The sequence below is a fragment of the Blautia intestinalis genome (assembly GCF_014297355.1).
GTDB lineage: Bacteria > Bacillota > Clostridia > Lachnospirales > Lachnospiraceae > Blautia_A > Blautia_A intestinalis.
The window spans coordinates 115,343-201,056 of the sequence record NZ_JACOQE010000005.1 but is presented as its reverse complement, the minus strand read 5'-3'; the positions used below and the strand labels follow the sequence as shown (position 1 = coordinate 201,056).

The following is an 85,714-nucleotide window of genomic DNA, read 5'->3' as shown; positions in this document are numbered from 1 at the left end:
AAGGGACGCGACTTTGTTCACCAAGGTAAAATCGAAATTGATGTAAACGAAAGGGCAGTTTTTATCAGAACTCAAGGCTGCTTTTTCGTTTACACCAACTCCGATTGTTTCCTTAACAGTTTGCCGAAATATCTTTCTAACTTTCCCTATTTTACAGGCTTTTCAGCCCATTCATTAGTGAAATGATATGTATTTTCCCTTATTTTTGCCCTTATGAGATAATCGTAAGGGAAAGTTTTATTTAGTCGTTGCCTGCCACTTTATCAAGTAACTTTGCGGATTCCCGCTTGGCTTTTCTTGTGGAATGGGCGTAGACATTCATTGTGGTACTGACATCTGAGTGTCCTAACAGTTCCTGTACATCTTTCGGAGCTGCTCCATTTGCCAGAAGGTTGCTTGTGTAGGTGTGTCGCAACTGGTGAAAATGAAATCCTTCAAATCCATCCAGTTTCTGAGCAATCTTCCTGCAAACAATTCCTAACGTGCTTGGCAGTTCCAAACTTCCATCCGGTCTTAAGCAGACAAAGGATATTTCCTTATAATCTTCTGGAACATTCTCTGTTCCGTCCAGATGATAGAACTCATAGTAAACTCTGTTTTTGTCTTTTACTTCTCTGTAGTAGTTTTTGTGGTAAAGTTCTCCGTACTGCATTCGGTTTTTAAGTTGTTCCTTTCGGGCATTGCGAAGAATCTCTGCCAGTGTATCTCCAAAATCAACAATCCTTACCTTTTTTCGTTTGGTTGGTCCGATGATATTCTTGTGCCTTGAACCATCATATCGGATACTGCGTCTGATCGTAAGGCACTGTTCTTCAAGATTTACATCCTGCCATGCCAGACCACAGGCTTCACCGATACGAAGTCCTGCATAATAAGCTATCTGGATTGGAAGTATTGCCGGTGGATTGTAATCCTGTAGAAATTCAATCAGTCTTTCATAATCCTCTCGTGGAATTGGCTGTATATCGCCATCCATGTCATCATCAGAAAACAGGTCAACCTCATCCGTCTGGTATTTCAGCTTAATATACTGCATCGGATTGAAAGTGATATATTGCTTTGGTGATACTGCAAACCGGAATGACTGCTGTAATACTGCCGAGAAAGAACGAATGTAATCTTTGCTGTAACCTTTTCTTTCTGAACCATCTGGATAAGTGCCACCAAAGGAAAGCAGATCGAAGAAGGCTTGTAAATGCTCAGATGTTACATTTTTCAACTTTCTCTCTGAAATTGGATGCTTCTTGATGTTGGTAATAGCACCAAGGTAATTCTGGACTGTCCCATTACTGAGAGTACCGGTCTTTAATTCTTCCTCTGCCCATATATCAAGTAATTCTCCAACTGTAATATTTTCCGACTTTGCAATGAATTTCTTGCTTTCGTAATCGTCCATTGCCTGACGGAGCAGTTTTTCCGTTTCACTTTTGCTTTCTGTTCCAGCGTATTCTTTCTGAACCAGATTGCCGCTTGCATCTTCTACATAGAAGCGGTAGTACCATTTCTTTCCTTTTTTTCTTACAGATCCTTTTGCCATAATCGTGTGTCTCCTTTCGATATCAGACAATCGGAACTGATGAAATGCTTCTTGCGTGTAAGTATATCATAACTCCGGTTGTCGTTCTATACCGAATCGGAATCCTCATACAAAACTTCTGATAAAAGATTTTCAAGCCTTTGTTCTGCTATTTCCGGTTTCTTGGAATAGAGCCTTACAATATCTGCCATATCATTAAAGGCATTAACGGTATGGGTGATCTCCCGGAGAAACATAATCTCGTTATATTCATCATTCGATTCAAATCCCATTGCCTTTGCAATATCCGCTTCATTCGTGTTGCCCTTGTAATTCTTGCAGGCAAACTGGAATGATTCCAGAAACAGGTTATATTGCTTTAACATCAACAGCAGTAAATCTTTGGAAAAAGCATCTTCCTTTTTACTAAGGTCGAGAGGTAACTGTTTGAGAATATCGCCCATTGCATCACGAATCTGTAATTCTTTCTTATCCGTAATATCGGTTTCGTATTCATCGGTTTCCCCCTTGAGCCATTCAATAGATACATGAAGTGCTTCCGAAAGACCTTCCAGCACCATCTTTTTGGTATTGTCAATCGAACCATTCTCATAACGCAGGATTGTGGAAGCGGTAACTCCCATCTTCTCTGCAACATAAGGCTGTGTCAGATTTAATTCCAGACGACGCTGTTTTGCCCTGCTACCTATCAGCTTGCGTAGTTCTTTATCTTTCATGCTGATTGCCTCCTTTTTCGGTATGTATGAATTATAGCATGTACCTCACATAATTGCAATATGCAATATAATAATTATTTTTAAAATTTCATAACGCTTGACAACACAATATAAAACCGCTATACTAACAGCACAACAAAAATTGCATAATGCAATTTATAAGGAGGTGACAAGATGACGGAAAGAAAGATTGCATTATCCATCGAGGAAGCAGCCGACTATACAGGAATTGGCAGAAACACTTTGAGAAAGCTGGTTGAATGGAAGAAGCTTCCGGTATTAAAGGTCGGAAGAAAAGTCCTTATTAAAACTGACATTCTGGAAAAGTTCATGGAAGCCAACGAGGGGCGTGATCTGAGGGATAAAGGAAATGTAAAAGCTGTTACAAGAAATGTGGCAACTTAAAAAGGCGGCTTCCTAAGAAACCGCCAAAGGTTCTATCAGACCGAAGCCATGATATACCAACACGCAAGAGGATTATACCATGTGCTTCTCCTGATATGCAACCGGGAACTGTTGTTTATCGGAAAAAGAAAGGATGAAGACGATATGGCGAAATCAACAAAGACTTATGAAGAAAGAATACGTGCATTAGAGAAAAAGGAACAGGAAAGCATTGAAGCTACAAAAAAGCTCATTGCACAGCGGAAGGAACTGGAAAAGCGAAAGAAAGCAGAGGAAAGTAAAAAACGAACCCACAGGCTCTGTCAGATTGGTGGCGCAGTGGAATCGGTTCTTGGCTGTCCGATTGAGGAGGAAGATTTACCAAAGTTGATAGGCTTCTTAAAAAGGCAGGAAACAAACGGAAAGTTTTTCTCAAAGGCGATGCAGAAAGAGCCACTTACAGATATGGAGGAAGTGTAATGGCGGAGGGAGTGGTTTTTCCATTCCCTTCATTGCCTTTGAATGAAGGGCGCACTTATGGACAACCAGAGGTCGTCCTTATAAGTTTGCCACAAGTGGCAACCGGTCTGCGCTTACGCTTGCCGGGCTCGTTCCGTCGGCGGGGCTTTCAGCCAGACCTGCTCATGCCGCAGGGGGCACTCTTGCGCAGAGGGCGTTCCGACAGCTTCACTTCTGCCAAACCAGAAGAAGATGCTGTCGGAAATCAATGCCGGATACGGCAGAAAGGGGGAATCGTATCATGGCGATATTTCACTTTACAGTAAAGATTGTCGGGCGCAGTAAAGGAAAATCTGTCATATCCGCATCGGCATATCTTAATGGAGATGTGATGAAGAATGAGGAAACAGGCAGAATCAGTTACTATACTTCCAAAAAGGAAGTCGTCTACACCAGTCTGATGATGTGCGAAAATGCACCTCCTGAATGGCTGCATGTACCGGAAGAAAATATAAAAAGGTTTCAACAGTCTATCCGTTATAAAAGAGCGGATGATAAAGATGCCGCACTGGAAAAGTTTAAAATCACATTTCAGAAACAGCGTCTATGGAATGAGGTATTGAAGATAGAAAAAAATGCAGATGCACAGCTTGGACGCTCATTTGAATTTTCCCTGCCGAAAGAATGGAGCAGACAGGAACAGATTGATTATACAACCGAATATATTCAAAAGACTTTCGTGGATAAGGGAATGTGTGTCGACTGGAGCATACACGATAAGGGCGATGGAAACCCACATGTGCATTTACTTGTAACCATGCGACCATTCAATCTGGATCATTCATGGGGCAGCAAAGAAGTCAAGGACTGGGATTTTGTCAGAGATACTGACGGAAATATCGTGGTTGATGAATCCCACCCGGACTGGTGGCAGGATAAGAAAAATCCTGACCGGCATGGAATCCGCATTCCGGTACTTGATGAAAACGGAGTACAGAAAGTCGGGGCAAGAAACCGAAAACAATGGAAACGGGTTCTGACCGATGCTACCGGCTGGAATAATCCAAAGAATTGTGAGTTATGGCGAAGCGAATGGGCTGGGATGTGTAACCGGCATTTATCCATAGACAATCAGATTGACCACCGCTCTTATGAAAGACAGGGCAAATTAAAAATCCCTACGATTCATGAGGGTGCGGATGCAAGAAAGATTGAGGAAAAATATCTCACCGGACAGATATGGAATGGTTCATGGAAGGTAGAGGAAAACCAGATGATTAAAAAACAAAATGCACTACTGCAAAAGGTAATCACAACCTTTGGTAAGGTATCCGGTGCATTGTCAATATGGAAGGAGTGGTTGAATGACATTAGAAGAAAGCAAAGAAGTAATTCCCATGATGGAAGCAATGATTACACAGATAGAGGAACAGCAGAATATCATGGCAGAGATGCTTCAGGAAATACAGGAAAAGGACGAGAAGCTGATGTGCTTTCAGGAGAAGGAAGAACGATTGCAGCAATTAGAGAGCGAATTATCAGAAGACGCATTGAAACAATATGCAAAACGTAAGGATAAAAACTTACGGATGCTTATGAAATACGCAGCTATGTTTCATGTTGAAAACATACTTAGACCATATTTGGAAGTGTTACTTTAGATGATAACAACGGCAAGACAATTAAAGGATTTAATTCGTAATATGTCAAAGAAAAAATCCGCAGATGCACAGATTTTGATGCGGAATTATATGATGGAACGTTTTTTAGAACGAATTTCTTTATCAGAGTATAAAAACCAGTTTATATTAAAAGGTGGAATGCTTGTGGCGGCAATGGTTGGTCTGGATGCCAGAGCTACTATGGATCTGGATGCTACCATAAAAGGCACTAATGTTAGTGTGGAGGATGTAGAAATGATTATATCCCAAATTATATCAATTCCACTGGACGATGGTGTTTCATTTCGGGTCAAACGGATATCGGAAATCATGGAAGAAGCAGATTATCCTGGTGTTCGTGTAAGCATGGAAACGAAATTTGATGGTGTAATCACACCATTAAAGATTGATATTTCTACAGGGGGATGTAATTACACCAAGAGAAATCAAGTACAAATTTAATCTTATGCTTGAAGACCGCACTATTGAGGTATGGGCATATAATCTGGAAACGGTATTGGCTGAAAAATTGGAAACTGTTGTTAGTCGAAACGTTACAAATACACGAATGAGAGATTTTTATGATATTTATATTTTACAAAAGTTGTATGGAGAACAATTCCAAAAACAAGTTTTATGGACTGCACTTGTGGCTACAGCCAAAAAAAGGGGAACATTAGACCTGATAGAAGCTGAGGATATAAGAGAAATATTTGATGAAATTGAATCAAGTCCGGTTATGGAGACCTTATGGAAAACATATCAAAAAAATTATTCTTATGCTGCTGATATTTCATGGCATGCAATTGTGAAGTCAATCTGTGCATTATATGGAAGTATATTGGAGAATATGTATGACACATAAAAAACTGATATGTAAATTACGTTAGCATTTTGAGTTGCCTAAATTCGAAAGTTAGGAAAATCTTAATAATTTCTCAGGCAATCCATTGTGAATTTAGATGTTGTATTTGCTATACTTAATTGGAAATATGAGCAAAGGAGTTGAAAATATGTCTGAAAAGATATTGATTATAGATGACGAGCAAGATATAATCTGCCAAACATCAATCTGGGGCAGTTGCAGATAATTCTCGCAGCAGCGGGCTTACTTTCTGTATTAGCAACGGTTAGCTGTACGTTGTTCCTGTCTGCAAAATGTAAAGACACATTGACAGTTTTGCTGATCTCTATTGTAGTTCTTCTCATGCCGCTTTTTGCTTATGTAGCGATGGGAGCAACATGGCTCTCTACCATACTTCCATCTGCCGGAATTGGTATGCAGAACAATTTCCTTTCTCAGCTTGCAGATTTCAATTATCTGAATATCGGTGGAATGAGTTTCTGGACACCGCATGTTATTTTGATTTCGGCAGGAATTGAATTATTTGTGTTTACATTCTTGGCGATTCATTCCTATTGCAGACATCAGGTAGCATAAAAGAAGTTCAAAATAGAACGAATAGGTTATCTGCAGCGCGACGGCAAAAGAAAAAAAGCCGTCGCAGAGCAGACACATTTTCACGCGCCTATGATGAATTTTCCGGAAATATTGTGGTTAATAGCGATTTAAACTGTTGTATTTGTTTAAAAATCAAAAAATATCTAATGAGTCTCCCGCATCTACCCACATCTGCAAATTTCCATCAAGATATAATTTGGCATATTCAAGAGGTTCATCAATGGCGAGTGCGTTTAATGCACAGTCTGATCCTGGTGTGGTTTTTAAGTTCTTTTCAGCTTCCCAACAGTCAATGCGGAGCATATAGCCAACAGAGGTGTAAACATCAATACTGTTGCGCTTGGGATTGTATTCTGCAAATATTGTTCTCATCGTATCAAATCTCCTTATCGTTAAATCAATCATTTGTTGCAAAAATCAGAAGCATTTCAATCAGTTCACAATGTCACTTTTATTTTGTGTTATACTGTTTTATATAATTTTCTTGCCCTTGTTTTTGCCCTTATCAGAGTTCGTAAACACTGGTGGGACGATATAACGCAAGGGAAACAATAAGGGAAAGCTCACCTGCGATAAACTTTGTGTTTTCAAGGGATTGAGAGATATTTGATAATAAAATATAACAGTTATTAAATCCCTTGGAATATATGAAATCTCAATTCAAGTTTGTAGAATTAAGAAAATCGAAAGTCGTGGAGGTGATTTTATCATGATTTTGTGCTTTTCAGGAACCGGCAACAGTCGTTATATAGCGAAAAAAATTGCAGCTGAATTGCAGGACGAGATTGTAGATGTGAATGCGAAAATCAAGGCAGTAGATTATTCGCCAATAAAAACAGGTGAGAATGTAGTCGTTGTAACTCCGACTTATGCGTGGCGTATTCCCCGAATTGTGTCGGATTGGCTTTCCAAAACGAAATTGCTTTCTGCAAAACGTATTTGGTTTGTTATGAACTGCGGTAGTGAAATTGGCAATGCGTCAAAATATAATCGCAGTCTTGCTGAGCAAAAGCACTTATGTTATATGGGTACATCTCAAATTCTTATGCCGGAAAACTATATTGCCATGTTCGATGCACCCCAGACAGAGGAAGCAAGAAAAATTGTAAAAAATGCTGAGCCTACTATTGAGGATACCATTGCCTGTATTAAGACAGAACAACCTTTCCCTGTACCACGAAACAATCTCTATGACCGTTTTATGAGTGGTCCGGTAAATCCGATTTTTTATCAGTTTTTCGTGAAAGCTACTGCATTTCAGACAGATGATACTTGTATCGGATGCGGTCAATGTGTTAAAAACTGCCCAAAGAATAACATTGCACTTGAAAACGGAAAGCCGATATGGGGGAATCAATGTACTCACTGTATGGCATGTATTTGTTATTGCCCCACAGAAGCAATAGAGTATGGCAAAAAGAGCATAGGAAAACCGCGTTATCATTTTGAGCAGTTAAAGATAAAATGATCACAATCAATAAAGCAATTAAAAATGCCGATACAGGATTTTTATAATCCTATACCGGCGTTTGTTAGTTACGAGAGAATGTGTTTTACGCTTACTTTCCAAATGTATTGCTGGATTTAGCATAGATAGAAAACAATTCGTGCAGAGAAATATAAAGACAGAATTCTCAAAATTCGAGAAATATAAAGATGCAATTCCTCATGGTGGATGTGTATTATGAAAAATAAATTTGTTATAGTGACAATATCAACAAAAAAGCAGAATATAAATGGGGTGATCAGATGGAAGCGGCACAGAGAATTCGATTAATCCGGATAATAGAAAAGATGGAGAAAAATCCGGCATTCAGTAATAAGATTGGTATAAAGAACACATCTGAATATTTATCAGAAAAAGAACAGAAAAAATAAAAGACACATATCAAAATGAGTTTCAGAAGGAGTAAAAAAATGTTATCGTTATTATTTACAATTTGTATGATTTGGTTTGTTGGAAAATTTTTTATATTTGGGTTAAGAGCATCCTGGGGAATTATGAAACTACTTTGCACAGTTATTTTCTTCCCGGTGATATTGATTGGTATGGTTGTAGGTGGACTGATGTACATTGCATTTCCATTATTGATCATCGGTGGCATTATAGCATTGGTGACATCACGTTCATAATGGATATGGATTATTTTAATTTTTCTTTTTCGGCGTTTAAGAGTTCAAGATTAAGCCCCTGTTCTCCGGCTGTTTTATCTACCCAAAGATTCAAAGAGTCTATGGCTAAAGAAATTTCATCAAGTTTTTTACTGATATAAGCAAAGTCTTTCATTTCATCATCGCTGATCTTACCGTCACGGGCAATCTGGATCAGACGACCGGTAAGGGGATTGATTTCATTTAAACTGGCAATTGTCTCCAAAATGATATTTGACAGATCTGTCATTTCAACTTCTGGAACATAACGATGACCGATTTCACATTTGTGAGAACAATAATAATTGCAAAGATCTGGTCTTTTATAGGCATCTGCCATCTGGAGGATATCATAAGGTGTAGGTTCTTGTGTTTCATATTCAAATTTTTCAATTTTTGAATCAGAGACAGCATCCATTTTTTCACTGGCCTCTGCTCTTGTAAGTCCTGCCGCTTCTCGGCAAAGCTGGTAAATTGTTTTGTTTTCCCTGGTGGATTGTTTACCCATGAGAATTTCCTCCCCTTATATCACTAAACATGAGGATTATTAATACTTAAGTCCTCATGCAAGACGTGAATTTCTCGTATAGAGTTTATTATACTTGAATTATCAATTGACAACAAGATCAATAATGAACATGAAGTCAAAAAGAGTGAAAGAGGAAAGAGAGGTTACAGAAAGGGCATTATGAACAAACAGGAAATCAATGAATCTATTGAAAAAGAAAATTCGGAGATAAAGAAATTTAATTAAGCATAATGTAGACGGTGTGCTATAATTGCTGACAGTAGACATCAGAAAAGAAGGGACAAAATATGCAGATCAGTTTATTACTAATGGAAGAGATTGCAAAGCTTTTTGCGATCATGCTTATGGGATATGCGGTTGTAAAAGCTGGACTTATGAAGTCATCGGAGAGTAAAGGTATATCTGTAGTCATGGTTTATCTGGTTATTCCATGCGTGATTATCGACGCATTTCAGGTGGACTATACAGCAGATGTAAAAAAAGGATTGCTTCTGGCATGTGTAGCAGCAGTTCTGGTACATGTTTTATTTCTGATACTTACCACAATATTAAAACAAGTATTACAGCTGGATACGATTGAGCGTGCAACTGTTATTTATTCAAATGCCGGGATACTGGTAATTCCGCTGGTACAGGATTTGCTTGGACAGGAGTACGTTATTTACTCCAGTGCTTATATTGCGGTACAGCTGATTCTGATCTGGACACACTGCAAAAATATGCTTTGCGAAGAAGATAGATTAGAGTGGAAAAAAGTATTTCTGAACGTAAATATTATTTCAATCATAGTAGGAGTGATATTGTTTGTCTGCAAAATCCAGTTGCCTTCAGGTATGCAGGATGTCCTGGATATGATGAACAATATGATTGGTCCGATCGGTATGCTGCTTGCCGGAATGGTTATTGCGGATGTACCTCTTAAGACTGTATTTACTAAAAAAAGAAACTATGTTTCGACAGTATTGCGATTGGTTATTTATCCAATATTTATATTGATTTTAATGAAAGTGATTTATACATTTGCGGGACTAAATGATTCCAAACAGATTCTCCTGACTGTGTATATTGCATCCATAACACCTGCTTGTGCAACTGTGACATCCATGGCGCAACTATATGATAAAGATGCGGCATATGCGAGCTCGTTGTATGTGCTTACGACACTGCTGTCAATTGTGACCATGCCAGTGATGGTGGGAATGTATGAGATGTTTGTGTGAGAGAATAGAAAGATTGAAGAAATGACAGAAGAGACACTGACTGCGGTTGGTGTCTTTTTTTATGTAATAGGAAATTACTCTGTAATGTTCCTATTACATAAAAACGCTCCGCGAGGATGCGACCAGATGCATGAGGAACATGTCTGCTGAAGCAGACTTGTCCGCTTTGTTCTTGGTTGTCGGGATTTTTGTACAGTCATTTGCTATAAAATGATAACATCAAAAAAATCCAAGGAGGACTGGCAGATGAAAGGCTATGACACAAGCAACGGATATATGGGATATGTAGAAGGCAAATACATTCTATTTGCCAGTGAACAGGAATATTTCGAGTTTATGGAAGATTAAGAGGAGGAAGGGCAATGAGTAAAATTTATGTCACACTGACGGGAACAAATCATTATTTCGGAAAAGAATTTCTGAAAAAAGGAACGAAAATCCGCTTAGAAAAAGAACCAGACAATGAGTATGACAAGGAAGCAATTAAAGTAACTTATGAAGGTCTGGGAAAGATCGGATATGTAGCAAACAGTTTCAATACCGTGCTCGGAGATTCCATGAGTGCCGGAAGAATATATGATAAGATCGGAAAGACGGCAAAAGCAAAAGTGGTGCTGGTTACAGATCACGGAACAATCTGCAGTATCAGCAAGAAGAGCCTTCTGGATAATCAAAAGAAGGTTAAGAAAGCTGAAACAGAAGTTGAAGAATAAAGAAATCTGAGGGAGGAAAAAGCATGTTTGGATTTGATAAGATGTTTGATTTTAACAGAGACGGGAAATTGGATAGCTTGGAACGTGCTATACAGTTTCAGTTCATGGACGATATGTTGAAGGAAGATCACAGCAGTTCTGATTTTGACGAAGATGAAGCAGACGTTTTCGGTGATGCTGGACTTGATTATGATGAGTTGGAATTTATGGATCCGGATGAAAGAAGAGAAGTGTTGGAAGATGCAGGATTGGATCCGGATGAGTTCGATTTTTGATACTGAATGATACAGCTTGGAATAGCTGAGGCTGATTATAGTCTCGGCTATTTGATTTGACTGAATGGAAGGATACTAAAGAAACAAGGAAAGCAAGAAAATACGGAAAGTTATTTATGACAATTTATTATATGTAAGGTGACAAACTATAAACAGTCAAGGGGGTTTAAAAAATTTTTTAAATTGTAAAAAAGGGTAACCTTAATAAGCTATCTGAACATACGGTATTTCAGATGGATGTAGTCAACTTTGAAGAGTTGGATTTAATGAAGCTTTTGAGTATTAAAGTCTATATCTATCTTTGCTGAAGGATGGAAGCCATGGGTGCCATAGAGATGGGTCTTGCGAAAGAAGAATTGCAGCCACTGGTGGATTCCTAGAGAGTAGCTAATCCTAATATCGTGAAGTTCTGGTGGAGTGTTGACCGTGCGGTTAAGACTGCAGTGAAGCAGAAAAAGCAGGCTGATGTAAATGGTATCAGATTTTTTTGCCAGAGTGGGATGTTATTCATTCAGCTTCCCTCGGGAAGAAGGCTGGCATATGTAAAACCAAGGATGGAATTAAACAGATTTGATTCGGAATCAGTAACCTATGAAGGCGTTGGTGGTACCAAGAAATGGGAGCGGATTGAAAGTTATGGTCCGAAGTTCGTAGAGAATATCGTACAGGCTATTTCTAGGGATATTCTCTGTTATGCCATGAAAACATTATCACATTGTATGATTTGTGCTCATGTGCATGATGAACTGATTATTGAGTGCCGGGAAGATGTTTCCCTTGATGCAATCTGTGAACAGATGGGCAGGACTCCGCCTTGGGCTGAAGGCCTGATTCTTCGTGCGGATGGGTACTGCACGCAGTTTTATAAGAAAGATTAAAAAAGTGGCACTTCCGAATTGATGGGAGTGCCATTAAATGTTATTGATTATCATTGTTTTTTTAAGCTGTTTCTGCAATGCAGCAATTTGTTTCTTTAGCTCTCCGTTTTCGGATGTGACTTCATTTAAGACAGTATTTTTTTTCCTTAGCTGTTCTTCCTGTGAAACTGTTTTTTGCTGAAGTTGATTATAGTCATAGTAAAAACTTGGAAAATATTTTTGTAAAACTAGCTGTTCAATCTGCTTATATGTATCAGAGCCAGGAGATATCATGCCATTCTGCTGATAAAGGATACGGTTGATACTGACAGTTCGAATATCATTCAGTTTTAATACGGAATCATGGTTGATGAATGAAAATTCACTTGATTTCAATAAAAACATATCACTTTTGGAAGCAGGATTGTCTGTGGGATGGTAGACATCAGGATGTTTAGCAGGATCATAGGAAAAAATCGGCAGAACATAAAGTAATTTCTGCTTTACCCCGATGACAAGACCTCTGTGCTCATAGGACATTTCAGGTTTATAATTCTTACCAAACTCAAACTGATAGATTTCACCTTTTTTTACCTGTCTGTGTCGAAATTGTTTTGTTCTGTTATCAGCCCAGCGAAAATCAGATGCCGAAAAACGATCGAGTTCATTGCTAGTGAAGCTATTGGCAATGATTATTTCGTTGGTTTTGTTTTGTGCCTTCAGATATTTGCTCAATGGCCTGTCTCCTTAATTTTATATATAAAAAAGGGTACGGCGCTAACCATACCCTACTCTGGAAAACCAGAGAGACCTCGTCGGTCAAATTATCCTTTCAATGGTGGCTTCGTCAGCCAAAAAACACTTGTTAGCAAGTGTGAAAGTGCAGTATTCATATCTCTGCTTACTTATATTATACACATTTTTCAGAAAAAATCCACGGGTAATATTTACAAAATATTCTTTCTGAATCAAATGTTGGATCTAATCATACAACCTTAAATAGTGAATGTCAATTAAAATAAAATTAATTTTAGAATTTTAGGGGAGGTTAAAAACTCCCTGATTTTTTTTGCCTGTGACTTGAGGAAATACCTCACAAATATTTTTTCAAGGAGGTAATTCAATGGAATTACAAATTTTTAAGAATGCGGAGTTAGGCTCAGTACGCAGCGCAATGATCAATGGAGAGCCATATTTTGTCGGTAAGGATGTAACTGAGATTCTTGGATACGCAGATCCTAACAAATCTATTGCGATGCATGTTGATGAGGATGACAAATTTAACGACAAATCAGCGTCGAGTTTGGGACAGAGTGGTGGATGGTTTATCAATGAATCTGGTCTTTATAGTCTTATCTAGCAAGCCTCCAACGCCAAAGAGATTCAAGAGATACATTATGTGGTTTTGTATCAGACAAAGAATAAATTTGGGGCTGATTTGCACTATTGAGTAGAATGTGAGAGCCTTAGAATAATTTGGCTAAAAAAATATAACAGAAATTTTTAATAATTACTTTAATGAAAAAATAATATAATTCTGGTATGGTATAATAGTAAAGACGAAGCGGAGTAGTTTAGAATATATTAAAAATTTGTCCATATGAGGAGAGGCTGTTATGTATCATATTTGGGGAAAAGTTTTTTTGTATTGTTGGGAACACAACATTGATTTTTATGAGGTGTTTTGTACATTAAGAACGTAAATGGTAAAGCAAATCGTAAGGGACATTTTCTTTTTAGGCCAGCCATCCGAACCAGCTACGAAAGCTGATATTCAGGTTGGAAAGGATCTGCAGGATACGTTGCAGGCAAACCGGGAACGGTGTGTTGGTATGGCTGCAAATATACGCGGTAGCAACGAGCCAAGCAGACATGCTTGCATGGATATTTGGCGACTGCTGCGACTGAGTGCGTAGCACGAAGTGATTGGTGTAAAGAAGAATATTATCATTGTGAATATGGGATTTATAGATGTTGTGATGTTCAATCCGGTGATTGTTTCAAAGCGTGATATGTATGAGACAGAAGAAGGCTGTCTGTCCCTGGACGGTGTTCGTAAGACGACCAGATATCAGGAAATTGAAGTAGAGTATTATGACTTCAACTGGAAGAAAAAGCGCCAGAGATTGTCAGGATGGACAGCACAGATTTGCCAGCATGAAATTGATCATTTGTCTGGAAAGATTATTTAACCGCATGCGGATTGCGAATATTCGCTTGACTCAAAGCGGATTGTGAGGTGACGGATATGCTGAAAAACGTACTGATTGTGGTAGATGATATAGAAAAATCCATAGAGTTTTATAAGGACTTATTTGGACTGCAAGTGATTCTTCAGAATGAAGGTAATGTGATCTTATCTGAGGGACTTGTTTTGCAGGATGCTGATGTGTGGGGGAAAACATTGAATGAAACTTTTACGCCATTCAATAACATGATGGAATTGTATTTCGAGGAATTTGATATAGACGGATTGCTTGCAAAATATGAATCTGGTAAGTATTCCGTTCGATATGCCACTGAACTGACAGAAATTGCAGGTGGCCAGAAGCTTGTAAGACTGTATGATCCGAGTGGTAATCTCATCGAGGTTCGTACGCCATTTACGTGTAATTGAGGAAGAAGATATGCAGATTTTTGTTGATGCAGATGCCTGTCCGGTAGTTGGTATTGTTGAAAAAGTTGCTAAAGAGCACGATCTTCCGGTAACGTTGTTGTGTGATACCAATCATGTGTTAGCTTCTGATTATAGTAAAGTGATCGTAGTTGGAGCCGGAGCAGATACAGTGGATTATAAACTGATCAGCATTTGCCATAAAGGAGATATTGTCGTATCACAGGATTATGGAGTGGCGGCAATGGCACTTGGAAAAGCTGCGTATGCGATTCATCAATCCGGGAAATGGTATACCAATGAGAATATTGACCAGATGCTTATGGAACGTCATCTGAATAAGAAAGCACGAAGGGCATCCGGAAAGAATCACTTAAAAGGACTACGAAAACGAACAGCAGAAGATGATGAGCATTTCAGAGCGTCTTTTGAAAAAATGATACATATGGCGATGGACAAGGAGAATTAATTTGAATATACAGATTTTTGGGACAAAGAAGTGCAATGATACAAAGAAAGCAGAACGTTTCTTTAAGGAACGTGGGATCAAGTTTCAGTTTATTGATATGAAAGAAAAGGGTATGAGCAAGGGCGAATTTAATTCAGTTGCCCAGGCAAATGGCGGACTGGAAAATATGATCAACTGGGAGGGCAAGGATAAGGATCTGCTTGCGCTCATTAAGTACATTGCAGAGGAAGATAAACTTGAGAAGGTGCTGGAAAATCCGCAGGTGATTAAGACACCGGTTGTCCGTAATGGAAAACAATCCACTCTTGGATATCAGCCGGATATCTGGAAGGCGTGGAAGTAAGAGTGCCGGCAGATTTTTGACCAGGATAAAACAAATGATTCAACTGAAAGGCAATGAAATGACATTCAATTTTGACAGAGAATTTCAATCTATGATGCAAGTGAATGATTTAAATACCGTGATTCTTCTGGGACACTTGAACCCGGATGGCGATGCTGCTGGATCGGTGATGGGACTTGCACATTATATAAAGGTAAACTATCCGCAGTACAAAGTGATGCCATATCTGGCAGATACATTGGACAAAGGACCGAAGAAGCAGGTAAAACTGGATAAGGTCTTCAATCCGTTTGAGAAGCCGGATGTAAAAGAAAAATATGCTGTTATCGTATGTGATACTGCAGTTTTAGCAAGGATGATCGGCAGGGAATACTACGAGAGTGCAGAAGCAAGTATAATAATTGATCACCATGCAGAGAGCGAGGCAGAGGGGATCAGTTATGAGGATATCCATCCAATCAGTGGATTCCTTAGAGACTGCGAAGACATTCAGCTTGGTTTTACCATGTATGAGGAAGAAGAAAATCGCTGGCGTTGTTCCTTCCGGTCTGATGGAAAATGGATCAATGTAAATGAACTTCTGCAGGCATTTGGCGGAGGTGGACATGCTGCAGCAGGTGTGCGCAAGCGGACGAATGATGTAGAAAAATTCAGGCAGGAAATCCTTGAACGGATTGTTGCGATGAGAAAGATTTCCGGTCAGGATAAATAAGAATTAGAAACGAAACACAGGAGAAAGTGGAGGTGTAGAATGATGGAAAAGAAAAGAATCTATATTGCAATCGATCTTAAGTCATTCTACGCATCTGTGGAATGTAAAGAACGAAATAGGGATCCTATGACGACCAATCTTGTGGTTGCGGATAAAAGCAGAACAGAAAAAACAATCTGTCTTGCGGTATCGCCAGCTTTAAAGTGTTATGGGATACCCGGAAGGGCTCGTTTGTTTGAGGTTGTTCAAAAAGTAAAAGAAGCCAACAGCGTTCGCAGGTGGAAAGCACCGAACAGAACTTTTATCGGAGCTTCTGATGACAGCACAGAATTAGATACCAATCCGGCACTGGAGATTGATTATATTGTTGCTCCACCACGGATGGCTCTCTATCTGGAATACAGCACCAGAATTTACAGCATTTATCTGAAATATATTGCGCCGGAAGATATTTTTCCGTATTCGATCGACGAAGTATTTATGGATGTAACGGATTATCTGTATATCTATCATATGACAGCAAGAGAACTTGCCATGACCATGATACAGGACGTGCTGAAGACAACAGGTATAACGGCAACTGCCGGAATTGGAACAAATATGTATCTGTGTAAGATTGCGATGGATATCGTGGCGAAGCATATTAAAGCAGGTAAAGATGGTGTACGAATTGCGGAACTGGATGAAATGTCATACCGAAGGAAACTCTGGGGTCACAGACCGCTTACTGATTTCTGGAGAGTAGGAAAAGGATACGCAAAGAAGCTGGAAGAATACGGGCTTTATACAATGGGTGATATTGCAAGATGTTCCATCGGAAAGGCGAATGAATTATACAATGAAGATCTGTTATATAGGCTGTTTGGCGTTAATGCAGAGCTGTTGATCGATCATGCCTGGGGGTACGAGCCCTGTACCATGGAAATGGTCAAGGCCTATAAACCGGAAACGAACAGTATTTGTTCCGGCCAGGTACTTCATTGTCCTTATGATTTTGAAAAAGCAAAACTGGTTGTAAAAGAGATGACAGACCAGATGGTTTTGGATTTGGTGGATAAGAAGCTGGTCACAGACCAGATTGTGTTGACAGTTGGTTATGATATTGAGAATCTGAGCAATACCGACAGGAGAAAACAATATCATGGAGAGGTTACGATCGATCGTTATGGAAGGAAAATTCCGAAACACGCACATGGAACGACCAATCTGAAAAGGCAGACTTCCTCAACAAAAATGATAACGGATGCAGTAATAGAGCTATATGACAGGATCGTTGACAGAAACCTGCTTATCAGAAGAATCAATATCACAGCGAACAGGCTTGTGGATGAGAGTTCTGTAAAGAAAGAAGAAGTGTATGAGCAGCTGGATCTTTTTACGGATTATGAGGCGCAAAGGAAAGAGAAGGAAGAGGAAGAAGCCGCGCTGGATCGCGAAAAACGTATGCAGGAAGCCATGCTCAGTATCAAAAAGAAATTTGGAAAAAACGCTGTACTGAAGGGGATGAATCTTCAGGAAGGCGCAACCGCTAAGGATAGAAATGAACAAATTGGCGGACATAAGGCGTAAAGGAGTTGGAAGAGGATGAAAAATAATTCTTATGACGATATCATCAATTTACCTCATCCGGTATCTAAGAATCATCCGCAAATGCCACTTCAGGACAGGGCAGCGCAATTTGCTCCTTTTGCAGCCCTGACTGGACATGAAGCTGCGATAAAAGAAACGGCAAGATTAACCAATGAACGATTGGAACTGAGTGAGGAAGCGATTGCTCAGCTGAACGAAAAAATTAATATAATCAGAAATAATATTGGCATAGAACAGAAAGTATCAATAACTTATTTTATTCCTGATGAAAAAAAAGCCGGCGGATCCTATGTTACGTACTCTGGTAATGTAAAAAAGCTAGACGAATACGAGCATACCATCATCATGACAGATCAAACGGTCATTCCAATCGAACAGATAAGTGATATTAAATGTGAAGAGTGGTAAATCTGAGAAATGAAATAAAGAAGATAGGTAACTATTCAGAAAGTGGAGGTGGCAAGCCATGGCTTCATTTGATCAGAAACTTCGTACATTATACTTGATGGAAATCCTGCTGGAACGTACCGATGATGAACACATGTTAAATGCATCGGAGTTATGTACGATTCTGGATCAGGAATACGGGATCAGTACGGACCGAAGAACGATATATACAGAGATGGAGGTCCTTGATAAATTTGGACTGGATATCCAGCAGAAGAAAGGTAAGTGTCCTGGCTATTATATTGGTGCCAGGGATTTTGAACTGCCGGAGTTAAAGCTTCTGGTGGATGCAGTGCAGTCTTCCAAGTTTATTACGGAGAAAAAATCCAAAGAATTAATTCAGAAGTTAGAGAAGCTCTGCTGTAAAAGTGATGCAGACATGCTTTCAAAATACGTCTTTATTGTAAACCGTCCCAAAACGGAAAATGAGACGGTATATTATAACGTGGACTACATTCACAATGCTATTTTTGAAAACAAAGAGATTAGATTTCATTACGCGGAGTGGACGGTTAAGAAGGAGTTGAAATTAAAAAAGAATGGTGCCTTCTATGTTGTCAGTCCGTGGGCGTTGACCTGGGATGATGAAAATTATTACCTTGTGGCCTATGATGCAGCGGCCGGAATTATCAAGCATTATCGTGTAGATAAAATGCGGGATACGGAGATTCTGGAGGCTGATCGTAAGGGAGAAGAGTCCTTTAAGAACTTTGATCTGGCTGCATTTGCCAAAAAAACTTTTGGTATGTATGGTGGTGCAGATGCGGAAGTTACTCTGGAATGCAGAAATGGATTGGCTGGTGTCGTGATTGACCGCTTTGGCCATGATGTATGGATGTGTCCTCATGGTGAAGATTACTTTAGAACCAGAGTAGTTGTATCGGTGAGCCCGCAGTTTTTTGGCTGGCTTACAGGAATTGGATCCGGGATAAGGATTGTCGGACCGGAAGAAGTAAGACAGCAGTATAAAGAGTATCTGCAAGACGTGATTCAGAACTATTGAACTATAACCCACCTGCTTCGCGCAACATCATAAACTTAAGGAAAAAATGGAAAGGAATCTGTTCGCAGGGTCCTTTCATTGTGTTAAAATATAGGCAGGGGTGTATATGATTAAATCTTATAAAACAAGATTTCAAAAGTTTTCTGCATTATTATCTGATCCGGAAATTGCAAAATATGCGAGACAGAATGGAAACCATGCTTTTTCGAGAAAGCGAAAAATGCCCCTAAAAGACATGTTGCTATGCTGTCTTTCAAAAAAGGGGCTTACCACGACATTTGAACTTAGAAACTATTTCAAAGAAAAAGGAGACTTGTCTATGCAGTTATCTGTCCAGGGATATCTACAACAGAGAAAACGTCTAAATCCGGAAATTTTTCCCTATCTGAACCGTAAATATCTTATGGATTTTTATCGTTCTGACGAACCCAGACTGTGGAAAGGATATTTGTTAATCGCGATTGACGGGAGCAAGGCGGAAGTTCCAAACTCAAAGGATAACAGGGAAGCATTTGGAAACAGCGGCAACCAGCATTCCGGGAAAGGGCAGGTACGGGCACTGGTAAGCGGAATGTATGATGTTTTGAATCATTTTTACCTGGATATTGAAATTGAACATATTTGCATCAGTGAAAACGAACTGGCAAAAAGAAACTTAAAACAATTAAAAAAAATTGGAATCAGGAAGCCGGTTGTCGCAGTTTTTGACCGCGGTTATCCTTCCTTAGAGTTTATTGACTTTCTGGAAACGGAAGGGATTCATTATCTGATCCGTCTTTCATCCAACGATTATATGGCAGAACGTAAACGGATGCAGTCGGCAGATGAAAAAGTCATTTTAAAACATTCATCTGCACGCCTACAAAAAATACGAAAAAAACATCCGGAACGATATGAACAGATGCAAAAGAAAGGGAGCACGCTGGTAAGAATATCAAAATCGACTCTTCCCTCCGGGAATGAACTTGCGCTGATGACAGATCTTCCGGATACAATTACCACAGAAGAATTAGCGGATTTATATTACCAAAGATGGGAAATTGAGAAGAAATACAATACTCTAAAAAACAAAATGAAATTTGAAAGTGTAACAGGGAAAGCCACAGTATATGTGCACCAGGATTTTTGGGCGCAGGTTTTAGTATATAACATGGTTCAGGACATTCGGAACAGTGCGGACGAAGAGGACGCAGCAGCAGGACGGGAAAACAGGAATAAATATCCCATGCATACCAATGAAAATGTAGCCATCGGTCTTTTCAAAGAGACTATGCTAAAAATCCTTTTGGAACCGGAGGAAAAGAAGCGGATCAAAAAACTTGGAGAACTACAGGAAGAAATGGAGCGCTATGTACTTCCCATAAGGGAACTACCTGGAAAAGAGCGTAGAAAAAACATCTCAAATAAATATAAAAACAATCAAAAGAGTAGCTTTTAAAATGCCCATTCTCCGTTTAAAGGGAGATTATGGGCATTTTAAGGTGTTAAAGTATACAGAAGGAGCTCTGTGAAGATTTCTCTTCGTTTTAATCTGCTCTTTTGAAATGAGTTTTTAGCAGGATAATATAAATGTGTAATATTTAATCTTAAGTTTATGATGTTGTACTCGGCAGGTGGAGGGAGTAGCTTTAGAAGGAATTGTTTTTTAAAATTGTGGACAATGTCAGAAATAGCTGTTAAAATCTTATAGAAAAAACTTTAACACGGTAAAGTAATGGCCATAAGCCGTTGATCAGAAAAAACGAGGAGCAAGAATAGTCCAGTCGGTCGTATTTTAGAACCGGAAGAAATCGCAAAGGCTGTTTATTTTATGGCAATCGATTTTTCAAGTGCTATTACAGGTGATATCATGAAAATTACTTACATTAATCACAGTGGATTTTTGGTTGAAACCAGAGACTGCTACTATATTTTTGATTATTTTAAGGGTGATTTACCGTATTTTGACAAGAAAAAAGAGGTAATCGTCTTTTGCAGTCACTTCCATGAGGATCATTTTAACCCACAAATCTTTGGGATTCTTGATGATATGGGGATGACATATCAGGCAGTTCTGGCGAATGATATACGAAAAAGGAATCATTTGTCGGATATGAAAATCACATATGTTTATCATGATCAAACTTATAATTTGGATAATGATACCAAAGTCGACACATTGCTATCTAACGATAGTGGTGTAGCATTTATTGTCAAAACAAAGGAAGGCACCATTTATCATGCCGGTGACTTAAACGACTGGTATTGGGATGGTGAGCCGAAAGCTGACAACCAGAGACTTACTTCAGCATATCGTGCGGAGATCAGGAAAATCAGAGGTATGCATTTTGACGCTGCATTTGTCCCCATAGATCCGAGACAGGGAGATCACTATGCCGACGGAATCCTGTATTTTCTTAAAAATATAGATTGCAATGTCATTTTTCCAATGCATTACTGGAATGACGCCAATGTAATTAAGAGGTTTATTACTGAATATCCGCAATATAAGTCACGCATAAAAAACACAGAATGTACAAAAGGAGAAAAATTATGAAATTTAAGATGATTCATGAAAACTATAATGTATCAGACCTGGACCGATCTATTAAATTTTACAACGAGGCCCTTGATCTGCACGAAGTGAGAAGAACGACTACCGATGATTTTATCATTGTGTATCTGAGCAACAATGTAAGTGATTTTGAATTGGAACTTACCTGGCTTAAAGATCATCCACAGCCATATAATCTGGGTGAATGCGAATTCCACCTGGCATTTCAGGCAGAGGATTACGAAGCAGCGCACAAAAAGCACGAAGAGATGGGATGCATTTGTTTCGAAAATGAAGCAATGGGAATCTATTTCATTGTAGATCCAGATGGCTACTGGCTTGAGATCCTGCCGTAAATTTGGTTGGAAAATCCTTCTACGAAACACAGTTTACTGTTTATAGTATTTCGCAACATCGCTTTTGAATTTTTCAAAAAGAGGATAATAAATATTTATAATGTCCTGAAATTTCTCTGCGGCGAAAGTACCATCGTAATCATAAGACAAATGATTTCTGGATTTCAGCATTTGCAGCCAGGTGTCATCATCAATAATACCATTGGTAAATGCCTGTTGTAGAGTTTCGCGTGGAGATTAAAAGAGATACTTACTGGAGAATGGCATTGGCTCTGATCATATTATTGAAATTGCATTGGACGGTATTGAGAACGAGGAATTACGAGACCCCAAGATGTGTTTTAAGTATATCAAGGATGCTATGAAGGATGATGGGAAGTAATTCCAGGTTCCTGTCTAGTGACATTGTGACCGAGTTCCGTGGCTACAATGTTGATGTGGGCGTCGTGCAGATCTGTAATATCCCAGACTCTTTCAAGAAGATTGTCATTGTAAATGGTACCAAGAAAAAAGTAATTTTTCTGCAATGTACATCGAGTACAAATGACAGAGAGAAAATGAAACACAATCTATCATCTTAGGGCATTTCAAATGGGGAAGAATATATGGAAAAAGTATCAAAAGCTACATCATTCTCAACAATACTGATCGGGTTATATATGGTGATTCTCTCCTGTTTGGAAATCGGGGCGATATTATTTTGCAAGATAGCAGGAGATGCCACTATGACAGGGGTCAATATAACTGCAATGACCGGCGGAAGCGATGACTACATAAGTGGATATTTGATCGTTCCACGTATTTTGGGAACTGTATTCAGTGGCATGGCTGAAATAACTGTTTTATTATTGGCAGCAGTGTTATTTATAGTATTACTTATTCTTCTGGCAGTACTGGTCATATCCTGTATATTGATAAAAAAAAGAAAACTGAAAGCAGATGCGTGGATGAAAATAATTATATTTTCAATCCTCACCGGCATGTCAGCATTTTTTATTCAGAGTTCAGTGCTTGCGGTGCTGATGGCTGTTCCGGTTGTGCTGGGTGCATATGTACTTACAAAATAATTAAATGATGATTAAAGGGAGCTTTGTGCCGAAAAGCATGGAGTTCCTTTTTATTTTGCAGGAAAAACTATACGGGATGATAGTTTGCTGAATAGCGAAAGTGCATAAAAAAGAACAATGAAATTTGTATAAAAAGTAGAAACCGATTTCTATGCAGGCAGGTAATTAGATATTTTCTTATTTTGTGATATTTTAGAAATACTATACACATTATAAGGAGAAGTCTATGAAAAAACGAATAATATCCATGCTTTTGGCTGGTATGATGGTTTTAAACAGTGCTGTTGTATACGCAGACGCTGATATAACAGGTGATTACACGACATCTGCAGATACATTTGACAGCGAAGATGAAGTGGCTGTTCAGAGTGAAACTGCCGAAGAAAATGCATCTGCAGATGACAATGAAAGTATAAATGTGAATGAAGCATCAGAAGCAGAGAATGATGAAGTCGCATTCACAGACGGGGATACGGATGAGGTAGAGATTACGGAAGAAAATCCGACAGATGTATCTTCACAGGATGAAAATGCAGAAATAGAGTTTGCAGAAGAAGCAGAGGATATTTTCTCAGAAAATGAAGTGGCAGTGCAGGACGTTGGAACAACCACAGCCAGTGGTACGCTTGCCACAGGTGTAAACTGGTCGCTTTCAGATAATGGAAATCTGCAGTTCAGCGGTTCAGGCGCAATTGAGAAAGATAATGGTCAGGACAACTATCCGTGGGATATGACACAGGTCTTTACTGTAACGATTCAGAGAGGTATCACAGAAATCGGAAGCGGAGCTTTTGCGGATGGAACAAATCTTACGAATGTGGCTGTCAGTGCAGACACTTTGCAGACAGTCAGTGCAGATGCGTTTCAAAATTGTTCAAAAGCGGAGATAAACCTTTATTATTCCGGAAATGCACCGACAGCAATTCCTGCATTTACCGGGACTGCGAAAGTAAGTGTTTATTATAAAGAAGCAGATGTTACATGGACAGATGCATTCAGAGCAGCTTATACAGATGTAACATGGGAACCTTGCTGTACAATAAATGGAATAACGGCAAATACGAACCATAGTTATGTGCGTACAAATAATGAAATGCAGATCCAGACGGATGGCAAGAATTATCCGACAAAGGACAATACCGCATATTATGATGCAACCTGTTCTGTGTGTGGCAATGTCGGCAAAGATTATAATAATTGTATCAACTGTATCGACACGACAGATCTTCAGTCAGATCATCCGTACAATACAGAGACATCGACAGACTGGACAGTATCCATGGAAGGTGCAGAAGAAATCATCCTGACCTTTGATGAAAAAACAAAGTTTGAAATAAACTATGATGACTTCTTCTATATTTATAAAGAAGACGGAGAACTATATCAGAAGTTTATCAATGATCAGCTTGCAGGAAAGACCGTGATCGTACCGGGAAGTTCCGTGACATTGAGACTGACGACAGACTACAGCACAGATGACTGGGGATTTGCAGTCACAAAAGCATATGGAACAACGCATAAATGGGATGCGGGAGTGATTACAAAACCGGCAGAACGGGATCAGACCGGAACAATGAAAAAGACCTGCCAGAAGTGTGGTGAAGTAGTCGAAGAAGTAATCCCGGCACCGTACATCGTATGTGGAAATGATACAAATATTTCGAATTTTTTCTGGGGAATCACACCGGATCATGTACTGGAGCTCTTTGTAGAAAGCGGAAGTGGTGAAAACAATGGGTATTCCTGGAAGGGAACACAGGATGGTCATCAGATAACGTCAGCACCATGGGGAGAGTATGAAAATATTATTGAAGGTGTGCGTGTTAAAAAGGGGATTCCGTATGTTGCGTCTTGTTCCTTTTATGGATTAACGAAACTGAAATGGGCGGAAATTGATGACAGTGTTACATATATAAATAGTAATGCGTTTGAATCTTGTACTGCATTAAAACGCGTGAAGCTATCTGAAAATCTAAGAAGTATAAACTCCGGTGCATTTTCAGGGTGTAAAGCATTAGAGGAGATCAGTTTTCCTGAAAGTGTAACAACAATTGCTAGTGGAGCATTTTACGGGTGTAGTTCTTTAAGTAGCATTAAGATTCCATTAAACTTGAATAATTGCGAAAGCAGTGCTTTTAGTGGATGCACAAATTTACAGAAAATATATATTGAAGATCTGTCACAATGGCTGAATATGAAAGAAGGACCGTCATTCAGTTCATTAAAACCAGATCCGAGAATGAAATTGGAATATTATGTTGGTGGAAAAGCTTTGGAGAATTTAGTGATTCCACAGGATGTTACACGTATCAGGAAAGAGGCATTTACTCATGGACACAATATTAAAAAAGTGACCTTCCATGAAAATATAGAATATATTGATGAGAATGCTTTTTCAGATTGTGAAAATCTTGAGTTAGAAAGTGATAAGCTTCCTAATTATCTGAAAAATATAGGAAAAGGAGCATTTCAGTACTGCGAAAAAATTTCCAGAGTAGCAATTCCGGCAAGTGTTACATATATTGGTGATTCCGCATTTTCGGGCTGTAGTGGGATGACGCAGTATTTATTTGCAGAAGATATAAAACTGGATAAAATTTCATATCAAACCTTTTATGGATGTCGTAATTTAGAGAAGATTGCGATTCCATCAAGCGTAACAACTATAGAAGAAGCGGCATTTGAGGGTTGCGGTAGTTTAGAGAAAATTACGATTCCCTCAAGTGTGACAACTATAGAAGGACGGGCATTTTTTCTATGCAAGAGTTTAGAGAAAATAAACATTCCAGAAAATATAATTAGTATTGGAGATTATGTATTTGATGGATGTTCCAATCTAAAAGAAGTAAAATTTGAAAAAGAAAGTAAACTAGAGACTATTGGAGATGGTGCTTTTTGGTGGTGCGCAATTAGAAGCATCCGAATCCCGGCAGGAGTGACAAGCATAGGAGAAAAGGCACTGGCAGTTTCAAACCTTGTTGATATAACATTTATGGGAGATTTTGGAGACTTTAACTCTATGTTTGAGATGGGTGAATATACTGCCAGAACCATCACCTATTATGCATGCAACAGTACCTGGACTTCATCTGCTGCACAGAAATTTTTCAGTAACCAAAATAATGTTACCCAGAACCCGATCCACATGTCCGAAGACTACACGGTGATTACTCCGGCAACCTGTACCACAGACGGGGAGAAATCTTTCACCTGTGACAAGTGTGGACAGACTTCTACAGGTGTACTTCCGGCTACGGGACACAAGCTGACAGTGAAAGATCATAAAGATGCAACCTGCAATGAAAAGGGTTACGATGTTCAGGTCTGCAGTGTCTGCAACGAAGAAATCAGAACAGAACTGGAGATAGACCTGAATGCCCATAAGTGTGATGAGGGCAAAGTAATCGAACCTACCTGCTCAAGAGACGGATACACAGTTTACACATGTACAGTCTGCGGAAATACAAAACGTGAAAATATCATACCGCATAAAGAACATGTTATAGAGGATATAGTAGTTCCGGCAACCTGCCAGAATCAGGGATATACGAGACATCAGTGTAAAAACTGTGGTTATTCTTATGATGATACATGGACAGAAGCTTCGGATCATGCTTATGAAGCAACAGTGAAAGCTCCTGCCTGCACAGAGCGAGGTTACACAGTTTATACCTGTAAAAACTGTGGATATACCTATACAGATAACTATGTGGGAGCGTCCGGCCATAAATATACAAAAAAGGTTGTTGAGCCAACCTGTGTTTCCAGGGGATATACAGAGAATATCTGTGATGTTTGCGGAAATGAGTATGTATCTGATTATAAGAGTGCAACAGGCCATACATATAAACGTACTGTGAAAGAACCAACCTGTACAGAAGAAGGTTATACACTTCTGACCTGCAAAAACTGTGATTATGAGACGAAGTCAGATCGCCGCAGAGCAAAAGGACACAATTATGAAGAGACCATAACAGAATCTACCTGTACAACAAAAGGATTTATCACATATACCTGTACAGACTGTGGAGACAGCCATAAGGGCAAAGAGACAGATCTCGCACCACATAAATGGGATAAAGGAACCGTTACCAAACAGGCTACTTACCTGTTAAACGGAACCATAGAATACAAATGTGCCGACTGTGATGCAGAATACACAGAAGAAATTCCGATGTTGGGTCAGACAGCTCTCAGCAACTGCACGGTTACACTTTCTTATTACAAAACAGCTTATGACGGTAAAGAGAAAACACCAAAGGTTACTGTGAAAAACAGCAACGGAATTGTAAGTGAAGGCAATTATACGGTTACCTATGCGAATAATATCAATGCAGGAAATGCCAAAGTAATCGTAGCGGCAAAGACAGGCGATGTCAGCATTAAAGGAACAGTAGAAAAAGGATTTACCATTGCAAAAGCAAAACAGTCTGTTTCAGCTGCAAGCATGGATGAACAGATTCATGTTAAGACTTCAACGGAAATTCAGGTGAATGGAATCGGTGATATCTCTCTTGAGACATCTACTCCTGATCTGATTGATATCGAAGAGACAACAGTTACCGGTAAAAAAGCCGGTCTTGCACTGATCAAAGTGACAGCTTCCGGTGATGCAAACCATGAAGAAGCCAGCACGATGGCAGCAGTTGGTGTCAATGAAAAGCATGTCACCGAACAGATTATAGAAAATCAGAAAACTCTGGAAAACGGCGATGTGGAATATGATGAGGTACAGAAATGTACACTCTGTAAAGAAGAAATATCACGCACCACCAGAACTCTTAAAAACATCAAATCCTGCGAAGTTAAGTTGACTGCTTCTACATATATTTATGACGGAAAAGAAGTAAAACCGGAAGTGACTGTACTTCTGGAAGACACCACTTTAAGTGAGGGCACAGATTATCGTCTGGAATATCAGAACAACAACCGTGTGGGAGAAGCAAGTGTTTCTGTTACCGGTATCGGAAATTATACAGACACTAAAACCGTGTCCTTCCAGATTGTAGAAAAGCAGAAGGAGCCGGCAGCCCCTGTAGTTGAAAAACTTGATACAGTAAATATCACTTCAATTGCAAATGCGAAGAAAGGCATAAAACTGACCTGGAACAGAGTCAGTGGAGCACAGGGCTACATCATCTACAGAGCGTACGGAAAAGGTGGATATAAGGCAATCAAGACGGTTACCAACGGAGCAACAGCTGCATATACAGATACCGGTGCAACGACAAACGGTGGAAAATACACATATGCAGTTTGCGCTTATAAAGGAAGCATAAAAGGCGCATATGTTGGAAAAACGTATTATTACCTCAAACAGAACCGCATTTCATCTGTCAAGAACAACGCGTCAAAGAAAGCAACTGTAAAATGGACAAGGAATACAAAAGCAAACGGATATCAGGTGAATTATAAGACTGGTAAAAAACAGAAAACAATTACTGTCAAGTCAAATAAAACACTGAACAAAGTGCTTAAATCACTCAAAAAGAAAGCAACTTATTCTGTGAAAGTACGCTCCTACAAAAAAGTATCCGGAGCAACCTATTATTCCGAATGGAGTTCTGCAAAGAAAGTCAAAATAAAGAAATAAACCAATCAAACCGGGTGCGTCATTGACGCACCCGGTTTGATTGGTTTATTAAAAATTCTTATTTTCAGATTGCATCCAGTGCCTGGGCGATATCTGCGATCAGGTCATTCTTATCTTCAAGGCCACAGGAGATACGGATCAGTCCGGCCGGGATTCCGGCAGCGGCAAGCTGTTCATCGTTCATCTGTCTGTGCGTAGAGGTTGCCGGGTTCAGGCAGCAGGTTCTTGCGTCTGCCACATGTGTTTCAATGGCAGCAAGCTTCAGATTTTTCATGAATTTTTCTGCAGCAACACGACCGCCTTTTAATTCGAAGGATACAACACCACATCCGCCGTTTGGCATATATTTCTTAGAAATTTCGTAGTATTTGTTGGACGGAAGTGATGGGTAGTTGACGAATTCCACTTTGTCATGTTTTTCAAGAAATTCAGCAACAGCCTGTCCGTTTTCGACATGGCGCGGCATACGTACATGGAGAGATTCCAGACCAAGATTTAGTATAAAAGCACTCTGAGGGGACTGTGCACATCCCAGATCTCTCATAAGCTGAGAGGTGCATTTGGTGATGAAAGCACCCTCTTTGCCGAATTTTTCTGCATAGGTAATTCCATGATAGGAATCATCTGGTGTGCAGAGTCCCGGGAATTTGTCTGCGTGAGCCATCCAGTCAAATCTGCCGGCATCAATGATCGCACCACCGAGTGCAGCACCGTGACCGTCCATGTATTTGGTCGTGGAATGAGTAACAATGTCAGCACCCCATTCGATCGGACGTAAATTGACCGGTGTCGGGAAGGTGTTGTCTACGATAAGCGGCACACCATGTGCGTGTGCAGCTTTTGCAAATTTTTCGATATCAAGGACAGTCAGTGCCGGGTTGGCGATAGATTCACCAAAAACGGCTTTTGTGTTATCTTTGAAAGCAGCATTTAATTCTTCTTCGGTGCAGTCCGGATCAACGAAAGTAACATCAATGCCCATTTTTTTCATGGTGACATCAAGAAGGTTATATGTACCGCCATAGATGGAAGAGGAGGAAACAATGTGGCTGCCTGCTTCGCAGATATTAAAAATTGCGAAGAAGTTTGCAGCCTGACCGGAAGAAGTCAGCATTCCGGCAGTACCGCCTTCGAGTGCGGTGATTTTTGCAGCAACATAATCATTTGTCGGATTCTGAAGTCTGGAATAAAAATAACCGGATGCTTCAAGATCAAACAATTTACCCATGTCTTCACTGGTATCATATTTGAAGGTTGTTGACTGATAGATCGGAATCTGTCGTGGTTCTCCGTTGCCCGGAGTATAACCGGCCTGAACGCATTTTGTGTTGATTGAGTAGTCCATAATTTTACCCGCCTTTATATAATATTAGTTTACTTCCATGTTATACCCTTTTATATTGCATGTAAAGAAAAAATACATACTTAATCGGTATGACTGCTATAAAAGAGAAACCCTCTTATGATTTGCTGTAATATCATAAGAGGGTTTTTCTTTTATATTTTTTTGAATCTGACAGATTTGCTCATCCCACGTTTCGGGAATATTTTTTTATAATATTTTGCCTGTTTCTTTGGAACGTAAACGGTCATTTTTGATGGCATTTTTTTGAATGCGTTTGAACCGATATACTTCTGCTTAAGCTGTGTTGTACGGAATTTTATCACTTTCAGTTTCTTACAGTTATAAAATGCCTGAGATCCTATGGCTTTGATGTTTTTTCCAACAGTGATTTTTTTCAGGTATTTGTTGTTTTTGAAAGCTTTGACTCCGATGGAAGTTACTTTGTAATTATATCGGTTAAGTGTTACCTGCTCCGGAATGGTAATGGTGCTGCGTTTTTTATTAAGTGGTTTTACATACTGAACCACCAGCGTTCCGGTGACTTTGTAGACAGCATTGGTTTTTACGTCTTTTATAACCTTGCCTTTCGGATATGCTGCAGGCAGTAAAGCAGATGAAAGTGCAGGGGTCGGTGTGGCTGTCGGTTTTGAAACTTCATCTGGTTTTACGGCGGGCTTATCGTTTTCTGGTGGCTGCGGTATGTCAGGTGTGTCCTGTCCGTTTTGGTAGAATTCGACTTTTACAGTGTAGTGCCTTTGGGTATGACCGTCCGGGGCGGTCAGCGTGTAAATGACAGGTTTGGTAAAATCATGGGCAGTGCCGTTCCAGAAATTTTCAGGAAGTGTAGTGCCGGAACCGGAAGCGTAGTCTGTTTCCGGAATCAGATGTGTGACATCTGTTCCTTCCGGTAAGCGGAGAATGACAGTATCACCACTGATTTCACCGATAACATCCTGTGTAAGATTGCTGTTCTGTGTTTTACGAAGTACAAAATTATAAAATGCGGCCTCATTGGACGGACGCACATGGATTACAATTGTTACAGATAAAGTTGCCTGTGTCACAGTATCACTTATCAAATATGTGGAGCGGTAAGTGCCGGAAGTGCCTGTTATGATTCCGGAATAGCTGAAACAGTCGGAGTAGCCGGGGGCAAAGTCTCTGTTCAGTCCTTTTGGAAGATTTTCATTAACAACGGTCGTTGTATAATTGCCGCTTCCACCGGTAATATCACCGGAGTTTACATATTGAAGGGTCTGGACTCCGGTACTGAGATACAGATCTGTGCCAGTGAGCATCAGCGGTGCAGTAACATTCAGTGTTATAGAGGATGCGGATACGGCACCCCAGTTTCCGGGGAGCGTGTCGGTTGCATAAAACAGAAGTGTCTTACCATTGTCATTCAGAGTAAGATTCTGTTGACGGTCGATCATACTGACATTATTGTCGGAACCAAGGGCAATGTTTATGCCATAAGTTTCCAGTTCATCAGCTCCAAAGACAGGCGACTGTGTTTTGTTACTATAGGTAATGCGGAGTCTTGCTCCGCTCAGATCCAGGCGTTCTCCGGTAGTATAACGGGTTCTGGAAGGTGAAGTTAAGAGTTCAAGTTTGGACGGCGTGGCTGCTTCGACTGTTATGGATTGGTCCAAACGGGCACCGAAGTAGTCAAAAGTGATTTCGGTATCGCCTGCAGTTAATAATCCGGTTTTGTTATAAGTATAGCCGCCGTAAAGGTACACGGAACGTCCTGCTATGACTGCATAAAAACTGGTGCCGGAAGGATCAAATTTTTCTCCCACACTATAGGTAAGCCGGGAAGGCTTTCGGGAAATTTCAAAGTGCGTGATCTGAGCAGCTTCCGGTTTACATATTGGAAGGGAAAAAGTAGTCTGTTTTCCTTTGTAAATTATGGAAATTGTATTTGTACCTTCCATGGAATTGTCAAAGCCGCGGATCATATCCCGGGTGATGGAAATTTCAGTTTTGTTATTAATAACAAGAGTACCGAAATTCCAGAGTATTTCACCAATATAGCAGGATGCCGGGGCATTTTTTACAGAAAGGGAAGTAATATCAGAGGAATCTGTACGCGCCGGAATTCCGTCATCTGAAATCTTCCAGTCACCGTCAAAACTCCATCCTTTATAGGAAGCAGCATCTTTTAACTGAGTATCTGTAAGTAGTCCGCCGGTAGTCAGTTCTTCATCAGAAGAACCAACAAGAGAAATGGAACCGGTTCGTCCATAGCAGTTCAGAATGTGCGCATTCAGACCACCGGATGAATTTATAATATTTGATGCAGCCAGACCACAGATCTGGCCGACATAAGCTTTGCCGCCGGAAACTTTGAGCTGTCCGGCATGGAGACATTCTTTTATTATGCCTCCCATACTGCCGAATTTTTCAGTTTGCCCGGCAATACCGCCGACATAGAGTGGATAAAGATCACCGTTTTTCTTTGAAACAGAAAGACTTCCGTTGCTGACGCATTTTTCGATAGTGCCGTTGTTTGAGCCGGCAATACCGCCAACCAGAGCTTTCATAGGTGCCATTGAAAGGCTGAGTTTCAGTTTGGATGAACAGCCACTGATGATTCCGGCAAGTTCATTCTGGCCTGTAATGCCGCCGAAGCTGGGAAAGACCATGGAGCCGTCACCGCCCATACGCCCGGTTACGGTTCCCGAGACAGAGCATTCGAGGATTTTTCCATCGTTGTATTGAGAAATGATTCCCTGTACATTCTGGCTGTCATCATCAAAGGATGCCATAATCCGTAAATTTTCGATGGTGCCGTGATTGTTTGCAATCAGTGGTTTTTTGAGACCGTAGATTGTATGTTCATTTCCATCCAGATGACCGCTGAAATTGTTTACCGTAAAATTGATTTTGCCATTTGTCTGAATGTCGTCGGTCAGGAAGTAATAAGCGCCCGGATGCTCAGAAATAAGGTTCAGGTCACTGAGTGAGGAAATCTCATATGGATGTGAAGAGCTGCCGTCACCAGTTGCCGGCGAAGAAGAACTTCCACGGTTGTCTATGACTCTATAAATGATGTTATTTCCACCATTGGACGGAACGGAAAAACTATGGTCTTTCAATTTGAGCAGAATCGCAGATGCAGGCGGAAGAGAGCAGCTTTGGCCGCTTTTTCCTGAAAAAACAGGGAATGTCGCTGCCTTCCCGGCGGCGATGCGGTCTCCGGCAAAACTATAGATGCCGGACTGCTCACCGGAAGCAATGGCAGTATAAAAATCTGCCATTAATTCACGAAATGGAATGCCGGTTACCTGAGTCAGATATTCCGCAGAGTTCAGGGAAGAAGCATCTGTTTTATAAAAAGCCAGAAGGATGGACATTGGATCGTAACTTCCGGCCATACGGTCGATCACATAGCGGACAAAGAGATAAGGCATGCCGTAATCCTGAGCGGTATCATCTCGATAGGTTTGATAGATCAGAGAAGAACCGCTGCGAATGGCAGAGTTACCGGAAATGCCGTTCAGCCATCCGCTGGAATCTACGCCACCCCAAAGATAATCCATTGCAGCTACAGACAGACCTTCATTCAGCCACGTATATTTCCCGGAAGAGGAAAATCCGGTTTTCAGCCAGAGAAGTGCGTGCTGGCCTTCATGAACCAGGAGACCGTTCCTTTTGGACATTTCTCCGGAAACATAGGAGGAGGCAGCAGGGGTATTGATATGAATTGCGGTGATTCCGGTATCGTACATATACATACCGCTGGCACTGCTCAGAGACTCCAGAAGGATGGAAAGCTTTCCGGAGTTGTCTTCGTATGGGATGGAGCCATCTGCAAGATCGTTCAGAATGCGGTAAGGCTGACCGTCATAGACCTCTGCCATATCTTTTGCAATGAGACTGGTCTTGCCGGCAGCATCATAGTCAGATTTCATCGTTTTGTCCATCCAGATATAGCAGTGTTCTCCGATGCCGATACATATGTAAGTTTTCCCGGAACTGTTTGAGCCGTGGATGGATTTTTCTTCTCCGATCTGATAAGTCACAGATGAAGTCGGGAGAGAAAAAGCGGAATCTGAGTCGGGAGAAGATGCCGGAGTATTATCTGCAGATAAGCTATTACCGGAAGGATACGATGTGAATGAGCCGGTACAGGAAGTGGCTGCAGCAGAAGAATAAGATGAAGTGCTGTCACCATCGTCAAAGACCAGAGTCCCGGTCTCCTGAGATGCAGATGTATCTGTGTTTATAATAACTGCATATTCGCCGGAAAGTGTCTGGCCTGATGTGCCTTCAAGTACATCCGCATTTGCAGAAAGACAGTAAAAGAGACTGGTAAACAAAAGGCAAATCCCGGCAGCAAAATGTTTTATACTTTTTCTTTGCATATAAAATCTCCTTCGGATTATTTTAATGATATTCTATCATTTTTGAGCAGTACAAGCTATGAGATTTGCGTTATTTATTATTGAAATTCGAAAATTTTGATGTTACACTTCGGAGTAAATGCAAAGCTGTTTTGGATTAAAAAATACAGGAAATGGAGTGAAGAGTTATGACAGAGAAAAACGACACGAGTCGATTAACTGAAAAATATATTTTTAGAAATATACGTCAGGAGGAAATTACACAGACCGCAGAGATTGAGAAAATCTGTTTTCCTCCGAATGAAGCATGCTCTTATGAACACATGGAAAAACGTGTGGAAAAAGCACCGGAGCTTTTTCTTGTAGCAGAAGATCGCTCTACAGGACGAATAGCAGGATTTCTCAATGGGCTTGCCACGGACAGAGAACATCTGACGGATGATTTTTTTACAGATGCAGAAATGCATGATCCGAAAGGAAAGAATATTATGCTTCTGGGACTGGATGTACTTCCGGAATATCAGCATCAGGGACTGGCAAGGGAACTGGTGCGCTGCTATAAAGAGCGTGAAAAAGCAAACGGCAGAGAAAAACTGATCCTGACCTGCCTGCCGGATAAAGTAGAAATGTATCAGAAGTTTGGCTTCAAAGATCATGGTATCGGCGGGTCTGTCTGGGGCGGCGAGGCATGGCATGAGATGAGTGTGGAACTGCGGGGTTGAATTTACCCCCATTTGATATTATAATCAAAGAGATTGAGAATGAATCCTGACACAACGGGAATATTTAATTTTAAGGAGGAATCTGATTATGATTACCTGGAACAATCTGGATACTCTTGAATCATTCAAAGAGCTTTCCGATGTAAAGAAAGTAAATCTTGCAGAAGTGATGACCGGCGAGAACGGTGCAGAGCGTGTAAAGAATTACAGCGTACCGATGGCTGCAGGAATGGCATATAACTATGCTGCAAAGCAGGTAGACGATGATGTACTGGAAGCTCTTAAGAAACTGGCAAAAGAAGCTCAGCTTACAGAAAAATACGCAGCTCTCTACAATGGAGAAGTGATCAATACAGGTGAAAAACGTCTTGTTCTTCATCAGCTTACCCGTGGACAGCTTGGAGATACTGTTACAGCAGATGGCGTGGACAAGCGTGCTTTCTATGTAGAACAGCAGCAGAAGATCGCTGATTTTGCAAACAAAGTACATGCAGGTCAGATCACAAATGCAGCAGGTGAGAAATTTACAACTGTTGTTCAGATCGGTATAGGCGGAAGTGACCTTGGTCCTCGCGCAATGTACCTTGCTCTTGAAAACTGGGCAAAGAAAAACGACAAATTCAAAATGGAAGCCAAATTCATCAGCAACGTAGACCCGGACGATGCAGCAGGCGTTCTGAGTACAATTGATGTAGCACATTCCATTTTTGTACTGGTATCCAAATCAGGTACAACTCTTGAAACCCTGACAAATGAATCCTTCGTTAAAGACGCACTTAAGAACGCTGGTCTGGATGCTTCCAGACATATGATCGCCGTTACAAGTGAGACTTCTCCTCTTGCAAAGAGTGATGATTACCTTGCAGCATTCTTTATGGATGATTATATCGGCGGACGTTATTCTTCCACATCTGCAGTTGGCGGTGCTGTATTATCTCTGGCATTCGGACCGGAAGTGTTTGCAGATTTCCTTGCAGGTGCAGCAGAAGAAGACAGTCTTGCAAAGAATGAAGATGTAATGCAGAACCCGGCTATGCTGGATGCCCTGATCGGTGTATATGAAAGAAATATTCTTGGATATCCGAGCACTGCAGTTCTTCCATATTCACAGGCTCTGAGCCGTTTCCCGGCACATTTACAGCAGCTTGATATGGAATCAAACGGTAAATCAGTAAACCGTTTTGGTGAGCCTGTAGATTATGTGACAGGACCGGTAATCTTCGGTGAACCGGGAACAAACGGTCAGCATTCCTTCTATCAGCTTCTTCATCAGGGAACAGATATCGTACCGCTTCAGTTCATCGGATTTAAGAACAATCAGATGGATACAGATGTTGTGATCCAGGGAAGCACAAGCCAGCAGAAACTCTGCGCAAACGTTGCAGCTCAGATCGTAGCTTTTGCATGCGGTAAAGCAGATGATAACAATAACAAGAACTTCGAAGGCGGACGTCCGTCCAGCATTATCATCGGCGAGCAGGTAAATCCGGCAAGCCTCGGTGCACTTCTTGCTCACTTCGAAAACAAAGTTATGTTCCAGGGATTCCTGTGGAACTTAAACAGCTTCGATCAGGAAGGTGTACAGCTTGGTAAAGTCCTTGCAAAACGTGTTCTTGCACACGAAACAGACGGCGCACTGAAAGTATTCAGCGACCTTCTGAACATCTGATTTTGAATCAGATCAATTATGAAATAATAAAGGCCTTTCACTTACAGATGAAATTCTGCAGGTGAGGGGCCCTGTTTAGTTTATTAAATTCTATTTTCGTTCCACGATATGATAATAAGATTTTGCAGTCATGATGTAGATCAGACCGTATACCAGAGCAAAGATCAGTACTGTTCCGGCAGTACAGCCAATGAACAGTTTTGTGTTTGTCATGCCGAAGAGCAGGAGCATCCGGCGGATCAGTGGAAATGCCATTGAAATATGAAGCATTGCCATGAGAAGAGGAAGGAAAAATACCATCAGGATCTGGCGGCGGATTGAACTTCTGACTTCCCGGTGACTCAATCCTACTTTCTGCATGATTTCAAATCGGTTCTGGTCTTCGTATCCTTCTGAAATCTGTTTGTAGTAGATGATCATGGCAGTTCCCATGAGGAAAAGAGAACCGAGGAATATTCCAATGAACAGAAGAGAACCGTTGTCTGCATAGTAGGAATCGTATTCTTGCGCACGTATTCCGGAAGTGATCCAGGAGTTATCAGACAGTTGTCCATTATCTTTCAGAGCCTTTATTGCATCCAGTACCGGTGTGCCATAGGCGATTTTTGTTGAATCAGAACCGGTGATGTCCAGACCGAGATGAACAGTCAGATCCTGTCCGGCAGGAGATGCGGAGGCATCTTTATACATTTCTGTACGCATCTCGTCAAATTTTTCAAAATCAGAATCAGTGACGACAAATACAGCATTACCATAGACAATATCCCGTCCACAGGTCAGAGGAGAATCCGCCAGCCATTTTTTTACAGAAAAGACGGAATCATTGACAGTGAGAGAATCTGATTTTTCAAAAATATTTGAAGCCCACGCAAGAATCTTACCATCCTGTAATGCAGGATCTGTTCCAGTCAGTTTTTCATATTCTGACTGACGTACAAGGGAGAGCGTCAGTACGGAAGCAGAATCGCGTAATGTATTTGGTTCTGCAATCTGAATCTGCCCGTTATCGAAATGACTGATGATCGTGAGATAGATTTCTTCTGCTTTTTTATCTACAGGAACAGCATTATCGGAAATTGCTTTTTCAAAAGCATCTATGGCAGTCTGACATTCTTCTTCGCTGACACTGGTAATGGAAAGATCCGTATCGTATGGATAACGGTTTACCATAATATCATTCATGCCAAAGTAAATGGAGACCGTCATGGAGATCATCAACAGAACGCCGGTACTTAAAATACAGATGCTTGCCAGACCGACCGCATTCTGTTTCATACGGTAAAGCATGCCGGAGATGCTGATGAAATTGCCGGTTTTGTAGTAAAATTTTTTTCTGCGGCGAAGAAATTTCAGAATCACAATACTGCCTGCAGTAAAGAGCAGATAAGTTCCTGCCATAACAAGAATTACCGCAAGAAGAAAAATGGAAATTGCACTGATTGGAGACTCTGTTGTGATGGCGAGGTAATAACCGATGCCAAGGCAGACAAAGCCGATCAGAGCCATAAGCCATTTTGCTTTAGGTTCTTTTTCACCGGTATTGTTGCCGTGAAGTAGTTCGACGGGACGGTTCAGGCGGATTTTGGCAAGATTTAAGAACAGAATCAGTAAAAAAATTCCGCCGAACATCACCATACAGATAACAATTCCCTTTAATGAAACATAAAATCCAAGTACAGCGGGAATATGAAGCAGTCGAAGCAGAAGAAGGAGCGCAAGTTTGCTGCCAAGAATTCCGGCTGCGATTCCGGCTATGAGGGAGATCACGGTTGTGATAATTGTTTCCAGCAGCATAACAATGCCGATATGTGTTTTTTCCAGACCGAGAACATTGTAAAGTCCGATTTCTTTCTGTCTTCGTTTCATCAGGAAACTGTTGCTGTAGATCAAAAAGATCACACAGAAGATAATAACAATGATTTCTCCGGTGGAAAGTATCATGCGGACTTCGGCAGCATGGCGGACGGCCTGATCAAGTGTCGGGCAGTCACGAAGGAATTCCATCATATAGATCATGGCGATGCAGAAGATGCAGGTGATCATGTAAGGAATGTAGGTATTTTTGTTGTTGCGGATATTCTGGATGGCCAGTTTTGAAAAGATTCCTTTACGCATGATATTCACCGCCCGTCGTCAGTATAGTAAGGGTGTCGGCAATCATCTGATACATTTCCTGACGGGATTTACTGCCTTTGTAGATCTGATGAAAAACTTCTCCGTCTTTAATAAAAAGTACTCTGGACGCATGACTTGCTGCCTGTGCACTGTGTGTGACCATCAGAATGGTCTGTCCATCCTCGTTGATCTCGCCAAACATGGAAAGAAGTGCAGATGCAGCACGGGAGTCGAGTGCGCCGGTCGGTTCATCAGCAAGAACCAGTTTCGGGTTTGTGATCAGTGCTCTTGCAACAGCTGCACGTTGTTTCTGGCCGCCGGAAACTTCATATGGAAATTTGTCCAGAAGCTCTGTAATTCCAAGTGTTTTTGCAATCGGTCGGATCTTCTGCTCCATTTCGCGGTAATCTTCTCCGGCAAGCACGAGTGGGAGATAAATGTTGTCGCGTAAGGAAAAAGTGTCCAGAAGATTAAAATCCTGAAAAACAAAACCGAGATTTTTTCTTCGGAAAGCGGAGATTTCTTTTTCTGTAAGGTGGACGATGTTTTTTCCTTCGAGAAGAACTTCTCCTGATGTCGGACGGTCGAGAGATGCAAGGATGTTGAGCAGTGTGGTTTTTCCGGAACCGGATTCGCCCATGATCGCGACGAACTCACCTTCTTCTACAGAAAAAGTGACGTTGGAAAGTGCCTGTACTTTGTTTCCGCCAAAGCGGGTGCTGTATATTTTTTTGATATTTGTTACTTCAAGTAAAGCCATAACCGGGGCTCCTTTCTTTTGATTGATGAGACAAGTATAGAAATTTTTCCCGGCTTCTGCCATCGAAGCAGGTTACAATATACGAAAAAACCTTACATTTCTGTAAGGTGATTTCAAAAAAGTTATTTGATGAAGTGTAACTATTCAGAAGGTAGTATCCCGCGAGGTGTTTTGGCATGTTTTTTGCCAAAATCCCGAGACATATAAGGCAAAATGCCATCACCGAAGGTGATTTGGAATGCATTTTGACTCGTAACTGTGAGGGTACTGAACAGTTACGATGAATTTTATTCCATAGTCAGCATCAGATCAGTACATCGTCAGATTTTCCTGAGAAAATTCCAGAAAAACTTTCGTGCCTTTTCCTTCTTCGGAAACTGCATAAATGCGATGGCCAAGGCAATTCATGATCTTGTTGCAGAGGTACAGACCGATTCCGGTCGCACGATTGCTTTCCCGTCCGTTGACTCCGGTGTAGCCTTTTTCGAAGATGCGCGGCAGGTCTTCTGCACGAATGCCGATGCCGGTGTCTTCGATTACGAGTGTAATGGGAGTTGTCGGAGTTATGTTTGAAACATAGTTCCTGACAGGAGAATTTTTCAAATAAATATGGATACCGCCGGTACGGGTATATTTGAGTGCGTTTGAAAAAATCTGCCCGATCACAAATCCGAGCCATTTTTCATCGGTCAGGACACTTTCAGAGATTCCGTCATAAGTGAGGGAAAGCTTCCTGGAAACAAAAATTCCGGCGTATTTATGAATCTGATCGCGGATGACCGAGTCGAGAGAACAGCAGGAAAGTGTCAGGTCAGAAGACATGTCTTCTGTACGAAGATAACCGAGAACCATTTCGACATACTGCTCAATCTTGAAAAGTTCAGCGAGAGCTTCTTTATTTGTGGAGGGATTTTCCTGAAGGAGCAGACGCAGGGCAAAGATAGGAGTTTTGATCTGATGTGCCCACATGGTATAGTAATCGGTCATTTCTTCCAGAGATTTCTGGTCGGCGGTTTCTACATTCATACGCATCTGATTCAGACGATGCATGATATCCTGCTGAAGAGATTCAATCTGATCAGATGGTGTATCCATGCGGGACAGATTGATATCCGGTGCTGTGGCTACAAGTGTAAGCTGCTGCAGCTTTTTCCTGTAGTTACTGAAGCCAGTCATACATGCGGTAAGTCCTGCCAGAAGCCAGAGGAGTGCAACGTACAGGACCGGTTCAGGCGACAGCTGATACAGGAAAAAAATGATCCCTGTAAATATTGTCGGAAAAATCATCAGCAGGATATGGAATTTTATTTTGTTCAGGTAGTCGAGAAAGAGTTTCATAAAGTGATTGCTCCATATAAGAAATTACCTTACAGTGCTTCTTGTATTATACCATGTAGCCCAGTCCCTTTTTGGTGATGATAAAATCTTTCAGGCCTTCACCTTCCAGTTTCCTGCGCAGGCGGGTAATATTTACGGTCAATGTGTTGTCGTCAACGAAGCTGTCACTTTCCCAGAGTCTTGTCATGAGCGCATCTCTGGAAACTGTTTTGCCGGCGTGTTCGAGAAGAATCTCCAGAATGCGGAGCTCATTTTTGGTAAGGGCGATATCGTGGCCGTTCCAGGTCAGGGTACAGCGGGGCGGATTGAGGAGAGCACCTTTGTATTCCAGTACATTTCCGGGAGTCCCGAAGGAATAGGTGCGGCGGAGAATGGCCTGTATTTTGGCAGTCAGGACATCCATGTCAAATGGTTTTGCAATAAAATCATCGGCGCCGCGGCTCATTGCCATGACCATATTCATGTTATCGGCAGCGGAGGAAATAAAGATGATCGGTACCTGAGAGATTCGGCGGATTTCCTCACACCAGTGAAAACCATTGTAAAATGGCAGCTTCAGATCCAGCAGGACGAGCTGCGGATCGAGACGGGCAAATTCCTGTATAATATTGGAAAAATCTTGTGCGCAGGAGACATCATATCCCCAGGAACAGAGATTCTTTTTCAGAAGGTTTGCGATGATCTCATCGTCTTCGATGATAAAAATACGGTACATGGGTGCTCCTTTCTGTGCAGGTTTTATGTTGCTGTTCACTCCGTTCACAGCAACCTGGTCAAAATCATTCCAAATCACCTTCGGTGATGGGATTTTGCCCCGTATGTCTCGGGATTTTGCCATATTCATGGCAAAACACCTCGCGGGATATTACGTGTGAACAGTAACGGTTTTATGCTTATCATAACATGTCCTTGAAAGATTGCAACAAAATTCAGTTTGTGGCATTATAAGGATAAAGGAATTATTTAATGTGTAAGATAAAATCACGTGATGACAACAGAAGGGAGATTTTGATATGGATCTGGTGAAGGAGGCAATCTTTCTGGGATTTTCGGGAGCTGCCGTCATGGATACCACGCAGCTTGTTTTTGTACCGGAATACCGGATGTTTTGTGAAGAAAACTTATGCGGCTGTTACAATGTAAATCCGGCCTGTCCGCCGGAAAGTGGTACGGCCGAGGAGATGAAACAGCGCGCATTGCAGTATGAAAAAACACTGGTGCTGCAGACCATGCAGGAAGATACACATGATCCGACACAGTATAAGAAAGACAAGCTTCTGCAGAACAAAATGACAGAAGAACTTGCAGAAAAAATGAAAGAAGCCGGCAAAACAGATATTCTGATCATGGGTGCCGGACCGTACAAACACAACTCCTGTATGTCGGCATACTGTGTAGATGCACAAAAAATGGCAGATGCAGCGGGGATGCTGTGCTGGACAGATGATGGAATGGTACGGTATTTTTCACAGATTTTGTTCCATGAATGAATGTGATATTACATCATTGATTTTTGATGGGAACGGACTTAAAATAGAAACGACAAAGTTGTACGACAAAATTTCAATACAGGAGGCTTTTTATTATGGAAAGACATGCATTTGCGATGAAAGTGAAAGCCGGCAGAATGAATGACTACCGCAGAAAACTTGGTGAGATCTGGCCGGAGCTGACCGCTTTTCTGGACCGAAATAAAGTGAAAAATTTCAGTATCTGGAACGCAGAAGATTTAATCTTCGGTTACTATGAAAATGAAGACGGTACAGTATTAAGTGAAGAAGAAAACGCAGCAAAAGATGCGATCACTGCAAAGATTGAAGATACTTTTGAATGGATTTCCACACCGGGCAAAGACATGCGCCTGATGTACCACAATTTTGGTGTTGTAAGAGAGAATAAAGAGCTGATCCGCCACAGAATGTTTATGACAAAACTTAAAGATGGCTGTGAAGAAGAATACAAGAGACGCCATGACGGGCTGATCGCACAGAGAGGCGACACCGTAGATCCGGGTCCGGACAGCAACTTCAGTATCTGGTGTGCAGGCGGATATATCTTCGGATATGATGAGATCGACACAACCATGGAAGTAGAAGAAACGATTGAAGCAAGAGAGCAGACGGTCGAATGGGAAATGCGCCAGCTCGGTATCATGGACTGGATCACAAACGATGTAGACTGGATGACTGGTGATGTTCACGCAGATGTTAAACGTCTTGCATGGCATAATTAACACTTTTATCACAATTTTCCCACAAAGTAAACACAAATCCTCCCTATACTTTTAGACATAAAAGGAAAACAGAAACAGAGATAGCGATTCACCGGAAGATTTTATAAAGTGAAGAGTAATGATCCTAAGGAGGGGATTTTAATGAGCGATAAAAATAACAACGTAATGATGAACAATGATATGAATAACAATATGAATAATGACAACGATCCAAAAGAAAGAATGAGAAAAAAAGTGAAAAAAGCAGCAGGCATTGCTCTTTGTGCAGTACTTGCCGGTGGTCTTGCAGCAGGTTCCTTTGAAGGAATCAATACAATTACCGGATGGAACAGCAGTACAGTAGAGGCGGCATCAAATAAAGACAATACCACACTTCTTCAGACAAAATCAAAAAAGAAGAGTTCCGATAAGAAGTCAGATGATAAAGAAAGCAAAGATGATTCCGGATCAAAGACAAAAGGAAGTCTTGATGTTTCTGATATTGCTGCAGAAGGAATGAAATCTGTTGTAGCAATTACAACAAAATCTGTCCAGGATGTACAGAACTATCTCGGAGCTTATGGATTTGGCGGAAGTCAGGGATTTACCACTCAGCAGGAAGTTGAGGGAAGCGGTTCCGGTATCATTGTCGGAAAGAATGATGATAATCTTCTGATCGCAACCAACTATCATGTTGTAAGTGGAGCAGATACCGTATCTGTTACCTGCATCGATGGTGAGACTTATGAAGCAACCGTAAACGGTTACGATGAGGACAAAGACCTTGCAGTCGTTTCTGTAGCACTTTCTGATATTTCTGATGATACAATGGATCAGATAGCAGTAGCTACGATCGGAAGCTCTGATGATCTGAAGGTTGGTGAGCAGGTCGTTGCAATCGGTAACGCACTTGGTTACGGACAGTCTGTAACAACCGGTATTGTCAGTGCAAAGAACCGTAAACTCAATGATGAGGGTGTAGAAGAGGATGAAGATTCTGATGCAACAAACCTGATTCAGACAGATGCAGCAATCAATCCTGGTAACAGTGGTGGTGCACTTCTGAATATGGATGGTGAAGTTGTCGGTATCAACTCTGCAAAACTTGCCTCCACAGAAGTTGAAGGTATGGGTTACGCAATTGCAATCTCCGATGTAACAGATACACTTGAGGATCTGATGAATGAGACTCCGAGAGATAAAGTCGACAATCATGGTGTGCTCGGAATCACAGGTATGACAGTAAGTGATGAGGCTTCTCAGTATTACGGAATACCGGAAGGTGTGCTTGTTTCTGAAGTAACAGAAGGCGGTGCAGCTGAGGATGCCGGAATTAAAGAAAAATCCATCATTACAGAATTCGATGGCAAGAGAGTACGCAGCACCGATGAACTGGTAAGTCGTCTTGAGTACTATGAGCCAGGCGAAGAAGTTGAAGTAACTCTTGAAGTTGCAGATGGCGGAGAATATAAAGAAAAAACTGTAACTGTAACACTTGGCGAAAATAAAGATACAGATTCCAACAAAGATTCAAAAGATGATTCAAAGGACGAATCTGATGCAGAGAACAGTCAGGATCAGGGCGATGGTGAAGACCAGAGCACAGACAGTCTTCTTGAGGATTTTGAGAATCAGGAATCAGACGGAACTGCATATGAACAGTTCTTTGGTTTCCTCAATTAATCAGTTGATTGCGGGATTTCATATTTCCGTAAAATAAAATTTATAAGCAGAAAAGACCGGTACCGGGAAATGGTATCGGTCTTTTTCTGTCCGCAGGTGTGTGCTGTTTTGTTGAAAGAAACGAATCTGTCTGTTATACTAGACAACAGAGAAAAAATGAGTTAATGCATTGGAAATAAAAAGAAGGAACTACTGTATGAACTATATTGTTTTTGACCTTGAGTGGAACCAGAGTCCCGGAGGAAAAAAATATTCCAACAGCCGTCTGCCTTTTGAGATCATTGAGATCGGTGCAGTCAAGATGAATGAGCAGAGAGAAGTGCTGGATGTTTTTCAGAGACTTGTGAAACCTCAGGTATATAACTGGATTCATGACAGCATACACGAAGTGATCCATGTGGATTACAAGGATCTTGCAGACGGAGTTCCTTTTCCGCAGGCAGTGGAGGAATTTCTGGACTGGTGCGGAGAGGAAAGGGTATTTTGTACGTGGGGCAATCAGGATGTGATGGAACTGCAGCGTAATATGAAATATTATGGGCTGCTTAAGAAAATAAAAGGTCCGGTCACGTATTATGATGCACAGAAAATATATGGTATCTGTTATAAGGAAGATCCATGCAGGCGGAGTCTGGAATATGCGATCGACAAAATGCGGCTTCCGAAAGCACAGGAGTTTCATCGTGCACTGACGGATGCGAAGTATACGGGTGAGATATTTAAACGTCTGGATATGCAGGTGGTGCTTGCAAATCCATCCATTGATGTGTATCAAAATCCAAAGACAAGAAAAGAAGAAATTTATTTATCTTATCCGAATTATGACGAGTATGTATCACGCGAATTTGCTGAGAAGGAGAAAGTCATAAAGGATCGGGAAGTGGCAAGCACCAGATGTCCGGTCTGCCATTTGCCGGCGAAGCGTAAGATCCGCTGGTTTATGAATAATTCAAGGGCATATGAAAGTGTATCTTTTTGTCAGAAACATGGCTATATCAAAGGAAAAGTGCGAATCCGCCATACAGATGAAGATGCATTTTATGCGATCAAGACATTAAAGAGAATTGATGAAGAAAAAGCGGAAGAAATCCGTGAAAAACGGGATTCCCTCCGCAAGAAAAGACAGACTAAACGGCAGTCAGAGAAGTTCGTCTGAGAGGAGCCGTGTCTGGTAATATCTGGCAGTTCCAACCTCATGGCCGTTATAACTGTATGTGATGGTCAGAAGGGGAAGACCTGCCAGATTTTTTGTCATGGAATATGATGTTGAAAGCTGGCTCACATCAGTACCCTGTGGCAATGAAACATAGGCATTTTGCCGTCTGCGGAACAAAGTAAAGTCTTTGTAATCTTTGAGGAGATATTTTTCCGCGGGCAGACAGGATCTGGAGATTTCTTTTTTCAAACCTTTGATCTTTGATCTGGAAAAATTGTTGAATCCGTAATCCAGTAATGCTTTTGTGTCGGAATAGGCACCATTTACAGATTGCATGACAACAGCTACGAGGTAAGTGTTGTCATTTTTTGCATAGGTGACAAGGGTATTACCGGCTGCTTCCGTGTAGCCTGTTTTGCCGCCGAGGACACCATCATACGCGTAAGTCTGGCCGTTCATCATTTTGTGATGGTTCAGGAGATAACGTGTTTCTGCGAATTTGTTTGTCGGTGGGATTTCGTAGTACCCGGTTGTTACAAATTTGCGGAATGTGAAGTTGAACCATGCGGCACGGGCAATCTTTGCCATGTCGGCAGCAGTGGTGTAATGTGTTTCGTCCGGCAGACCGTTCGGATTGTTGAAATGTGTGTTGGTGCAGCCGAGCTGACGGGCTTTCAGATTCATCTGTTCGACAAATTTTTTGGTGGAGCCGGAAGTGAGTTCTGCGACTGCCAGTGTCATTTCGTTAGCGGACTGGAGCATGACGGCCATCAGTGCCTGTTCGACTGTAAATTCTTCGCCGGTATCTGCGTAGATACTGGAGCTGTTGGATTCGGTAATGCTGCGGGCTGCGGATTCAGTCATGGTAAATTTGGCGGATGGATCCAGATTCTCGCAGCCGAGGAGACCGGTCATGATCTTTGTGATGCTTGCCGGATACTGTGCCTTATCAGCGTTTTTGGAGTAAAGGACGGTACCGGAGAGCATGTCGACAAGGATTGCGGATTCTCCTTCAATCTGAGGTGCTTTTACCCAGCCTTCGATGGAATCTGTGTCGGCGGGCTGGTTGTAATAAGCGGTGTGTGGGTCGGGTGTTGGTGTGGCCGTGACCAGAGGGGCGCCGTAACTGTCTGTGGCAAAGACAGGGACTGTCTGTGTGATAAATATGGCAGAGAAGAGCGTGCCGGTCATAAGACGCCGGAGGGTTTTCTTTATATTCATATGAGTACCTTTCTGATATAATTTCCTATAGTATACCATTCTTTCCAATTATACTGTAATCGTTTTTCTCATACAAGGGTCAAATCCATATAAAATCCCCGGAAAACCCTGATAAAACCGCCCAAATATCGCAAAAAGACCTTGACATATCGAAAAACATCACCGTATAATAAAACAGCACATATAAAATAAGCAAAAACCATGATGGAGACAGTAAATAAAAATGAACACATCAGAGAGCCGGGGACAGGTGGAAGCCCGGTGCCAGTAATTTTTATCGAATATCACTCCGGAGTTTCTTTCCTGAAATTCTCAGTAAGGAGAGACGGTTTTCCGCCGTTAAAGGGAACATGTATCGGCGTTTATAACTACCGGCCCGTACAATGTAACAGGTGGTGCGAATGTGGAAATTGCTTTCGTCCTTTTACAGGACGGAAGTTTTTTTATTTTATTGAAAAAAGTAAATAACAGAGATTTTTCTGAAGAATCTAAAGGAGGAATTTGTTGTGTACCAGAAGGTAGATACGAACCTGAATTTTGTAGACCGTGAAAAACAAGTAGAAAAATTCTGGAAAGAAAACCATATTTTCGAAAAAAGTATGGAAGACCGTAAAGATGATCCTACTTATATGTTCTATGACGGACCGCCGACCGCAAACGGCAAACCACACATTGGTCATGTACTGACCCGTGTTATCAAAGATATGATTCCGAGATACCGTACAATGAAAGGCTACATGGTACCTCGTAAAGCAGGATGGGATACCCATGGACTTCCGGTTGAGCTGGAAGTTGAGAAGAAGCTTGGTCTGGACGGAAAAGAACAGATCGAGGAATATGGTATGGAGCCATTCATTCAGCAGTGTAAAGAAAGTGTCTGGAAATACAAAGGAATGTGGGAAGATTTCTCTTCAACTGTTGGTTTCTGGGCAGATATGGAAAATCCATATGTCACCTATCATGATGACTATATCGAGTCTGAATGGTGGGCACTGAAAGAAATCTGGAACAAGAAACTCCTGTACAAAGGATTCAAGATCGTTCCTTACTGTCCGCGTTGTGGTACACCACTTTCTGCACAGGAAGTTTCACAGGGATACAAAACAGTCAAAGAACGTTCCGCAATCGTTCGTTTCAAGGTTGTCGGAGAGGATGCATATTTCCTTGCATGGACAACAACACCATGGACATTGCCATCTAACGTTGCACTGTGTGTAAACCCGGATGAAACATATTGTAAAGTAAAAGCAGCAGACGGATATACCTATTATATGGCAGAGGCTTTACTTGATAAAGTTCTTGGTAAACTCGGTTCCGAAGAAACTCCGGCATATGAAGTACTTGAAAAATATGTTGGTAAAGATCTGGAATACAAAGAATATGAACCACTGTTTGCATGTGCCGGAGAGGCAGCAGCAAAACAGAAAAAGAAAGCGCACTTTGTTACAGCAGATAACTATGTAACTATGAGTGATGGTACCGGTATCGTTCATATTGCACCGGCATTCGGTGAAGATGACAGCCGTATCGGACGTAACTATGACCTTCCGTTTGTACAGTTTGTAGACGGCAAAGGTGATATGACAGCAGAGACTCCATATGCAGGAATCTTTGTAAAGAAAGCTGATCCGCTTGTACTTCAGGATCTTGACAAAGAAGGAAAACTTTTTGATGCACCGAAATTTGAGCATGATTATCCGCATTGCTGGAGATGTGATACACCACTGATCTACTATGCACGTGAATCCTGGTTTATTAAGATGACTGCAGTCAAAGATGACCTGATCCGCAACAACAACACCATCAACTGGATTCCGGAGAGCATTGGTAAAGGACGTTTCGGCGACTGGCTGGAAAACGTTCAGGACTGGGGTATTTCCAGAAACCGTTACTGGGGAACACCACTGAACATCTGGCAGTGTGAATGCGGACATATGCATTCTATCGGAAGCCGTCAGGAACTCTTCGAGATGAGCGGCGACGAAAAAGCCAAAACAGTAGAGCTTCATCGTCCATATATCGATGAGATCACACTGAAATGTCCGGAATGTGGCGGAACCATGCACCGTGTACCGGAGGTAATTGACTGCTGGTTTGACTCAGGAGCAATGCCTTTTGCACAGCATCATTATCCATTTGAAAACAAAGAACTCTTCGAAAAACAGTTCCCGGCAGATTTCATCTCCGAAGCTGTTGACCAGACAAGAGGATGGTTCTATTCTCTGCTTGCCGAGTCTACGATCCTGTTTAATCAGGCTCCATACAAGAACGTTATCGTTCTCGGACACGTACAGGATGAGAATGGTCAGAAGATGAGTAAATCCAAGGGAAACGCAGTTGATCCGTTTGATGCACTTGAGAAATACGGTGCAGATGCAATCCGCTGGTATTTCTATATTAACAGTGCTCCGTGGCTGCCGAACCGTTTCCATGGCAAAGCTGTTCAGGAAGGACAGCGTAAATTCATGGGTACTCTGTGGAATACTTACGCATTCTTTGTACTGTACGCAAACATTGACAATTTTGACGCAACAAAATATACTTTAGATTATGAAAATCTTCCGGTTATGGATAAATGGCTTTTAAGCAAGCTCAACTCCGTAGTGAAGACTGTCGATGACTGCCTTGCAAACTACAAGATTCCGGAAAGTGCAAGAGCTCTGCAGGAATTTGTAGATGAGATGAGTAACTGGTATGTAAGAAGAAGCCGTGAACGTTTCTGGGCAAAAGGCATGGAGCAGGATAAGATCAATGCTTACATGACACTTTATACTGCACTGGTAACAATTTCCAAAGCGGCAGCTCCGATGATTCCGTTTATGACAGAAGAAATTTACCAGAACCTTGTAAGAAGCATCGATAAAGAGGCAATCGAAAGTATCCATCTCTGCGACTTCCCGGAAGTAAAAGAAGAGTGGATCGACAAAGAGCTGGAAGATGACATGGAAGAACTTCTCAAGATCGTTGTTCTTGGACGTGCAGCAAGAAATACTGCAAATATCAAGAACCGTCAGCCGATCGGTACAATGTACGTAAAAGCGGACAAAGAAATGGGTGAGTTCTATACAGACATCATTGCAGATGAGCTGAATGTCAAAGAAGTAAAATTCGCCAGCGATGTAGAATCCTTTATTTCTTACAGCTTCAAGCCGCAGCTCCGTACAGTAGGACCAAAATACGGTAAGCTTCTGAACGGTATCCGTAAGGCACTTTCAGAGATCAATGGAACAGAAGCTATGAATGAGCTGAGATCCACAGGTCTTCTGACACTGGATATTGATGGAAACAAGGCAGAACTTTCTGAGGAAGACTTATTGATCGAGACCGCACAGACAGAAGGTTATGTAACAGAAGCAGACGGTGATATTTCCGTAGTTCTTGATACAAATCTGACACCTGAGCTGATCGAAGAGGGCTTTGTCCGCGAGATCGTCAGCAAGGTACAGACCATGAGAAAAGAAGCTGGATTTGAAGTTATGGATAAGATCCATATCTACGCAAAAGACAATGATAAGATTCTTGAACTCATGAAGAACCACAAAGAGGAAATCATGTCTGAAGTACTGGCAGAGGATATGACTCTGGGCACAACCGATGGCTATGTAAAAGAATGGAACATCAACAAAGAGCCAGTTGTTCTTGGTGTTGCAAAAATGTAATTTGTAAACAATACATGCCCGGTAATTTACCGGGCATGATTCGTAAAATTGAGGGAACAAAAAAGCGCAGCTTAAGCTGCACAATAAGGAGGAAACACGATGATCGACAAGCAGTTTAAAAAAGAAGCTTTCAAAGAGAGCGTAAAGGAAAATGTCAAATTCCTGTATCGTAAAAAACTCGAAGAAGCTACACAGGAACAGATTTTTCAGGCTGTATGTTACACCGTAAAAGATGTTATCATTGATAACTGGCTGGAAACACAGAATGCATATAAAGAGCAGGATCCGAAAACGGTTTATTACATGTCCATGGAATTCCTGATGGGACGTGCTCTTGGAAACAACCTGATCAACCTGACTGCATACAAAGAAGTAAAAGAAGCTCTGGATGAGCTTGGTCTTGATCTCAATGTGATCGAAGATCAGGAGCCGGACCCGGCACTTGGTAATGGTGGTTTGGGACGTCTTGCAGCATGCTTCCTTGATTCTCTTGCAACTCTGAACTACAGCGCATATGGATGCGGTATCCGTTATCGTTACGGTATGTTCAAACAGCAGATCAAAGACGGATATCAGATAGAAGTACCGGATAACTGGCTGAAAAATGGATATCCGTTCGAACTTCGTCGTCCGGAATATGCAAAAGAAGTTCATTTTGGCGGATATGTTGATGTTGAATATGATCCGGCAACAGGCTCCAATAAATTTGTGCATAAGGGATATCAGGCAGTAAAAGCTGTTCCGTTTGATATGCCGATCGTTGGATACAACAACAAAATCGTAAACACATTAAGAATCTGGGATGCAGAGCCAATCGTTGATTTTGAGCTTGATTCCTTCGATAAAGGTGATTACAAAAAAGCGGTTGAGCAGGAAAACCTTGCCCGCAACATTGTTGAGGTCCTTTACCCGAACGATAACCACATGGCAGGTAAAGAACTGCGTCTGAAACAGCAGTATTTCTTCGTATCTGCAAGTCTTCAGGCTGCTATCGCAAAATACAAAAAGAATCACAAAGATATCATGAAACTGCACGAAAAAGTTACTTTCCAGATGAACGATACTCATCCAACAGTAGCTGTTGCAGAACTTATGCGTATCCTTATGGATGAAGAAGGACTTGGATGGGATGATGCATGGTCTGTCACAACAAAATGTGTTGCTTACACAAACCATACGATTATGGCAGAAGCACTTGAAAAATGGCCGGTTGAGCTGTTCTCCAGACTGCTTCCGCGTGTATACCAGATCATCGAAGAGATCAACCGCCGTTTCGTTCTTGAAATTCAGGAAAAATATCCTGGAAACTATGACAAGATCAAGAAGATGGCAATCCTCTATGACGGACAGGTCAAAATGGCACATCTTGCAATTGTTGCAGGCTACTCTGTAAACGGTGTTGCAAAACTTCATACAGAAATCCTTAAGAAACAGGAACTGAAAGATTTCTACGAAATGATGCCGGAGAAATTCAACAACAAGACAAACGGTATCACACAGAGACGTTTCCTGCTTCACGGAAACCAGCTTCTTGCAGACTGGGTAACCGATCACATCGGACCGGAATGGATCACAGATCTTTCTCAGATCAGCAAGCTGAAGGTTTATGTGGATGATGAAAAAGCACAGCAGGAATTCATGAATATCAAATATCAGAACAAAGTTCGTCTGGCAAAATACATCCTTGAGCACAACGGAGTAGAAGTAAATCCACGTTCTATCTTTGATGTTCAGGTTAAGAGACTTCATGAGTACAAACGTCAGCTTCTGAACATCCTTCATGTAATTTATCTGTATGACCAGATTAAGAAACATCCGGAAATGGATTTCTACCCAAGAACATTTATTTTCGGAGCAAAAGCATCTGCAGGTTATGCACGCGCTAAGAAAATCATCAAACTGATCAACTCTGTAGCAGATGTTGTAAACAATGATGCTTCTATCGAAGGCAAACTGAAAGTTGTATTTATCGAGAACTATCGTGTATCCAACGCTGAGATGATTTTTGCAGCAGCAGATGTTTCCGAGCAGATTTCTACTGCAAGTAAAGAGGCTTCCGGTACAGGTAACATGAAGTTCATGCTGAACGGTGCACCGACTCTGGGAACCATGGATGGTGCAAACGTTGAGATCGTAGATGAAGTAGGTAAAGAAAATGCATTTATCTTTGGTCTGAGTGCAGATGAAGTTATCAACTACGAAAACAATGGCGGATATGATCCGAGAGTCATCTATAATACAGATGATGAGATCCGTCAGGTACTGACAGAGCTTGTCAACGGAACCTTCTCCTCTGATACAGAACTGTTCCGTGATCTGTACAATTCTCTCCTCAACCAGAATGGCGGAGAGAGAGCAGACCAGTACTTCATTCTTGCTGACTTCCGTTCTTATGCAGCAGCGCAGAAGAAAGTGGAAGAAGCATACAAAGACGAAAAAGGCTGGGCTCGTATGGCTATGCTGAATACTGCATGTGCCGGTAAGTTCACATCCGACAGAACGATTCAGGAATATGTAGATGATATCTGGCATCTGGATAAGGTATATATTAAATAATAGTTTATAATTTATAAAAAGACTGGATTTCTTGAAAAAAGGGTCCGGTCTTTTTGTGTTAAGAATAAAATATGCGAAAATAGAAAGCAAATTATACCTAATATAGACACTTTGATATCAGATTCCTGCGGAAAGTAAATTGATTTTATGGCAGTAGTTGTATTTTTGAAATCCTTTGGATATAATAAAAATGTGATTGTTATACACACAAATATTTATAAAAATGTGATTGATACACACAAAAACAACAATAAAAATGTGAGGAATGTCTATGGAACGCTTTATTTTAAATAAACTATTAGACTGGAAAAACTCTCCCTATCGCAAACCGTTGATTCTGAAAGGGGTGCGTCAGGTGGGAAAGACCTGGATCTTGAAAGAGTTTGGCAGACAATATTATGAGAATACTGCATATTTTAACTTTGATGAAAATGAAGAATATAAACAGTTCTTTGAAACCACAAAAGATGTAAATCGAATTTTGCAAAATCTGATGTTGGCGAGTGGTCAAAAAATAATGCCGGAAAAAACGCTTATTATTTTTGACGAGGTACAGGATTGCCCTAAAGTTATTAATTCTATGAAATACTTTTGTGAAAATGCGCCGCAGTATCATATTGCATGCGCCGGTTCCTTGCTGGGGATTGCTTTGTCAAAGCCGTCTTCATTTCCTGTTGGTAAAGTTAATTTTATGCAGATAGACCCTATGACTTTTTCTGAATTCCTGCTTGCTAATGGAGATAAGAATCTTTCTGTATATTTGGAAACCGTTGATACGATTGAGCCGATTCCAGATGCGTTTTTCAATCCACTTTATGAGAAATTGAAGATGTACTATGTTACGGGAGGAATGCCGGAAGCGGTTAAGATGTGGACAGAAGCACGTGATGTTACAGCCATGCAGGAAGCACTGTCTGGAATTATTGATGCTTATGAGCGTGATTTTGCGAAACATCCTGATATCAGCGAATTTCCGAAGATTTCAATGATATGGAAGTCTATTCCATCTCAACTGGCAAGAGAAAATAAAAAATTCATATACAAAGTTGTCAAAGAAGGTGCGAGAGCTCGTGAGTATGAGAATGCTCTGCAATGGCTGGTGGATGCACGATTGGTGCATAAAATTTATCGTAGTTCTGCACCTGGACTTCCGATAGCAGCTTACGATGATTTGTCAGCTTTCAAAATTTATTTGGTTGATGTAGGTTTACTTCGTCGTCTGGCACAGTTGGCACCTACAGCATTTGGTGAGGGAAACCGTCTGTTCACAGAATTTAAAGGCGCATTGACCGAGAATTTTATACTACAAACGTTGATTACGCAGTTTGAAGTAGTTCCCCGGTATTGGAGCCAGAGCAATCCGCCATATGAAGTGGATTTTCTTATTCAGAGAGAAAACGATATTTTTCCTGTGGAAGTCAAATCTGAGGCAAATACGACCAGCAAAAGCCTAAAAAAGTTCAAAGAACTGTTTCCAGATAAGGTTAAACTTCGTATCCGATTTTCTCTGGATAATCTCAAATTGGATGATGATGTGCTGAATATTCCATTGTTTATGGCAGATCAGGCGGATCGGTTGATTGGACTGGCTTTGCAGCAGAGAAACAGATAATACTTCTAAAAGTTATATGGAAAGAATAGAATGAAGTGACAGTGGATGCAGGTAATCTACATGGTATATCTCTGGGGTGGGATGCTTCTGATCGGGATTGTGTATGGTGTGCTGGCCGGAAATGTGGATGAAGTTACGAAGGCTTTTGTGTCATGTTCGGGGGAAGCGGTCAGTCTTTGTATTTCGATGGCGGGAATTACGGCGATGTGGACGGGAATGATGAAGATTGCAGAGAATTCCGGACTGGTCACGGAGTTGGCGGCAAAAATGAGACCGCTGATAAGGTTTTTATTTCCGAAGCTGGATACAGAGTCAAAAGCGGCGCATTATATATGTCTTAACTTTCTTTCAAATGTGCTGGGATTGTCCTGGGCAAGCACAAGCTCGGGTCTGTGTGCGATGAAGGAATTGAAAGAACTGCAGTTACAGAAAGAAAATGCAGAGAAGAATACAGAAGACAGTGGAAAGAAGGATGCAGTCAAAAACAGCAGCATGATTGCCAGTAATGAAATGTGCACGTTTCTGATCATCAATGTTTCTTCCCTGCAGCTGATTCCTGTAAATATGATTGCCTACCGGGCGAAATATGGAAGTGCAGATCCGACGGCGATTGTTGGGCCAGCGATTCTTGCCACCGCTGTCAGTACCGCAGTGGCAGTGATTTTTTGCCGAATAGCAGGAAAGTATAAGAAAGTATCACCGTGACGCGGGGACATCAGATGCTCATCTTGCTATAACAAGAGAAATGTTTTCTTTCTGTGCTTTTTTGATGTTTTCTGTCGAAATACTGTCATCTGTAATAATCTTATAGATATCTTTCATAGGGCAGATAACGGACAGATATCCGCCGCCGAATTTGCTGCTGTCAGCCAGAACATATACTTTGTGAGACATGTTCAGGATGGCGCGTTTCACCTGCATCTGAGGTGTTGCAATAGAGGTGATCCCAACATCGAAATTGATGCTGTGAACACCAATAAAAGCCTTATCTACCTGAAAATGTTTCATGTTTTCCAGAGCATCATCACCCATAGTAGCGGCCAGATGTCCGCCCACATGTCCGCCGATCATATAGAGATCAACATGGTCGAGCCCGGCCAGCTCATTGCCTGCAAGAAGCGAGTTGGTTACGATCGCAAGTCGTTTTTCGGGATGCTCTTTAATGTATAATGCCAGATAAAAACTGCTGGAGGCATCATCAATAATGATGGTGTCCTGGTCATCAATAAAATTGTATGCACATGCGGCGATTTTTCTTTTCTGTTCGGTGTTTCTGTATACACTTTCTGCAGAATACTTCCGTACATGTGCTTTTTCCAGGGCAATTGCGCCGCCATGAACTCTTTTTAATGCTCCTTCCTGTTCCAGAACTCTGATATCATTTCGGATAGTCACTTCGGAACAGTTATATTTCTGACTGAGGAATGCAACACGTACCTCACCTTTTTCTTCAACTTCTTTTAAAATCAATTGTCTTCGTTTTTCCATAAAACAACCTCCGTATTTTTACTTCGATTTGCTGTATGTTTGGTTTCATTCTATCTTTAAATGAAAAAAAAAGCAACTGTTTTGTGAAAAAATAATTGTAAAAATCGAAAAAATGATTGCTAAATAATTAACAAAACGAAAAAATGAAAGTAAACGAAAAAAATGAGAGAAAATATTGTATAAATCAAACAAAACAGGATGCGAGATATTCCTAGAAGTGACGAAATAGTAGAAAAACGTTGAAAAACAAAAAAATGTGATATATGATATAAAATATAAAAGCAAGTTACAGAAAGAAAATAAAAGCAAGCGAAAGGGAGAAACGAAAGCGAAAAACGAAAGTCAGGAGGGACTTGGCATGGATGGACAAAAGTATGTATTGAAAACAGATAAGATATATAAGAGTTTTGGCGGAAATCATGTCTTAAAGGGAATTGATTTTGAATTGAAGGAGGGTGAGATTCAGGCGCTTCTCGGAATTAACGGAGCCGGCAAGAGTACACTGATAAAAATCATATCCGGAGCATTGAGCCAGGATCAGGGAAAAGTCATTATTGATGGAGAAAGAACAAAAAATCTGACACCGGCAAAAGCACAGGCTCTTGGAGTGGCAACGATTTATCAGGAGACGAGTCTTTATCCTCAGCTTTCAGTACTGGAAAATCTGTTTGTAGGAAAACGCCTGAAAAAGAACTTTCAGCTTGATTGGAAAAGGATGGAAGAAATTGCGGAACAGACATTTCAAAGACTTGGAGTGAAGATCAATTTATATGAAAAGATGGCAAACCTCGGAAAGGCTTCTGCACAGCTGGTTGAAATTGCAAAAGCATTGTCCATGGATGCAAAAATCCTGATCATGGATGAGCCGACAGCTTCTCTTTCCAAACAGGAGACAGAAATGCTTTTCAATATTGTCCGTAAACTGAAAGAGGAAGGGACTTCAATCATCTATATTTCACACAGAATGGAAGAAATTTTCCAGATCACAGACAGGGTAACGGTTATGAGAGATGGGAAGATAATCGGAACCAAAGAAACAAAAGATGCAACAACCGACTGGGTAACCAATTCCATGCTTGGCAAGGAAGTAGATAAAGAACTGGACAAGAAAGACAGAAAAACAGGTGAAGTGCTTCTGGATGTAAAGGGATTAACGAAAGCAAATATATTCCAGAATATAAGTTTTCAGGTACACCGTGGTGAGATCGTGGTACTTTCCGGTCTGGTAGGTGCAGGGCGAACAGAAGTAATGAGAGCGATATTCGGAATTGATCCGTACGACTCCGGTGAGATTACTTTCAAAGGAGAACCGATAAAAAAACATACCTGGGATGTCATTCAACAGGGAATCGTAATGGTTCCGGAGGACCGTGGAAGACAGGGACTGGTAAAAGAAATCAGTGCAGCAGAAAATATGGTGCTGGCAGCGTTTCCGACACTTTCAAAGCATGGTTTTCGAGATAAGAAAAAGGAAGCTCAGCGTGTAGAAGAACAGGTGAAAGGGTTACTGTTAAATCCACCAACAGCAAAACTTGACGGAGGTTCTTATTCCGGAGGAAATCAGCAGAAAGTTGTTATTGGAAAATGGCTGAATACAGATCCGGAGCTGCTGATTCTTGATGAACCGACATGTGGCGTTGATGTAGGTGCCAAGATGGAAATTTATCGATTGATCATAAAACTGGCAGAAGAAGGAAGAGGTATCCTGATTGTATCATCCGATATAGAAGAAACACAGATGATCGCAGACCGGATCATCGTAATGAGACAGGGAATGATTGCCGGAGAACTTACAGAAGACTTTGAAAAGAACGCAATACTGGGTATGGCACTTGCGGGAAAGGAAGCGTAAGAATATGTATAAAAATCGAAAAGCAATAAAAGCATTATTAATATTTTATGTAATTATTCTGGCGATCATGCTTGTAAAAGCACCGTCATTCTTCAGTGTTGATAATGCGATGGATATTTTACTGAACGTTTCAACAACAGCAATTGCGGCACTTGGTATGTTATGTGTTCTTCTTGTCGGAGACATCGATGTATCTGTAGGAGCGATCCTGGCGGCCTGTTGTACAACTACCGGTCTTCTCGCAAAAGCAGGGATGCCGTTGATCGTTGTTATCGCAGGATCCATGCTTGTGGGAATTGTACTTGGTCTTGTAAACGGAATGATCGTTACGATCCTGAAGCTGGACGCGATTGTAGCAACGCTCGGTTTGCTCAGTATCTACAGAGGATTGCTGATCATTATCACAAAAGGAAGCTGGATCAACGGACTTCCGAAAAATATATTAAATCTTGGACAGGGCAGGGCATTCGGAATTCCGATACCGGTATATATCATGATTCTGGTGGCGGTAATCATGTGGTTTGTTCTGAATCGGACAGAATGGGGCAGAAACTTCTATGCAGTTGGTTCTAATCCGGCTTCGGCAAGACTTAGTGGTATCAATGTAAGAAAGACAAGAATTATTGCGTTTGCTGTATGTGGAGTTCTGGTTGGTCTTGCAGCATCTATTTATACCACACGATATGGTGGAATTCAGTCAAATACAGGAAAAGGCTGGGAAATGACGCTGATCTCCTCCGCAGTAGTAGGTGGAGCAAGCACAGTCGGAGGCGAGGGAGATGTGTCGGGAGTATTTCTCGGAGCACTTCTGATCAGTGCATTAGGTACCGTTCTTGTATTCTTTGGAATTGATGCATTGTGGGAACAGGCAGTTCAGGGTCTGATCATCTTTGTATCCGTAGCATCTTATGCAATTGATTTTAAAAAATTAAAATCAAGATTTGTAAAAGGAGGTGCTGAAAATGATTAAAAAACTGACAAAAAATAATTTTTTCATTCTGCTGGTTGTACTGGCAATTGTTATGGGCGTTATGTCGAATCTGTCGGATTATTTCCTGACACCATTGTACTTACTGAATGCGACAAGATTCATATCGGAGACTAGTCTCATCGGACTTGGAATGACACTGGTTATTCTGACAGGAGGAATCGACCTTTCTGTTGGTTCTATGATGGCATTATCCTCCGTATGTCTGGGACTGTTCTGCCAGATTGGTATACCTTCCATACTTGCTGTAGTGTTCAGTTTGCTGATCGGTGCACTGGGCGGAATGTTAAATGGATATGTAGTCTGTAAGTTGAAACTTCCGGCATTGATCGTAACACTTGCAACGATGGAACTTTTCCGTGGAATTGCTCTTGGCATTTCAGGTGGATCTGCAATTGCCATTCCGGAAAATCTGTACTTCCTGGGACAGGGAGACATCGGACCGTTACCGGTACAGCTGGTCGTAACAACACTTGTATATATCATTGTTGCAGTATTTATCTACAAGACAAATTTCGGTGTATACCTGAAGAGTATCGGATACAACGAAGAAGTAGCTGTTTTTTCAGGAATCCGTGTTACATGGAATAAAGTAAAAGCTTACGTATTATCAGGATTTTTTGCAGCACTTCTGGGTGTGCTTTTTACCTGTCGTGTAAGCAGTGCAAAAGCAGATTACGGAAACAACTATGAGATGGATGCAATTACAATCGCTGTATTCGGAGGTGCATCACTGGCAGGTGGAAAAGTAAGTTTCGCGGGAGCTTACATTGCAGCAATCATCATTGTAATGATTCGTCTCGGACTTACAACAGCAGCGATCCAGACAGAAGTTCAGTCGGTTATCATCGGACTGATCCTGATTCTGGCAGTTGCATTTAATAACTTTGTTGCTTCAAGGAAAACAGTAGAAATGTAAAACAATAAAATAAAAATATATTTGTGAGAGACACAAATAAAAAATAAGGAGGATATGACAATGAAAAAAGGTTTAAAAAAGGTGATTGGTGCGGGGCTGGCTTTATCAATGGTTTTCTCTATGGCGGCATGTGGACAGAAGAGTGGTGACAGTAGTGATTCTGCTTCTGGATCAGAGGATAAGACAAAAATCGTTGTTATGCCAAAAGTAGTAGGTATCGATTATTACAATGCAGTAAAACAGGGTGTTGATGAGGCAGCCAAAGAACTGGGTGACAAAGTGGAAGTGACATGGCAGGGACCTACAGAAGCTACTGTAGATAAACAGATCGAAATGCTGGAGACGATCATTCCGACACAGCCGGATGTAATCTGTATTGCAGCAAACGATCCGGATGCGATCAAACCAACACTTGAGAAAGCAGAAAAAGCCGGTATTAAAGTAGTATCCTGGGATGCAGATGCCAATACAAGAGATATTTTTGTAAATCTTGTAGATTATACAACATTCGGTAATGCAATCATCGATTCTATGGCGGATCAGATTGGTGAAGAAGGCGACATCGCAATCATCACAACAACATTTACAGCAGTTAATCAGGTATTATGGATTGATGCGATCAAAGCACGTATTGAAGAAAAATATCCAAATATCAACATTGTAGATACACGTGAAGCGGGCGAAGATACACAGAAAGCAAATACACTGGCAAGCGACCTGATGAAGAGCTATTCTGACCTGAAGGGAATCATCGCATTAGGTGCACCGAACCTTCCGGGAGCAGTAGATGCAGTTGTAGCAGCAGGCAAAACAGGTGATGTTGTAGTTTGCGGTAACTCTACTCCGAATACAATGAAATCTTATCTGAAAGACGGTTCTATCAGAGATGTACAGCTGTGGAGTGCACCGGATCATGGATATCTGACAGTTTACACAGCATATACTCTTGCAACAAGTGGAATTGAAGCAGGAAAAGCATTTGAAGCAGGAAAACTGGGTGAGTTTACACCGGAAAAAGATGATCTCAGCATGAATATTAGTCTTCCGCTGGTAGAGTTCACAAAAGACAATGTAGATGATTTTGATTTCTAAATAAAACAGGAAGCAGGTAAAGATAATATGAAGATGTATGTATTTGAGCTGGGAAGCCTGAAATTAGATAAAAATCTGGTAGTATCCATGTCACATGTGGCAAGAGTAAACGATCCACGCTGTGAGAATGAGATGGTGGAATTCCCGGTACCGGCATATTTATTTGAAACAGAGGAAGGCTATGTGCTGTATGATACAGGCTGCCATCCGGACTGCATGGGCGAAAACGGACGCTGGCCGGTAGAATTTCAGAACCAGGTGCCATATGAAGGTGATGAAACAACAACAATTCTTTATCAGCTTGAACAGCTGGGCATAAAACCGGATGAAATTAAGACGGTCATTTTGTCCCACATGCATAACGATCATGCGGGATGCGTGGAGTATTTCCCGAATGCAGAATTTATTGTACATAAAGATGAATTTAATGCCTGCATCGGTGCATATGCACAGCACAGATATATGGATTCTTATATCTGGAAAGATACAGATGTATGGATCAAAAAGAAATTGAACTGGAAATTTCTGGAGTGTGGAGAAGGCGATTATCAGGTATGCCCTGGCCTGACAATCTTAAATCTCGGACCTGGACATGCGCGGGGTGTTCTGGCACTTAAAGTTGATCTCGAGAAGACAGGTACCGTTATTATTACATCAGATGCAGTGTACTGTTCCGAAAACTATGAGCAGGAACGTGAGCCGGGAGTGATCTATGATACCGTGGGCTGGAGAAGAAGTCTGAAGTATATCAAGAAAGTTGCAAAAGACAGTAACGCGCAGGTATGGTTCGGACATGACCGCAAACAGTTTGATACACTTGTAAAGGCGCAGGGAGGATACTATGAATAACGAGACAAAATTTAGACCGGTCACAGCAATTACCATGGGTGACCCGGCAGGAATCGGTCCGGAAATTGTCGTAGGTGCAATGCTGGACAAAGAATTACATGAGTGCTGTAAACCATTTGTGATTGGAAGTATTGCAATTATGGATCGTGCAGCAAAAGTGCTTGGTAGGGAACTGAAATACAATAAAATTGAAGATCCGGCGCAGGCAAAGTATGAATATGGTACAATTGATATTATGGAAACCGGAGATTATGATACGGATTCTATTGAATGGGGAAAGGTACAGAAACTTGCCGGACAGATGGCAGTTGATTGGATCATGAAGTCAATTGAACTTGGAATGAGCAAGAAAATTGATGCAGTGTCAACAGCTCCGATTCACAAAGAAGCAATCAAACTGGTAGGAGTGAAAGAACCGGGACATACAGAGATCTATCAGCATCAGACCAATTCCCCGTATGCGTTGACGATGTTCTCCTGCCATAAGCTCAGAGTTTTTTTCGTAAGCCGCCACATGTCATTGGTGGATGCATGCCATTATGCAACAAAAGAAGTGGTTCTGGAGAATGTAGTAAACATTGACAAGGAACTTCGGAAGATCGGAATTGAAAATCCACTGATTGCAGTTGCCGGATTAAACCCTCACAACGGTGATCATGGATTATTCGGAACAGAAGAAATCACAGACCTTGAACCGGCAGTGAAAGAAGCTCAGGAGATGGGAATCAATGCGGTTGGTCCATGCCCGGCAGATTCAGTCTTCCATATTGGAAAATCCGGAAAATATGATGCGATTTTATCCTTGTATCATGATCAGGGACATATTGCGTGCAAGACGCTGGATTTTGAAAAATCTGTAACTCTTACATTCGGACTTCCGTTTATCAGAAGTTCAGTAGATCATGGAACTGCATTTGATATTGCCGGAAAAGGTATTGCAGATGAGGTAAGCCTGATCGAATCAACAAAAGTAGTTGCTGAATATGCTGCAAAACAGCATGAAAGCAAATAACAGCTGAAAAGCATCAAAAATAGTAAGGACACTCAGGGCGGGATAGCTTTCCCGCCCTGAGTCAGAATAAGGGAGATGGTAGAATGGCTTACCTTGGAATTGTGGCAGATGACCTTACAGGTGCAACGACAACGGGAGTATTGCTGGCAAGAAGTGGTGTAAAAACAAAGGTTTATTTTCATGAGGAGGCTGTAAACAAAACAACAGATGCGTCTGAAAAAGAGGCAGAAGGAGCAATTGTAATCAGCTCAAACAGCCGTGCATATAAACCTGAGAAAGCATATGAGACAGTGAAATTTGCGACAGAGGTTCTTGTCGGACAGGGCTGCAGATATTTTCAAAAAAGAATTGATACTACCATGCGCGGCAGCATCGGGACAGAAATCGACGCAATGTTAAGTGTGCTGGGAGAAAATGTGGTTGCAGTTGTGGTACCGGCTATGCCGAAATCCAGAAGAATTCTGGTGGGTGGCTATTCAATCATAGATGGAACTGCACTTGTAAATACTCCTGTTGCAAAAGACGTGCGGACTCCTGTGACAGAAAATTATATTCCGCGTCTGCTGGAAACACAGACTAAGGAGAACGTGGCGCTCATACCATTGGAAAAGGTGCTGAAGGGAAGTCTGGCAGTTGTCGAAGATATGCGCGAAAAGCGTGCAAATGGAAGCAGGGTACTTGTGGCGGATGCAATTACAGAGCAGGATGTCACAGTAATAGCAGAGGCCTGTATGAAGCTGCAATGGAATATACTGAGTGTGGATCCGGGACCATTTACGGCAGAGCTGGCAAGACAGAGAGGTCTGGCAGGACAGGAACAGGATGGGCTGTATTCTCTGAATGTAAAAGAAAAAGCATCTGTCAAACCGGGACGTACAGTTCTGGTAGCAGCAGGAAGCGCTACAGAAGTCACAAAACGCCAGATGCAGAAACTTTTTGAAAAAACAGACGCACACCAGATCAGCGTGGATCCTGTACGGCTGTTATCCGGTGCAGAGGAGGCGGAAAAAGAGATTGTAAAAGCAGCAGAGGATGCGATTGAAATTTTGAAAAATCAGAGTAATGTTCCGGTAGTAGTGTTTGAAACGGCATTACATGGAACGCTCCTTGATCTGGATGCAGAAGATAAAAAACACGGTTATCCAAATGGAATGAGTGCGGACAAAATCAATGAAGGACTGGGGATGATCGTAAAAAAAGTATTGAATACATGTGGAAAAAGCAGAATTGCCGGTCTATATATGACGGGCGGAGATACCATGGTACACGTATGCAGAATGCTTGGAACGGAATGTCTGGAGGTACTGGATTATGTGATCCCACAGACAGATGTTTCAAAACTTGCAGACGGAAAATATCAGGGAATGACTGTGATCGGGAAAGGCGGAATGACAGGATACAACGAAATTGCAGAAGATATAGTAAATGCTCTTCTGAAATAAAAACGAAAGAATCAGGTGAAAACGAAATAATAATGTACAAATTGAATAAAAACATCAGTATTGATTCTTGATTTTATGTAAAAGTTGTATTAGAATGAAACTCGTAAACGCGTGAAACATTGGAGGAATTGTATGAGTAAAGTAACGGTACCCTTTCTGTTTGTCAACCCGAAATCATATTTATGGGGAAAAGAAAGTCTGGAACTTGCATTAGCATGCGATAAGATATCTGCCGAAACAGGTGTTATGCTATTTTTTACCTGTCCTTATGCAGACATTCGTCTGATAGCAGAAAATACAAAGCATGTAGTTGTGACTGCACAAAATATGGACAGTCTGAAACCGGGAAGAGGAATGGGCGCAGTATTGCCTGAATCTCTGGTTGAAGCTGGGGCAAAAGCTGTTGTTTTAAATCATGCAGAAAATCAAAAAACACTTGCAGAACTTTTTGCCTGCATAACCAGGGCGAAAGAGTTGGGATTGATTACGATTGTATGTGCAGATTCAACAACAGAATCTAAGGCTGTGGCAGAACTTGGTGCAGATGTGATTCTTGCGGAACCAACGGCTCTGATCGGAACCGGCACAACAGCAGATGCAAGTTATACAGTAGAGTGTTGTAAAGAAATCAAGAAAGTAAACCCTGATACTAAAGTAATGATTGCTTCCGGAATCACAACGGGAGAAGATGTTTATAAAGTGGTTTATTACGGAGCAGATGGCTCCGGCTCTACATCCGGAATAGTAAATGCGACATCCAGAGCGGGAAGAGTGAATGAAATGGTAGTGGCTCTTTTAAAAGCGATGGAAGATCGAAAATAGCCACTCTGTTACAGCGTAGTTTGTAAAACTGCAGTGGAGGACAAAGTGGAATGAAAAAAATACTGAATGCTGATGTAACAAATGTTGTAGAAGAAAGCTTAAACGGCTACCTTTTAGCGTACAAAAAATACTACAAAAAGGTTGATGATTTCAATGCCTTCTATTACCGCAATGCACGCAAGGACAAAGTTGCGCTTGTAATCGGAGGCGGCAGCGGACATGAACCATTATTTACAGGATTCTGTGGAGCAGGACTTGCCGATGCGGTAGCATGCGGAAATGTATGCGCCTCTCCCAATCCGGAACTGATCAAAGCAGCAGCTAAGGCTGTTGATCAGGGAAAAGGTGTATTGTTTATGTACGGCTGTTATGCAGGTGACAATCTGAACTTCGATATGGCTGAGGAACTGTGCCAGGCAGAAGGAATGAAGACTGCACATGTAAGAATCTGGGATGATTTTGTATCTGCACCTGAAGAAAGAATCGGAGAACGTCGCGGTATTGCCGGAGATGTATATACATTCAAAGTTGCCGGTGCTGCATGCGATGCCGGGCTCAGCCTTGAGGAAGTCGTAAGAGTAACCGAAAAATGCAGAGACAGAATCAATACATTAGGTGTATGCACAAGTCCGTGTACTTTGCCGGGAAATGATGCACCTACATTTACAGTAGCTGATGATGAAGTCGTATTTGGAATGGGACTTCACGGAGAAAAAGGTATTGAGACAACAAAGATGATGCCATGCAATGAAATGGTGGCAAAGATATACAATACCTTTAAAGAAAAATCAACAATAGCAAAAGAATTAAAAGAGGGAGCAGAAGTTGCCGTTATGGTTAATGGTCTGGGTTCAACCCCTCTTCTGGAATTAAACCTCGTTTATTATGAATTATATAAACTGTTACATAAAGACGGTATCAAAGTATATGATTCAGAAGTAAAGACATATTGTACGTCCATGGAAATGGGTGGATTTTCCATCACTATCCTTTTACTGGATGACGAACTGAAAAAATATCTGGATGCACCATGTTTCACACCATTTTATGCAAAGGGAGAATTCTCAGGGGCAGCCAGACTTCTGGATATTGATGATGAAGAAGAGCTGGAGTTTGATGAAAATGATGTAGAACCGGCAGTGATCGTCAGAAGCAAAGAAGGCGTTCTGGATACTCTGAGTGCCGAAGATACCAGAAATATGCTGATCTATGTGGCTGATAAAGTAATCGCACAGAAACCTTATCTGACAGTGATCGACAGTGCAATCGGTGATGGCGATCATGGAATCGGTATGTGTGGCGGAATGCAGAAAGCAAAGAAAAAACTTGTAAAAATGCAGGGAGAGACCAACGCATACAAATTGTTTGAAACAGCCGGCATGGCAATGCTGAATTCCATGGGCGGCGCATCAGGAGTAATCTTTGGAAGCCTGTACCTTGAAGGTGCAAAAGGAATGGATCCGAAGGCTGAGCTGAATGTAGAAGATCTTGCTGTAATGGAAAGAAAGAGCCTGATCAACATTCAGAAGCGCGGTGGTGCACAGGCAGGAGACAAAACAATGGTCGATGCACTGATTCCGGCTGTAGAAGCGCTGGAAAGCCATACACAGAGCTCCCTTCTTGAAGCACTGAAGGCAGCAGAAGAAGGCGCACGTCAGGGAATGGAAGATACCAAGAAATATATTGCAAAGTATGGCCGTGCGAAATCTCTTGCACCGGAAGATGTAATCGGACATCAGGATGCGGGTGCAACTTCTGTATACTTTATTTTCCAGGGAATGCGTGAATTTGTAGAAGGCAAAATCTGATTTCTTTTACAGATTCCATCAGAACACAAAATAATATTTTTCTTTAAGATTGGAGATAATAATATGAAAATTGTAATTGGATGCGATCCGAATGCACAGGAAGCAAAAGAAAAAATTATCAAATATATCGAGAAAAACGGTTATGGTGAAGTAACTGATTTCGGAAGTGAAGATCCGATCTATGCAAATGTGGCAATCAAGGTTGCAGAAGCTGTTGCAGCAAAAGAATTTGACAGAGGAATCCTGATCTGCGGAACAGGAATCGGAGTTTCTCTTGCGGCAAACAAAGTCAAAGGTGCATATGCAGCACTGGCAGCAGATGTTTATTCAGCAGAAAGAGCCCGCCTGAGTAATGATGCCAATATCGTCTGCATGGGTGCGTTTACAACAGGTGAAAAAGTTCGTGAAGGAATTGTAACTGCTTTCCTTACAAATGAGTTCGTAAAAGGCTGTGCATCTCAGCCAAAGGTTGATGCTTTTGTAAAATACGATATGGAAAGATAAAATTCATATAGTCAATAAAAGAAAAAGAGTACTGATCAGAAAATTGGTCAGTACTTTTTTGTTGTCTTCAAAACAGGTTGTGTATTTTGCACAAAAAATAATATGCTTGATAAAACAATTTGAACATATTGACATTTGCTATGTTATATGCTAATATGCAATTACAGTTTCATATATGATTATACAATTCCCGTATATGAAAAAACGCGCGAGAATAAATGAAGTCAAGGAGGAAGAAAAATGAGTAAACCAGTAATCGGAGTTCTGGGATTTTCAGATGGCGATAAAGCCGCACATGAAATGCTCAAACCAATCGTTCAGGCTCAGGTAGATGCAATCACAAATGCATTAAGAGCGGATGGCCGTGTGGAGGTTGTAGTAGCAGAAGATATCGTACACAGTGATAAGACAGCGAAGAGTTATGCGGAAGACCTTAAAGCAAAAGGTGTTGATGCGACTATTTTTGCTTATGGTGTATTTGCATTCCCGGTATTCAGTGTTATCGCAGCAAGATACGGCAAAGGTCCATATCTTCTGGCAGCACCATTTAATCCGGACTGGCCGGGTATGGTATCCATGCTTGCAGCAGGCGGTGGCCTTGATCATGAAGGTATCCAGCATTTCCGTGTTGCCGGAGATGTTAACGATAAAGAGGTACTTGAGAAGATCATCAAATTTGCAAAATGTGCAAAAGTTGTAAGCCGTCTGAACGGACAGAAATATGGCCTTATCGGTGGAAGAAGCCTTGGTATGTACAGTACGACCGTATCCATGCAGGACTGGCAGGAAAAATTCGGTATTGATGTTGAACATATTGATCAGCTTGAAATCGTCAGAAGAGCAGATGAAATCGATGATGAGCAGGTCGAAAAAGCATATAAATGGCTAACAGAAAACGTAGGCAAAGTTGAATTTAACGGAACATCTTTTACACCTGAAAAATTAAAAACTCAGATTCGTCATTATGAGGCAACAAAGAAGATTATCGATGAAAATGAACTCGATTTTGTCGGTGTGAAATGTCATTATGAAATGAGTGCACATTACTGTACACAGTGTCTGAGCGCAGCATTTTTGAATGATCCATATGACTGGGACGGAGCGAAGGAACCTTTTGTCTGTGCATGTGAGGCTGACTCTGATGCAGCACTTACCATGCAGATTCTGAAACTTCTGACAGGTGATCCGGCAATCTTCATGGATGTCCGTCACTGGGATCAGGAGAATGGTGTAATGGAATTCTGTAACTGTGGTTCACAGTCAACATGGTATGCAGCAGCCAGTGATGACTACAAAGAAAACCTGGCAAAGGTTACTCTGTATCCGGCACTTGACTTGTATCCGGGCGGTGGATGTCATGTAAATTTACAGACCAAACCTGGAAAAGCTACGATTGCCAGACTGTGCAGGAGAAAACAGGGTGACGGAGAAAGATATTACATGACCATTATTCCATGTGAGTTTGTAGAACTTCCGAAAGAAAGAGAAAAACTTACTACAATGGAATGGCCACATGTATTTGCAAAACTTCCATTTGATCATAATATTTTCCTTGAGAGATTCGGAGCAAATCACTGTCATGCAGTATATGGCGATCATGTAGAAGAATTGAAGATGATCTGCAAGATGCTTGATGTAGATGTAGAAATGTATAACGAATAAATGCTTTGAGGATTAAGGGAGGAAAACTTATGCAGAGAATTATGAACAATCCGGATGATATTGTTGATGAGATGCTTAAGGGATTTCTTAAGGCGCATAGCGATATTGTTGAAGGAACAGAAAATCCGCGTGTAGTAAAAGCCAAAAATATTCCGGAAGGAAAGGTCGGAGTTGTTACAGGCGGAGGATCAGGACACAAACCGGCATTTATCGGTTATGTCGGTGAAAATATGTGCGATGCAGCCGCGGTTGGAGAAATCTGTTCTTCCCCGACAGCAGCTGCTTTTCTGGATGGTTTCAAAGTTGCAGATCAGGGAAAAGGTGTTGCCTGTCTGTACGGAAACTATTCCGGAGACAACATGAACGTAAAAATGGCTGTAAAAATGGCGAAACGCCAGGGAATTACAGTAAAAACAGTAGTTGCAAATGATGATGTGGCATCCGCACCGAAGGATCAGAGAGAGAAACGTCGTGGAGTAGCCGGTGAAGTTTTGATGTGGAAAGTTGGGGGCGCAAAAGCTGCAAAAGGCGGAAGCCTTGATGAAGTAATTGCAGCGGCACAGAAAGCAATCGACAATACGAGAAGTGTCGGAATCGGACTGACTCCATGTACACTTCCGGCAGTCGGACATCCAAATTTTGAGATCAAAGACGGAACCATGGAAGTGGGTATCGGACATCACGGCGAACCGGGAATTGAGGTCTGTGAGCTTGAAGATGCACACCATATGGCAAAGAGAATGGTAGACATCGTTCTTCCGGATTATCCGTTTGTGGAGGGTGATGAAGTAGTAGTACTTGTCTCCGGACTTGGTGCGACACCTGTCATGGAACTTTATGTGCTGTATGATGAGATCGATCAGCTTCTTAAAGAAAAAGGCATTAAGACACATAAGGCATATGTAGGAAATTACTTTACTTCATTGGAAATGATGGGAGCTACACTTACGATTATGAAACTGGATGATGAGCTTAAAGAATTGATCGATATGCCGGCAAAATCAATGGGACTGAAGCAATAAGCAGGAGGTTAGAGCATAAAATGAAAACATTCAAAAATGCAAATGGCAATCCGGTTCTTATGAAAATGGTAAAGGCTATTCACGAAAATAAAGATTATCTGGGTGAAGTAGACGGACTAATCGGTGATGGTGATCATGGAATGAACATGAACAAAGGCTTCATGATGTTCGGTGATGAATTCGGTGATCAGAAATTTACGTTTGCAGATGGTCTTGATAATCTCGGAAATATTCTTTTTTCAAAAATAGGTGGCTCTATGGGACCTATATACGGCACTATTTTCATGGATGCTGCAGAGCAGGGAATGGAGCTGGAGGACATTACAGTAAAAGATCTTGCAGATATGCTTGGCGCAGGTCTTGCAGGACTGCAGGAAATTGTTGAGGCGCAGGTAGGTGACAAAACGCTTGTTGATACTTTAGCACCGGCAGTTGATGTGTTGAAAAAAGCAGCAGAAGAGGGAACAGATTTTCCGCAGGCACTGGAAGATATGAAAGCAGCAGCTAAGAAAGGTATGGAATCTACTAAAGATATGGTTGCGAAATTTGGAAGATCCAGCCGTCTGGGTGAAAGATCCAGAGGCGTTTTGGATGCAGGCAGTGTATCCTGCTGCATTATTCTGACTGCAATGGCCGATGGTATTCTTGAAAATCTTTAACTAACAGTAAAATCAATCAGCAATGAAACGATGATATTAGGGAGGCTTTACGATGAAACGATCTGTAATTAACACAAATATTGAATGGGCAATGGATCTCTGCAAACGTATGCATTTTAATCTGCCGGATTTCTTCTATTGGACACCGGAAGAATGGGAAGCCAAAAAAGATCAGACAGAAATGATGAGAAAAGTCGGTCTTGGATGGGATGTAACAGACTATGCCAGCGGAGATTTCGATAAAGTCGGTGCTGTTCTCGGTACACTGAGAAACGGTATCATGGGAGATATGAAACGTCCATATTGCGAAAAAATTATTGCAATGAAAGACGGACAGATGCTGCCGCGCCATTTCCATTATGAAAAAACAGAGGATATCATCAACAGATGTGGTGGAACTCTCTGTGTAGAAGTATGGAATTCCAAACCGGAGTCAGAGGGATATGCAGTTGACTACGAATCAGATGCTACCGTATATTGTGACGGTGTTAAAGTAACGGTACCGGCAGGCGGTGTTGTAAAAGTAACTCCTGGTAACAGCATTACTTTAACTCCGTATATTTATCACAGATTCTACGCAGAAGGCGGAGAACTGATTGTAGGTGAAGTGTCTAAAGTAAATGATGATGCAAAAGATAATCATTTCTCAGAAGAAATACATCTTACAATTGAAGAAGATGAACCGGTTCGACACTTACTTTGTGGCGGATATGTGATGGAATAACAGGACAGTATAAAATCCCCCGGATAAGTTCTTATTCGGGGGATTTTTGTCAATAGAAAACTGAAACAGATTAAAACATTCGTTCTTCAATCTGCTGTGCAGTTTCTTTAAGATGTTCCAGAATGGAGTTAAAACTTTCGGAAGTTTTGTAAGGAGCGACAGGACCAGTGGTACCTACAGCGGCAATGATCTTATTATCAGGAGTATGTATCGGGACGGCAATGCAGCCTACACCGATAGCATATTCTTCATCATCTGTGCCGTAACCCTGTGCAGCTATCTGCTCGAGGTGTTCAGAGAACAGTGCAGGATCTGTAATAGTCTTTTCTGTATACGGAGTAAAACGAAGAGTAGCTTTTTTTAGGAAGCGTGCGCGTTCTTCCTTAGGAAGAAGTGCGGTCAACAGTTTGCCGGATGCACTGACATTGATCGGAATCACTTCATTTAATCTGGTGATGTAGGTTATGGTAGATTTCGGCAGGCACTGATCAATCGTACATACTCCGTCAGAAGAAAGAATGCAGAGCTGGCATGCCTGACCAAGGTCATTACAGATCTGTTTCATAAACGGATGAGCAATTTTGATCAGATATTTCTCGGAAGAAATAATGTCTGAAAAACCTGTTAACTTGTAGCCGAGACGGAGGTGATTCGGATTTGCCGGGTCTTCCACGAGATACTGGTATTCTTTCATGCAGGAAGCAATTCTGTATAGAGAAGTAAATGGAATAGACAATTTCTCTGAGATTGTTTTGAGACTTTTTGAGGAGGAATCTTCCAGAAAAAGATCCAGTATCTGCAATGTACGTACGGCAGCAGGTGGGAAATCATTTGTTTCAGTTTTCATTGAGTTACCTTTCCGCGCATATATGTGGCGCAAATAATATTTTTAAATCATGGAATATATGGTCGTGATGTCGGCAGAGAAGTAGTTAAATAGATCCATGGTTAAATCAATAGAAGCAGATATTAAAATATCTGTCTGTATCATAACAGATTCTTGTATGAAAATCAATGTTTTCACATATGAAAATATAAATTTCAAAAATGAAAATATATATTGACATTTTAAAAGTAAAATGCTACAATAAAATCATCAAATAACAAAAAAAATTGTGCGAAATATAACATGGAAATAAGCGGGGTGAAAATGCACAATTGTTTTTGTTGAACAAACACTTTGTATACAAAGAAAAATTGTGAAAAATATAAAAACGATGCGCAGCGTTTTTGGCAAAAACTGAATAATGAAAATTTAATCAGGAGGGTTATAAGAATGAAGAAAAAATTAGTCAGCAGTTTATTATGTGCGGGTATGGCAGTAACAGCAATTGCAGGAACCGGATTAAGCGTACAGGCAGATGACGGATATACATTTGCAATGCTGGTTCCGACAATGAACCATGAATACTTTGAGAACTGTGTAGAATTCGCAAACAAATGTGCAGAAGAATTCAATTGTACAGTTAATGTTTACAACGCAGATAACAATGCCGACACAATGAGCAAGAACGTAGAAGATGCTATTGCAGCAGGCGTTGATGGTATCCTTATTGACCCATATTATGCTTCCGGTACAAAATGTGCAGAGATGTGTGAAGCAGCAGAAATTCCGATGATCGCATTTGACTCTGATATCGAAGAATTCAATCCGCAGGAAGATTATACACAATACATCAGCTTTATCGGACCAGATGATGCAGATGCCGGATACAACATGGCATGTAATCTGTTTGAAAATGCTACACCGGATGAAGACGGTACATTATATGTAGGTGTTGTTCAGGGTACTCCTGGTACAGCAGTTGCTACAAACCGTGAAGTTGGATTTGACAAAGCTCTTGACGAGTACACAAATGAAAAAGGAATGAAGATCGAAGTTGTTGGTCGTGTAAATGGTGATTTCGCAGCTGAAACTTCTCTGTCTGCTACAGAGGACCTTCTTCAGAAATCCGATAAGATCAATGGTATCTGGGCTGCAAACGGCGGAACAGCTACAGGTGTTATGGCTGCATGTAAGAACGCAGGCCTTGAACCAGGAAAAGATATCACAATCGTAGGTATGGACCTTAACTCCTCAAATGTTGAAGCTGTTGAAAACGGCGAACTTCAGTATGATATCGGCGGACATTGGCTGGTTGGTGGATATGCAGTTATCCAGATGTATGATTATCTGAACGGCTGCAAGATCGAGACACCTAAGACAATCCTGAAACTCCTCCCGATCACAAAAGACACTGTTAGCAAATTCTATACAGATTATCCGGACAACATCCCGGCAAACTTTGACATTAAAGCAGCAAGCCAGACAAACGGCGGCGATGCACAGTATTCATCTTTCGAATTCAAATTCAGTGAATAATTGTTGAAATAATTAGTGTTGAAGACAACGACAAAGTGTCACTAGGATAAGAAGAATGAGGCTTTTGCCGAAGTATTCGGGAAAAGCCTCTTTTTAAAACAAAAAGCAGGAACCGGAGGGGTGCCACATGATACTGAAAGCAAAGGATATACGGAAAACATTCGGCCCCACAATTGCCCTCGATAATGCACAGGTAGAGTTGAAAGACGGAGAAGTAAATGCATTGGTCGGCGAAAATGGTGCTGGAAAGTCTACTATACTGAAGGCAATAGCCGGAGTACACTCTATGGATTCCGGAGAGATCACAATCGATGGACAAAAAGTGGATATCCATAATACAAACGATGCGATAGCAAACGGCATCAGTATTGTTTTTCAGGAAAGTACCATTAACCCGTTTATTACAATAGCGGAAAATATTTTTATTGACAGATTATATCAGTATAAGAAATTTGGCAGAGGAATTGACTGGAAAAAAATCAACAAAGATGCACAGGAAATTTTGGATTCTATGGAATCAGGAATTGATGTAAAGACCGATATTCATGCACTGAATCTAGGACAGTGGAAACTTATTGAAGTAGCGAGAGCACTTTCATATAATCCGAAGATTCTTCTTCTGGATGAATCAACAGCATTTTTGAATCACAATGAGACCGTAAGTTTTATCAGTTCTGTTAAAAAGCTGAGAGAACGCGGTATGGCGATTGGTTTTGTATCGCACCATATGCAGGAAATTTATGAACTTGCAGACAGGATCACCGTAATGCGAGACGGTAAATTTATCGTGGAAATGCTTCGTGAGGAAGTAACCCAGGAACGTCTGGAAGCTGCAATGGTTGGAAGAAATATTGGTGATAAACTGTATCCTGAAAAGAGTAAAAACAAGAATACAGAAACAATCTTGAAAGTGGAGCATTTAACAGTTGAGAATCAGCTGACAGATGCCTCATTCGAATTAAAAAAGGGAGAAATACTTGGTATTGGCGGACTGAAGCAGTCGGGTGGTGATGCCATTGTCGATGCTATTTATGGAGCAGTTCCGATGGATGGCGGAAGCATTACGATGGATGGTGATACCTATACTTCAACAACCCCGATACAGAGTTTAAATAGGAAGATAGCACTCCTTCCGGGAGAACGTACACTGGAAGGTCTGATTGTTAATTTCAGCATTGCAGATAATATTGTAATGTCTGCAGGCCCGAAAAAAGGTGTACTTAGGGACAAAAAGCAGGAAAAAGAACTTGTTGATCAGTATGTAAAAGAAGTTATGATCAAAACAAAAAATCCGAATAATCCGGCTTCTTCTCTGAGTGGTGGTAACATGCAGAAGGTTGTAATCGGAAAGTGCCTTGCGACAAATCCAAAGGTTCTTCTCCTTAATAACCCGACCCGTGGTATTGATATCAGTGCCAGACAGGAAATTTATTCTCTGATTCGCGGACTTGCGAACGAAGGAATGTCGATTATCATGCTGACAGAGGATTTACTTGAACTTCTTGGAATGAGTGATCGAATTCTTATTACAAGAAATAAAGAGATCAGCAAGATATTTGACGAGAATAATGGACTTACAGAAGAAGACGTGATCAGCTATATTGTATAACGGAAAGAGGATAAAGTTATGAGTGAAAATAAAGTTGCGAAAAAACCGGTTTCGGTAAAAAAATATTTTCCATTTATTTTATTATTTGTTCTGGTTGTAATTTTTTCTATCGGAAACCCGAGATTCTTTACAATTAAGAACTTCCTGACAATCGCCCAGCAGATGGTTGTAACATTGATTGCCGCTTATGGTATGTTGTATGTTATCGTAGAAGGAAGTATCGACCTGTCTGTTGGTGGTATTGTTGCACTTTCAGCAATCGCTGTTGCCAAGACAGTTGGAGTCCTTGGCGGATTTGCAGTTATTCCGGCTGTACTGGTTGGCATTCTCTGCGGTGCTATTAACGGATGCTGCTACACTTTCCTTAAGATTCCTACATTTATCACAACAATGGCAACCATGACAGCTTTTCGTGGTATTGTCCTTATTATTACCGGTGGAGCACAGATCATGATTACAGACAAGAGATTTATTGGTCTCTTTAATGGATCATATCTTCCATCAATACCAAATAACGTTATCATGGTAATTATCATTACTGTCATTATGTGGTACATTTATAACAATTTTGCATTTTCCAGAGAGGTAAGAGCAGTCGGTGGCGCAGAAAAAGTTGCAACACTTGCCGGTATTCGTGTAAACAAAATTAAAGTTCAGGTATTCATTCTTTGTGGTGCATTAGCCGGACTTGCAGGATGTTTCCAGGCAGCGCGTTCTTATGCAGCTACACCTACAATGGGTGATGGAATGGAAATGGATGTCATCGCAGCAGTAGTTCTTGGTGGAACTCCTATGTCGGGTGGTATAGGAAGTGTCCTTACTACAGTACTTGGAGCACTGATCATGTGTATTCTCAGTAATGGTATGAATATCATTGGTCTTTCAGCAGATGTCCAGAAAGTAGTAAAAGGTATCATCCTGATTTTTGCAGTATGTATGACAGTTGACAGAAAACGAATGGGTGTTATCAAATAATATAATAAATGTACAGAACCCTCCGGATAAGGTGTCCGGAGGGTTTTGCTAGCTGTTTACAGTATAAAAAGAAGATAAAAATATTAAAACTAATAAAATAATATTAAAATGGTTCATTTCGGATAAAAAAGGTTAAAATCATATAAAGATATGTTATAATGTATAAAAAACAAAAGGAGGACAGTTTTATGATGTTACAGGCAGAAGATGTATTTCGCCCGGGAGCGTTTCCAGAATATACTTATATATCCAGAAAATCAGCAGTGTCTGATTTGTCATACGAATTTCGTTTAAATCAGGCGATTAAAGTAGCCGGCTTTTTAACATCATTAGTAGGACCTTCAAAAATGGGAAAAACTATTTTGTGTGAAAAAGTAATTGGCTTTGAAAAGATTGTGGAAATTTCGGGAGCTGATTTTAGTGATGACACAGATTTTTGGAAACTGGTAGCTGTGAAGGCAGGGTTGTCTTATGAGGGGCAGTTTACATCTGAAAAGCAGCTGATGGAATCTAGTGATAAATATACAAAAAAAGAGACTTTTTCGCTTACGAAAGATAAAATTATTGAATATTATAAAAAGGAAAACCTTGTTTTAGTAATAGACGATTTTCATTATGCACCGAAGGAAAAGCGTATGCAGATTGCACAGCAGTTAAAAGATGCAATTCGCAGAGGATTCAAAGCAATTGTAGTATCTCTTCCACATAGGGCAGATGAAGCAATACGGCAGAATGCAGATTTGTCTGGAAGATTAAGTTTAATCAATATGGATTCATGGAAAGTTGAAGATTTGAAAGAAATTGCCAAAAAAGGTTTCTCCAAATTGAATATAAAAATTGCTGATGAAATTGCAGAACAAATCGCTGTTGAGAGTTTATCCTCACCGCAATTGATGCAGTATATTTGTCTTAATATATGTTCAATATTAGAAATGAATGAAAATAAAGAAAAAAGTGTTGGACAGGAAATTTTGAAGACAGCATATCATTATACAACAGCAAATTTTGAATATGGAGATGTTGTTCTATTAATGAAAAAAGGTCCGAGTACGAGAGGAAAGAGCAGGAATACTTTTCAACTTAAAAATGGACAGTTATGCGATTTGTATGAACTGATTGTAAAATCAATTGCGGAAAATCCACCTATCATGCAGTTAACATTTGAAGATGTTAAAGAACGTATTTACAGTTTGATTTCAGATGAAAGTAAAAAACCGACACCCCAGGCAATTAAAGAAAGTTTAACAAAGTTACAGGAACTGCTACACATAAGAGAAGACATTTTTAAAGTACTTGATTGGAAAGATGATATTTTATATATTTTAGATCCGTTATTTTTATTCTATTTACGGTGGGGAGGTTCGCTTAAGTAAGTATGATGAATGGAATCAAAAGTATGCAGGAAGCTGTTGAACGTATTCGTGATGCTCAAAACGTTCAGATATTTCAAAATGAATTATTGTTGTTGAAAGAATATATGAAAAACATTGGAATGGAAAAAGAAGATCTCTTAAAATTGGAAAGAACAGCATATTATATTAAAAATGAATATTCTGATAAAGATACGAAAGAAAATATGGAGGCGGCAAAAGAGCGCGTAGTTCGATATATTGAAGATATTATATATGACAATACAGATGACGAGAGTCTTCTTAAAATCTTAGGAAATTTTTATCTGTTTCTTGAAGCATTACTGGAACGCGTTCCAGACAAAAGAGGTGGAATTCAACAGGAGAAGCTTGCATTATTAAAAATTGAAAATGAATATGATGTTCAGCATTTACTATATGCCAACATAAAATCATTATATCCAATGGCAAGAATAGAAGTGAGTGAAGATAGTGGATATGGAACTGTAAGGACTGACATTTTCATAGATACTGAGCATGTAATAGAAGTGAAATGTACCAGAAAAAATATGAAATTAAAAAAGCTGGTTGAAGAAATAGAGGCAGATATGGTTCACTATGGTGCTGAAAATATCTATTTTCTGATATATGATAAAGAGAAAATTATAGAAAATCCTATGGTTTTCAAAAAGACTTATGAAGAAAAAATCAAAGGAAAAAACATACATATAATTATTCATCAACCTAAATTATTATAGAAAACCCCTCCGGATGTAGTGACCGGAGGGGTTTATGTATGTCTGATTTTATATCCACTCATACCCGGGAGCATGATGGATAAATTCTGTAAGATGAGTGCGGATCGTTTCCATTTTATTTTTTGTATCAGGAGTGCTATATGGAATCCGGTCGATAATTTTATTGAGGTAGTCGTGCTCTTCGATGATGTCAAAGCTTGCCCGGAAGTAAATATCGTAGAAGTATGCCACGTAGGAAACCCAGTAGTCCATTTTTGTAATGCGATCCGGGGAGTAGATGCACTGACAGGAGAGAGCTGTGTCATAAACCTTTTGTGTAATTACCTGAGCGCCGATGTCTTCGCCTGACATTCCCATAAATACAAGCAGATCATCTTCTAATTTTACGCGGCAGTTGTCCAGTTTGTCCGCATCGCGGATCAGACGGGCATGGAGAAGCGTTCGCGGATTAGAGATATTTTCTAATTTAAAATTGCTGTGCAGGGCAATTGCAGTGCGGATGATGTCATCCCACTGATTTTCCGGGACAAAACGGCGGATCATGCCCTCTTCAAATAATACCTGTACGCCGTAAGCAGCATGATCCATGGTAGCAGGTTCAAAACTGTCAAAGCGTTTCAGCTGTTCGAAGCGTCCGATGTCATGGAGCAGGGCAATGATCTTTGCCAGCTCGGTATCTTCGAGAGATAGATTCATGCGACGGCAGATATCCTTCATGTCGTGCACCACCCCATAGGTATGTATGATCTTCAGGCGGACCTTATCATTATTGCGGTCATAGCCATCCAGATAGTGTTCAAATTCTTTTTTCGCGTCTGTATAATTCATAGAAAGTCATCCTCTTTTACATTTTTCTATAGTATACGAAAATATAGATTGACTGACAAGGTTCGACATAACTGTAGTACATTGTGTACTATAGTGGGATTGTTACCGCCTCCCACCGGTACGGAAAGGAGGTGTGACTATGGATGACATAATAAGTTTTATACTTACTGTCATGGCTGGTGTAGTGTGTCATTGCATCAACAAATGGCTGGACGGTGATAAATAGTCGGTGACCAGCCTGTGGAATAAGCCACCATAAAAAACGGAATAGAAAACCCCTCGGACCGACCTCCGAGGGGTTTTCGTTTTTGGTACTTGAATAACATAATAAGTTTCTGATGACATTATAGCATATGTAAAAATGACTTACAATATACGAAAATGAAAATCGTTTGACAAGATTCGACAAAATCTGCCATGGAATTTACAATAAAAATTGAACGATACACACAGCAGCCATCATTCCGGCAAGTGAGGCAAGCAATGCCCCCGGCAGTGTGTATCGGGTTTTCTGTACCCCTACAGAGCCAAAATATACACTCATACAGTAAAAAACACTTTCTGTTGCGCTCAACATCAATGCGGCCATCAGTCCTGTCGGGGAGTCCGTTCCGAACTGTTTGAAAATATCCAGAAGCAGACCTGTCGCCGCACCGGAAGAAAAAAGTCTCACCAGCCCCAACGGAAAAAGTTCCGGCGCGATATCAAGCACCCCCGATGCCTTTGAAAGTATGCCTCCCAGAAATTCAAGAAAACCAGATGCACGAAGAACTCCGACTGCTGTCATCAGCCCGATCAGTGTCGGAACAAGTCTCCATACGATCTTTAAGCCTTCCTCTGCCCCTTCCAGAAAATCATTATAAATATTTCTTTTTGCAATCAGTCCGTAGCCCAGTATGTACAAAATTAAAACAGGTATCATAAATACAGAAATGTAAGAAATAAGTTTCATAGAAAAAATTCCTCTTATCTGTAGTTATGATACCTTATGAAGGGTTCATTATGATTTATGTATGATTTGTCATTTGTGCCTGAATATTATTTTACCAAAGATAAACAACTGATGTCGTTTTTCTTTTTGTACTATTAATTATCCGATATGAGCAGCACCTACGGCACGGATATCCATCGGATATACATTTTCTCTGCCGACAAATCTGGAAATATATTCTACATAGTTATCCTGCTCTTTTTCCGGAACGATAGCTGCAATAACACCGGCAAAACCGCCGCCATGAACACGGCATACACCTGCACCGATTTTTTTCAGGAAAAGCTGTGTCAGCGCAAGGGTTCTTGTGATCTTCTGCTCATGGAAATCTTTCATGGTGTAGCAGTTCTGCAGAAGTTCCCAGGAAGAAGTTCCTGATTCATTCACCAGTTCCAGAAATTTCTTATAATCTTCGTGATGGATCGCATCTGCTGCATCCTCTACACGGGTAGTTTCTCCGAAGAAATGAAGCGCACGCAGAACAGCTCTGTCATCATCGATCTCATTGCAGTGCGCAAGAAGTGCATCTACGTTTGTCTCGTGAAGAAGCTCTACACCAAGTACTTTGGCAACAGCTTTCATCTCACCCGGAATCTCAGAATATTCCTGGCTGAGGTCTGCATGGCCCTTTCCGGTGTTTACGATAACCAGTTTATAACCAAATTTTCCGAAGGAAAAATCAAGTTTGCTGTATTTCAGATTGTCTCGGTCTGCGAAATCAAACAGAACCGGGCCACCTACTGCACATGCCATCTGATCCATCATTCCGGAAGCCTTGTCCCAGTATACATTTTCTGCGTACTGACCGATTTTTGCATAATCGTTGTAGGACATTTTACTTTTGTTGAAGAAGTAATCAATAATCGTGCAGATCAGCATTTCAAAGGATGCAGATGAGCTGACACCTGCGGCTGCAATAACATTTGTGCTTACATAAGCGTCAAAGCCGGCCACTTTGAATCCGTTTTTCTGCGCGCCTTCCATCATACCGGCAACAAGGGCAACTGTGCCTTTTTTGTAATTTTCTTTACTGAGCTTTGTGAGATCTACAACGATCTCATCTCTGTAGCCTTCACTTGTAATATGGATCACCTGTGTATCGTTCGGGTATGCGGCTCCGATGGTATCAAGATTGATACTTCCTGCGATTACCTTTCCACCATTGTGATCTGTATGGTTTCCGATGATTTCAGTTCTTCCGGCTGAAGTAAAGTATTCTGCTTTGTCCTGTTTGTAGATTTTTTCAAAATGATCTGCAAGATTTTTAAAACGGGCACCGCTTACTTCGGTTTCTCCGTAAATTTCCTGAAGTTTTACTGTTTCCGGTAAATTCATGATTCTATTCTCCTTTTACATTAGATTTTCTGCTTTTATACGTCCGTTCGGTTTATAAATTTATTATACTGTTTTCCTCAAAAATTACCTTAATTAATCTGCGAAAAAACAGTAAAATATTGCGTTCTTCATAATTTTTTGTGTATAATAAAGGTAATTTTCTGCGTTGATTTTTAATATCATATTTTTTAGTTATTACAGAGGAGATTGCTTACCTATGCAGATCATCACCAACCAGTTTCAAAAAGAATTAAAAAAGCATGGCAGTGATTATTTCCCGTTTCTTGTCAGTTACCAGCGGCTTTCGGAGTACGAGTCCAATTCCTTTATGTGGCACTACCATCCTGAGATAGAGATTACCTATGTAAAAAAGGGCTCCATGCATTACCGTGTGAATAACCGTTCGTTTCATCTGAAAGAAGGCGACATCATTTTTTGTAATGCCAATGCCCTGCATACCGGTGAGATGGAAAATCAGGAGGACTGCTCTTATATACCGATCACATTTGACCCAAAGTTAATATACGGATTTTTCCGAAGTACCATCTGTACAAAGTACGTTACTCCTGTGATCCAGAATCTGTCTGCCTGTGCCATGCACATTGATTATTCCGAAAGCTGGCATGCGGTTTTTCGTGACCGGATGCTGGAAGTTATTGATCTTGATAAAAAAAGGCCTGACTTTTATGAGCTGGATATTTCGATACGAATGCAGACCATGTGGCGTCTGCTTGTCGAATACCTTCCTCACCATCCGGTGACTGCTGCTTCAGACCTTACTGAATATGACCGGATCCGAAAGATCATTGCTTATGTGGAGCAAAATTATATGAATCATATTACACTTGCCGAAATTTCCGAGCATATACACCTCTGCGAAAGTGAATGCACCAGACTGTTTAAACGTCATATGAATACAACACTATTCTCTTTCCTGCAGGATTATCGGATTGAACGAAGTCTTGAATACCTGAGTTCAGAAGGGACGATCAGCGAGATTGCAGGAAAGGTCGGCTTTTCTGATTCAAACTACTATTCAAAAGTATTTGCCAAAGTGAAAGGATGCAGTCCGAGAGAATATCGGAAGAATTTAATGAAATAAAAAAACTGCTGTACCATAGTTTTGTTTTTCTATGATACAGCAGTTTTTATTTGTTGTTTTAAACAAGTTTTTGGTTTTTTTCAAGCATCTCATGGATCACATTCTGTGTGTATACACCGAGATGTTTCTGGTCTTCTCTGGAAAGTTCTTTTACGTAGATTGGTTTGCCGTATTCCAAAACGACATGAGTTGATTTGATTTTGGGCATATGTGCCTCAAAGATTTCTGCGGTGTTGTTCATTGCCATCGGAATGATCGCGCATCCGGATTTGCTGGCGATCTTGAAACTTCCTTCATGGAATGGAAGGAGCTCCAGCTCGTCTGCATTTGTGTTTCGTGTACCTTCCGGGAAGATACAGATGGAGATGCCGGATTTTACTTTTTCGATCGCGGTCAGGATAGTCTTCAGTCCCTGCTTAATATCTTTTCGGTCGAGGAACAGGCAATGCAGATAGCGCATCCAGTTGGAAAGAAGCGGGTAGCGTTCCATTTCTTTCTTGGCAATGTAACCGGTGCGGAGCGGACAGCGGCTGTAGCTGAGCACGATGTCAAAGTAGCTTCGATGATTTCCGATGTAAAGCACCGGTGTGTCCTTTGGAATATTTTCTTCACCGATGATCGTTACCTTTGTACCGGCTTCCCACAGGATAAATTTGAAAACTCTCTGAATGATGCGCAGGGAGCTGATTTCCTTTGTGCGCGGTGAGAATTTACCGATGATCCATTCGATAAGCAGGATTGGAATGGAAAGTATCAGAAATCCGATGACTGTGATCGCAACAATGATAAGACGAATCATAATAAAGTCCTCTTTCTGTTTAATTGAAATAAAAACTAAGATAAAAGCAATCCCGAAAAACGGGACTCTGGTACAAGTATAAGTGATTTTGGAAATACTTGCAATAAATCTTTTATCCTCCGCATAGAATACATACTGAAGAAATGAGATGCCGGGAAATGGAAAGCTGTTTATGAAAAAAACTGCCGCATTTCTGTCGCTTTTGATACTTTTAATGATGCTTGGCGGATGCCGGATGATAAAGATTGAAGAGGGTAAGAGAACCCCGCTTAAATATACGGTCGCGGATCATTTGCAGATTCCGGAAGAAGCCGCGAAGCTGATAGAAGAAAAAAAGGAAAAAGAATTCCAGATGGCATACCAGAAGGGCGAAGACCTTTATCTGATAAAGGGATATGGAAGGCAGATGAGCGGAGGATACAGCATTCAGGTGACGGATCTGTCGGCATCTGTGAACGCTGTTTTTTTTGAAACAAAACTGATCGGCCCCACGGAGGAAGTGCAGGGCGGTGAACCTTCTTATCCATATATCGTTGTGAAAACAGAGTACCGGGATGTCCCGGTTCAGTTTCAGTGAGATTGGAGGACATAAAAGTGGAATTCAGGAAAGAGGATATTCAGGTACTTCGAACAAAGAGCAGGGCAACCAGTCAGGTGACGCTGGACATGGATTATAATGTACCGGATGTGAAACCGGACATTGGACGCATGATACAGAATAAAGGTGAGGTGACCGTAGAAGAAGTGCGCCTGAATGACGGGCATGCTTTTGTCAAAGGGAAACTGCAGGCGGATGTTTTGTACGTGGGGGAAGAGGACGGGAGAGTTTACAGTCTTTCGGCAGGCGTGCCGGTTGAGGAGACTCTGAACCTTGACGGAATTGTAAATGGTGATAAGCTCTGTCTGAAGTGGGAGATCGAAGATCTGAGCATCCACATCATTCATTCACGGAAGATGAATATTCGTGCCGTGATCACGTTTTATGCATCGGTGGATGAACTGACTGGAATCCGTCTGCCGGTGGCGGCGGATGATGAAAATATCTCTGTTAAGAAAAAACAGATGTGCCTTCTCAGTCTTGCAGTACATAAAAAAGATACTCTGCGGCTGAAAGAAGAAGTGGAGCTGGTTTCAAACAAACCGGATATTGCGGAGCTTTTGTGGTATACCATTGAAATACGTGGGCTGGATCTGCGTCCGGAAGAACAAAAAGTAAAGGCTAAAGGAGAACTGTTTATTTTTGTTCTTTATACGGGCGGGGATGAAGGAAGTACTCTGCAGTGGCTGGAGCACACGATCCCGTTTAACGGGGAAGCAGAATGCACCGGCTGTACTTCGGAGATGATTCCGAATCTGGAAGCGTCAGTGATCAGTCAGTCTCTGGAGGTCAGACCGGATGCCGACGGAGAAGAGCGTAAACTGCAGGCAGATGTTGTTCTGGAACTGGATATGAAGCTTTACCGGGAGGAAGAGCATGATGTGATCATGGATGCTTACACTCCGTTTCGACAGTATCAGACAAAAGGCAGGCCGGAAATGCTGGAAAGCCTGTTGATCCGGAATTTCTCACGATGTCGTCTGTCGGACCGTGTGACGATTCGTGAAACACAGGGGAAAATTCTGCAGATCTGCCACAGTCAGGGAGATGTCAAAGTTGACAAAACTCAGATCGTCA

73 protein-coding genes, 7 pseudogenes and 1 other annotated feature (1 of these 81 only partly in view) are annotated in these 85,714 nt (G+C 41.1%); of the genes and pseudogenes, 61 read left to right on the top strand and 19 right to left on the bottom strand.

The window, feature by feature from the left end; translation table 11 throughout:
- A partial coding sequence (locus H8Z79_RS16745; RefSeq protein WP_207726358.1) for a hypothetical protein occupies positions 1-186 on the top strand: 186 nt, incomplete at its 5' end.
- A gap of 55 nt (positions 187-241) precedes the next feature.
- On the opposite strand, the gene H8Z79_RS10575 is transcribed toward H8Z79_RS16745, so the two are convergent.
- Together H8Z79_RS10575 and H8Z79_RS10570 are read right to left on the bottom strand one after the other, a co-directional pair.
- On the bottom strand, positions 242-1,537 hold the full coding sequence (locus tag H8Z79_RS10575) for a tyrosine-type recombinase/integrase (protein WP_015530038.1): 1,296 nt from the start codon (positions 1,535-1,537) through the stop codon (positions 242-244).
- 86 nt (positions 1,538-1,623) lie between these two features.
- Complete coding sequence (locus H8Z79_RS10570; protein WP_187002835.1) at positions 1,624-2,253, bottom strand: helix-turn-helix domain-containing protein; 630 nt, start codon at positions 2,251-2,253, stop codon at positions 1,624-1,626.
- 174 nt (positions 2,254-2,427) lie between these two features.
- Here H8Z79_RS10570 and H8Z79_RS10565 point away from each other — a divergent pair, with 174 nt between their 5' ends.
- The 7 genes and pseudogenes from H8Z79_RS10565 to H8Z79_RS10540 all read left to right on the top strand — a co-directional run bounded on the left by H8Z79_RS10565 (position 2,428) and on the right by H8Z79_RS10540 (position 6,198).
- Positions 2,428-2,658: a helix-turn-helix domain-containing protein gene (locus H8Z79_RS10565; RefSeq protein WP_003505382.1), complete on the top strand. Its 231-nt coding sequence runs from the start codon at positions 2,428-2,430 to the stop codon at positions 2,656-2,658.
- Positions 2,659-2,802: 144 nt separating this feature from the next.
- On the top strand, positions 2,803-3,117 hold the full coding sequence (locus H8Z79_RS10560; protein WP_014080633.1) for a hypothetical protein: 315 nt from the start codon (positions 2,803-2,805) through the stop codon (positions 3,115-3,117).
- Positions 3,117-3,422, top strand: a complete 306-nt coding sequence (locus H8Z79_RS10555) for a hypothetical protein (RefSeq protein WP_005345966.1) — start codon at positions 3,117-3,119, stop codon at positions 3,420-3,422. The genes H8Z79_RS10560 and H8Z79_RS10555 overlap by 1 nt, the downstream gene beginning before the upstream one ends.
- A pseudogene (locus H8Z79_RS10550) lies at positions 3,398-4,639 on the top strand (MobA/MobL family protein); the annotation flags it as partial. The gene H8Z79_RS10555 and the pseudogene H8Z79_RS10550, both read left to right, overlap by 25 nt.
- Positions 4,638-4,757 (top strand): annotated as a pseudogene (locus H8Z79_RS16920) (type IV toxin-antitoxin system AbiEi family antitoxin domain-containing protein); the annotation flags it as partial. The pseudogenes H8Z79_RS10550 and H8Z79_RS16920, both read left to right, overlap by 2 nt.
- A pseudogene (locus H8Z79_RS10545) lies at positions 4,758-5,622 on the top strand (nucleotidyl transferase AbiEii/AbiGii toxin family protein).
- Between the two features lie 216 nt (positions 5,623-5,838).
- Complete coding sequence (locus H8Z79_RS10540; protein ID WP_082413912.1) at positions 5,839-6,198, top strand: hypothetical protein; 360 nt, start codon at positions 5,839-5,841, stop codon at positions 6,196-6,198.
- 153 nt (positions 6,199-6,351) lie between these two features.
- Here H8Z79_RS10540 and H8Z79_RS10535 read toward each other — a convergent pair whose 3' ends face one another.
- The gene (locus H8Z79_RS10535) at positions 6,352-6,591 is read right to left on the bottom strand and encodes a DUF6061 family protein (protein ID WP_187002834.1); all 240 of its coding nucleotides are present in this window, start codon (positions 6,589-6,591) and stop codon (positions 6,352-6,354) included.
- Positions 6,592-6,928: 337 nt separating this feature from the next.
- Between H8Z79_RS10535 and H8Z79_RS10530 the strand changes: the two genes are divergently transcribed.
- Both H8Z79_RS10530 and H8Z79_RS17610 read left to right on the top strand, forming a co-directional pair.
- The gene (locus H8Z79_RS10530; RefSeq protein ID WP_118039887.1) at positions 6,929-7,687 is read left to right on the top strand and encodes an EFR1 family ferrodoxin; all 759 of its coding nucleotides are present in this window, start codon (positions 6,929-6,931) and stop codon (positions 7,685-7,687) included.
- A 533-nt stretch (positions 7,688-8,220) separates the two neighbouring features.
- On the top strand, positions 8,221-8,352 hold the full coding sequence (locus tag H8Z79_RS17610) for a hypothetical protein (protein WP_263970807.1): 132 nt from the start codon (positions 8,221-8,223) through the stop codon (positions 8,350-8,352).
- Between the two features lie 10 nt (positions 8,353-8,362).
- On the opposite strand, the gene H8Z79_RS10520 is transcribed toward H8Z79_RS17610, so the two are convergent.
- Positions 8,363-8,878 carry a helix-turn-helix domain-containing protein gene (locus H8Z79_RS10520; protein ID WP_118039889.1) on the bottom strand — a complete coding sequence of 172 codons (516 nt, stop codon included), beginning with the start codon at positions 8,876-8,878 and terminating at the stop codon, positions 8,363-8,365.
- 308 nt (positions 8,879-9,186) lie between these two features.
- Here H8Z79_RS10520 and H8Z79_RS10515 point away from each other — a divergent pair, with 308 nt between their 5' ends.
- The 4 genes and pseudogenes from H8Z79_RS10515 to H8Z79_RS10500 all read left to right on the top strand — a co-directional run.
- Positions 9,187-10,119 carry an AEC family transporter gene (locus H8Z79_RS10515; RefSeq protein WP_015541514.1) on the top strand — a complete coding sequence of 311 codons (933 nt, stop codon included), beginning with the start codon at positions 9,187-9,189 and terminating at the stop codon, positions 10,117-10,119.
- Between the two features lie 362 nt (positions 10,120-10,481).
- Complete coding sequence (locus H8Z79_RS10510) at positions 10,482-10,832, top strand: HIRAN domain-containing protein (RefSeq protein ID WP_015541516.1); 351 nt, start codon at positions 10,482-10,484, stop codon at positions 10,830-10,832.
- 23 nt (positions 10,833-10,855) lie between these two features.
- The gene (locus H8Z79_RS10505) at positions 10,856-11,107 is read left to right on the top strand and encodes a hypothetical protein (protein ID WP_015541517.1); all 252 of its coding nucleotides are present in this window, start codon (positions 10,856-10,858) and stop codon (positions 11,105-11,107) included.
- A 311-nt stretch (positions 11,108-11,418) separates the two neighbouring features.
- Positions 11,419-11,985 (top strand): annotated as a pseudogene (locus tag H8Z79_RS10500) (hypothetical protein); the annotation flags it as partial.
- A gap of 33 nt (positions 11,986-12,018) precedes the next feature.
- Here the strand turns inward: H8Z79_RS10500 and H8Z79_RS10495 are convergent.
- Positions 12,019-12,699, bottom strand: coding sequence for a type II toxin-antitoxin system PemK/MazF family toxin (locus H8Z79_RS10495; RefSeq protein ID WP_118039890.1), 681 nt, complete (start codon positions 12,697-12,699; stop codon positions 12,019-12,021).
- Positions 12,700-13,087: 388 nt separating this feature from the next.
- Here H8Z79_RS10495 and H8Z79_RS10490 point away from each other — a divergent pair, with 388 nt between their 5' ends.
- From H8Z79_RS10490 to H8Z79_RS10435, 12 genes and pseudogenes are all read left to right on the top strand, one after another.
- The gene (locus tag H8Z79_RS10490) at positions 13,088-13,324 is read left to right on the top strand and encodes a BRO-N domain-containing protein (protein ID WP_015541519.1); all 237 of its coding nucleotides are present in this window, start codon (positions 13,088-13,090) and stop codon (positions 13,322-13,324) included.
- 343 nt (positions 13,325-13,667) lie between these two features.
- Positions 13,668-14,156: pseudogene (locus tag H8Z79_RS17450) on the top strand (peptide deformylase).
- 56 nt (positions 14,157-14,212) lie between these two features.
- Positions 14,213-14,581 carry a VOC family protein gene (locus H8Z79_RS10480; RefSeq protein WP_118039891.1) on the top strand — a complete coding sequence of 123 codons (369 nt, stop codon included), beginning with the start codon at positions 14,213-14,215 and terminating at the stop codon, positions 14,579-14,581.
- A 10-nt stretch (positions 14,582-14,591) separates the two neighbouring features.
- Entirely contained in the window at positions 14,592-15,047 is a 456-nt protein-coding gene (locus H8Z79_RS10475) for a YaiI/YqxD family protein (RefSeq protein ID WP_118039892.1), read from the top strand.
- A 1-nt stretch (position 15,048) separates the two neighbouring features.
- Entirely contained in the window at positions 15,049-15,390 is a 342-nt protein-coding gene (locus tag H8Z79_RS10470; RefSeq protein WP_118039893.1) for an arsenate reductase family protein, read from the top strand.
- A 34-nt stretch (positions 15,391-15,424) separates the two neighbouring features.
- Positions 15,425-16,102, top strand: a complete 678-nt coding sequence (locus tag H8Z79_RS10465; RefSeq protein ID WP_225876962.1) for a DHH family phosphoesterase — start codon at positions 15,425-15,427, stop codon at positions 16,100-16,102.
- A 39-nt stretch (positions 16,103-16,141) separates the two neighbouring features.
- Positions 16,142-17,671, top strand: coding sequence for a Y-family DNA polymerase (locus H8Z79_RS10460; protein WP_330607557.1), 1,530 nt, complete (start codon positions 16,142-16,144; stop codon positions 17,669-17,671).
- Positions 17,672-17,686: 15 nt separating this feature from the next.
- Entirely contained in the window at positions 17,687-18,100 is a 414-nt protein-coding gene (locus H8Z79_RS10455) for a hypothetical protein (RefSeq protein WP_015541526.1), read from the top strand.
- Between the two features lie 58 nt (positions 18,101-18,158).
- On the top strand, positions 18,159-19,142 hold the full coding sequence (locus H8Z79_RS10450) for a helix-turn-helix transcriptional regulator (RefSeq protein WP_118039894.1): 984 nt from the start codon (positions 18,159-18,161) through the stop codon (positions 19,140-19,142).
- A 106-nt stretch (positions 19,143-19,248) separates the two neighbouring features.
- A complete protein-coding gene (locus H8Z79_RS10445; RefSeq protein ID WP_118039895.1) occupies positions 19,249-20,580 on the top strand; it encodes an IS4 family transposase in 1,332 nt (443 codons plus the stop codon).
- Between the two features lie 411 nt (positions 20,581-20,991).
- Positions 20,992-21,678: an MBL fold metallo-hydrolase gene (locus tag H8Z79_RS10440; RefSeq protein ID WP_118040000.1), complete on the top strand. Its 687-nt coding sequence runs from the start codon at positions 20,992-20,994 to the stop codon at positions 21,676-21,678.
- Complete coding sequence (locus H8Z79_RS10435; protein ID WP_015541530.1) at positions 21,675-22,031, top strand: VOC family protein; 357 nt, start codon at positions 21,675-21,677, stop codon at positions 22,029-22,031. The genes H8Z79_RS10440 and H8Z79_RS10435 overlap by 4 nt, the downstream gene beginning before the upstream one ends.
- A gap of 33 nt (positions 22,032-22,064) precedes the next feature.
- On the opposite strand, the pseudogene H8Z79_RS17445 reads toward H8Z79_RS10435, so the two are convergent.
- Positions 22,065-22,256: pseudogene (locus H8Z79_RS17445) on the bottom strand (nucleotidyltransferase substrate binding protein); the annotation flags it as partial.
- Between the two features lie 16 nt (positions 22,257-22,272).
- On the opposite strand from H8Z79_RS17445, the pseudogene H8Z79_RS17440 reads away from it, so the two are divergent.
- From H8Z79_RS17440 to H8Z79_RS10420, 3 genes and pseudogenes are all read left to right on the top strand, one after another.
- Positions 22,273-22,477, top strand: a pseudogene (locus H8Z79_RS17440) (ATP-binding protein); the annotation flags it as partial.
- Positions 22,478-22,636: 159 nt separating this feature from the next.
- Positions 22,637-23,098: a hypothetical protein gene (locus H8Z79_RS10425; RefSeq protein WP_147348997.1), complete on the top strand. Its 462-nt coding sequence runs from the start codon at positions 22,637-22,639 to the stop codon at positions 23,096-23,098.
- A gap of 226 nt (positions 23,099-23,324) precedes the next feature.
- Positions 23,325-28,691, top strand: a complete 5,367-nt coding sequence (locus tag H8Z79_RS10420) for a leucine-rich repeat protein (protein ID WP_118039898.1) — start codon at positions 23,325-23,327, stop codon at positions 28,689-28,691.
- Positions 28,692-28,755: 64 nt separating this feature from the next.
- Here H8Z79_RS10420 and H8Z79_RS10415 read toward each other — a convergent pair whose 3' ends face one another.
- Positions 28,756-30,036 carry an O-acetylhomoserine aminocarboxypropyltransferase/cysteine synthase family protein gene (locus H8Z79_RS10415; protein WP_015541536.1) on the bottom strand — a complete coding sequence of 427 codons (1,281 nt, stop codon included), beginning with the start codon at positions 30,034-30,036 and terminating at the stop codon, positions 28,756-28,758.
- A 152-nt stretch (positions 30,037-30,188) separates the two neighbouring features.
- Entirely contained in the window at positions 30,189-34,406 is a 4,218-nt protein-coding gene (locus tag H8Z79_RS10410) for a leucine-rich repeat protein (RefSeq protein WP_118039899.1), read from the bottom strand.
- Between the two features lie 167 nt (positions 34,407-34,573).
- Between H8Z79_RS10410 and H8Z79_RS10405 the strand changes: the two genes are divergently transcribed.
- Positions 34,574-35,107: a GNAT family N-acetyltransferase gene (locus tag H8Z79_RS10405; protein ID WP_015541538.1), complete on the top strand. Its 534-nt coding sequence runs from the start codon at positions 34,574-34,576 to the stop codon at positions 35,105-35,107.
- 88 nt (positions 35,108-35,195) lie between these two features.
- The gene (locus H8Z79_RS10400; protein WP_015541539.1) at positions 35,196-36,776 is read left to right on the top strand and encodes a glucose-6-phosphate isomerase; all 1,581 of its coding nucleotides are present in this window, start codon (positions 35,196-35,198) and stop codon (positions 36,774-36,776) included.
- A gap of 90 nt (positions 36,777-36,866) precedes the next feature.
- Here the strand turns inward: H8Z79_RS10400 and H8Z79_RS10395 are convergent, their stop codons facing one another.
- The 4 genes from H8Z79_RS10395 to H8Z79_RS10380 all read right to left on the bottom strand — a co-directional run bounded on the left by H8Z79_RS10395 (position 36,867) and on the right by H8Z79_RS10380 (position 41,704).
- Complete coding sequence (locus H8Z79_RS10395) at positions 36,867-38,891, bottom strand: FtsX-like permease family protein (RefSeq protein WP_015541540.1); 2,025 nt, start codon at positions 38,889-38,891, stop codon at positions 36,867-36,869.
- On the bottom strand, positions 38,884-39,651 hold the full coding sequence (locus tag H8Z79_RS10390; protein WP_015541541.1) for an ABC transporter ATP-binding protein: 768 nt from the start codon (positions 39,649-39,651) through the stop codon (positions 38,884-38,886). The genes H8Z79_RS10395 and H8Z79_RS10390 overlap by 8 nt, the downstream gene beginning before the upstream one ends.
- A 309-nt stretch (positions 39,652-39,960) precedes the next feature.
- Positions 39,961-40,989, bottom strand: coding sequence for a sensor histidine kinase (locus H8Z79_RS10385; protein ID WP_015541542.1), 1,029 nt, complete (start codon positions 40,987-40,989; stop codon positions 39,961-39,963).
- 46 nt (positions 40,990-41,035) lie between these two features.
- Positions 41,036-41,704: a response regulator transcription factor gene (locus tag H8Z79_RS10380; protein ID WP_015541543.1), complete on the bottom strand. Its 669-nt coding sequence runs from the start codon at positions 41,702-41,704 to the stop codon at positions 41,036-41,038.
- 298 nt (positions 41,705-42,002) lie between these two features.
- On the opposite strand from H8Z79_RS10380, the gene H8Z79_RS10375 reads away from it, so the two are divergent.
- The 4 genes from H8Z79_RS10375 to H8Z79_RS10360 all read left to right on the top strand — a co-directional run bounded on the left by H8Z79_RS10375 (position 42,003) and on the right by H8Z79_RS10360 (position 46,040).
- Positions 42,003-42,479, top strand: coding sequence for a DUF2284 domain-containing protein (locus H8Z79_RS10375; RefSeq protein WP_118039901.1), 477 nt, complete (start codon positions 42,003-42,005; stop codon positions 42,477-42,479).
- A gap of 95 nt (positions 42,480-42,574) precedes the next feature.
- Positions 42,575-43,222: an L-rhamnose mutarotase gene (locus tag H8Z79_RS10370; RefSeq protein ID WP_015541545.1), complete on the top strand. Its 648-nt coding sequence runs from the start codon at positions 42,575-42,577 to the stop codon at positions 43,220-43,222.
- A 141-nt stretch (positions 43,223-43,363) separates the two neighbouring features.
- Positions 43,364-44,884 (top strand): S1C family serine protease, encoded by a 1,521-nt coding sequence (locus tag H8Z79_RS10365; protein WP_187002833.1) that lies wholly within the window; start codon positions 43,364-43,366, stop codon positions 44,882-44,884.
- A gap of 196 nt (positions 44,885-45,080) precedes the next feature.
- A complete protein-coding gene (locus H8Z79_RS10360) occupies positions 45,081-46,040 on the top strand; it encodes a 3'-5' exonuclease (RefSeq protein WP_015541547.1) in 960 nt (319 codons plus the stop codon).
- Here the strand turns inward: H8Z79_RS10360 and H8Z79_RS10355 are convergent.
- Positions 46,023-47,261, bottom strand: a complete 1,239-nt coding sequence (locus H8Z79_RS10355) for a D-alanyl-D-alanine carboxypeptidase family protein (protein WP_118039903.1) — start codon at positions 47,259-47,261, stop codon at positions 46,023-46,025. The genes H8Z79_RS10360 and H8Z79_RS10355 overlap by 18 nt on opposite strands.
- Positions 47,262-47,453: 192 nt before the next feature.
- Positions 47,454-47,688, top strand: a binding site (T-box leader).
- 79 nt (positions 47,689-47,767) lie between these two features.
- On the opposite strand from H8Z79_RS10355, the gene ileS reads away from it, so the two are divergent.
- From ileS to H8Z79_RS10335, 4 genes are all read left to right on the top strand, one after another.
- A complete protein-coding gene (gene ileS, locus H8Z79_RS10350; protein WP_118039905.1) occupies positions 47,768-50,920 on the top strand; it encodes an isoleucine--tRNA ligase in 3,153 nt (1,050 codons plus the stop codon).
- A 99-nt stretch (positions 50,921-51,019) separates the two neighbouring features.
- Positions 51,020-53,476, top strand: a complete 2,457-nt coding sequence (locus H8Z79_RS10345) for a glycogen/starch/alpha-glucan phosphorylase (RefSeq protein WP_118039906.1) — start codon at positions 51,020-51,022, stop codon at positions 53,474-53,476.
- Between the two features lie 271 nt (positions 53,477-53,747).
- Positions 53,748-55,088 carry an ATP-binding protein gene (locus H8Z79_RS10340; RefSeq protein WP_015541551.1) on the top strand — a complete coding sequence of 447 codons (1,341 nt, stop codon included), beginning with the start codon at positions 53,748-53,750 and terminating at the stop codon, positions 55,086-55,088.
- A gap of 60 nt (positions 55,089-55,148) precedes the next feature.
- A complete protein-coding gene (locus tag H8Z79_RS10335; RefSeq protein WP_118039907.1) occupies positions 55,149-55,793 on the top strand; it encodes a nucleoside recognition protein in 645 nt (214 codons plus the stop codon).
- Positions 55,794-55,811: 18 nt separating this feature from the next.
- Here H8Z79_RS10335 and H8Z79_RS10330 read toward each other — a convergent pair whose 3' ends face one another.
- Positions 55,812-56,576, bottom strand: a complete 765-nt coding sequence (locus H8Z79_RS10330; protein ID WP_118039908.1) for a DeoR/GlpR family DNA-binding transcription regulator — start codon at positions 56,574-56,576, stop codon at positions 55,812-55,814.
- A gap of 358 nt (positions 56,577-56,934) precedes the next feature.
- On the opposite strand from H8Z79_RS10330, the gene H8Z79_RS10325 reads away from it, so the two are divergent.
- From H8Z79_RS10325 to H8Z79_RS10260, 14 genes are all read left to right on the top strand, one after another.
- Entirely contained in the window at positions 56,935-58,428 is a 1,494-nt protein-coding gene (locus H8Z79_RS10325; protein ID WP_118039909.1) for a sugar ABC transporter ATP-binding protein, read from the top strand.
- Between the two features lie 4 nt (positions 58,429-58,432).
- Positions 58,433-59,398 (top strand): ABC transporter permease, encoded by a 966-nt coding sequence (locus H8Z79_RS10320; RefSeq protein WP_118039910.1) that lies wholly within the window; start codon positions 58,433-58,435, stop codon positions 59,396-59,398.
- Positions 59,391-60,335, top strand: a complete 945-nt coding sequence (locus H8Z79_RS10315; RefSeq protein WP_118039911.1) for an ABC transporter permease — start codon at positions 59,391-59,393, stop codon at positions 60,333-60,335. Before H8Z79_RS10320 ends, H8Z79_RS10315 begins: the two co-directional genes overlap by 8 nt.
- A 60-nt stretch (positions 60,336-60,395) precedes the next feature.
- Positions 60,396-61,427 carry a substrate-binding domain-containing protein gene (locus H8Z79_RS10310; RefSeq protein ID WP_182279240.1) on the top strand — a complete coding sequence of 344 codons (1,032 nt, stop codon included), beginning with the start codon at positions 60,396-60,398 and terminating at the stop codon, positions 61,425-61,427.
- 27 nt (positions 61,428-61,454) lie between these two features.
- Positions 61,455-62,276: an N-acyl homoserine lactonase family protein gene (locus tag H8Z79_RS10305; RefSeq protein WP_118039913.1), complete on the top strand. Its 822-nt coding sequence runs from the start codon at positions 61,455-61,457 to the stop codon at positions 62,274-62,276.
- Positions 62,269-63,288 (top strand): 4-hydroxythreonine-4-phosphate dehydrogenase PdxA, encoded by a 1,020-nt coding sequence (gene pdxA, locus H8Z79_RS10300; RefSeq protein WP_118039914.1) that lies wholly within the window; start codon positions 62,269-62,271, stop codon positions 63,286-63,288. The genes H8Z79_RS10305 and pdxA overlap by 8 nt, the downstream gene beginning before the upstream one ends.
- Positions 63,289-63,371: 83 nt before the next feature.
- On the top strand, positions 63,372-64,730 hold the full coding sequence (locus H8Z79_RS10295) for a four-carbon acid sugar kinase family protein (RefSeq protein ID WP_118039915.1): 1,359 nt from the start codon (positions 63,372-63,374) through the stop codon (positions 64,728-64,730).
- Positions 64,731-64,862: 132 nt separating this feature from the next.
- Positions 64,863-65,552: a triose-phosphate isomerase gene (locus tag H8Z79_RS10290; protein ID WP_118039916.1), complete on the top strand. Its 690-nt coding sequence runs from the start codon at positions 64,863-64,865 to the stop codon at positions 65,550-65,552.
- Between the two features lie 50 nt (positions 65,553-65,602).
- Entirely contained in the window at positions 65,603-67,360 is a 1,758-nt protein-coding gene (dhaL, locus tag H8Z79_RS10285; RefSeq protein WP_118039917.1) for a dihydroxyacetone kinase subunit DhaL, read from the top strand.
- Between the two features lie 63 nt (positions 67,361-67,423).
- On the top strand, positions 67,424-67,864 hold the full coding sequence (locus H8Z79_RS10280; RefSeq protein WP_118039918.1) for an RpiB/LacA/LacB family sugar-phosphate isomerase: 441 nt from the start codon (positions 67,424-67,426) through the stop codon (positions 67,862-67,864).
- A gap of 240 nt (positions 67,865-68,104) precedes the next feature.
- Positions 68,105-69,526, top strand: a complete 1,422-nt coding sequence (locus H8Z79_RS10275; protein WP_118039919.1) for an L-fucose/L-arabinose isomerase family protein — start codon at positions 68,105-68,107, stop codon at positions 69,524-69,526.
- A 29-nt stretch (positions 69,527-69,555) separates the two neighbouring features.
- Positions 69,556-70,548 carry a dihydroxyacetone kinase subunit DhaK gene (locus H8Z79_RS10270; protein WP_118039920.1) on the top strand — a complete coding sequence of 331 codons (993 nt, stop codon included), beginning with the start codon at positions 69,556-69,558 and terminating at the stop codon, positions 70,546-70,548.
- Positions 70,549-70,568: 20 nt separating this feature from the next.
- Positions 70,569-71,207 (top strand): dihydroxyacetone kinase subunit DhaL, encoded by a 639-nt coding sequence (dhaL, locus tag H8Z79_RS10265; protein ID WP_118039921.1) that lies wholly within the window; start codon positions 70,569-70,571, stop codon positions 71,205-71,207.
- 52 nt (positions 71,208-71,259) lie between these two features.
- Positions 71,260-71,931, top strand: coding sequence for a D-lyxose/D-mannose family sugar isomerase (locus H8Z79_RS10260; protein WP_118039922.1), 672 nt, complete (start codon positions 71,260-71,262; stop codon positions 71,929-71,931).
- 70 nt (positions 71,932-72,001) lie between these two features.
- On the opposite strand, the gene H8Z79_RS10255 is transcribed toward H8Z79_RS10260, so the two are convergent.
- Positions 72,002-72,778 (bottom strand): IclR family transcriptional regulator, encoded by a 777-nt coding sequence (locus tag H8Z79_RS10255; RefSeq protein WP_118039924.1) that lies wholly within the window; start codon positions 72,776-72,778, stop codon positions 72,002-72,004.
- 429 nt (positions 72,779-73,207) lie between these two features.
- Between H8Z79_RS10255 and H8Z79_RS10250 the strand changes: the two genes are divergently transcribed.
- The 5 genes from H8Z79_RS10250 to H8Z79_RS10230 all read left to right on the top strand — a co-directional run bounded on the left by H8Z79_RS10250 (position 73,208) and on the right by H8Z79_RS10230 (position 78,984).
- Entirely contained in the window at positions 73,208-74,293 is a 1,086-nt protein-coding gene (locus H8Z79_RS10250) for a substrate-binding domain-containing protein (RefSeq protein ID WP_118039926.1), read from the top strand.
- Positions 74,294-74,420: 127 nt separating this feature from the next.
- Positions 74,421-75,902 carry a sugar ABC transporter ATP-binding protein gene (locus H8Z79_RS10245; RefSeq protein ID WP_118039928.1) on the top strand — a complete coding sequence of 494 codons (1,482 nt, stop codon included), beginning with the start codon at positions 74,421-74,423 and terminating at the stop codon, positions 75,900-75,902.
- 18 nt (positions 75,903-75,920) lie between these two features.
- Positions 75,921-76,877, top strand: a complete 957-nt coding sequence (locus H8Z79_RS10240) for an ABC transporter permease (RefSeq protein WP_118039930.1) — start codon at positions 75,921-75,923, stop codon at positions 76,875-76,877.
- Positions 76,878-77,065: 188 nt separating this feature from the next.
- The gene (locus H8Z79_RS10235) at positions 77,066-78,250 is read left to right on the top strand and encodes an ATP-binding protein (protein WP_225876961.1); all 1,185 of its coding nucleotides are present in this window, start codon (positions 77,066-77,068) and stop codon (positions 78,248-78,250) included.
- Positions 78,251-78,273: 23 nt separating this feature from the next.
- Positions 78,274-78,984 (top strand): PD-(D/E)XK nuclease domain-containing protein, encoded by a 711-nt coding sequence (locus H8Z79_RS10230; RefSeq protein WP_147348998.1) that lies wholly within the window; start codon positions 78,274-78,276, stop codon positions 78,982-78,984.
- 48 nt (positions 78,985-79,032) lie between these two features.
- Here the strand turns inward: H8Z79_RS10230 and H8Z79_RS10225 are convergent, their stop codons facing one another.
- The 3 genes from H8Z79_RS10225 to H8Z79_RS10215 form a co-directional block, all read right to left on the bottom strand.
- Positions 79,033-79,812, bottom strand: a complete 780-nt coding sequence (locus H8Z79_RS10225; protein ID WP_118039934.1) for an HD domain-containing protein — start codon at positions 79,810-79,812, stop codon at positions 79,033-79,035.
- A 424-nt stretch (positions 79,813-80,236) separates the two neighbouring features.
- Positions 80,237-80,764, bottom strand: a complete 528-nt coding sequence (locus H8Z79_RS10220; protein ID WP_118039936.1) for a spore maturation protein — start codon at positions 80,762-80,764, stop codon at positions 80,237-80,239.
- 138 nt (positions 80,765-80,902) lie between these two features.
- Complete coding sequence (locus H8Z79_RS10215; protein ID WP_118039938.1) at positions 80,903-82,138, bottom strand: galactokinase; 1,236 nt, start codon at positions 82,136-82,138, stop codon at positions 80,903-80,905.
- 217 nt (positions 82,139-82,355) lie between these two features.
- Between H8Z79_RS10215 and H8Z79_RS10210 the strand changes: the two genes are divergently transcribed.
- The gene (locus H8Z79_RS10210) at positions 82,356-83,240 is read left to right on the top strand and encodes a helix-turn-helix transcriptional regulator (RefSeq protein WP_015541580.1); all 885 of its coding nucleotides are present in this window, start codon (positions 82,356-82,358) and stop codon (positions 83,238-83,240) included.
- Positions 83,241-83,298: 58 nt separating this feature from the next.
- Here H8Z79_RS10210 and H8Z79_RS10205 read toward each other — a convergent pair whose 3' ends face one another.
- A complete protein-coding gene (locus tag H8Z79_RS10205) occupies positions 83,299-84,039 on the bottom strand; it encodes a lysophospholipid acyltransferase family protein (protein ID WP_118039940.1) in 741 nt (246 codons plus the stop codon).
- A gap of 172 nt (positions 84,040-84,211) precedes the next feature.
- On the opposite strand from H8Z79_RS10205, the gene H8Z79_RS10200 reads away from it, so the two are divergent.
- A complete protein-coding gene (locus H8Z79_RS10200) occupies positions 84,212-84,616 on the top strand; it encodes a protease complex subunit PrcB family protein (RefSeq protein WP_225876960.1) in 405 nt (134 codons plus the stop codon).
- 17 nt (positions 84,617-84,633) lie between these two features.
- On the top strand, positions 84,634-85,714 hold the 5' portion of the coding sequence (locus H8Z79_RS10195; RefSeq protein ID WP_118039944.1) for a DUF3794 and LysM peptidoglycan-binding domain-containing protein. It continues 476 nt past the right edge of the window; only the first 1,081 of its 1,557 coding nucleotides appear in the window; the start codon lies at positions 84,634-84,636; the stop codon falls past the right edge of the window.

Bases quoted from the DNA above. Each gene is read 5' to 3' on its own strand.
- H8Z79_RS10575 (WP_015530038.1), bottom strand. From the start codon at position 1,537: ATGGCAAAAGGATCTGTAAGAAAAAAAGGAAAGAAATGGTACTACCGC.
- H8Z79_RS10570 (WP_187002835.1), bottom strand. From the start codon at position 2,253: ATGAAAGATAAAGAACTACGCAAGCTGATAGGTAGCAGGGCAAAACAG.
- H8Z79_RS10565 (WP_003505382.1), top strand. From the start codon at position 2,428: ATGACGGAAAGAAAGATTGCATTATCCATCGAGGAAGCAGCCGACTAT.
- H8Z79_RS10560 (WP_014080633.1), top strand. From the start codon at position 2,803: ATGGCGAAATCAACAAAGACTTATGAAGAAAGAATACGTGCATTAGAG.
- H8Z79_RS10555 (WP_005345966.1), top strand. From the start codon at position 3,117: ATGGCGGAGGGAGTGGTTTTTCCATTCCCTTCATTGCCTTTGAATGAA.
- H8Z79_RS10535 (WP_187002834.1), bottom strand. From the start codon at position 6,591: ATGAGAACAATATTTGCAGAATACAATCCCAAGCGCAACAGTATTGAT.
- H8Z79_RS10530 (WP_118039887.1), top strand. From the start codon at position 6,929: ATGATTTTGTGCTTTTCAGGAACCGGCAACAGTCGTTATATAGCGAAA.
- H8Z79_RS17610 (WP_263970807.1), top strand. From the start codon at position 8,221: ATGAAACTACTTTGCACAGTTATTTTCTTCCCGGTGATATTGATTGGT.
- H8Z79_RS10520 (WP_118039889.1), bottom strand. From the start codon at position 8,878: ATGGGTAAACAATCCACCAGGGAAAACAAAACAATTTACCAGCTTTGC.
- H8Z79_RS10515 (WP_015541514.1), top strand. From the start codon at position 9,187: ATGCAGATCAGTTTATTACTAATGGAAGAGATTGCAAAGCTTTTTGCG.
- H8Z79_RS10510 (WP_015541516.1), top strand. From the start codon at position 10,482: ATGAGTAAAATTTATGTCACACTGACGGGAACAAATCATTATTTCGGA.
- H8Z79_RS10505 (WP_015541517.1), top strand. From the start codon at position 10,856: ATGTTTGGATTTGATAAGATGTTTGATTTTAACAGAGACGGGAAATTG.
- H8Z79_RS10490 (WP_015541519.1), top strand. From the start codon at position 13,088: ATGGAATTACAAATTTTTAAGAATGCGGAGTTAGGCTCAGTACGCAGC.
- H8Z79_RS10480 (WP_118039891.1), top strand. From the start codon at position 14,213: ATGCTGAAAAACGTACTGATTGTGGTAGATGATATAGAAAAATCCATA.
- H8Z79_RS10475 (WP_118039892.1), top strand. From the start codon at position 14,592: ATGCAGATTTTTGTTGATGCAGATGCCTGTCCGGTAGTTGGTATTGTT.
- H8Z79_RS10465 (WP_225876962.1), top strand. From the start codon at position 15,425: ATGATTCAACTGAAAGGCAATGAAATGACATTCAATTTTGACAGAGAA.
- H8Z79_RS10460 (WP_330607557.1), top strand. From the start codon at position 16,142: ATGATGGAAAAGAAAAGAATCTATATTGCAATCGATCTTAAGTCATTC.
- H8Z79_RS10455 (WP_015541526.1), top strand. From the start codon at position 17,687: ATGAAAAATAATTCTTATGACGATATCATCAATTTACCTCATCCGGTA.
- H8Z79_RS10450 (WP_118039894.1), top strand. From the start codon at position 18,159: ATGGCTTCATTTGATCAGAAACTTCGTACATTATACTTGATGGAAATC.
- H8Z79_RS10445 (WP_118039895.1), top strand. From the start codon at position 19,249: ATGATTAAATCTTATAAAACAAGATTTCAAAAGTTTTCTGCATTATTA.
- H8Z79_RS10440 (WP_118040000.1), top strand. From the start codon at position 20,992: ATGAAAATTACTTACATTAATCACAGTGGATTTTTGGTTGAAACCAGA.
- H8Z79_RS10435 (WP_015541530.1), top strand. From the start codon at position 21,675: ATGAAATTTAAGATGATTCATGAAAACTATAATGTATCAGACCTGGAC.
- H8Z79_RS10425 (WP_147348997.1), top strand. From the start codon at position 22,637: ATGGAAAAAGTATCAAAAGCTACATCATTCTCAACAATACTGATCGGG.
- H8Z79_RS10420 (WP_118039898.1), top strand. From the start codon at position 23,325: ATGAAAAAACGAATAATATCCATGCTTTTGGCTGGTATGATGGTTTTA.
- H8Z79_RS10415 (WP_015541536.1), bottom strand. From the start codon at position 30,036: ATGGACTACTCAATCAACACAAAATGCGTTCAGGCCGGTTATACTCCG.
- H8Z79_RS10410 (WP_118039899.1), bottom strand. From the start codon at position 34,406: ATGCAAAGAAAAAGTATAAAACATTTTGCTGCCGGGATTTGCCTTTTG.
- H8Z79_RS10405 (WP_015541538.1), top strand. From the start codon at position 34,574: ATGACAGAGAAAAACGACACGAGTCGATTAACTGAAAAATATATTTTT.
- H8Z79_RS10400 (WP_015541539.1), top strand. From the start codon at position 35,196: ATGATTACCTGGAACAATCTGGATACTCTTGAATCATTCAAAGAGCTT.
- H8Z79_RS10395 (WP_015541540.1), bottom strand. From the start codon at position 38,891: ATGCGTAAAGGAATCTTTTCAAAACTGGCCATCCAGAATATCCGCAAC.
- H8Z79_RS10390 (WP_015541541.1), bottom strand. From the start codon at position 39,651: ATGGCTTTACTTGAAGTAACAAATATCAAAAAAATATACAGCACCCGC.
- H8Z79_RS10385 (WP_015541542.1), bottom strand. From the start codon at position 40,989: ATGAAACTCTTTCTCGACTACCTGAACAAAATAAAATTCCATATCCTG.
- H8Z79_RS10380 (WP_015541543.1), bottom strand. From the start codon at position 41,704: ATGTACCGTATTTTTATCATCGAAGACGATGAGATCATCGCAAACCTT.
- H8Z79_RS10375 (WP_118039901.1), top strand. From the start codon at position 42,003: ATGGATCTGGTGAAGGAGGCAATCTTTCTGGGATTTTCGGGAGCTGCC.
- H8Z79_RS10370 (WP_015541545.1), top strand. From the start codon at position 42,575: ATGGAAAGACATGCATTTGCGATGAAAGTGAAAGCCGGCAGAATGAAT.
- H8Z79_RS10365 (WP_187002833.1), top strand. From the start codon at position 43,364: ATGAGCGATAAAAATAACAACGTAATGATGAACAATGATATGAATAAC.
- H8Z79_RS10360 (WP_015541547.1), top strand. From the start codon at position 45,081: ATGAACTATATTGTTTTTGACCTTGAGTGGAACCAGAGTCCCGGAGGA.
- H8Z79_RS10355 (WP_118039903.1), bottom strand. From the start codon at position 47,261: ATGAATATAAAGAAAACCCTCCGGCGTCTTATGACCGGCACGCTCTTC.
- H8Z79_RS10345 (WP_118039906.1), top strand. From the start codon at position 51,020: ATGATCGACAAGCAGTTTAAAAAAGAAGCTTTCAAAGAGAGCGTAAAG.
- H8Z79_RS10340 (WP_015541551.1), top strand. From the start codon at position 53,748: ATGGAACGCTTTATTTTAAATAAACTATTAGACTGGAAAAACTCTCCC.
- H8Z79_RS10335 (WP_118039907.1), top strand. From the start codon at position 55,149: ATGGTATATCTCTGGGGTGGGATGCTTCTGATCGGGATTGTGTATGGT.
- H8Z79_RS10330 (WP_118039908.1), bottom strand. From the start codon at position 56,576: ATGGAAAAACGAAGACAATTGATTTTAAAAGAAGTTGAAGAAAAAGGT.
- H8Z79_RS10325 (WP_118039909.1), top strand. From the start codon at position 56,935: ATGGATGGACAAAAGTATGTATTGAAAACAGATAAGATATATAAGAGT.
- H8Z79_RS10320 (WP_118039910.1), top strand. From the start codon at position 58,433: ATGTATAAAAATCGAAAAGCAATAAAAGCATTATTAATATTTTATGTA.
- H8Z79_RS10315 (WP_118039911.1), top strand. From the start codon at position 59,391: ATGATTAAAAAACTGACAAAAAATAATTTTTTCATTCTGCTGGTTGTA.
- H8Z79_RS10310 (WP_182279240.1), top strand. From the start codon at position 60,396: ATGAAAAAAGGTTTAAAAAAGGTGATTGGTGCGGGGCTGGCTTTATCA.
- H8Z79_RS10305 (WP_118039913.1), top strand. From the start codon at position 61,455: ATGAAGATGTATGTATTTGAGCTGGGAAGCCTGAAATTAGATAAAAAT.
- pdxA (WP_118039914.1), top strand. From the start codon at position 62,269: ATGAATAACGAGACAAAATTTAGACCGGTCACAGCAATTACCATGGGT.
- H8Z79_RS10295 (WP_118039915.1), top strand. From the start codon at position 63,372: ATGGCTTACCTTGGAATTGTGGCAGATGACCTTACAGGTGCAACGACA.
- H8Z79_RS10290 (WP_118039916.1), top strand. From the start codon at position 64,863: ATGAGTAAAGTAACGGTACCCTTTCTGTTTGTCAACCCGAAATCATAT.
- dhaL (WP_118039917.1), top strand. From the start codon at position 65,603: ATGAAAAAAATACTGAATGCTGATGTAACAAATGTTGTAGAAGAAAGC.
- H8Z79_RS10280 (WP_118039918.1), top strand. From the start codon at position 67,424: ATGAAAATTGTAATTGGATGCGATCCGAATGCACAGGAAGCAAAAGAA.
- H8Z79_RS10275 (WP_118039919.1), top strand. From the start codon at position 68,105: ATGAGTAAACCAGTAATCGGAGTTCTGGGATTTTCAGATGGCGATAAA.
- H8Z79_RS10270 (WP_118039920.1), top strand. From the start codon at position 69,556: ATGCAGAGAATTATGAACAATCCGGATGATATTGTTGATGAGATGCTT.
- dhaL (WP_118039921.1), top strand. From the start codon at position 70,569: ATGAAAACATTCAAAAATGCAAATGGCAATCCGGTTCTTATGAAAATG.
- H8Z79_RS10260 (WP_118039922.1), top strand. From the start codon at position 71,260: ATGAAACGATCTGTAATTAACACAAATATTGAATGGGCAATGGATCTC.
- H8Z79_RS10255 (WP_118039924.1), bottom strand. From the start codon at position 72,778: ATGAAAACTGAAACAAATGATTTCCCACCTGCTGCCGTACGTACATTG.
- H8Z79_RS10250 (WP_118039926.1), top strand. From the start codon at position 73,208: ATGAAGAAAAAATTAGTCAGCAGTTTATTATGTGCGGGTATGGCAGTA.
- H8Z79_RS10245 (WP_118039928.1), top strand. From the start codon at position 74,421: ATGATACTGAAAGCAAAGGATATACGGAAAACATTCGGCCCCACAATT.
- H8Z79_RS10240 (WP_118039930.1), top strand. From the start codon at position 75,921: ATGAGTGAAAATAAAGTTGCGAAAAAACCGGTTTCGGTAAAAAAATAT.
- H8Z79_RS10235 (WP_225876961.1), top strand. From the start codon at position 77,066: ATGATGTTACAGGCAGAAGATGTATTTCGCCCGGGAGCGTTTCCAGAA.
- H8Z79_RS10230 (WP_147348998.1), top strand. From the start codon at position 78,274: ATGCAGGAAGCTGTTGAACGTATTCGTGATGCTCAAAACGTTCAGATA.
- H8Z79_RS10225 (WP_118039934.1), bottom strand. From the start codon at position 79,812: ATGAATTATACAGACGCGAAAAAAGAATTTGAACACTATCTGGATGGC.
- H8Z79_RS10220 (WP_118039936.1), bottom strand. From the start codon at position 80,764: ATGAAACTTATTTCTTACATTTCTGTATTTATGATACCTGTTTTAATT.
- H8Z79_RS10215 (WP_118039938.1), bottom strand. From the start codon at position 82,138: ATGAATTTACCGGAAACAGTAAAACTTCAGGAAATTTACGGAGAAACC.
- H8Z79_RS10210 (WP_015541580.1), top strand. From the start codon at position 82,356: ATGCAGATCATCACCAACCAGTTTCAAAAAGAATTAAAAAAGCATGGC.
- H8Z79_RS10205 (WP_118039940.1), bottom strand. From the start codon at position 84,039: ATGATTCGTCTTATCATTGTTGCGATCACAGTCATCGGATTTCTGATA.
- H8Z79_RS10200 (WP_225876960.1), top strand. From the start codon at position 84,212: ATGAAAAAAACTGCCGCATTTCTGTCGCTTTTGATACTTTTAATGATG.